The following is a 115,343-nucleotide window of genomic DNA, read 5'->3' as shown; positions in this document are numbered from 1 at the left end:
ATCGTGACCCGTCGACCGAATGCCGGGGGCTTAGGTGCGGGCGGCAGCCGCGGGCTCGGCTCTGGAGTAGACGAGGTGCTCGGACGGTCCCCATCATCTTCGTCGCCATCAACGTCATCTGTCCCGCCGCGCGGGCGCATTAGCGCAAGCTTACCGCCCGTTTCAAATTCGACCCGAACGCGTTCGGCCGGCCGCGATCCGTCGTTCGACATGACCCATCGCAGCACGACGGGCGGCGCCTCCACGTCTCGACCCATATGCAGGCTGCGCAGCACGCCGCGGCAATCGTCGAGCCATTTCGGGTAGACCTCGTTACGATACTTGGCGATCTCCTCATCTGACGGCGCCGAGTATTCGACTCTCTTTGTCTCCCCTGATGCGTCGGTGGTGGTCGTTGCCTCCGGCGGCGTGAAATCGGCACGCAGCGGATGCTTGAGGCGTAGCGCTTCGACAAGGTCGGCAATCTCTGTCTCGGTCAGCGGGTTAGCCGCCTTGCCTATGGCCTTGACGAGGCCGTCGGCGCCCGTGGTCGCGCAGCGGATCTTGATCTTTGGCTCCTGGTCGCGATACGCCGCGAGATCCTTCTTGAGCTCACGGATCTGCTTTGCCTCGGTCGTCTCGGTAGCTGGGCGCCGCCAAGTCTGCGGAATCATTGCGTACGGCACGCCCAGATCGAGCGCCATGCCGGCAGGACCGCCATCGTCGGTGAACAGCTTCAATCCGTGATTTCCCGCCTGCTTCTTCAGCGCCGACACGATTCCGATCAACCGATCGTCGGCCCGGTCATAGTCCAGGTGGTCCTTAAGATCGGGATCCGGCAGGACCGCGGTGGCGCGGCGCAGAATGACCTTCGGACCCGACGCCCGGATTTCGGAGTTACTAAGGCCGGTCTCGAGCATTGAGCGAAACCGACCGAAGATGTCGAGCGCTCGGTCGCGCGTGCGTCCCCCGCCCTTTTTGTGCCGGTCAATCTCGTCCAAGACCGGTTTCGTCAGCAGCAGGACGATCGGATCATGCCCGAGTTCCTCCCACGGTAGATTCTCGAGCGCCTTGAATTCGAAGAATAAGTTGGTGTCCGGAACGAGGTGCAATTCCATTGATTTCACGCAATATGATTTAAACTCGAAATATCGTGGTTCCGTACCGCCTATTCAAGGATTCGCGCCGCCCTCCCCCGACCGTCCATAGCAATCCAGCGCCGGCGTCGCGCAAAAGGACGGTCACAGGTCCGGCACCAATGGTGACCGGACCTGGCTACTTCAAACACTCAGGTCGCGTGTGGAAGATCACGCCGACCGTGTGCCGCCTGCCCTGATAGAGCTTGCTCACACCGTGGTTCAATTTCACTTGGTAGTCGCCGCGGACGCCACGCACGGGGCGCGCATTCACCGCGGACACGGCAGCATCTCCCTTCTTGAGGGGCAGCTGTGTTTCGGCTCCGAATATTGCCCCCTTTCGGCGTCAAACCTTGACCCCAGCTACACGACCTTTTCAGATACAACCTCAGCCAGTTAGGTGCTGCGGAATGGGGTCAAGGTTGGGCGCCGAAAGGGGGCAAACGAGGCGCTGATTTACATGTCTTGCTACTCTCGGCGGTCAATTGGGGCACTGAACGGCGCTTACTATTGCGCGCTCGTGCCACCTCGAGAGCGAAGGTCGACCACCTGAATGTCCTGTCTCCCGTCGCCATTCAGGGCTGCGGGCAGCTGGGCTGTGAAGGTCGCATGATATTGCTCGACTACCCCCTTCTTTGCGCGCCAGCCGGCGTCGCGTTGCTTCTCCTCAAGCGGCCGATCGATGATCACATATCGAACCTTGAGGTCCGGAGGCGCAATTGAGACCTGCCTCAGGCGATGCTCGGGCTCCACGTGCATCGCGTCGACGATGACATCGCGCCCCTCCCCCAAGAGGCGAGAACTACGCGACCGGACGCGATGAAATACGTCCGATTGGTCTCCGGGGAGTTCGCCGTCGCTGCTGTGCTCCTTTCGGATTTCGTCGGACGAGACGACGTCAATTCCCTGCTCGGCTGACCACCTGGATTTGCCGGCGCCCGAAGGCCCTACCGTCAGTGTCATAGTCTGTCCGCACCGGGGCCAGTTCCAGCCGGGGATGTCGCAGTCGAGGGTCTCCCTGTTGGCCTCGTAGTGCTCGGAAAACAAAGTTATCCCGTTCGAGTCGATGAGATCCTTGTGTGCGACCTTGTTCCGCGTCCATGCGGCAATCTTGACTAGGTCGGCTTCCTGCGGAGTGAGCAAGTGCTCCGTGTGTGTCCTGAAATCGTAGAACTCGATCTTCCAGAAGTCAGTGATCTCGAAACGACGACCATTGATGTCTTTTCGGAGCGGCGTTCGCGGAGAGATCTTCTTTGCCAGGACATGGCGGTATTTGGAGATGAGTGACCTCAGGATTCGGTGCGTGAAGGGTAGGAGCACGCTTGCCTGCGCTGTCCAGAGCCTCCTGCGAACATGATCCTCCAAGCCATGTTTGACGGCCGCTACGGGGTGCGCCGCAGGTTCGTCATCCCAGTAGTCGACAAGACCGTTCTCCCAACATGGGTATAGGAGGTTCGATCCCGTAGCCTCCCGCGCGAGGAGCGGAAGTGGGTCGATTTGGTCCGCGGGATCCCAGACGAACATCTTTTCGATCATTTCGCGAGACCAGGCTGCGACCTCGATGGTCGCCGCATGTCCAACGCGGGAAAGCAGGTCTTGGGTGGGGCGGCCGCCGATCCCGGCGATATAGCTCGCGCAATCGTAGCGATCGGTCATCCCCAGCGTCGAAATGACTTCGGCCGGGCCGCAAAGTGAGGCCAGTTCCTCGCGGCTCAATCCCACCGGAAGGAGCAGCAGGACGATAGGGCCTACGAGCGCCTCCCCTACCGGCTCAGCCAGCAGCTGACGTAGGAAGAGACTCCATCGTCGCAGATGTACGCGCTCCACACCGTCGACGATCAGCACCTCGTCGACGAGATTTGGATGGGAGGCGAAATCGGAGACCGATCCGATTTCCACCGCAGGCACATTCAACAGGCCGGCAAGAAGGTGTGGGATGGCCTGGGACTGATCCTGGTCGGCCACGTTGATAGTAACGCATTCGAGGGACAATTCTGCCCGCAGCCTGCGTTCGATTGCTGCAGAGAAGCCCGCTGGACGAGGTTGTGGTGCGGAGATGCAAATTGCCCTCCGCTTGCGCGCCACGCTCAGCACAATCTTCCCGATTACATTTGCAGGGCCGGGTTGCGCCCACCAGAGTTGCTGCCGGTCCATGATCTATTCCGAACGGAGAAGCGCTGCGTGGACGAGCGGGTTCAGGTCCACTTTACGGAGACTGCGATTGCCGGAGTGGTCGGGAGAAAACGAGATGATCCCGAGCAAATCGCTGTAGACGGCGAGGACGCTTGGTGAAATCGAGCGTCCGTCAGACGAGCAAAGATACTGGAAGTCCTTGAACGTGATTGTCGACCCATCAGCATACTGCGCAAGCTCGCGGAAGAACTTCTCCAGCTCTGGCGGGATTCCCAGGCGTTCGAATAGGGCGCTGGACGCGGGCAAGCTTTCTGCGTCCGCATCGATGAGCGAGGAGGCCTGCGCAGGCCGTTCTGAGATACGTGACAACAACGGGCCGACAGTTTCCGACCAACCGCCAGTGGCCTTGATTATGCGGGCCACCAGGTCGCCCGACAGCTGAAGAGATTCGAGCCTGGCGCCGAGATAGGATCGCGTAACTGGTCTCAGCCTTACCGTCTTGATCTGCGGCATGACCCGCTTGAGGACCGTGATGTCGCTGGACCACGCCGTCGCGTGCTCTGGACCACCCAAGAACACGACCCTGACTTCGCCCTTTCGGATGCGTCCGACCCGCTCAGCCTCCACGACCCAATCAGGCCGCCATGGCGTATCAAGCGAGACAACAAGCACCCTCGGCTGTCCCGTTTTCGACGCCCGCCGAGCGTCCTCAATGAGGTCCTTTTTGGCCTCGTAGGTCCGCAACTCGATTTCGACCAGGCCGTCCTTGACGCGGCTGGAGTCCTTCAATGCGGATTCAACGTAATGAATACCAGCGCAAGGGGTGCCAAAGACGACGCCGATACCCCGCGAGCGTGGTGCCGCCGTCGTTGCGACCGGGGTGGTGTTAACCGCGGGAGCAAACGGAGCGATGAGGTCAGATTCCTGGCCATCGGTCAGCGGTGACACGTGGCCCGAGCTATCGACCCCCGGTAACGGCTTCCCGAGGGTGCGCCGGAAGTTCTTGGGATCGAAGACCTTCGGCGGGGCCTCCTTTTGACGATAACTTTCGAGCTTTCTCGTCAAATCAGCCTCGTCGGATGCCATCAACTCCAGAACGCTGCGCGACCTAAGCGCAAAACCGCCGGTAACGGTCCGCCGCGCGATGCCGAAGCCTTCCATCTCTTCGAGGAGATACTCGATTTCAATGGGGTCGCTGCCTGGCGGGAACGCTGCGGGCCAATAGTCTACGGCGCGCTCGGCCACCTCAGCCGACGTCATTCCCTCGGCCGCCATACCAGAATCTCTCTCAAGAAGCTCTCGGGCGGCAAGAATGTAGGTCAGAAGCTCATATCGCCCCTCGATCGAGACTATCGTCTTTTCAAACGTGGCGAATAGCTTGGTCCTCACGTCAGACGACCTGAGCGCATCCTCGACGAGCGATGTGGTGATCTGATCCGGGAGGCGGCTGGTCTGTTGAGCCCGGACATGGATGATCCGCAGCAGTTCCTCACAAAACAGCTGGATGAGGACGGGGTAGTAGTTCGTGAAGCTCAGGATCCGCCAGACATCCTCTCGTTTCTCAAACTCAAAACCCATGGCCGCAAGCGGCCCCCTCACCAGGAGCTCGGCGTCGTCGACGTCCTGGTCCAGCAGCGGACCGATCTGCAGCGGATCGTTGGAGATGTGGACGAGAGGCGAGTTCTCGGTGCGTGCAAGTCGGGACACATTGTGCAGCCCAGCCAGCACAAATTTGAACCGGTTCTTGGAGTCCGCCATCAGCTGAAGAAGGGTCCTGATGCAGCGGAAGCCCGTCCCCGCTTCGTTCAGAAGGAAGTTGTCGACCTCGTCGATCAAAAGGAGCATCCGGCGCCGTTCGTCAGCCGCCAGCCAGGCCATGATGGCCGATGTGAACTCTTCGCCGTTTCGAACCGCTCGGGGGAAAATCGTGACGCGACTGGAGATTCGCTCGAAGGCGTCCGACGCGTCAACGACAGAATCCACGTCGACATACGCGAATTCAGCGTTGGCGGGCGGTGTGGCGTGGATTTGTTGCAGCAATGCCGTCTTGCCAAGGCGCCGGCCGCCAAAGACGATGAACGATCCGACCGGCTTTACGATCTCTTGCCGTTCCCACGAGCGTCCCTTGAACATTTCTGGGGGAACGGCTGATCTCCCGTAGTCCTTGTAGGGGTCCGCTCCCGAATATCCCTGCCCGATCTCCATGATGGCACGGCGGTGATCGTCCTTGTCGGCCAGAGCGACAGCGATAAGTGCCTCGTCGACGACCAGCATTGCACGGCGTCGCTTGAACAGATCAAGGCGAAGTTGAGCCCTGCGCTCAGAATTGAGCACCCCGAGATAGAGCACCAGAACGCCGCGGGGACCTGCGCCGTCTGCCAGCTCGAGAAGACCCTGGTGCGATACGGTCGACGTGACGACGCAGATGCGCCAGGAGCCTTGGGTCACGCTCCCGAACTCGGGAAGGAGCAGCGAGTATGGGTCGAGGGACGGCAGAGATACCTTTGCGTCGAAGGCGTATACCTGTTGGCGAATTCGCGTCAGTACCTGATCGATCTCACATTTGCCGACTTCGAACAGAAGCTGGGAAACGATGTTGGCGAGCGTCTCTCCAATCTGAGGTCCAGCGGAAGCCTTGATATGGCGCTTGAGTGCCGGCAGCAAAGTGCGAGCAATGTTGGCAGCCTGTGTGCGTTGCTCCTGTTCAAGGTGACCATAGTCGAGTGGCCCGAAGCCGCGGCCCCCGTCGATGGCTCTCGCCACCTGCAAGACGTCCAAAGAGGTCAATTGCGGAAGCAGAGACTTGAAGCGCGCCAGCCGCCCGTTTAACGGCCCGGTCGGCAGCGCAGGTTTGCGGATGCCGTCGGCGCGGATCATATTCAGCCAGTCGGCAAGGGTCGTGAATTCCCGTCGCGTCAGCAAGCTGCGGAGCTCTGCTCCCGTCTGCGGGTCGAGCTTTCCTTCGTGATCCAGTTGGGAAATCTCGTTAGCGTACTCGTTCGTGGCCTTCTCGAACTCGCGCTGCGCCTCGGTTTCGACCTCCCGAATGCGAGCGAAGGCCGAGTTGAAATCCTCGACCCTGTCGCCGGCGATTGTCTCCGGCAGGAATGTTGGAGGCAATTCCACTGGCAGATTGCGGGGATGGATCGTCGACAGTGTCTCCTTGAGCCGAGCCGACTGTTCAAGAGAGCCGACCGCCATTCTGCGCATCCGCTCGATCGTCCGCTCGGTATCGCGAAGCCGCATCGCAACCTGGTTCTTCTTCGCCTCCTTATCGGCGTCGAGTTTCGACCGCAGCGCGTCGGTTACGGCCGATCCGATCCCGTACCAGTGGGCGATGTTCAGGAGCATGTAGGCGGGGACGAAGGCCGACTCCGTGCGCCGATGCTCGAATGCCTCCGTGATCGAGGCGGCAGGGTCGGCGCCGACCAATGGGGTATTCACGCCCATGATTTCTTGAAGAAGGCGGTCCGGATTGTACGGCGAAGGCGTCCATCCGCCGGTCCAGGTCATGTTGGGTAGCCAAAGCAAGGGCGTATGGAGGCCGACTGCCAGGGGAGGAGCATCCCGATCAAATGGTCGCCGTCCGGCGAGCATGTCGCGCAGCGGCGCCAGGATCGCTTCGCTTTGCTGTACAGACGCTCTGGTCAATGCCCCCCCGCCAGACTGCGGGAGCATTGCTTCGTCTATGCCGGCGAGCGCGTCGTCCCGCATCCGCTGCACAGCTTCCAGTCGGTTGGGGGAGCGTCGAAGCGCGCTCAGACCGTCGATGGATCGAACCAGGTCGGCGCACTGTTGCCCCACTCGCGACAATACGGCGAATGCGCGCTCACGGGACTGTCCATCAATTTCGTGGCCGCCACTCAGGCCGGAGAGGGTCTCGTCGAGGAGGCGCAGAATCTCGGCGCGACTCCGTAGTCGCTCTGCGGCTTCCCGGGCGACGGTCTGGTCCGCTTCGGTCAACTCGGTCAACAGCCGGCCAAGGAGGGCCTGAGGGGTCATCAAGGCGTTACGCAGGCGATCGCCAACATGGAAACGAAAGCGCGTCGACCTGAACGATGAAATCGCTTCCTTGATGGCCTCTACCGATTCCGAGATGAACTTGTCGTCCCGCGAATGAGCTTCGACCGCCAGGAGGTTGGCGACGGTGATGGGGAAGCCCAGTTTCCGGTTCTCCTCGACGACGGATACGAGCTTTCGGAAGCGCTCGAACGGTCCTAATTTCGCAATGCTCCCGACCAACGGAACGGCAGCTCCGTCTTCGGGCCTGAACAATGCTGCAGCGATGCTCCCGCTCAGAAGCAGAGTCAGTCGAGCGATTGATCGATCGTCCGTTTGCTCCCCGAGCGACTGGGCCAGGGCGAGTGCGTCACTCCGGACTGAGCTCAGGGTCTCAAGATCTTGTCCAGAGAGCCCGAGTGCCCGTCCGGTGGTCGCCGCCAAGCGAAGCTCTGTCGCTGTGTAGATATCATCGGTCGCCTGCAGCACCGCTGAGGCGCAGTTGCGAAGATGGAAAGCAAGACCATGTTCCCCGATAGAAAATAGGCCATCAAGCCGTGTGATGATTTCATCTCGAAGCGGGTCTGCCTGATCTGACTCGGGAAGTGCCTTGCTCGGGCTTGCCGCGAGCGCCAGATCGGCGATCTCTTCTTCTGGAGGGGCCTCGATAACGGTGTCCTGGATGTCCTGCTCGAGAACGGGATCGAGTTCAGATTCAAGCGCGACAGGAGTCCCGGCGACCAGCTCCGGGATGGCTTCCTGGTGTGTCGGACCGGCCGGCCTGGGCTCCTCTAATGGAGCAACCTTGACGGCGGGCTCAACGAGGGGGAGGCTGTCGAGTGCGAGACCGATGCGGTCGAGGGCGCGGCGCAGAGCTTCCGCGCGGTCTTCGTAGAGTACGGTAGTCTGTTGTCGGGCTTGCAACAACGGAAGCGTCGTCTCGAGGCGGACAATTTCTGCCCCAAGGACATCGGATGATTTGATCGCCTCCTCAGCCTCGGCCTGGAGTCCGGCGGCACGTTGCAATTGTTCCGTTTCAGCTTCAGTTGCGACCTCGAACAGGCGCGTGAAGATGTCCGGGGCATTGGCCGCATCACCGGTTAGTGATGTCAGCGCGTCAGCTGCTTTGGTGGCGAGAAGGCGAAGTGCATCCCGAAGTTCGGAGGTCGGTTGCTTTGCTGGCGCGAGTTGGACTGCCCGCTCGTGAAGCGCTCCCAATGCCGCGAAGACATCCTGAAGCCTGGACAGGACCGAATCGTCCATTGGGCCGGTCTGCCGCCCTTCCTTCGCGAGGGTGTCTAGCGCATCGATTTGCCGTGTCCAGGCGAGCCCGACTTCGTCGAAGTTGTTCGGGTGAACTGTAGTCCCTTCGGCAGAGGTCTCGACTCCGGCAGTCGAGTTTGCTTCGTCGCGGACCAGTTCAGAAATATTTGGACTTTGGGCGGGCGACTGGCGCATCGCATATGGAATGACGACTTGCTCAATCACCTCGCCGATCGTCTGAGCGTTACCGAACAATTGAAACGGACCGACCACGGCGCGCAAATATCGGCCTAGTTCACCCCAAGGCCCCTCACGGGCCTCCAACCTGTTGAGTCCTTCAGCCGCCTCCGAGCATTTCGTATTCCATGCTGCATGTCCGGGAAGTCCCAGTGTCTCGGCAAGCTGAGCGTCATTGTCTCCGCCGTTCTCCGATGCGTGAAGTGCCCAAAGTACCGACAGATGGGTCTCGCCTTTAGCAAGCGGTTTCTGGGTACGGAGGCGGCGCCAAAGTTCGTGGTTCTTTGTGATGATCTGATTTTTTGGCAGTCCTCGGCGGTCGTCTGGAAAGAACTGATGCTGGAATACGACGGCGAATGCCGGATAGCGGAGTGCCTCCCGGTAAATTGCCGGCATCTCCTGGACCGCCGGCCTCTCCTCCGGCCATGGGAAGCCGGTCACGTTGCGGATCCAGTCCCGGTCCTCGTGCATATGCCTGGTGTCGGAGTTCACGACATGGATGGCGTTTGCGAGAAACTCTTCGGTGACGAATGAGGGAAGCGGCGCGGAGGGGCTTCGCAAGGTCGTGATGAACGTATCGATTTGCTGCGATTCATCGATATTCGGTGTCGACGGCTCGAGCGAAGCGTTCACTGTGGGCTGTGTCATGGCAATATCACTGGAGGGCAAAGGCGCCGGAATAGGCGCGGATGGATTAGGCGGTTGTTCTAGATCGGTCTCGGATCGAACGGGGTCGCTGTCGCTCTCGACGCGGTGAGCGCTAAATTCTTCGTCGAAGTCTGGCACGTCGTCCTCAACGTCACCGGCTCCTTCGAACCAGCGCTTCGTCTCAGCGTAGCCAACCGGTTCGTAGCGATCGGATGAAGGCGCTGCGAGCGCATCATCATCGTCCCCGTCGGTGAGATCAGCATCGGGATCGTCGAATTCGGCGCCGGTACCGTATCGGTCCATGTAGTCGAGGATCTTCGACCTGAAGGACAGCGGCGCCGGCAGGAAGGTTTCGTCGGCGGTGTGCGAATAGCCGTTGCGCAGGGCCGAAACCAGCGTTGCGACTGCGTCCTCGTCGTCTCCGAGTTGAGACGGGATTACAGTGACCTCGAGTGTCACCGGAATCCGGGAGGGCGCGTCCCACGGGGTGATTTCGCCAGGTTTCGAGAGAACGCGATCGCTGAATTCCGCCTTACCCTTGGTAGAATGCGCATCCGCCTTGCGGAACCCGGGCTTGCTGCGATAGACGGACTGCCCTCTTGCGCCACGATTCCGGACATTGAACCCGTGAGCAGTCAGGTAGTGCCGCGCTCGCGCGTTTCCTTCGGCCATGCTTTCGACGAGGCGTTCAATCGCGGTCGCATATACGTCGTCAACTGGACTTTCAGGACGGCGACGGCCGTCTCGGGTGACTGGAATCCATTGGCGGTGCGATTCCACGGCGAGCCGCCCAGCAGATCCTTCCCTGACGCGAACGAAACGCAATCCCTTCCAGGATGACGGCGGGCGCACGGCAGGATCGTCCAAATAAAGCTCGGAACTGATGTTCTCGTCGGAAAGCCACTTCCAAAACGATCTGGTGGTCGTGGACTCCACCAAAATGAGCGCGTGAGGATCTTCAGTCGCGATTTCGTTTACGATCGATCGCAAGAAGCTCAGGAAATTCTTCCGACGCTCAGGGAGCTTGTCGCCCAACGAAGTCACCCCGGCGGATGCGACATCGACCAGGGTTGTTGACAGCTGTTCGAATTTTCCGGCGTCGAGGATCCCGTTGCGAACGAAGCCAATGCGTCCGGAAATTCGTCCCGTCGCGATCTCGATCTTCATCGCGGCCGCAAGCGTGGCGCCTTCGGGGCGCCCTGTCCGTGAGGACGCTTGCGAGACCACGGATATCCCGACGATCAAGCGGGGGCGGCTTTCTGCCGGGAAAGCTGTCTTGACCAGGGGCGCCGGCACCGGTCCCAATCCCGCATGGCCAAACAGCAGGTCGTAGAGCGCTGCCTGCACCCGATGCATGTATTCAGCGGCTTTGCCGTGGTCGGGCGGCAAGAGGTATTGCACGCTGCAGCGTGCGATCGTCGCCAGGGAGTTGCGGCCCACTTCCTTATTGAGGACGTCTTCGTCTCGTCCCTCATAGGTGCGCGCCGCCTGGACAATGACCGGCGAACCTGGTGACAGGTCCCGCATTTGACCGGCCAGGGCCGCCCATGCGTCCCGGCGGGCGGCAGCGCGCTGTACGCGGCTCATTTTGGCTTCGCCGTCGAGGTCCTTCCGAAGTCCATGAACCCCGTCAGGCATCGCATAGCGCACAACGTTCACCCGATCGCCGAAGAGCAGGCCGACAACCGACCGGAAAATGGTCTCCTCGGCTTCACGCCGGCAGACGAAACCGAGATCGATCCGGACGCCTGCTCCAAATGCTTTGTCCAGGCGTTCCTGGTTTGCCGCGAGCAATGGCTCGAGATCGACGGTCTTGACCGGCCGCGGCCGGCCGCGCGGCTTCTTCTCCGGAGCCCCGAAGAGCTCCTCAATGCGAGCAGGAACGTCCTCTTCCGGCACGCGACCGAAGTGATGATTGATGAGATTGAAGAGCGTTGCTTGGGAGTGAAATTCGGTCGGACGGTTGGTTGCGGAATTTAGAATTCGCAGGCGGGACGGTTCGAAACCGAACACAGCGAGGTGTTCGCTCACAGTGCGGGTCAGGTCAACCTGATCCTGCAAAGTCACGCCCGTTGGCAGTTCTGGAACGGGCCTGTAGCCGTAGCGGAAGGGCACTCCCACAAAGAGGTCCGGCAGCCGGCCGCGTGACTTCACGAGCGCTGCCAGGTCGTCGAACGATTCGCCGGTCGTCCGGCCCGCCTCGTAGATGAGGGGATCCAGTTTGACCGCAGGTAGCCCCTTGTCGAGGCGGGCTGAGAGCGTGACTGCTCGTGTGACAGGAGAGCGCATCGCAACCCGGATCGAAATGCGCCGGCGCCCAAATAACTGGTTTGCGGTCGGGAGTTCGCTGCACCAGATCTTTTTGCTCGCCTTTACGACCAGGAATGGCAGGCTCGAAGAAGGTCGAGTGGCGACAGACACTTGAGCGACCATCGAGAACATGTCGCTGCTGCCCGGTAACGTGGAGGGCCAGGTCTCGAACGAGATGGCGTTGCCGTAGTCTCGCTCGATCACGCGGTGGACGGGACCCAACCCTGGAAACAGTTCGGTCCCGTCCAGGGCGGATGCGGCGATCGCCAGCAGAGCATCTGAAAGCTGGTGGAATTCGTATTGAAGGGCGTCAGGGACGCTGCCTTCAAACGGCATCGGAGGTGAAGTGATCTGTTCGAGCAGTTCCCCTTTGAGGGCTTTCTGTTCGAAAAAGTCGACGTCACCGCAATCGATGCCTAGTTTCTCGACCCATTCCCGGAGCGTCAGCTGCGCCCAAACGGATACCGCGCGATGGGCGGCTACTTTCACCTCCGTGGGTGAGCCGATGGCCGCGAAAAACGGATCATCGTCCTTCGTGGGTAAAATCCAGCTTTCAAGCAGGATCATTCCTGAGACTCGGGCCTGGATGGAGGCCCTCAGATCCGCATATGGAAGCTCCTTCCCTTCGGGGCGGCGCGTGTCCTGAGCCATCCTCCGAATTCGTTTCAGGACACTGACCGCAATCTCCGTCCATCTGAAACGGACCGGAGGAATCGGCGGATTGGAGGATACCGGCAGCCCGCGCCAGACCAATGCGCATTCGAGCGTCGACTGTCCGACCTTTGATTTGACGAAGAGCTGTTCTTCCAGATTTTCGGTCATTCCGGATCCATCTCCGGAAAGACCACATTCGAACAGGCCTTCAAGGGATAAAGGAACGGTTCGTAGAGAAGTTTGTAGATCTCGCGTTCTACGGGATCGGGGCTTGAGAGCAGGCCGTCCAGGACATCGCGCATTGCTACGATCATGCTGCTCCGCTGGGTATCCCGCCGGTTTTGGGCCGATTGAGGTGCGAATGACGCGTCGACAAAGAAAACTCTCGTCTTGCATCCGTTGCGCATGGCGCGACCGATCGTCTGCAGGAGATCAACCATCCCGTCGGCGACAAATGGCCGGATCATGCGGCCGAGCCGGCTCATCTGCTGGGGACGCCGGAGCAGCCATCGGAGAGCGTCCAGTGCGTCATCGCGCGCTGAACGCCACTCCCGCGCGAGGCCGGCAAGGTCGGCGGTTGCCGGTATCGAGCGTTGATCGAACTTCAGTGCGAGTTGGCCGGCCAAGCCGCCCGTAAATGCGAGACTGTCCGCCGTCGGATGCGGCCTGACAAAGAAGGCGATATTGCCAAGCACCGCATCCCGCACGCGATCCCCATCGGTGAAGACGATGTTGACGCCTCGGCCGATGGCCTTCATTGGGAAAACGATCGCATCCCAATCATCCCTGGCGCCGAGCATTTCCACTTGGCTTGCGGAAACCCATTGCGACCGCTCCGACACGGGGATCTTGCTGACATCGGCCGAGACACCAATGACGCGGTGAGCTGAAGACGACGTGCGCTTGAGGTGGTCCTTGATGAAGGCCACTTGGTCGTAGGAGTTGACGACAATCCCAGTGCGTCTGCCGGGATCGAACTGGTCGTCGCGTAGTTGATGGACGAGCGGGTCAGACCCCGAGAAGAAATGATCGGTCAGAAGCCGGAGTGCGTGATTCCGCTCGCGCTCCGAGCCGGCACCGCTGACACGGACGAATTCACCTCGTCGATCCGGGTCGGGGACGGCAAGGAAGGAGTAGACGCTCTGTCGCCAGGCTTCGCTTTCTCCCTCGCGACGTAAGACGTAGCTTGGCCGTACCGGCACATGGTAGCTTGGACTTGGCGCGAGATAGCTGGTGGCCGACGCCATCAGCACCGCCGGCCCCCTGATGCCATCTTCGGCCAGCATTTCCGATAGATGGTAGAGGAGCAGCCGTGGAACACCGGCGAATGAGAGGTATTGCAGCCGTAACGAACGCTGCCCGCGCTCGTTGGTGTCGTTGGCAAATCGAATTCCTGAAAGACGGCCGATCAGGGATTCTGGCAGATTTCTGCGAAGGTCCGCTGTGACCCCCTGCCCGAAAACGCGCTCAGTGTGAACGCCTTCTGCGATCATCGCGTATTGCGCCGGGACCAATGCGAGGAATTGCAGTACAATCGTGGTCACCTCGACCAGGAAGCGGAAGAGAATCCGGGCCTCTTGCGGATCGAGGTCGGCGCGCGGAGGCAGCACGCCGAAGAATGCCGCGCGCATCTCGTCGTAATTTTCCTCGAAACGTTCGACCAGGCGGGCATTTAACAGCGTCGTGAGCGCGGTTCGAAAACGGATGATAGCCGGTGCGAGAGCAGCAGGATCGATGTTCAGGTCACGAGCGACGCGATCGAGATCCAGCCTCTCCTGCAGGTCGTCTTCGCCATCTCCTCCGGTGTCGCCCGCGAGAACCGAGCGAACCAGTTGGTCGAACAGTTTCCTGATCAGGTCGAAGCGTCGATTGCCAGGCTCGTCTTCGTCGACACTCGGATCCAGATACATGCTTGCCAGGATCGAGTTTCCGGTGACGAAGGCGTTCTCGAACCGGGCGAGGACGCCGCGCTCCTCGGCCATCCGCTCGAGAAGATGAGCGCGAAGCGCCCGGTTCAGCCGCATGAAGCGGTTTGATGCGAGCGTATAATTCTCAATCGAATTTGATAGTGCGAATCCGCGTCCGGAGGCGACGGGGTCGTAGACGTCGTCGAGCAGAATCGACTCGTAGGAGTCTGTCGACCCGAAGAGATGGAGTTCGGCAAAGCCCTTGTCGTCGAGGGCGGCCTGGGCACCGTCGGCCTCGTCGATGATCACGAGATCGCTGGTCCGCGCCACCCTCTCGAATTGTCGCATCTTCTCGGCGTGGAAATGAGGGGACAAAGCGACTTCGGTCGAGATCACGTGCCCGATGTGGACCAGCGCTTCCGCGTCAGCCAGGCGCCGCGATGAGCGTTGGCGGCCACACGCAGTCGCAAGCGGACAAAGGCGTTCGATTTCTTTCCCCTCTTTTCCGTCCTTTTTGAGCGTCGCCTGGCGGATGGAGGAACAGGGGGGCTGTTCATGCGGATAGTCGAAGCCAGGCGGCGGAACGGACACGAATGCCGACAAGGCGCATTGGGTGCCCAATAGCTCGGCGCCCGGCGCCGTTTGTCCAAAGCCACCGCTATCAAGGGTGGCGATCCGCTCCGCAAGGCGCGTTGCATGTCGCTTCCTGGCGTCCGGTGACTGTCCAACCAGGAGTGCGGTTGGCACCCGGTAGCGAGCCAGATCTGCGTCCAGCGCCAGCGCAAACTCGATCGATGGAACAAGCAGTGTGACCCGTCGTTCCTGCCGCGCGAGGTGAACAACGAGAAGGAAGATCAAGGTCGACTTACCTGCACCGGGGAGCCCGATCATGTGGCTCAGCCCATCGAGCGAGATGGTATCGGTGGTCTTGAGAGACGCTCCCTGAGGAGAGAGCACTGAAAACACCGCGCGTCCTTCCGATCGCAGTCTTTTCAGGAAGTTCCGCGGAACGCGCGTTGGATCTCCGGCGTCCTCCTCGTCAAGGATCCGGGCAACCTGCTCGAGATCCTGGATGGTCACTGCTATCGGTGCCCGTTCCCTTTTGTCGGGCGCGATCGCAGGTGCTGGCCGGAGACCCTGGAGCTCACGCGTGTCGCATATGACGTCCGGCCCGCTCTCTCCATCGACGCGGAACCGAAATCTTCGTGAGGCGTCTGCCGCTACGCGACCGTGCTCGTCGTGCGGCAATTCGCTCAGCATGGCTTGCAACATCGCCTTTCGACGAAGGTCGTCGCCCCTGACGCGCTCGCGAATAGCGAAACCGGTGCCGGGATCTGTCGAGATGTCGAATGGTGGCTCGATATAGTCGTCGTTTGAGGAGTGATCCTCCTCCCATGCCCGGGCCTCGATGATCGCTTCCTGAAGATGCGCCTCCGACTCGATGTTCACGCCGATCAGGCGCAGGTTTCGGATGGCTCTACGGGCCTCGCGCAGGGCCGGATGCCTGGTGATGGAGCGGTAGCCCGACAGAAGCGCAGGCGCCTCTTTCAGTCGTTTCAGGCCGAGGATGTCATGCATCACGCATGCCATCCATTGGACCCGCAAGGCCGGCACATAACCTTCGGGGGCGCGCCTCATCCGATCACCGCTCGCGCAACCTCACTTACGGTCGCAAACTTGACGGACGTGGCCCCGCGGTAGGCCTGGCGAAGATCATTGAGGTAATGCGGCCTGCGCCTCACGGTGGCGTCGGGAATTGCGACGTATCGGTCATCGAAGGAGGTCAAGCCGCCGAGACGTTCGGTGAGCACCTCTCCCAGCAACCTTGGACAGGAATAGCTCTTCACATCGATGCCGAGTTCATGGGAGCGGCCGACATCGGCTGCGTCGTCACGTGGATATAGCGTCACATCGACGCCGGCGGCGCGCAGTTGGTCGTACAGGCGGATCTCCGCCAGGCCCGGCCCCACCCAAAAGGCCAGGATGTCGTCCCGGAAGACGCGCCAGCCCGTCGCATCGGCGACTGTGGCGCTGACTCGAGACGAGGGAGCTTCTTCCAGGCACGGCCCAATTCTGCAGCGGCCATCCGGGAAATGCTCGGTATCTCGGTGCGGGTAGAGAAGTCCGCCGCAGTTCGCGCAGATGTTGAAGGAGCCATCTCGGCGAAGAGCGCCGAGCGGGATCTCTGTCGACCACTGACGCATCAATTCGTCAGCAACGACTATCCCGTGCTCCTCGAGGAAATCGGAGAGCTCCCGTCGCTCATAGACCGGTCTTCGAACAATCCGTTCACGCAGGACAGAGTAAATCTGAAGCCGGGTTGCGGCGCGGACCCGCTGCACAATTTCCCGGAGTTGACGATGGTGCACGCCCTCAAAGGCGTCGTCGGAGAGCCCCTTGGCCGCCAGCGCCTGACATTCTTCCGTCGGAGCGGCCGGCTCGGTTGAAAGAAGCTTCACCTCTGCGAAGCGAAACGGGTCGGCGAACTGAGGCAATCCCCATTCGCCGACAGGCAGCCGGCGGGCGATATCGGATAGGCAATGAATGCTGTCGCCGAGATCTTCGATCGAGGCCATGAGACACAACTTCGAGACCATCTGCATCCCCTCGACCATGGTCTCGGGAAGCGCATACGGATTTACGATCTCGCCCGCGCGGACACCGCGGTGCAGGTCCATGAATCCACGACTTAAAACACGGAGGGCCACCTCCGTCTCGACCTCTCCCCCCGAATCTGATTGTCTATTAACCATATCAATATAAGAACTGACTACGCGATGTCTGTAAAGTCACTATCCGAACTTGATGTCAAACGAGGCGGAGCTGCGATGCGGGCTCGCCTGAAGCACATTGACGACCGCCTGATTTGGTTCGGCTTCTTGCGACTCACAGATCATGCTTCGAAATTTGGCATATCCGACGTGCAAGGCAAAATAGACATAAAGACTTATCGCAACCTATCGGATACGCCGCCGCCGGAGCGCAAGCCAGGCCCCCCGGTCGCCGGCGCAGCGCCGGTAGGTCAGTACGTGCGCCCATCGAAGTTCACCCCAATCTTCGATTCTCCGGGAACGCTAGATGATTTGTTCACGACCCGCCTCGAGGACGTCGGAGTGGACATGGCGCTATCGATCGAGCGTGTTTTGCCGCCCACTCATTCCGTGGATCCTGATCGCGTCAGGCCTCTCCTTGCGGCGATAGAATTGAAAGAAAGCTGCAAGCTGCACTACCAATCGATGACAAGTTTGGCGGCCGTGGAACGGGTGGTCTGCCCTCATGCCTTGGTCAAGGCCTCCGGACGCTGGCATGTGCGTGCTTTCGATTTCGCCAGGAAGCGCTTCATCGACTTCTCCTTGTCGCGCGTTCTCGGCTCCGAGCCTTTCCCGGCGCAGACGGCGGTGCCGGCAAATCTGGATGACGATTGGTTCGCCACGGTTTCAGTCGAATTGGTACCTCATCCAAAACTCTCGACTGCCCAACGCCACATTATCGGGCGTGAATTCAAGATGGATGACGGGCAACTGGTCGTCCAGACACGGCGAGCCTTATTGTTCTACCTGTTGGACGAAATGCGCCTCCTTGCTGCGGTACGGCGCGGGGAGAAAGACGCCGCGGACGTGCCGATCTGGATCAGAAATTTCCGCCATGTGGCTTCCGAGCTCTCGATCATGGACGCGCAGCGTGATGCCACTGCACATCTCTAATGTCGATGATCTGCTCTGAATTGAGCCCTTCTTCCGGAGTTGGGGCGCGATCGCGGCAGCAAGTTTCCCGCTCCAATGCAAGCCTTTATATTCGTGACGTGCCAACCCGGTCTGACGCACAAACGCATCCGGGAAAAATCCAACCCGGATCAGGCTTGCGTTGCTCGATACCCTTATTGAAGAAGCAAGCCACGCCAACCGGCGTATTTCGGGTAGAGCTAGAAGCCTCGCTCGCTTCGTAAAGCCTCGTAGCCGGCGCCGTCAGGGACCCGTGCGCCCGGTGCTAAGCATCAAGGTCTTCCTTCAGAGCTAGACTCTTCGCTCGCTGCGGTTTCTCGGCGTCGGATATTTGCTCCTCGACATATGCAAGCTCAGCGCGCGCACTTTCCAGCCCAGAATTTAGTTCGCCCCGCCTGGAACGTAGTTCGAATCTGTCTTCGCGCGCGATCCACCGAACACCTTCTTGCACAGCAATGGCTACGAATGATCGGAAGGCACTCAAATGCAAGAGGTCGACGACTTGCGCCACAAGCGGCAGACGTTTCGTTTCTGCGCAGACCGTGCCACGCGAGGCCAGTGAAGAGGTCGCAGTAATCAAGCCGCAAGGCGCCCCTCCGATGTCCCACGAGGGACACTTCGCAGCCTTCAAGCCAGCGCCCAACTATGACCATTGATAAAATATGGTCAACGAGGCTCCACGGTATGCCGATTCCGCTTCTTCTTCACGTAGCGTGGGCCGCGGAGCCGAATGGCTCAGCGCAGGGTGGCAGAGGTCGGATTACCAACCAAGCTCCCAGTTCGCGAAAGGCGACTAGCTCGCCGTATCCGGCCAGAATCCAGGACTCAGGCGTTCAAGAAACAGCCCTATTTTTGAAGGATTCGCGCTTTCGCTGACAGCCCAATGATGGCAACTTGACCGGGCCGCGGGACCCGCTGGGTCTCCACCGCGGTTCTCCACCGTCCGAATCCGGTGGCTCGAGAAATGCCCGGTTTTATTGGGTTTTTCGCACGTCATTTTTAGATGGCGGAGAGGGAGGGATTCGAACCCCGCTATCTCCTCTAAGTTCGCATCGCCGGAGACGTTGATATTCTTCGTGGTAGAGAGGTTGGAGCGCCTCAGCGAAATTATGTCCAAGCCACCTAAGCGCGCGCAAACCGTGGCGGAAAAATAGACTCGTTGACTAAAGCTAGCTGCTCCATTCACTTGCCTGCTGCCGCATGTCAGTCGTCCTTTTCGGCTGAACCTGCGCGGCGGCTTCAGGCCGCGAAGCGCTGCTCTTGCTCGGCGTTTGCTAAAGACTCGCCGACGGCCTTGCAGAGGAAGCGGGCAAGCGCCGCCTTTCGAGAGTCGCGGTCAAGGGCGTAGGCGGTCTGCTTGAATTCGACACCGTCGAGCAGCCCCTGGATGTAGCCGGAGATGGTGTCCGCAGCCATGATGAGCGCTGTATCGAGCGTATGAATATATTTGCTCGTGACCGACCCTTTTGAGTGTCCGACGAGAGCCGCGATCGTGACCTCGGTGAATCCGAGGTCGTTCGCAATGCTTGCGAAGCTGTGCCTTAGTACATGCGGTGTGATGTCGGCGAGAGGCGAATTCCGAAAGATTTTTTCCCAATGATTGGGGAAGCTTCCAAACGGGTTGTCATCGCCCTGGCCCGGAAAGACGTAAGTCCCCGTTCTAGCCGTCCATTGCGTTTCCAGAAACTCCATCACAGGCAACCCGATAGCTCGCGTGGACGCACCCTCCTTACTATCTGCGAGACGCAGACAGCTTGCTTCCATGTCGGCCTCGATCCACCGTAGGTTTATCATTTCAGAACGGCGACATCCTGTCAGAGCAATTTGGCGGATGATATCGGTCGTGATTTGGTATTTCTCATCCTCGGCAGCCTTGCGCAAAATTCCACCGAGGACGCGATACTCCGGCTCGGTCAGACGCCGGTTGCGGACCCTATCCTTCGGCTTGCGAATTCCGTGCGCGGGGTTCGTTTCGATAATTCCGGCTTCTATCGCGTAGGTGAGGATTCCGCCGAGAAGACCAACGGTTCGCGTGGCGGTACCAACTCCTCCCCGTACGTTCGCTTTGCCGCGGAGTTTCTTGGTCTTGACACTAACGCGGGTTTTCCCCGCCATGATGTCTTTCAAGACCTTGTTCACGTCCGCCTTGACGAGGTCTTTTACGCGCCTAGTGCCAATGAGTGGCACGATATGGCGGTTGATGCGGCCGGTGTCGGTCACGATCGTTGACGCCTTTTTCGGGCGCCCACCTTTTCCAAGTATCAGCCCCGCCTTCAAGTCGGCGAAATAGAGGTCGCATAGCTCCTTGACGGTGATCGCTTTGTGATCGAGATGACGCTCTTCGGCCGGATTGTCACCCTGTGCGATCCGCCCCAGCTGGATCTTAGCCTCTTTCCTTGCGAGCTCCGGCGTCCAGACCCCGTGCTGCCCGATAGTATATCGGCGTGAACGGCCGGCTGACCGATACTGAATTAGATAGCTGCGCTTGCCCGATGTGAACACACGGAGACCGAAGCCGGGCAATTCGTCATCCCAGATAACGTAATCCTTGTCCCGAGCTTCCGCGGCATCGACGATCCGCTTATTGAGCTTTGTCATCGAATTTCTCCGACTTGAAGCCCGTCTCCCGCGTAAGCACCACGTAAGCAGTTGGAGGGAAATCGGGGCGCGCAGCAGGATAGGCGCTGCGGCCGCCAATTCCAGGTTTCTATAATGATATTAGTAGGATAGCGAAGCATTGAGCGCCCCATCGCGATTTTGCGTAGGGCACACTTAAATTGCTCCGAAGGCAAAGGTCACACGTTCGAATCGTGTCGGGTGCGCCAAGACGCGACAGAGCATCCACTTGTCCGTCGTCATGCCGGTGAAGCACGACATATCCGCTGTTCCCGAACTCACGAGTGCCTTACCATCACTCGAATCTTCCAACTTTCGGTCGAACGTCGACGGATGTACCCAACCGGCAGCCTCGGTGCCGCATGAAGCGACCCTCGATGGCTCTCTTCGTGGCCATTTTGGCCTTGTTCGGCTGCCGTGGATCCGATTCGGCGGCTCAAGGTATGTCCGCGAACCCCGATCCACTTGCGTCCGCGCGCGAAGGCCTGCTGCTGTGTATCCGACCCAAGATCGACAAGAGGGAATGCAACACGCTCACGAGATACGTTTTCGACAGCGCAAGCGCGATTGAGGCGCACGCCGACGTGACGATGTCGGCGGAGGTGGTCATGTCGTTGAAATTTGTCACGACGATCCAATCGGGGGCGGTCTGCAGCGCATTCCGCGAGGAAGACACACGGTCAGCAACGTTCACGATTGCCGGCCGCCCAGCGTCTGCACAAGAAACAAGCTTCCTCCGCGATCAGGTTGCGAGCAACATGCGAATCCGACCGACTGGCGTGACTTGTTTGAATTTTCTGACCAGCCCACAAGGCTTGGTGGCACAGGTCGTTCTTGACGGGGTGCGACACCCCGAAATGGATGAACCGGTGATTTGGACTTCTCCGGACCAGGGATACGTCGCCCATCCGTGAGGCCCCGGCTCCCGCGTATTCCAGCGCGCTCTTGAGCGCCGCTGCGCGGTCCCTCGCGGACCATCATAGCGCCACAGCGAAGCAGTAGTGCCCATCTTCGTCGCGCGTGGTGCGCCATTTTCGCTTCATTTGCCGCCGACCAATCGTGGCCCTTGCTGCGGCTTACGGGATTCTTGCCACAACGTTGGGCCGGTTTTTCTCGAGCCAGGCGACGGCCTCGGATCCATCGACGACACACTCGAAGGTTTCCCAGGTTGGGTCCTCCAGAGATTCCAGTTGCAGTCGCTTCGCCGCATACTCAACGAGGTCGTGCAGACGTTCATATCCTTGTCTGCGCTCGAGGGAATCTGCAATCGCAGTGCTGGTCCATCCTCGTTGAGCCAAATCGATAATGCTCGGAGCGGCAGCCTCGCTGAACCACGGTGTGGCATCGAACTCGATGCAGCGAACATTGTCGGCGGTATGACAAGTGGCGTGGATCATTGGATTCCTCCGTTTGCCGGCTAACGACCTGCGCCAGCATCGCTCTTCTCACATCGCTGCCTCACACGCCGTCAGGCCTTGACCAAGTCCCCCAGCAGGTTCGCCGCCACCGTCAGCTTGGCGAGGGTCAGGCCGCTGGCAGCGATCTCCTCGACCGAGCGGCGGATACGCGTCGCCTCGGGGTGAGCCGCGAGCCAGGTCTCGACGGCCTGCTGGCCAGACTGGCCGGTTGCCAGCATATCGGCGGCCAGTCTCCTTTCGGCGCCGGCGATCTGCTCGACGGCGCGATCGATGGCCATGCGTTCGAAATAATCATTGGCCGGCACACTGCGTGCGGCGGCGATGATGCGGTCGAGACGGAAATTCGCCTCGGCGGCGTAGAAGGTCGCGGCGGCATCGCCGATGGGGCGCGTGGTGCGCTCGGCAACCGTCACGATGTCGGGAGCCGAGACCAAAGCGTCAAGATCGGCGAGCTCGCCGGCGAGGCCGGCCGGGACACCGGCGTCGGCGAGTTCCTGCCGCCGCTTGACGCGCGCGGCTTGCAAGTCCGGCGGCAAGGCAGTGTCGAGCCCGGCGACGATCTGGCGGATCGCCGGGCCGAAGCGCGCGACGACCGCCTCCAGCCCGTCCTTGAAATCGACATTGCGCACGTACCAGACCATGCGGGAGAGCAGGAGGTCCTGCACCGAAGCGTAGAGGGACAGCTGCAGCTGCCCGTCGATGCAGGCGTCGAGCGCGTCGATAGCGTCATTGAGCCACTTCAGGCCGAAGCATTCATCGACCGCCACATAGGCCATGACGATGGTTGGGATATCGGCGTCGGTCTCGTCGATCAGGCGCACGACGCACGCCGGGCCGCCGCGATTGATCACCGCATTGGCGAGACTGGTCGCGATGATCTCCCGCCGCAGGCGATGCAATCCGGCCGCGGTCGGGAATTTGTCCTGAACCTCGCGCGGAAAATACTGGGATAGTTCGCGGGCAAGATAGGGGTCATCGGGCACGCTGGTGACGAGCAGGTCATCGTAGAGGGTCAGCTTGGCGTAGGCGAGCAGCACGGCAAGCTCGGGCCGCGCGAGGGACTGGCCGCGCCGTGTGCGCTCGGTAAGCGCTGCGTCGTCGGGCAAGAACTCAACAGCGCGGCTAAGCAAGCCGCGCTGTTCGAGCGATTGCATCAGACGGGTGAGAAAACCGGTCTCTGCCACACCCTTGCGCTCGGCCAGCGAGAGCGCCAGCGTCTGCAGATAGTTGTTGCGCAGCACCAGCACGCCGACCTCGTCGGTCATCGCGGCAAGCAGGCTGTTGCGGTCAGTGGGACTGAGGCGTCCCTCGCGTTCGGGACGCGCCAGCGCGATCTTGATGTTGACCTCGACGTCGGACGTGTTCACGCCGGCCGAATTGTCGATGGCGTCGGTGTTGAGCTTGACGCCCTTCTGCGCCGCTTCGATGCGGCCGCGCTGGGTAACGCCGAGGTTGGCCCCTTCGCCGATCACCCGGGCGCGCACGTCGCCACCCGCGATGCGGATCGGATCGTTGGCGCGGTCCCCGACCTGATCGTCGCTTTCCCCGGAGGAGCGGACATAGGTGCCGATGCCGCCAAACCACAGCAGGTCCGCGCGAGCCTTCAGGATCGCCGTCATCACCTCGAAAGGCGTGGCTTGCGGCTTGTCGAGATCGAGCAGCGTGCGCACCTCCGGCGCAAGCGGGATCGCCTTGAGCGAGCGCGAGAACACGCCGCCGCCCTGCGAGATCAGCGACTTGTTGTAGTCCTGCCAGCTCGATCGCGGCAGATCGAACAGGCGCTTGCGCTCGGCGAAGCTGGTCGATGGATCGGGCGAAGGATCGATGAAGATGTCGCGATGATCGAAAGCCGCCACAAGCCTTGTCGCCGGCGAGAGCAGCATGCCATTGCCGAAAACGTCGCCCGACATGTCGCCGACGCCGACCGCGGTGAACGGCATGGTCTGAATGTCGGTGCCGAGCTCGCGGAAGTGGCGCTTGACCGCCGTCCAGGCGCCGCGCGCCGTGATCCCCATCTTCTTGTGATCGTAACCCTGGCTGCCGCCGGATGCGAAGGCATCGCCAAGCCAATGGTTCTTCTCGGCCGAGATCGCGTTGGCGACGTCGGAGAAGGTGGCGGTGCCCTTGTCGGCGGCGACGACGAGGTAGGGGTCGTCGCCGTCGTGGCGCACGGTGGATTCAGGCGGCACGACGATGTCGCCGTCGAGATTGTCGGTGAGTTCGAGCAGCGAGCGAACAAAGATGCGATAGCTTTCGGTGCCCTCCGCGAGCCAGGCGTCGCGCTTGGAAGGCGGCGGCAGGCGCTTGGGCACGAAGCCGCCCTTGGCTCCGACCGGCACGATCACGGCGTTCTTGACCTGCTGCGCTTTCACCAGGCCGAGGATCTCGGTGCGGAAATCCTGCGGCCGGTCGGACCAGCGCAAGCCACCGCGCGCAACCTTGCCGAAGCGCAGGTGAATGCCTTCGACACGAGGGGAATAGACGAAGATCTCGTAGAGCGGTCGTGGAGCGGGCAAGTCGTCGATCCGGCGCGCCTCGAACTTGAAGGAGATCACCGGACGCGGGTGTCCATCCTCGCCGATTTGCCACAGATTGGTGCGAACGGTAGCCTGCACCAGATTGGTGAAGCGGCGCAGGATGCGGTCTTCATCGAGCGAGGCGACGGATTTGAGCTGTTCCTCGACCTCGGCAAGCAAAGCCGTCTCGCGCGCCGCGCGCTCGGCGTCCGTCAAGGCGAGGCGCGGATCGAGGCGGGTCTGGAACATAGCGACCAAGCTGGCCGTGATCGCCGCGTTCTTGCGCAAGGTCTCCCACATGTAATCCTGAGTGAACGGAGCGCGGATCTGGTGCAAATAACGCGACAGCGCCCGAATGGTCGAGACTTCCCGCCAACTTAGGGCGGTGCGCAGGATCAGGCCGTTATATCCGTCGGATTCGGCGCGATCGGTCACCACCGCCATGATCGAGGCTTCCAGGCGATGGCTGAATTCCGGGTTAATCTCGATGGGCTGGCCGTCACTGGTCTCGATCGTCATGTCGTGCAGCCATACCGGCGCAGCCCTGGTACCGGGCACGACCTGATAGGTGCGTTCGTTGACCACGCGCAGGCCGTGATTTTCGATCACCGGCACGCGGTAGGACAACGACAGCGGTACGCCGTCCGAAAACACCTTCAGGCCGAAGCGCCTCGGATCGTCGGCTTCGATGCGGTAAACCGAAATCGTTACCGGGCGCGCCGGCGTCAGCTTTTCGACGGTCGTGATGTCGGCGATCGCCTGTTCCGCGCTGAACACCTCGGTATAGCCGCCGCTGAAGGCCTGGGCATATCGGTTGGTGAGCATGCGCGCCCGCATGCCATCGGTCGATGCGGTTAGCGCGGCCTTCAGCTTGTCGGCCCAGGTCGCGGCAATGGCGCTGATCCCGGCTTCGAGCAGGGCGCGGTCGACGACGGGCGTTTTGCCTTCATAGCGTCCGATGATGAAGTGGACGCGCGCAAGCGCGCCTTCCGGGAATGATACGTAGGAGGCGGACAACTTCCCTTTGTAGGCCTGCGCCAAAAAGGCTCCGACGCGTGTGCGGACGTCGGTGTCGTATTTGTCGCGCGGAATGAAGGTGAGGATGGAGACAAAGCGATCGAACTTGTCGACCCGCGGCAGCGCCCGGACGCGCGGACGCTCGTAGAGGATCAGGATCTCGATGACGAAGTTGTAGAGCGTGTCGACGTCGATCTGGAACAGCTCGTCGCGCGGATAATCTTCGAGAATATGCATCAGCGCCTTGCCGGAATGGCCGTTCGGGTCGAAGCCCGCGCGCTGCAGCACCCGCGAAACCTTGTGGCGGACATAAGGGATCTGCCGTACCGAGCGAGTATAGGCGCCCGAGGTGAAAAGGCCGACGACGCGCAGCTCGCCTTCGAGCCGGCCGTCGGGCGAGTAGAGTTTGATGCCCACATAATCCATCCGGGTGCGGCGATGGACGCGGCTGGAGACATTGGCCTTGATGACGATCAGCAGGGTCGGCTCGTGCATGAACTCGCGGATTTCCGGCGTCATCACCACCATTTCGCTGCCGCGGCGCAGGACCTTCACGTCCGGATCGCGCAGGATGCCGAGGCCTTCGCCGGTTGTAATGTCGTCCGACGCGTCGCTGTCGGGCGAGAAGCGATATTTGCGCACGCCGAGGAAGGTGAAATTGTCCGCGCAGAGCCATTGCAGGAACTGATTGGCTTCGGCGAGTTCGTCGATCGGCAGCGGCGGCGGATTGGAAGAGAACGTCTTGATCGCTTCCTCGACACTGTCACGCATGACGCGCCAGTCGGCAACACAGGCGCGGACATTGTTCAACGTCCTGGTCAGGCCGTCGATCAGCTTCTGGCGATCGGAATCCGCGTCCAGGCGGGTGATGTGGAGATGAATCAGGCTTTCGCGCGCGCCCTTTGCTCCGTCCGGCAGTGCTTCCCCGTAGAATCGCAGCAGCTTGCCCCCTTCATCGCGCTCCACGGCGATGATCGGGTGAGCGACCAGGGTGACCTCGAGGCCCTGCTCGGCGAGCTCCGCCATGGTGGAATCGAACAGGAAAGGCATATTGTCGTTGAGAATTTCGAGCACGGAAATCTCGCGCCCGTTCGGCAACGTCGGATTGACGACGCGGATATCGGCGCTGCCGGCCGTGCGCCGCTGCACGTGCTCCCAGGCCTGCTCCGCCAGCAGGGCAAGCGAGGCGGCATCGTAATTGGCGAGATCCTCGATATTGGTGTAGCCGAACAAGGGCTCGGCAAAGGCCCGGGGGCTCTTGCCCGCTGGCACGCTGCCCGCTGCATCGCGGATCAGGGCTGCCCGGGCCTTGTCGTCACGCCACGCCATAATGTCCTCCATTTGCCGTGCCGTCCGATCGCAGCCGCGACCATCCGCTTGATTCTGGAGTGCATCTCTTCGTGCGTCGCGATCGAATGCTACGCGAAATCCTAGCTTCGACGGCTGCCGACGACAATACTACGATCCCGCAGCGAACGGCGCACGCTGTCGTGAGGCGTGCTGAATTTCGCTTGCGAAAGCGGGTGGGCCGAAGTCGGCCGACGGCGGCCGAACGCCTGGGGCAGGAAAAATCACATGCAATTTCAATTATGTATGGGTTCGAGCCGCCGTTCGGCAGGGATGTCGTATCTGACGGTGGCGGTCAGCGACGGCGGGCAACGACCGCACTCAGGTCAGGTCTTTCGGCATCGTGATGCCGAAGCGGACAATCTGGCGATGGATGGTCGAGCGATCGACGCCGCGTTCGCGCGCCACCTGCGAGACGTTCCAGCGATTGTTGCGCAACGCCGCAAGTAGCGCATCGGCTTGCCGCGACGTCGCCGCTCTGCCACGTGCCGGCTTTCCGGAGCTGTCCTGACCCAGGGGATGAGCGATCCGGTCCGGCAGATCGGCAAGATCGATCGTGCCGTCGTTCGACAGCGCGCAGCCATGATCGAGCGCATTGATCAGCTCGCGGATGTTGCCAGGCCATTGGTACTTGAGCAGCGCGCTGCGCGCGCTTGCCGTCAGCGCATAGTTGGCCTTGTGCTCCGTCGAAAGCCGATGCAGGGATTGATCGATCAGCCACTCGATATCGGTGCGCTGACGCAGCGGAGGCAGCGCAAGCACCGCGCCGTTGAGGCGGAAATAGAGATCCTCGCGGAACTGCCCCGCCTTCACCAGCGTGACGAGGTCGCGATGGGTGGCAGCGATGACGCGGACATTGAGCGGGACCGGCCGGGTGCGGCCGACCGGTGTCACCTCGCGCTCGGCGAGCACGCGCAACAGGCGCGTCTGCGACGAGATTGGCATGTCGCCGATCTCGTCAAGGAACAGGGTGCCGCCGTCGGCTTCGAGCACGAGACCCTTCTTGCCCTTGGCCGCCGCTCCGGTGAAGGCGCCTGCCTCGTGGCCGAACAGCTCGCTCTCGATCAGGCTTTCCGGCAGCGCAGCGCAGTTGACCGCGACGAAGGGCCTGCCTGCCCGCGCACTGACCGAATGCAGCGCCTTCGTCAGGTGCTCCTTGCCGGTGCCGGTTTCGCCGGTGATGAGCAAGCCCATCTGGGTGTTGATGAGCTTGGCGGCGCGCGTCACCACGTGATGCATGGCGGGATCGCCGCGGAACAGGTTTCGTAGCGGCGCCGGAAGCGCCGACTCGCTGCGGGAGGAGGCCGGCGCCGCCAGCTTGTTCGGGGGCGGCAAGGTTTGCGCGAACAACGTCGCGCCGCTATTGGCTAGCCGCAGCGTACGTTGGCCGGTGGGGCGCGAATGGGCGAAGCGCGGCAGATCGTCGATGGTGCATTCGAAGATGTCGGACACGCCGAAGCCGTCGGCCCGCAGGCGAAGGTCCGGACGCTTGGCCAGTTCGCGGGCGAGCAGCTGCCTTGCGCGATTGTTGAAGCCGATGATGTGGCCGCTGCTATCGACGGCCATCACATAGTCCGGATCGACATCGGCGAATTCCGCGGAGCCGGACAGCTTGATGATCCATTCCTGCCGGAAACGGTTCAGCAGATTCGCATTCTCGATCTTGTGAGCAAACGACTTGACCAGTTGCAGCGCCAGGAACTGGCTGGCCTTCGGTTCCGGCGAGCGCAGCGCGGAGATATCCAAGACCGCAGCGAGCTTGCCGCTGGGATCGAAGACCGGCGCGGCCGTGCAGGTCAGCGGAATATGGGTGGCGTCGAAATGGTCGGATTGATGCACCGTCAGGGCTTCTTCGGTCGCGATGCAGGTGCCGACCGCACAAGTGCCGGCATGCGGCTCGTTCCAGTCGGCGCCGAGATAGAGGCCGGCCCTGCGAAGCGTGTTGTTGAATGTCGGATCGCCGATGAAATCCACCGTGATGCCCCTGGCATCGGTGAGCAGCAGCACGTAGCCGAGTCCGGCGATCTGACGATACAGCATCTCGACGCCGAAGCGCGCCGTGTGGAGGAACTCGTCCATGGCGTCGCGATGCTCGCGCAGCCGCCCGGATGTCACGATATGAGCGTCGCGCAGCACCAACGGATCGAGCTTGTGTTCGGAGACGCATCGTACCCACGACTGATGGATGATTGCGTCACGCGCGCTGGTCTGGCCGTCCGCAGCGCGAACCAGCTCGTCGATGTGCGCAGCCCGCTCCGTCGTCACGGCTGATGCTCCTGGATGTTTCCCCGCACGTTGTTGCTTCAAGTGTCACTCGGATTGTGCCGCCGATCAAGTTTGTTGCGTGCAACACCTGTTGCATGGCGCAACAAGTGAGGCGGCCTCGCCTTGGTTGTTAACGCGAGGAAATGCCGAGCGTTTTCGAGATTCGCCGCGGTGGCATGAGGCTTGCTGACATGGTGGTCGAGGCAAGATTCGACCTCGCTAACAAACGCGCCGGACCCACGACGCAAAGGCGATCGACGCCGGCATATGGGAGAATGAAACCATGCTCACGAAGGCCCCGGACGGAAAGATCACCGCGCTGCTCGACGAGTTCAAAGCCGCATTGTCATCGGGTGACATCGAACGCGCGATCGCGCTGTTCCGGACCGATTGCTACTGGCGCGATCTGGTCACCTTCACCTGGAACATCAAAACCATGGAAGGCAAGGATCAGATCCGCGACATGCTGCAAGCGCGGCTTGCGGACAGCAAACCGTCGGGATGGCGCATTGCCGATGGCGAAGTTGCGAGCGAGGCCGGCGGCATCATCGAGAGCTGGATCGAGTTCGAGACCGATGTCGCGCGCGGCTATGGTTACCTGCGCATGAGGGATGGACGCATCTGGACCTTGCTCACCACCATGGCCGAGCTCAAGGGACATGAGGAGAGGTCCGGCTTCACCCGTCCGCTCGGCGCCAAGCACGGTCATGGCAAGGACCGTAAGAGCTGGCGCGAGGAACGCGACCAGGAAATCACCGAACTGGGTCATGCAAAACAACCCTATGCGCTGATCATCGGCGGTGGGCAGGGCGGCATCGCGCTTGGCGCGCGGCTGCGGCAACTGAACGTGTCGACCATCATCATCGAGAAGAACGAACGCGCCGGCGATTCCTGGCGCAAGCGATACAAGTCGCTCTGCCTGCACGATCCGGTCTGGTACGACCATCTGCCTTATATCGACTTCCCGAAGAACTGGCCGGTGTTCGCGCCGAAGGACAAGATCGGCGACTGGTTGGAGATGTACACGAAGGTGATGGAGCTCAACTACTGGAGCTCAACCACGGCGAAGTCGGCCAAGTATGACGAGAAGGCCGGGGAATGGACCGTCGCGGTCGAGCGCGACGGCAAGGAGATCACGCTCAAGCCGAAGCAGCTCGTGCTGGCGACCGGCATGTCGGGCAAGGCGAATTGGCCCACCTACAGGGGGCAGGACATCTTCAAGGGTGAGCAGCAGCATTCCTCGACCCACCCGGGGCCGGAGAAGTATCGCGGCAAGAAGGTGGTGGTGATCGGCTCCAACAACTCCGCCCACGACATTTGCGCGGCGCTGTGGGAAGGTGGTGCCGACGTCACCATGGTGCAGCGCTCATCCACGCATATCGTGAAGTCCGACACGCTGATGGATATCGGACTCGGCGCGCTCTATTCGGAGCAGGCGGTGGCGAGCGGGATGACCACGCGCAAGGCCGACCTGATCTTCGCCTCGCTACCCTACAAGATCATGCACGAATTCCAGATCCCGCTCTACGAGCAGATGCGCGAGCGCGACAAGGATTTCTACGCCGCGCTGGAGAAAGTCGGCTTCATGCATGATTGGGGCGACGACGGCTCCGGCCTGTTCATGAAGTACCTGCGCCGCGGTTCGGGCTATTACATCGACGTCGGCGCCTGCGATCTCGTGATCGACGGTTCGATCAAGCTCAAGAGCGGCAAGGGCGCTGCGGTGCGGGAACTGACCGAAACCGGCGTCAGGTTCGTGGACGGCAGCGAACTCCCCGCCGATCTCGTCGTCTATGCCACCGGCTATGGCTCGATGAACGGTTGGGCCGCCGACCTGATCTCGAAGAACGTCGCCGACAAGGTCGGCAAGGTCTGGGGTCTTGGATCCGAGACCACCAAGGACCCCGGCCCGTGGGAGGGCGAGCAGCGCAACATGTGGAAGCCGACCCAGCAGCAAGCGCTTTGGTTCCACGGCGGCAACCTGCACCAGTCGCGGCATTACCCCCAATATCTGGCGCTGCAACTAAAGGCGCGGATGGAGGGCATCCCGACCCCGGTCTACGGCTTGCAGAAGGTTCATCACCTGGGCTGATTGACCAGGCGATATCGCGACGGCGGGCGGATCGTGGTGCGATCCGCCCCTCGACAGATCGGATGGAGATCGAACGGTGCCGATAGCCGTCCAGCTTCGGGACGATGCCTGTGAGACAGCCAGCACCGGTTGCCTTCCCGGTTGACCACGATACTGGCCGGTCTGCCAGATTCCCGCAGACCGGCCTCGCCTCAATGATGAGCCGACACGCTCTTCATGCATTGGGACACGAGATCGGCACCGGCAAAGTGGCCCACGTCGCCCAGGCTGATCATGCCAACCATCCGCTTGCTCTTGTTGATCACAGGCAGTCTGCGGATCTTCAGCGTTTCCATGTGATGTATAGCTTTCGTCAGATCGTCGTCTTCCCGGCAGCAGTGGATGCCTTCGGTCATCACATCCCGCGCTGTGGTGCGCGCAGAGTTGAAGTCCTTGCTCGCGAGACCTTTGCAGACGAGGTCGCGATCCGTCACCATCCCGATCAGACGATCGTCTTGCCCGATCGGAATGCAGCCGATGTCGTGCCCTTGCATCAATTTCGCGATTTCGGTGATTGGCGTGTCGGGGCTCACCCAATCGACGCCCTTGTGCATCACGTCCTTGACTTTCATGGAGGACCTCCCGTCCAAGGCAGCACCCCTTCGCTCGCAATTATACAACAGAGCTGGCGCGACTGCATGCGTGCTGCGCCTTAGGGCACGATGAAACCGGGTCGAAGCGTCATCGCGCTCGAGCCCCTTGCTTGAGCATGATCTCCGCGCAAGCGCGTTCCTCCCTTGTCTCGGGGGAGAGCCGCTTCGCACCCCTCCGGATCATGCTCCAGTCGGGGCGCACAGAGAGATGGTCGCGCTGTCACGCCGCCTCAGTCATGCGCACTGAAGCTGCCATGCAGGGAACCGGCGGTCAGGCGTGCGAATTGCGCACGACCGAGATGAAGCAACGTCTCATGATCGCCGGCTTCGATATAGATCTCGGGCTGCATCCGGATGCTGTCATCAACGATAACGTCGAGCCCGTAGCAGCTACCGGCGGCGGGAACCGCCCCGTGCGCACAGTCCGTGAACAGCCGATCGATCTCGCCTTCAGCGGCCATGGCGATATCGTCACCGAATCTCGCCCTGAGATCCGCCAGCCTGAGGTGATGCGATGCCGGCAACACGGCGAGCAGGTACCCGTCGTTGCGGCGCAGCACAATGGCCTTGGCCAAGCGATCGCCCGAGACGTGACAAGCCTGGGCGGTAAGGGCTGACGACATCGTCAGGACGTGCGGGATTTCGTCGTACTCGATGTTTTCTGCAGCGAGATAATTGTGCAGTTTGGGAGAAATGGTCATGGCCTCACCTCCGGTGCGACATGCAACCATCCACCGTGGTCCTGCCCGCCGCACGATGAGCGGCTGCGTGGTTCTCAAGACAGAACATAGGTCTTGTCGCAGGACACTGCAATTCGATCCCTAACGGGGGCGTCGCGCCAAGTTCAAGTTCCGGGCCTTGTCCAGATTGCGGGCCTCGGCCAGCGCCGCCGCGCTCGGCAAGAGGGCCGACGCAAGGTCGGCCTCGGTGAAATCTGCGCCGGCGACATTGGCGTCGGATAGGTCGGCTCCCGCAAGGTCAGCTCTATGGAGGCTGCAGTTCGCCAAATTGGCATTCTGCAGTTGCGCAAATTCGAGATCGGCGCGCGAGAGATTGGCGCCGCTTAAATCCGCGTTCCGCAGATCGGCGGATTTGAGCACGCCACGCATCAGGCCCATCGATTGGTTGCGCATATCAGCGCTCAGATCGGCGCCCGCAAGCCTGGCCCCGATCAGGCTGGCACCGGAAAGATCGGCGGTTATCCGAGCGCCGCTCAAGTCGGCGCCGCCAAGCTTGGCGCGTTGCATCTGCGTGCCGAGCAGCGATGCCTTGACGAGGGACGCCCCTGTCAAGTCTGCGTCGATTAGCCAGGCCTGGTTCAAGATAGCCCGATCGAAGCGGGCGCCTTTCAGATTGGTCCGGTTGAGCTTTACGAGATGAAGGTTGCCGCCGGAGAAATCGAGGCCCGAGAGATCGAGGTGCGACAGTCGCTTTCCCTCCAGATCCGCAGTGCGTCCGTCCCCTTGAGGGACCGACTTGAGGAGCGCATCGACCTCGGCGCGCGTCATCTCCGACGCCGTCATTTCCGGACTGTTGAGGTCGACACTCCGCAGCATGTCCTGCGACACGGCGTCAGTCGGATCAACCAGCAGCGCCGCTATCGACACAAAGGCAAATGCGAGACGAAACGACATCGCCGTCTCTCCGCCGCTCAGAAACCCGGTATTGTCTCTTGTATTCTCCGGGTTGGCCGCGCCGTCAGGTTAGCTGGCCGGCTCCGGCCTATGCCGGAGTATGAAACCGGATATCGATCCTGGCAATGCCAGTGACCGTCTCAGCCGGAGCAGGACGAGGCGAACCAAGCCAGGCGCGGAATATGGTCGGGCACCTTCATGCCGCCGGAGGAATGGCGCCGGCTCAACCCGAGGCCTTGTCCCGATTGACGGGACGTCGCCAACACCTCGCGATGCACCACCGAGCCAGTTAACGCAGGATCAGCCGGCCGCGCTCGTCAACAAGCGCCGGAAAACGGGCCGCGAGAGTAGCGGTGAGCGGCGCATTCTGCTCGACCACTTGAAACGTCATTCGGCCGAGCCGGTAGCCCGCCCCGAAGGCCGCGGCGAGATTGTCGGGCGAGACCACGACAACGGATTTAGGCTTGTTCGTGTCGGTGAACATCACTAGCGCCAGATAATCCTTCGGACGCAGGACGCCGGATGGCTTGGCTTTGACAGCCGCGCTCATGGTTCTCGCGTTGTCGCCGGACGGAAGTGGCGGCGCCAGCTCGCGATAGCCGAGAACCTGGACGACGATATGCGTCATGCTGCTCAGATAGCTGTAATTTCGATCGTAGTTCGTCGCGAACAGAACCTTTCCGTCGCCAAGATCCACAAATGGGGCTTCGCCGTGCACGGTGAAGCCACCACCCCAGTCGGAACCACCAGCGCCCGGCATCGGGATCAGGAATTCCCGCTCAAGGCGCAACTCCATGACTGAAGAGCCGGACCTCATTCCGCCGGGGATTTCGACCTCGATGGTCATCCGGTAGCGCAGAGATGCCTGCGGCGTACTGCATCGGACCAACAGCCACGCCAATGCAATGGCCATGACGGCAAGAATGACAGGCCGTTTCAAAAGGACACCTTTGCGCAGCCAGCAATCGGATATTGGCCGTCTTTCGCTTCGCTGATCCATTCGGCTGCCACCGGCAACCGCCTTTGCGGCTGTCAGTTCGAGACATCCACCCGCACATGTCTGAAATCGTGCCGTGCAAGATCGGACCGGGAGATCGAGACGACGAGGTCGCTGACATCGCCGCATCTGAAATGCGTGAGATTGTTGCTCGGAAATTGCAGCAGCATGACCGAGTTCGGCTTGTTTTCGATGAAGTCCGCGCACCAGCCGCGCGGGGCGCCGCCGATCTGGAGCGTGGCTTGCTCGGCGTCGAACGCCCAGTCGGTCTCGAGGGGATGCCGGGCGGCCGAGATCACTGCATCGGGATCGTCGGCGTAAAGCTGCTTGGCGATTTCGGAGCGCAACACCCTGTACCCCGTCGACCAAAACTCCGGCAGCGCCTGATCGGCCGCCCGCTCATCGAGCAGCCGATACAGCGCGGTCCACTCGTCAGGCACGAACGCGGCCTCGCTCCGGCGATCGCGGATCTTGTGCATGACCGTCTCCAGCTCTGCGACGAGCGCCTCGGCCTTCTGCTGCCTGTTCCGTGCGATGGCAGGCCTCTGGCCCTCGCTTGCCTCGGCCGTTCCGAATCTGCGCAATTGCTCATGCGCCCAGTCGCGCTCGCTCACCGCGCGCCCGCGGGCGTCTGCCCAGCTGTCGGGCGGCGGCAGCCCGCGACCATGCGCCATCGTTGGCTCGAGCGCCGCGGCGTTGTCGATCCAGAACGCATAATACGGCCTGCGAACCTGGCGAACCCGCGCCGCATAGGCTTCCCAGTCCTGCGGAAACTTCTCCCTGTATTCCAGCCAGCCGGCGAGATCGGCTGAAACGCCCCTGTCGGGCGACGGCATCCGCACGTCGGCCTGAAGATCTCGTTCAAGGTCCTGAATGAGCTGAACCAACCCGGCATATCTGCGCCCTTGCTCGGTGTCGGGCGGAAAAAGAGGCGCTTTCGATTTCACCCAGACCGGCGCCAGAAAACCCTCGCCATTGGCGAGCTCGATTTCCGACTTGTCGAGCGCCGCAACGAAACTGCCGCCACGCTGCAAGGTGATCTCGCCGTGCAGCTCCCTGATGCGCAGGACCAGTTCGGCGTGGGAGAGCCAGCTCTGCAATGAGAATGGCTGCTCCGCTTCGGAACGCGCCAGCGCCTCGCGCAGCCGTTCCGCTGTCTCAGCGAGTTGCTCGAACGCGGTCACCAGCTCCTTGCGCGGCGGCTTGAGCCGCGCTTCCTGCTGCCGCGCCGCATCGGCCAGACGCTCCGCCCACGCCCGCGATTGGGCAAGCGCCTCCTGCACGAGCAGTTCGAGTGTTCTCCAATCGATCGGCTGAAGCTCCCAGGATGCGATGGCGAAAACCGCGTCGGCAGAAGGCTTCCGGCGCAGCCGGTTTGGAACGCAGCTTTCGCCGTCGACGGGATGTACGAAGTCGAGCGGCCATCTGGGCGGCGGTGCCAGCAGCCCGTCATACTTGTCATCGACCCAATACAGACCCGTGGCGCTCTTCTGCCAGGCGCGTTCGTTGCAGCGTTGCGGTCCGAGCGTCGGTTGATGGATGACCTTCACGTCGATACGGCCGGAAACGGCTGCGAAAAATGCCAGCCATCCCGTCCTCGGACCGACGCCGCCCCACAGGCTGGGCGGCAAGGACGCGCAATTGATCTGGCAAAGAAACTGATACGGCTGGCCGTCCCTGCCGGGCCATTGGAAGGGATCAGGAAGTTCTGGATTGCCGCCGATCCAGCCGATCTCGGCTGCCGCCGGACAAGCCGGAATCGCAGCGCGCAGCCAGACTGCATTCTGGTCATGCGCGGCCGGGTCCTCGTCCGAGGCCTTGGCAAGCATTTCCAGATTGTACGTTAGGAACTTGGCAATAAAGTCCTTCATCGCGCGCCGCTCCTCAACCTGGGCCAGACTATCGGCGTCGATTCAGGATTGCGCCATCCAAATTCTGTATCTTGGAAAGCGAGTTCTTAATTCCCGCGAACGGGCGCGCCTGATCTGGTAAAGGCCAGTACTGTGCTACGCGCCATTTCGCCGCACGTTGGGCGGCGCGCCGCTCACATCGACGATCGCACGAGCGTCCGTCCAAAGTCGCCGAACGCGCCCTCGGCGGCGAATCTCCCGAGCCGATCGTCGCTCCAGCCGAGCCATTCCGCAAACACCTCGCGCGTGTGTTCGCCGAGCATCGGCGGCGGCGTGGACGGCGCCGGCGGTTCGTCGCCGAACCGCGTCGGCCTCGCGATGAACTTCACATCTCCGGCGGCCGGATGGCTGATGGTCTGGACCATTCCGCGCTGCGTGAGCTGCGGCGTTTCGCAGACCTCGCCGACCGACTTGATCGCGCCGCACGGAATGCCTGCCACCCCGAGCGCCTGCAGCCAGTCGGCGCGGCTTCGCCGGGTAAAGATCGGCGAAAGGATCGCGACGAGCTCGTTGCGGCTCGCCGCGCGCTTCGGAGCGGTTGCGAAGCGGATGTCTTCGCGCAGCTCCAGACGGCCGACGACGCCGCAAAGCGCCGCCCAGAACTTGTCGTTCGCGATCCCGACATTGATCCAGCCGTCACTCGCCTCGAACGGTTCATACGGGCTGATGGTCGGATGGACATTGCCGCGGCGCTTCGGGCTTTGTCCCGATGCGAAGTACATGCCGGCGTTGAACGTCAGCAGCGATGCCATGGCGTCGAGCATGGAGACGTCGACGCGGCCGCCCTCGCCGGTGCGGCTCTTGCGCATCAGGGCAGCCAGCACCGAATGCGACGCATAGAGGCCCGTGACGAGGTCGGCGATCGACGTACCGACCTTGGTCGGCGGTCCATCCGGATCGCCGGTGATGTCCATCACGCCGGATTCGCCCTGTAGGATCAGATCGTAGCCAGGGCGCGCGGCGTCGGCGCCGGTGCGACCGAATCCCGAGATGCTGCACAGGATGATGTCGGCCTTGCGGGCGCGCAACGCGTCGAAGCCGAGCCCCCATTTGTCCAGGGTGCCGGGGCGGAAGTTCTCGATGACGACGTCGGCGACGGATGCAAGATCGAGCACCGCGTCGCGTCCGACCGGCGACTTCAGATCGATGGCGCAACTTCGCTTGTTGCGGTTCACCGACAGGAAGTACGCACTCTCGCCACCGATGAACGGCGGCCCGTAACGGCGACTCTCGTCGCCCTGCCGCGGATCCTCGATCTTGACGATGTCGGCGCCGAGATCGCCGAGCTGCATCGTGGCAAACGGGCCGGAGACCACCCGGCAGAGGTCGAGGACCCTGATGCTCGACAGCGGCTCGCGATCAGACGATCGCATCGGCGAGGTCCTTCATCGACGGCACCAGGATATCGGGCTGGTGCGGCGTGATGCCGAACGGGCGGCTGCGCCGATCGATGAAGGCCGTCCGCATGCCGGCGGACTTGGCGCCGATGCAGTCGAAGGCGTGATTGGCCACGAACAGCACCTGCGCGGGCCTCACGCCCATGATCCCGGCCGCTTTCGTATAGGTCGCGACATGCGGCTTGAACGAATTGGCTTCGGCCACCGAGATCACCCGATCGAACGGGACCTTGTGGTACTGCTTCGCGGTCTCGAGCATGTCCGGATCGCCGTTCGAGAGCACCACCAGCTTGTACTTCCGTTGCAGCCGCGCGAGTGCGTCCGGCACCTCCGGAAACGGCAACAGGTTCTCGATCTCGCCCACGAGGTAACGCACATCGTCCATCGTATAGTCGATGTTGGCGCGGTCCATGACGTGGGCAACCGCGCGGTGCCCGATCTCGCGATAGGGCGTGTGCTCGCGATGCAGCAGCGCATCGATCATCGAGTTCTCAAAATGCGTGCGACGCCACCACGTGACGAACGAATTCGGATCGCCCTTCCAGCCCTTCTTCTCGAGGAACGGCGCCGCGATCCTGGTCAGGCCGCCCTGCATGTCGACGACCGTGCCGTACTGGTCGAACATGCAGACCTTCACGTCGCGCTTGATCGTCTCAGAGCTCATTGATGCCTCCTTGGTCCTGATCGATTGATACGCGCTGCACCATCATAGATGAAATGGATTTGTGATCTTTCGTCATTCACGATATGAATGAAGGATGAACCTTCGATCCATCGACCTCAATCTGCTCGTCGCGCTGGACGCACTGCTGGCCGAGCGTCACGTCACCAAGGCGGCAGACCGCGTCGGCCTCAGCCAACCGGCGATGAGCAATGCGCTCAACCGGTTGCGCGCGATGTTCAAGGACGAACTCCTGGTGCGGACCACGACCGGGATGAAACCGACGCCCCGCGCCACCGAACTGACGGAGCCGCTGCGCCAGGTTCTGCGCCAGGTCGAGCGCGTGATGGCGAGCGACGCTGGCTTCGATCCAGACAGGACGGAACGCACCTTCACGATCAGGATGTCGGACATTCTCGCATGCCTGCTGCTGCCGCGGCTCGCCGCAACGCGGCCGCCGGAGGGCCGAATTTCCTACAACACGATCCATCTGCCGCCCGCCCTGACGATCGATGCGCTGGAGCGGGATGAGATCGACGTCGCGGTGAGCATGGGGCTCGAGCATTCCGCATCGATCCGTTCCGAGACGCTGCTGCGCGACCGCATGGTCTGCCTGATGCGACGCGGACACCAGATCAAGCGCGCACGGCTGACTTTCGAGCGCTTCATCGCGCAGGAGCACATGAAGGTCTCGATGAGCCCGACCGACCTTCGCTTCGTCGACGACGTGCTCGCCGAACGCGGCCACCGAAGACGCATCGCCCTGAACGTGCCGCATTGGCTGGTCGTGCCCCATGTCTTGAAGAAGACCGATCTGCTCGCGGTGATGCCGAGGCACCTCGCGACCGTGCTGATGGACGATGATCTGAGGATGGAGGAACTGCCGTTCGAATCCGCGCCGTTCGACTGGATGTTGTACTGGCACCGCAGATACGATCAGAGCAATGCGAACGGCTGGCTCCGCGACCGGATCAGGGCGGCCTGCTCCGATCTGAACTAGGCGCCGAGGTCCGCCGGCCTCCGCGCCATCGACGACCGCCCTCCCGCCTCGGCGTCCGTGACCGCCGACGCGTCCTCGAGAGATCGTCCCTTGGTCTCGAAACCGAACACGAGGAAGACCACGGCCTGGAAGACGAGGATGCCGGCCAGGGTCGTCAGCACGCCGGTCAGCCCCTGCCAGGCGAAGATCGCAACCACGACGTACTGGACCAGCGCGGTCGCGATGCGTCCGGACGTGGCGCAGATCGCCGTGCCGCGAAGCCGATACCGCGTCGGAAACAGTTCGGGGACGTGCATCGCGAACCCGGTCGCCAGCATCACGTAGATTGCGGTGATGAGCAGGAAACCCACGCCCGCGAGCGCAACACCATCCGGCATGTATGGATAGGTGATACCGAGCGCCGCTGCCGCAATCGACGAACAGACGATCGACAGCCTGCGTCCGAGCCGGTCCGCCAGCACGAGCCCGATCAGCGATCCGACCGGGCCGCCCAGCGCCATCACCGTGGTATAGCCCAGCGAGGAAACCACGCTGTGGCCGCCCTTGACCATGAAGGTCGGCAGCCAGCCGATGAACCCATAGAGGCTGAAGCCGACGACGATGTGCAACAGACTGCCGAGCAGCGTGCGCGCGAGATAAGGCGGCTGGAACAGACGCCAGACCGCGCCCGGAGACTCCTGCACCGGCGCGCGGGCAGCGACGGCAGGCAGTATCGCCTTGCGCGCGGCCTCGGCTTCGATCGCCGACAGGATCTTCTCGGCTTCATCGGCGCGTCCGTTGGCGGCGAGCCAGCGCGGCGATTCTGGCATCGACTTGCGCAGAATCCAGACGACCATCGCAAGACAACCGACAAGGCCGAACATGTAGCGCCATCCAAGCGTCGGGATCACCCACAGGCCGACCATGGAGGATACGAACAGCGAGAAATTGGTGATCACGGCCAGCAGCCCGATCCAGCGCCCACGCGAGGAAGCCGGCACGAATTCCGTCAAGGTCGCATAGCCGACCACGATCTCCGCGCCGAGGCCAATGCCGATGATGAAACGCAGGCCGATCAGGACGATCATGTTCGGCGCGAAGGCCGCGGCGATCGAGGCGAGGCCAAAGATCGCGAGGTTCATCTGGTAGGAGAAGCGGCGACCGAAGCGGTCGCCGAGGATACCGGAGAACCAGGCACCGATCGTCATCCCGACAAAAGTCGCGGAGACGAATGCGGCGTTGAGCTCGAGCGTCGACCATCCTTCCTTGAGCACGGCGCCCAGCACGCCACCGGCCAGATAGATATCGAACGCGTCGAGGAACATGCCGGCGCCGATCAGGGCCAGGATGCGCCAGTGGAATCCGCAGATCGGCAGCCTGTCGAGGCGCGCGCCCGCGTTGATGTCGATGTCGGCGGATCGCGCCATGCCAAACCTCCCTGCCCGGCCTTTGGCAGCCGGATGCTCCGGGCACCGATTGATGATGCGCAGGGGGGCGTCGTCCAATTCAAATCGAAAATTCGACTATTTGGCACAGTGATGAAGCTGACGCGACTGCTCGATCGCGTTCCATCCTGACACCGAGCTGACTTGCATTCGCCGTCGTTAACGATCCCGCCGTCGCGCGATCTCGAAATCACGGTGTCAGCACAAACATTCACAACGGGTTCATGTCGCGGCCACTATTCGACTCCAACGCTGGGGGAAGAAGATTGGAGTATGTGCCATGCGCCGCATCGCCGGACTGCCTTTCGCCCTGGCTCTCAGCCTCTGCTGTCTTTCACCACCACACGCTGCGCGCGCGCAGCTTGCCATCGGCATCACCGTCAATGCGGCGCCGCCGCCATTGCCGGTCTATGTTCAGCCGCCGATCCCCGCACCCGGCTACATCTGGACTCCGGGCTATTGGGCATGGAGCGACGACACCGGTTACTACTGGGTGCCCGGCACATGGGTGCTTCCGCCGGCGCCTGAATTGCTGTGGACACCCGGCTATTGGGGCTGGAGCGACGGCGCCTACGCCTTCCACGCCGGATATTGGGGCGCGACCGTCGGCTTCTACGGCGGCATCTCTTATGGCTTCGGCTACACCGGCGTCGGCTATGAGGGCGGCTACTGGCGCGGCGGCAGCTTCTTCTACAACAGCTCCGTCAACAACATCTCGAACGTCTCGGTCACCAACGTCTACAACAAGACCGTCGTCAACAACACGACCAACGTCAGCTACAACGGCGGCACCGGCGGCACCACGGTGAAGCCGACGCCGCAGCAGCTCGCGGCCCAGAGCGCGCACCACGTGGCCGCGACCGGCGAGCAGACGCGACACGCGGAAGCGGCGATGAAGAATCCGGCGCTGACGCTCGCCAACAACCATGGTCATCCGGCGGTCGCCGCGACCGCGCACGCAGCACGGTTCAGCGGCGCCGGCGTGGTGGCCGCGCGCCCGGGCAAGCCGATCGCGGCGCCGCCACCCCGACACGCGCAACCCGCGGCCGCGCGCGCCTTGCCAACGGGACATGCTCTCCCGACGGGGAATGCTCCGCCGCCAGGACATGCCCTACCGACAGCAAATGCTTCGCCGGCCGGACACGCTCTACCGACGGGGAACGCTTTGCCGCCGGCACACGCCTTACCGCCCGGGCCGACTGCGCATGCTCTCCCCGGCACCGGCGCACATCCCGCACCCGCGCCGCACGTCGCTCCGCCGGCGTCAAGACCGCAGCTCGTGCAGCATGCACCGCCGCAGCCACGCGCGGTCGCGCATCCACCGGCACCGCGCGTCGCGCAAGCGGTTGTGCATCGGCCCGCGCCGCCGCATGTGTCACGACCGGCGCCACGGCCGCATCCTGCTGCGAGGCCGCGTCCGGCGCCACACCAACACTCATGATCGGGCTCATCGGCGTGCCTGCAAGGGCACGCCGATCTCGTATGAGACCCCATCGCGGGCACCACGGCCCGCGATGCAATCATCAATCCCTGACCTTTGGGCGCGAAGCGCGTCGTCAAGCCAGCGCGTCGGCCGCGCACCTGATCCCGTCGTAGATCTCCTCAAGATCCGCCTCCGTGACGCAGTAGGGCGGCATGACGTAGATCGTGTTGCCGAGCGGCCGCAGCAGCAGATTGCGGCGTTCGAAGAAGGCCTGAAGCTTTGGGCCGATGCCGGCGAGATAGCCCGCATCACTTGCCTTCAGATCAAGCGCGGTGATGGTCCCGGTGCGACGGACGTTCTCGAAGCGCGCGTCGGCGCGGAACGGTGCGATCAGGCGCTCCTGCATCGCAGCCACCACGGCTGTGCGCGCGCCCGCGCCGTGTTGCCAGAGCTCGAGGTTTGCTTTTGCGGCGGCGCAGGCGATCGGATTCGCCGTGTAGGAGCTGGAATGGAAGAAGGTGCGCGAACGATCGCTGGAATAATGCGCGTCGTAGATCTCCGCACGGCACAGCGTCACCGCGAGCGGCAGCGAACCGCCGGTGAGGCCCTTGGAATAGCAAGCGATATCCGGCGCGATGTCGGCCTGCTCGCACGCGAACAATGTGCCGGTGCGGCCCCAACCGGTCATCACCTCGTCGGCGATGAACAACACGCCAGCGGCTGCGCAGATGCGCTTCATTTCCTTCAGCACCCAGGGCGGATACATCAGCATCCCGCCGGCGCCCAGGATCAGCGGTTCGACAATGAACGCGGCCGCGGATTCCGCGTTGCACGCGGCCTCGAGCGCGTCGAGCGTCGCCTGCTCATGGCCGGCCGCCGGAAACGGGATCGACGCGACGTCGAACAGCAGCGGCTCGTAAGCCTTGTTGAAGACGCCGCGCGCGCCGACCGACATCGTCCCGATCGTGTCGCCATGGTAGGAATTTTCCATCACGATGATCTGCGTGCGCGTCGCGCCGATATTGTGCCAGTAGCCGAGCGCCATCTTCAGTGCCACCTCGACGCTGGTCGAGCCAGAGTCGGAGAAGAACACGTAATCGAGCCCGTCGGGCGCCAGCTTCAACAGCTGCGCGGCGACCTGCTCGGCCGGATCGTGGGTATGGCCCGCGAAGATGATCTGGTTGAGCTGCTCCACCTGGTCCTGGATCGCGCGCACGATGTGCGGATGGCAATGGCCGTGGGTCACGACCCACCAGGATGCGATCGCATCGATGATGCGGCGATCATCCGCGGTGTAGAGATAGGCGCCCTCCCCACGCACGATCCTCGTCATCTCGCCGTGCAGCGCGTGCTGGGTGAACGGGTGCCAGATCGGCGACTTCCGAGCGGATGTCATGGATTGAAATCTTCCCGCCGGAACGACGCCTTGAACGCTGCCTGCAGCGTGTCTGCCGCAAGCGGAGCAAGCCAGGGCAACCGGCCCAGCCGGCGCACCTGCCCGATCTCGCAGATCGCGCGCTCGCTCTCGGGATTGCTCTCGCCGATGAATGCGATCCCGAGAATGTCGATCCGGCGCGTGCGCAGCGCCTCGACCGACAACAGCGAGTGATTGATGGTGCCGAGCGCCGTGCGGGCGCAGAGTACGACCGGCAGGCGCCATCGCGCGAAGATATCGATATAGAGCGTGCTGCCGTCGAGCGGCACCATCAGCCCGCCGGCGCCCTCGATCACCAGCGGACGGTCCCCGGCATCGGGCACGCCGAGCGCGGCAACGTCGATGCGCACGCCGTCGAGGGCGGCAGACTGATGCGGTGAAGCCGGCGTCCGAAGCCGGTAACGCTCCGGCACGATGCGATCGGCCGGGAGCCCGCCAAGTCGTGCGACCAGTTGCGCATCGGTTTCCTCCTCTAGGCCGGCCTGAACCGGTTTCCAGTAGCGCGCGCCGAGGAACCCGGCGAGGCCCGCGGAGAACACCGTCTTCCCGATCCCGGTATCGGTGCCGGTGACGACGATCCGGCTCGTCATCGCGACCAGCCTTTCGTCTCCTCGACCAGCGCATCGAGCAGCGCGCGCACGTCGTCCTCGTCGACATTGAGGGTCAGCGCAATGCGCAACCGCGCGGTGCCTGCCGGCACGGTCGGCGGCCTGATGCCTCTGATATCGAAGCCGCGCGCCTGTAGCGCAGACGCCAGCCGCATCGCGCGCGCATTGTCGCCAACGATATAGGGCACGATCTGCGAGCGCGACGGGCTGCGCCAACCGCGCAGGTCGAGCTCGCGATGCGTGAACGCGACCAGTTTTGCCAGCCGCTGCTGATGCTCGGGCTCCTGCTGCAGGATCAGCAGCGCCTCGCGCACGGCGACGGCCACAAGCGGCGACGGCGCGGTGGCGAAGATGAACGGGCGGCAGCGATTGACCATGAAGTCGCGCAGCACGGTCGAGGCCGTGACCAGCGCACCGGCGGCGCCCAGCGCCTTGCCGCAGGTATGAACGATCACGAGGTTCTCGCGCCCCTCATGGGACGTCGTCAGCCCGCGCCCCTGCTCGCCATAGACGCCGGTGCCGTGCGCCTCGTCCACCAGCAGGAACGCGTCGTGCCGGTCCGCGATGGCGACGAGGTCGTCGAGCGGTGCGACGTCGCCGTCCATGCTGTAGACGCTTTCGACCACGATCCAGACCCGGCCCGTGCCACCCTCGGCGCGCCAGCCGCGAATGGTGGCTTCGACCGACCCGGGATCATTGTGCGCGCTGATCCGGAATTCGGCCCGGCCGGCGCGCGCGCCTTCATGGATGCTGGCGTGCACGAGAGAATCGAGCACCAGGAGGTCGCCGCGCTGCGGTAGCGTCGTCAGCACGGCGAAATTGGCGACGTAGCCACCACCGAAGAACAGCGCCGTCTCGGCTCCAAAGAACGCGGCGGCTTCGGCCTCTAGCCGTTCGTGCTCCTCGCAATTGCCGCGCAGCAGCCGCGACCCACCGGCGCCGATCGGTGTGCCGGCCTCGAGCGCGGCCGAGACCGCATTCTTGATGCGCGGCGCGTTCGCGAGCGCCAGATAGTCGTTCGAGACGAAATCGATGCCCGCGCGCGGCTTAAGACCGCGCAGCCGATCGTCCTTGCTCAGGGCGTGCAAGGCCGCGGCGTAATCAGCGACCTTGGCCGCATGGATTGCGCTCATGCTTCTCTCTCAGATTTGTAGTTGGTCGCGCGGCGAATCCCGCCGCGCGCGTGCCGGAGCTGCGCTCAGGCGAGGGCGGAGTTGATGCCGAGCCGGTCCAGCAAATCGGCGTCGCGATCGCGCTGCGGGTTCCCGGTGGTCAGCAGCACATCGCCGATGAAGATCGAATTCGCGCCGGCAAGGAAGCACATCGCCTGCAGCTCGTCGGTCATGTATTGCCGTCCGGCCGACAGCCGCACCACGCTCTTCGGCATCATGATCCGCGCAGTGGCAACCAGACGCACCAGCGCGATCGGATCGGGCCGTTCCGCGGTGTCGTTGACCGGAACGCCCTTGACCTCGTTCCACAGATTGATCGGCACGCTCTCCGGATGGCTGGGGAGATTGGCAAGCAGCATCAGCATGCCGAGCCGGTCATCGACCTGTTCACCCATGCCGATAATGCCGCCGCAGCAGACCTTGATGCCGGCGTCGCGCACATGCGCGAGCGTATCGATGCGATCCTGCAGGGTGCGGGTGGTGATGATCTTGTCGTAGAACTCGGGCGAGGTGTCGACGTTGTGGTTGTAGAAATCGAGCCCGGCGTCAGAGAGACGCTCGGCCTGCTTTGGCGTCAGCATGCCGAGCGTGACGCAGGTTTCCATGCCGAGGCCCTTCACCGCGCTGACCATGTCGCAGACCTGATCGAGATCGCGGTCCTTCGGGCTGCGCCAGGCCGCGGCCATGCAGAAGCGGGTTGCGCCGGCATCCTTGGCGCGCTGCGCGACCGCGACCACTTCGTCCCGCGGCATCAGGCGGGTGGCCTTCAGGCCGGTGTCGTAATGCGCGCTTTGCGAGCAGTAGCCGCAGTCTTCCGGGCAGCCGCCGGTCTTGATGCTGAGCAGGCTCGCGGTTTCGACATGGTTCGGATTGAAGTTGGCGCGATGCACGCCTTGCGCCTGGAACATCAGATCCGCGAACGGCAAATTGTAGAGTGCTTCAGCCTCGGTACGGTCCCAGGTCTTGCGGGGCGCTGCACTGGTGCGGCTGTCGGTCCGTTCGATTTCCACGACATCAACCATAGGGCTTGCTTTCTCGCTTGCTGTGGATCATAGATAATCTGGTGCATTATCTATGATCTGTGAACTTAGAACGATGCTAGCCGAGCCAGCACGCGCGCGCATCCGTTTTTACGATAGATAATCTATGATGAGCGAAGGCGAAAACACGACCACCGCGGGGCGCATCGCCGAAGCGATCGGCGAGCGCATCATCAGCGGCGAATTGCTGCCGGACGCGCCGCTGCGGCAGGACCATGTCGCGCGCGAATTCCATTCGAGCCACGTCCCAGTGCGCGAGGCGTTCAGGCAATTGGAGGCGCAGCATCTCGTTGTTGCGGTGCCGCGACGCGGGGTGCGGGTCGCGCCGCTCGACACCAGGTCGGTGAAGGAAATCGCCGAGATGCGCGCCGCGCTCGAGGTGGTTGCGTTGCGCAACGCCGCTCCCAGGCTCACATCGGCGCATCTGGCACGGATCGAGCTCGCCATGATCGAGGGCGACAATGCCGAGACGGTGCAGGATTTCGAGATGGCCAATCGCGCCTTTCATCATGCGCTGGTGGCGCCGTGCGCGATGCCGCGGCTGCTTGCCAGCCTCGACGGCCTGCAGCTTGCGAATTCGCGACTGGTGTTCGCGATGGCGCGCAACGCCGGCTGGCGGCCGCGGCCGAGCCAGGATCATCGCGTGATCCTGCAGGCGCTGCGCGCCCGCAACATCGAACAGGCCTGCAGCCTGCTGGCGCGGCATATTCAGACTATCGAGCGGCTTGCCCTGCCGGCAGCGTGATCAAGCGCGATTGGCTTCAGCGGAATCGGTCCAGAGGAGGATTTGCTGCACCTCTCCCGCTTGCGGGGGAGATCGCATCGCATTGAAAATGCGATGCGGGTGGGGGCTCTCTCCACGATACGACTCGCGGAGAGAGCCCCCACCCCAGCCCTCCCCCGCAAGCGGGAGAGGGAGCAGGCCGTCTTTGCGGCCGATATCTAATCCCATCACTCTCTAAGCGATCGCGACGATCTCCAGCTCCTGATCGCCCGAGCCTGCGACGTCGCCCAGGGCTTTGCCCATCAGCGACCTCGCTACCGGCGAGACAAAGGAAATCGAGCCTGCCTTTGGATCGGCTTCGTCCTCGCCGACAATGCGATAGGTCTGCACCCGCCCGTCGGCGCGGCTGAAGGTCACCGTGCTACCGAAGGCAACGGTTTCGGTGGAAGCAGGGTCAGGCACGACCTGCGCGGTGCGGAGCCGCTCCGTGAGATAGCGCGCGTCGCGCAACGGAACCGCCGACTGCCGCCGCCGTTCGTTGACGTCGTCCAGCTGCTGCGCGGCCTCAAGGGCCTCGCGTGCCGCCTGGAGCTCACGCTCCAGCGCCTTGCGTCCTGCTTCGGTCACCAGGTTGGGATGCGGCGAAATGGGGCGGTCCGGCAACAGCGTTTCGGACGCGGTCTCGGCACTTTCTTCCTTGGTGAAGGCAACGCTCAATCCAGAACTCCATCGATGAGGCCAGCAGCATAGACCCGCCCCACGCGCCTCCCTAATGCGCGAAGGGATTAGGCAGGATCTAATGCGAGGCAGGCTGTTCCGCCTTGGTCCGTCTGCCGAAGCGGTTCTTTACACCCTCGCGCCAGCCCTGGAAGGTGACGAACAGCATCGGCACCAGGAAGATGCCGACCGAGCTTGCGGCGAGCATACCGCCGAACACCGCGGTGCCGACCGCACGGCGGCTGATTTCCGCGGCACCGGTCGCGACCACCAGCGGCACCAGGCCGAGGATGAAGGCAATTGATGTCATCATGACGGCGCGGAAGCGCATTTGCGCGCCCATCGTCGCGGCCTCCGCGATCGGCTTGCCGGCCTCGCGCTGCTCCTTGGCGAACTCGACGATCAGGATGCCGTTCTTGGCGGCGAGCGCGATCAGCACCACGAGGCCGATCTGACCGTAGAGATCGAGGTTGAGGCCCGCGAGCTTGATCGCAAGATAGGAACCGAACACGCCGACCGTGACCGATAGCAGCACGGGAATCGGGATCGTCCAGCTCTCATACAGCGCGACCAGGAACAGATAGGCAAACAGCACCGCGAGGCCGAGAATGATGCCGGTCTGGCCGGAGGCCGCCTGCTCCTGATAGGCCGTGCCGGTCCACTCGTAGGAATAGCCGGAAGGCAGCGTCGACTTGGAGAGCTCGGCCATCGTCGCGATCGCGGTGCCCGAGGACACGCCCGCCGCCGGGCTGCCGTTCACGGTGACCGAACGATAATTGTTGTAGCGCGTGATCACCTGCGGTCCGGTCACGATGCGCAGGCTTGCGATCGAGCGGATCGGCACCATCTCGCCGCCGCTGTTGCGCACATAGATCTGCCAGATATCGGGAATGTCGCGGCGATCGGCGGCATCGCCCTGCACATTGACCTGCCAGGTGCGGCCGAACAGGTTGAAGTTGTTGACGTAGATGCCGCCGAGCGTGGCCTGCAGCGCGGTGAAGACGTCGGCCATGTTGAGGCCGAGCGCCTGCGCCTTGGCGCGATCGATATCGAGATAGACCGACGGGTTGGTCGCGGTGAAGGTCGAGAACACGCGGGCCAGATTCGGATTGCGGTTGGCAGCACCGATCAGCCCGCCCATCACGCTGCTGAGCGAGGCCGGATCCTGCCCTTCGAGCGCCTCGAGCTGATATTCGAATCCGCCGGAGGTCGAAAGCCCGATGATCGGCGGCAGGTTGAACGGCAGCACCGAAGCCTGGCGAATCTGCGATCCCCCGACGAAGGTCTGCCCGATCGCCGCCTGCACCGAGTCGGTGACGGCCTTGCGGTCGGCGAACGCCTTCATGCGCGCCACCATGAATGCCGAATTCGGCTCGCTGGCACCGTCGAGCAGCGAGAAGCCGATGATCGACAGCACATGGTCGATCGCCGGATTCTTCTTCAAGAGCGCCTCGACCTGCTTGGTGACCTCGCTGGTGCGTGCCACCGACGCGCCGTCGGGCAATTGCACCGCGATGAAGAAGGCGCCCTGGTCTTCTTCGGGCAGGAAGCCCGTCGGCGTGATCTTCGACACGCCGAACACCGCGCCGGCAAACACCAGCACCGCAACCAGCGACAGCACCGCCACACGAACCAGCCGTTGCACCACGCCGGCGTAGCGGTCGCGTACCCAGTCGATGCTGCCGAGCACCCGTCCCATGATGCCGCGGCGCGGCCCGCCATGACGCAGGAACACAGCGCACAGTGCGGGCGACAAGGTCAGCGCATTCAGCGCCGAGATCACCATCGCGGCGCTGATCGTCACCGCGAACTGGCGGAACAGCGTGCCGGAAATGCCCGGGATGAACGCGATCGGCACGAACACCGAGAGCAGCACCAGCGAGATCGCGATGATCGGCGCCGTGATCTGCGCCATCGCCTTCTTGGTGGCGTCGGCCGGCGACAGCTCCGGCTCCTCCTCCATGACGCGCTCGACGTTCTCGACCACGACGATGGCGTCGTCGACCACGATGCCGATCGCCAGCACCATCGCCAGCAGCGAGACCGTATTGGCGGAATAGCCGAGCGCCAGCAGCACCGCGAAGGCGCCGATCAGGCTGACCGGAACCGCGACCGCGGGGATCACCGTGGCGCGCAGATTGCCGAGGAACAGGAACACCACGATCACGACGAGCACGAAGGCTTCGCCGAGCGTCTTCATCACCTCCTTGATCGTATCGGACACGAAGGTGGTGGAGTCGTACTGCACGAGATATGTCAACCCCGGCGGAAACCGCTCCGACAGCCGCGCAAGCGTGGCCTGCACCGCCTTGGCCGTGGTCACCGCATTGGCGCCGGGCGCGAGATAGATGCCCATCGGCACGCCGGGATTGCCGTCGATCCGCGACTCCGAATCCATGTTCTGCGCGCCGATCTCGACGCGAGCAACGTCCCTGATCCGCAGCACCGATCCATCCGGATTGGCCCGCAGCACGATGTCGCCGAACTGCTTGGATGTCGTCAGGCGGCCCTGCGTCTGCACGTTGAACTGGAACTGCTGGTCGTTGCTGATCGGACGCGCGCCGATGCGGCCGACCGGCGCTTGCACGCTTTGCGCCCTGATCGCGGCGATCACGTCCGACGGCGCCAGGTTGAGGCTGGTCAGGCGCTGGGTGTCGAACCAGATCCGCATCGAATAGTTCAGCTTCGCGAACAGCGAGGCCTGTCCGACACCAGGCGTGCGCGAGATCGCGTCCAGCACGTTGATGATGGCGTAGTTGGTGATGAACAGCGGATCCTGATCGCCGCTCTTGCTGTACAGCACGATGAATTGCAGCACCGCCGAGGATTTCTTCTGCACGGTCAGGCCCTGCGCCTGCACCTCGGTCGGCAATTGCGCGAGCGCGCTTTGCACGCGGTTGTTGACGTTGACGGTGTTGATATCGGGATCGGTGCCGAGCGCGAAGGAGACCGTCAGCGTGTAGCTGCCGTCATTGCCGCTGGTCGACTTCATGTAGAGCATCTTGTCGACACCCACGACCTGCGCTTCCAGCGGCTGGGCGACGCTCGATTCCACCACTTCGGCCGATGCGCCGGGGAACACGGCGGAGACCGTGACCTGCGGCGGCACGATGTCCGGGAACTGCGCGACCGGAATCTGCATCAGCGCCAGCGCGCCCGCGATCGTGATCACGAACGCGATGACGATCGCAAGCCGCGGACGATCGACGAAGACGGCAGAAATCATGGGTTATTGCCCGTCGATTTCGGCGTGTTGCTCGCGCCGCTGTCCGCCGAAACCTTCATGCTCGACTGGATCAGCGCGCTGACGGGCCCCGGCGCCACCACCTCGCCCGGCTTGACCTTCTGCAACCCCTCGACGACGACCTTGTCGCCGAGCGAGATGCCGCTCGTCACCGCCGCAATCGTTGCGGTCGATTGCCCAAGCCGGATCCGCCTTTGCTCGGCCTTGTTGTCCGCGCCGACGACATAGACATATTCGCCCTGCTGGTCCGACAGCACCGCCGAACGCGGGATCGCGAGCACCTCGACCGGCTGCACGCCTTCGAGGAGAACGGTCACGAACTCATTGTCGGTGAGTTCGCGGAGCGAGCCGCCGGCCGCGACGGAAGTATATGTCGGCGGATTGGGGATGGTGCCGCGTAGGGAGATGGTATCGGTGTTCTGCGCGATCGTGTTGTTGACGAAATTCAGCTCGCCGGTCTTGTCGAAGAGCCGGCCGTCCGGCAACCGCAGGCGGATGACGACGGCCTTGAAGCCGCCGCGCGTCGCATAACGGTCGCGCAGATCGAGCGCCTCGCGCACCGGCACGGGAAACGTGACATACATCGGGTCCTGGCTGACAATGGTCGTCAGGGTTCCCGAGCTCGGCGTCACGACGTTGCCCTCGGTGACCGCGGTGCGTCCGATCCTGCCGTCGATCGGCGAGTGGATCATGGTGTAGTCGAGATTGATCTGGGACAGGTCGACCTGCGCCTGCGCGGCCTGCACCTGCGCCTCGAGGCTCTGCTGGTTGGCGACCGCCGCATCAACATTGGATTGCTGGCCAGCCGGGCCGCCCATCAGGGCCTTGGCGCGATCGGTGGTCAGCTTGGCGTTGACCAGCGTCGCCTGCAACTGGGCGACCTGTGCCTTCTTCGATGCGAGATCGGCCTCGAACGGTCCGCGCTCGAGTTGATACAAGAGATCACCGGCCTTGACCTCGGAGCCTTCGACAAAGTTCCGCTTGTCCAGGAACGCGGTCACACGCGCCACCACGTTGACGCGGTTGGGGGCTTCGATGCGTCCGAGAAATTCATTGGTTTCGGTGATCGGCCGCTTCACCGCCTCGAACACGCCCACGGCAGGAGGCCCGGGCGGCCCCGCCTGGGCATGGGCCGCCGATACTCCCGCCGCCATTAGTCCCGCCGATACGAGAAACCCTGCCAAGCCACCGAGCATGCGTTCCGTACCACTCATGCAGTCCAACCCTTCGGCTACCAACAGACGCTACGAGACGGATATGACGTCGAGTTCCCTCAGACCCGAAGGTCAGGATGGGCAGGTGCGTTGCAGCAGATCATAACGCGGCCAATCCGACAATCCTGCAACTCGACCGCGATCGTTGCGCCGATCCCGACGACAGCCAGCTTTCAAGAGCGCTGCAATGCCACCATGACACAGCCATTGCGGCCGCGCGGACCGGCTCAGTGCATGCCGCCGGCGCCGAAAGCTCCCGTCAATGTGATCCACGCGAACGTACCCTCGGTACGGTCGAGGTCAGGCTGCCGCTCACAGCGCGATGGCGTTCTTCAAGCGAGCGGTGTCTTGATAGGCTGGCGACGCTAGACGTTCGGATAGCCACGGCCGCGCGAGCTTGCCGCTGACCTCGTGCACACCGTCGAAGATGTCCATGTCGATCAAATGCGGATGGCCTGACGATGCGTAGATCGACTGCATTTGAGAAAACTTTTCGTCCCGCCCAAGTTCCAGCGCGTTTGCACCGTCACGGCTCCCGATCTCGACGAACAGCGGACACGGGCAGAGCAAGTACGCCAGCTCCGCGCCGGCGTATTTGGCGCGGCCGTTGCTGAAATGGATGTAGGCCGCAAGTTCGACGCCGAGATTCCTGGTGATCACGGATGACATCAGAAACCTCTTCTCGTCGCGCATATATCCGGACACGACAGTCGGCCGCATCCGCCCCGTCGCGGCTTCCAGATGCAGCGCGAGAAAAGGCGCCCCAGGACACCCCGTAGACGCCGACGTTCAAACCCGACGCGCCGGTGAGCTTCCTGCAAACGATTTCGCCGGCGTCGAGCGATGCGCATGACACGTTGTGGGCGGAGATGCCGTGAGATGCCAGCATCGCGGCGATGTTGTTCTGGCTCTCCTGATTTCCGATCTGGATGATGTAAGGACACCAGACGACATAGCCGTCCCGACATAGCCGTTTGCCGAGCGCGTTCATGTAGTCCTTGTCGGCATCGTCGAAGCAGCGCTCCGGCGTGCTCGCCATGCCGTGGCCGAGCAGGATCAATCCCTTGAATTCTCCGTCGGGAATTCCAAGACATCCGCGCACCGGCACGCCGCATTCCAGATCGAACTCGACCTTCACGACCGAGAAGCCATCCGCGGGCGCGCGCCAGAGAACCCGGATCTCGTCACGCGACGGCCGATAAAGCCGCCGCGCGCGGAAGAGAGATCGCATCTCTCCGCGAATCTCCGAACCGGTTGCGACCGCATGCAGCCTGCCGCTTGCCGCGATATCGAACAACGACCGGCAGAACTGATCGTAGCCAAGGGTCGGCAAGTCGACATTCGCGCATGATCCCTGGCAATGGCCCAGCGCCAGCCTGTCGTTGCCGGTCCGCGACGAGGGGCCGACCAGCGTCATCAACAATCCGGAAAGAGCCCTGCGACTGATCATCGACTCTCCCCGAGCCGACGATGGCTCGCATGAATGTCAGAGGTGGCCGCTCACAACGCGATGAGACCCGGTTTGAATCGTCATCGCGCTTAAGGCCGCCCCTTAGGCATGATCCTTTTCGGAAAACCGCTTCGCACTTTTCCGGATCATGCCCTAGCTGGCGCCACGGGTTGCGCGGATACAAATTAAAGGATGTTCATGCTCGAACGATCGCGTGCAGCGTTGCAAATGTGTGACGCCGGCGGGGCTGGCGCAGCGCCAGTCACGCCAATCGGGTTTCGAGATGCTTCCGAATATTTCCACCTGTCACGCAGCTTCGATTTTGCCACACGCGGCGATGATCGTCGGGCCCTGATTATCGGGTCTTCATCAAGTCTCTATCGAGTCTCTATCAAGTCTTGAGCCTGCCCCCGCCGACCTGGCATCGGCCTTGGTATTCGTCGTCCGGGCGCCGGCGGCCGCGCGCCGGGTCGCGGCCGAGCGAGCGAGGCCCACGTGCCCGCGCGAAAATCGCGAAGAAGAGCGGCGAAAACGTCGTAATTTCCCCCTGATGCGCGTGAACGCGCACCGGAATAACCCGGACTCGTGGCTCGGGCTGAATTGCTTTACGCAATATTTCCGGGGTCGCCGGGTTTATCTATTGGGCAACAACGGTTTTTGGGATGACCGATGGCGAACGACCTGCACGAGCATCTGATTGAACTGGCCTATGAGGCCGCGGTCGTCCCCGAATTGTGGCCGAATGTCCTGCATCAGGTCGGTGCGATCGCGCGTGCGCGCGGTATCGTGCTGCTGACGGCGGCCCCGCACGACGTCCGCTGGGTCGCATCCCCCGACATGCACGACGACACGGTGGCCTATGTCGAAGGCGGCTGGCACGAGCGCAACGGGCGATTGCCGCGCCTGCTCGCGGCCAACCATGCCGGCTTCCTGCGCGACATCGACGTGTTCGATACGCCCGAGGAGGTGCAGCAGGACTTCCAGATCCGCGAATTCTTCCGCCCGCGCGGGCTCGGATGGGGCGCCGGTACTGCGATCCCGGTGCCGAGCGGCGACGTGCTGATCTACAGCGTCGAGCGCGAATACCAGCACGGACCGATCGAGCGGGAAGCAATCGAGCAGCTCGACGCGCTGCGGCCGCATCTGGCGCGTGCCGCGCTGCTGTCGGCACGGCTCGGGATGGAGCGCGCCAGGGCGGCAGCCGAATCGCTGGCGATGCTCGGCCTGCCCGCGGCAGTGCTGCGGCGCGGCGGCCGCCTGATGGCAGCCAACACGCTGTTCGACCGCCTGGTGCCCGACGTGATGCAGGATCGCGGCGAGCGCCTGACGCTGGCGGCGACCACTGCCGATGCGCTGTTCGCACAGGCGCTAGCCGCGCTTGATCAGGGACTGATCAGCGTGGAGGTGCGCTCGGTGCCGATCGCGGCGCAGGAGGATCGGCCGCCGCTGATCGTGCATCTGGTCCCGATCCATGGCGCGGCGCGTGATCTGTTCGACCGCGCGGCGGCGATCGTGATCGTGACGCCGGTGGTGCCGGCCGAGGTGCCGACCGCGGAAGTGCTGCAGGGCCTGTTCGACCTGACGCCGGCGGAGGCGCGCGTTGCGCGCGGCATTGGCGAGGGACGCACCGTCGAGGCAATCGCCGGCGCATTCGGCATCTCCCGCGAAACGGTGCGCAACCAGCTCAAGGCGGTGCTGGCCAAGACCGGACTAGGCCGGCAGGTGGAGCTGGCCAGACTGCTCGCCGGCCCGAAGGTGCCGCCGGGGTCGTCAGGAGACTAGCGCACGCCGCGCAAGCCTCGGTGCAGGGGTCGATGCGATCCTCCGGGAATTCGCAAAACGATCGCATGTTCAAACGGCACCGGTTACGCTAGGGGTAGCTCCCCTCCCTCCGTGCGCCCGCCCCGGCGCATGTCCAGTCAATGAGTGCATCTGAATGGCCGAAGCCGACCTCGACGCCGTCATCCGGCAAACCGCAAAAGCGCAGACCAAGGCCGTGATGGCGGCTGCCAAGAAGCGCCAGGCCGTCTGGGTCACGCGCGCGGCCAAGGCCAAGGACAAGGAGACCAAGGCGCGCTTCCGCTTCCTGGCCAAGAGCACGATGCTGAACGCAACCGCGACCGCCAAGCGGTTGCAGAATTCGGCCGAGAACGCCGCCGACGCCTATGCCCGCGCCATGAAGAAGGCGATGGAAGAGTCGCCGCCGGCCAAGAAGCCGGCGAAGAAGAAAACCGACGGCTAGTCGATGCCGCGTTACGTCGCCCTGCTGCGCGCGGTCAATGTCGGCGGCACCGGCAAGCTGCCGATGACCGAGTTGAAGGCGATGTGCATCGACGAGGGATTTGCCGACGCGCAGACCTATATCGCCAGCGGCAATGTCGTGTTCTCCTCGAAGCTCGACGCGGCCAAGGTCAAGGCTGCGCTGGAGCGACGGCTGCAGGCCTATACCGGCAAGCCGGTCGGCGTCGTCGTCCGCAGCGCGGACGAGATCGCCGCGGTGCTGAGGGCAAATCCGTTTCCGAAAGCGCCGCCGAACTATACTGTCGCGATCTTCTTCGACGAGCCGCCGCCGAAGGACGCCTTGAAGGACATCAAGGGCCAGCAGAACGAAGAGGTGCGGCTCGGCAAGCGCGAGATCTATGTCGCCTATGGCAGCGGCATGGGCCGCTCGAAGCTGAAGATCCCCGCCGCCGCCAAGGGCACCGCACGCAACATCAACACCATCGCGAAGCTCGCCGAGCTGGCGGCGGGGGACAACGAGGGTTAGTTCGCCCATTGAAATCCGTCATCCTGAGGAGCGCGCACTTGTGCGCGTCTCGAAGGGTGCACGGCCCGGCTGGTGGCCGACTCATCCTTCGAGACGGCCGCGTTGCGGCCTCGTCAGGATGACGGTTAGGTACTTCAGTTCGTGGCAGATAGCGCAAAGTCGCTAAGTTTCCCGCACCGCGAATCCTTCGGCGCTGAGCCTTGCCAGCACGTCCTCCAGATGGGCGCGGTCGCGGGTTTCGATCACGAGCTCGAGCAGCGTCGCCTTCGCCGGAAGATCGGAGAAGGTGCGCTGATGCGAGACCTCGATGATATTGGCGCCGGCATCGGCAAGCAGGATCGACACCGCCGCGAGCTGTCCGGGCCGGTCGACGATGTCGAGCGCCAGTTGCGTCAGCCGTCCCTCGCGCGCGAGCTCGCGGGTCAGGACCGAGGCGATCAGCCTGGTGTCGATATTGCCGCCGGTCAGCACCAGGCCGACTGAGCTGCCCGCAAAGCGCTCGGGAGCTGCGAGCACCGCCGCGAGGCCGGCGGCGCCGGCGCCTTCGACCACCGTCTTTTCGATCGAGATCAGGGTCGCGACCGCGCGCTCGATCTGGTCCTCGCTGACCAGGATGATGTCGTCAACGAGCTCGCGCACGATTTTCGTGGTGATCTGCCCGGGCGCCTTGACCGCAATGCCCTCGGCAAGCGTGTCGCCGCGCATCGGCAGTTGCTCGCCTTTGACCGCATTGTACATTGACGGATAGAGCTGGGCCTGCACGCCGACGACCTGGATCGACGGCTTCAGCGCCTTTGCGGCCGTGGCGATGCCCGAGATCAGCCCGCCGCCGCCGATCGGCACCACCAGTATATCGAGCTCCGGCACAGCCGCGAGCATTTCAAGTCCGATCGTGCCTTGTCCTGCAATGATCAGCGGATCGTCATAGGGGTGGATCAGGATCAAGCCCTTCTGCGCGGCATGCGAGCCGACGAACGCGAAGCATTCTTCCAGCGTCTGCCCGGTGATGATCACCTCGGCGCCGTGCCGCCTGGTGTTCTCGATCTTCACCATCGGCGTCCCGATCGGCATCACGATGGTAGCGGGGATGCCGAGCCGCTTGGCGTGATAGGCCACGCCCTGGGCGTGATTGCCGGCAGACATCGCGATCACGCCGCGCTTGCGCTCCTCGGGCGACAGCGCCCGCAGGCGATTCAGCGCGCCGCGCTCCTTGAACGTCGCGGTGAACTGCAGGTTCTCGAATTTGAGGAACAGGCGGCAGCCGCAGATCTCGCCAAGCGTGCGGCTCTCGTTGCAGGCCGTGACCATGACCGCATCCCGGATCACATCCGCGGCACGGCGTATGTCGGCAAGGGTGATGGCGGCGGTGTCGGAAGGCTGCGGCATCGGGTTTCGCTTTGGTCCGTTTCGTCGGACGGAACCTAGCGGGTTTCGGCGCCGAAAACGACCGCGCTTTAGCGTGCGGTCAACACCCGTTCCTCCGGCCTGGCGGGCCCGGCCGGCTGAACTTCATCGCATTTCGGGCATACCAGCGCGGTGCGGAAATGCTTGTCGAGCACAATGGTTCGCGTCCTGCCGCACTGGCAGCGCATCGGCTTATCCATGGAAGACCGGCCCGGGTTCGAGATGCAAGGAAAGGGTGCGCCCGGCTACCTCGGTCCGGTTAACCCAATATGACTTGCCGCCGGATAATTTGTCGCGCGGCTAGAAGAGACCAGCGCTGAGATCGAGGCCGTAGCCTGCCCTGAGCGCCGCGACGAACAGGACCGCGGAGGCAAGCAGCAGGACGTGCCGGGCGATGCTGCTCCGAAGCGAATTGGCCGGAAACGCGCGTGCGATCGATTGAGCCAAAGCAGTCATTTGCGACCTCCGGAGCCACGTCCCGAAGGTAGGTCGCGTGCAGCGCAGTGAGGTTCAATGCGGCTCGCGGATCGGCCGGCGGCGCGCCAATGTGCTCTGTTCGGGATCACTCGGTGCCCGCACCCGATTCTTGAAGCGGTGACCGACCACGATCAGCCTGCCCTCGGCGCGGATTACGGTATCGGCCGATGGCGCGGACGGCAGATTGTCTTGCGTGACCGCTTCCAGCGCACGCAGGAACTCGCGACCGGCCGATGTGATCTCCCAGCCTTCGACGTCACGGAGCACATAGCCATGGCTAAAGATGTCGAGTTCGGGGACCCGCGACGCCAGACGTTTGATCCGCGCATGCCAATCGTCGCCGCTCGATGAGAGCACGGCGAGATCGTGCTTGAGTGAATTGATTGTGGCTTTGCCGCGGACGTGACTGGCCAATATTTTTAAGATCGCAACCTGTATGCTCAACTCGACGCCTCGACCGCCACGGTTCTTTTTGTTCTGCGCAGCCGACCTGGAAATTATCGCGCTGATGACTGAGGCGTCCAGTCATCAGCGCCAGATATCCAGAACCCGACAAGACGGTATCGACTTACGCAGCGCGTGATGTGCCGACTCGGCGCTCGGGCCGGTGCGACGACATCGATTCCTCCTCCATATCTTGCGGCGCGCCCCAAAATTCCTGCACGGTGGGCCCGTTCTTCAACCTCTTGTCGCGCAGGAAGCCGAGGATTTCGTGCGGCCAGACCCGGCGGCCCATCTGCGTGTACCAGCGCATCGCGTGACGAAGCCCGGCGTCGCGGTGAAGCAGCACGCGCAGCAGCGCCTTCGGGCGGCATTGCAGCACCATCTCGGTGAACTTGAACCAGAGCAGCACGCGCCATGGCGGCATGTGCCGGGTCGCCAGCACCTGATGCTTGTAATCCCAGAGCCTGCGATCGGTCTGGATGATGCGCCGCTCCGCCGCGAGACGGAAATACGGCGTCCAGCGATGCGGCGTGACGTAGAGCATCTGGATCTGGTCGGGATCATAGGACAACAGCTGCCTGAGACCGCGCCAATGATCGCGATCGGTCTCCTCCTCGAAGCCGACCACCCAGGTCGCCATCGACAGGATGCCGCTCTGGCGCATCAAACGGATGGCTTCGCGATCGATCGTGGTGGTCGCGCCCTTGCGGATCAGCTCCAGCGTCTTCTCGTCGGTGTTCTCCATGCCGAGCAGGAAGCGCTGCCACCCCGCTTTCTTGTAGAGATGCAGGATATCGGCGTCGCGCACGATGTCGTCGGCGCGGGTCGAGCCGACCAGGATCAGATCGACATCCTCCGCGATTAAGGCTTCCAGAAAGGCCCGCCACGCCTTCTTCGAGACGGTCGGATTCTCGTCGGCGAAATTGATCACCTTGACGCCGTGCTCGCGATGGAGCCGCGCCAGCTCCTTTGCAAACCGCACGGGATCGCGATGCCGCCACCGCGTCCAGAAGCCGCGCTGGCCGCAGTAATTGCACAGGTGCGGACAGCCGCGCGAGAACTGCACGACGACGGCGCACAGGCCGCCCCAATAGCTATAGCGCGCGTGATCGATCAATTCCCAGCCGACGCGATAGGCATCGAGATCACGGATGACAGGCGCAGGCGGCGTCACGCGCGGCCCGTAATCGTCGCGGAATGCGATGCCGTTGATGATGCGGAGATCCTCGCCGGCCTCCAGCGCCCGCATCAGACGCCGCGCCGTCTCTTCGCCCTCGCCGCGCACGATCGCGGTGACGTAGCGCTCCTCGCGCAGGATGTCGCGCCAGTGATAGGTCGGAAACACGCCGCCATAGACGATCCGGACACCGGGCACGGCCTTGACGATCGCCTGTGCCACCTCGGCGATCACAGGATGGCCCGACGTCGAGCCGGAATGGCCGAACAGCACCGCATCCGGTGCAAATCTCGATGCCGCCGCCACGATGGCTTGGACCGGCATCGGCCCGAACTCGGCATCGATAAGACCAACGTCGTGGCCGTCATCGATCAGGGGGCCGCCGATCGACAACAGGCCGAGTGGCGGCAGATGGTCGTCGGGGATCCGGCTGCCGATCGCCAGATGCGGTACATTGATGAGAAGAATGCGCATGGATGATCGCTCCCGCTTTGGTTGGCGTGATCGTTCGTCCCCGCATCTTGTGAGAGAGAGCCCAACCCCCCGGCCGGGCTTTAGGAAGAGAGCAGTTGGCGCGGCTTGACGCGCTAGAGGTTCGGCACCTCCGCCGGCGCGATCGCGGTCAGTCCGCCGAAGCGGCGCTCGCGGCGATGGAAGGAGCCGAGTGCGTCGGCGAGATCGTCGGCATCGAATTCGGGCCACATCCGCTCGGTGAAATGCAGCTCGGCATAGGCACCCTCCCAGAGCAGGAAGTCCGACAGCCGCTTCTCGCCGGAGGTGCGGATGATCAGGTCGACGTCGCGCAGGCCGGCCTCGCCGGTGATGAGATCGGCGAACGTCTCGCGGCTGAGCTCGCCGGCGCCGGCCGCGCGCGCGGCGGCGTTCAGGATGGCGTCGCGCGCCGAATAGTCGATCGCGATGCGCAGATGCAGCGTGGTGCCGCCGGCGGTCTCGGCCTCGGCGCGCGTGATCGCGGCGGCGATGCCGTCGGGCAGCCGGTCGCGGCGGCCGATCACGGTGAGGCGAACGCCGTTGCGCACGAGCGCGGCGATCTCGTTGGCGAGGTAGAACCGCAGCAGCCCCATCAGTGCCGCGACCTCGGCCTTCGGACGGCGCCAATTGTCGCTCGAGAAGGCGTAGAGCGTCAGCGTGCCGACGCCCTGGTCCGGCGCGGCCTCGACGATGCGGCGGATCGCCTCGACGCCGGCCTCGTGTCCGCGCAGGCGCGACAGGCCGCGCCGCGTCGCCCAGCGGCCATTGCCGTCCATGATGATGCCGACATGGAGCCTGATGGCGGCTTCCGGCTTGAGCGCGACGTTACTTTGCATCACAAAGTCTCCGGACAAAATGGGATGGTTCAAACCGGCTGGATACCGAGACGGCCGGCTGCGCCGTCGTCCTTGCCGACGGTCTTCTCAGCCTTGCCGGCAGCCTTTTCTGCCGTGCCGGCAGCCTTGGCCGCGTCACGCACCAGCTGCTCGAGCACGGCGAGATAGTCGAGGAAACGGCGACGACCGCTCTTGGTCAGGCGGCAGGTGGTGTGCGGACGATTGCCTTCATAGCCCTTGATGACGTCGACGAGACCGGCCTCCTGCAGCACCTGCAGGTGCCGGCTGAGATTGCCGTCGGTCAGGCCGCAGAGCTGCTTGAGATCGGCAAAGGCGAGCCCCTTCGGATGCGCCATCAGCGAGGTCAACAGCCCGAGCCGCGCCTTCTCGTGGATGACGCGGTCGAGGCCATCATAGGCGAACGGCGCGGTGGTCAGGTCAGTCTTCGGCATCATGGCCTCCTGAAGCGAAATAGAGCAGCGCTGCGAGCAGCAACTGGCCGATCGCGAATGGCAGTCCCATGGTCCAGGGCGACAGCGCGTGGCTCTGGCTTGCAATCAGCAGCACCGTGAAGCCCGACAGGAAATACCAGGCGCCGCCGAGCGCGATCGTGCGCGGCAGCAGGCGGACCGAGGCGAACACGCCGAGGCTGACCAGCACCTGCCACAGGCCGGGCAGCATCCACAGCGTCTCGGGCGCGAACTTCCATTGCAGGACAGCGAGCAGCACGCCGGCGATAACAGCCGGGACGAACTGCTCGATCGCCTGCTGGACCATCGCGTCCGCAAGGCCGGAATGATGCCGCCGCGAGCGCGCCTGCATCTCGATCCAGATCAGCACGGCGGAGACCAACGCGGCCGCCGCCCAGCCTGCGAGGAACGCGATCGGATGAGCGGTGGGATCGGCGAGCCAGAGATATTGCGCAAGCGCCGTGACCAGCGCGATGCCGCTGGTGGCGGCGACGGTTGCCGGACCGTAGCCGCGGAACGCCGTTCCGGCCGCAATCTGGCTGCGGATGGCGAGGATATCGGCCAACGCCTTGTCGAGGTCACGCATGATTCGCCCGAACTTTGTATTGCAAAGTATACGGGATCACCAAGTAAACGCAAGCGGCATCGCGCGGCTTGCCGAGCGTGATGTTTAACAGCTGGTTACTGCGCGGATTGCGGCGAAACCGTGCCGCGTCAGACCTTCACCAGGCTGGCGAAGCCGCCATAGATCATCCGCTTGCCGTCGAACGGCACGTCACCCATGCTCATCGATGCCAGGCGCGGATCGGCCATCACCTTGGCGTTGATCCGGTCGCGCTGGGCGCGCGACTTGTAGGTAATCCAGGCGAACACGACGGTTTCGCCGGCCTTCAGTTTCACGCTCTGCGGAAACGAGGTCAGCTTGCCCGGCTTGACGTCGTCGGCGACCCATTCGCGATAATCCAACGCGCCATACTCGCGCCAGACCTTGCCGGCCTTCTTCGAGAGTTGCGCATAGGCTTTGAGTTTCTTCTTCGGCACGGCGACGATGAATCCATCGACGTAAGGCATTGGGCGGTTTCCTGCTGTTTGGGCTCCCTGTCATTGCGAGCGCCAGCGAAGCAATCCATCTCTCCAAACGCTGAAGATGGATTGCTTCGTCGCTTCCACGCAAAATTGCTCTGCAATTTTGTCGCGAGCCCCTCGCAATGGCGATCAGCTGTGACAGCAGGATGCCTGAACCGGCGCCGGTTGGTACTGGTCACGTAGCCGCACCCAATCCATCGGATAGGGCAATCCTTCCTCGTGGCGGCCGAGCGGCGTCAGGTCGAGATAGTGATAGGCGGCATTCATCATGTCGAGGCCGCGCGCGAAGGTCGAGTAGGTGTGGAACACGCTCCCTGTCTCATCGCGGAAGAACACGCTGATGCCGGGAAGTTCGGGACCATAGAGCGGCGTCGTTCCATAATTGTATTTCGCGTCCCCCGCATCGATCTGCCCTTGCGTGAACGACACGCCGTAATCGTAGTTGAAGTCGCTCTCTCCCGAGGAGACCCAATCGAAGGTCCAGCCCATCCGCGCCTTGAATGCGGCGAGCTTGACGAGCGGCGCCCGCGAGATCGCGATCATCGTGGTGTCGCGTGCGGCGAGATGCGGAACCATGCGCTCGAAACCGTCGGCCCAGAACGAGCAGTTCTTGCACGCCGCGTCCCACTCCGGCGCGAACATCACATGCTGCACCACGAGCTGCGGCCTGCCCCTGAAGAGATCGCCGAGCGTCATTTTGCCGCCCGGCCCGTCGAACACATAGTCCTTGTCGACCTTGACCCAGGGCAGTTCGCGGCGCTGCCGGCTGAGCGCTTCGCGAGCCTGGGTCAGTTCCTTCTCACCGGCCATCAATGCCTTGCGGGCTGCGATCCATTCTTCGCGCGAGACGATCATGTGCTGTTGCATGAGATACTCCTTTGCAGGTCAGGCGTCGACGAAGCTTTCCAGATTGCCGAGGAATGCGGTCCAGCCGCGCTGGTGGTTGTCGCGGGCGGTCTCATCGACGAACTGCGCGTGATGGAAGGTGAGCAACGTACCGCCGGCATCCGGCTTGATCGATATCGTCACCTCGGATTCGCGTTCGGGCGTCGAATGCCAGGCCCAGCTGAACACCAGCTTCTCGTTCGGCACCACCTCACGATAGACGCCGCCGACCTCGTGATATTCGCCGTTGGTGCCGATGAATCCGATGCGATAGCGTCCGCCCACGCGGACATCGAGCTCCGCACGCGTCGTGGCCGGCTTGACCCCACCCGGTCCGAACCACTGCGCTAGATTTTCCGGCTCGGTCCACGCGGCGTAGACTTTTTCCGGCAGCGCGCGGAGGCGCCGCGTGAGGGTGAGGCTTGGACGCGCGGCGAGGCCGACGTCGGCGGCGACTGCGGATTGGTTTGCCATGGTTCTTCCTCCACAAAGGCGGCAAGGCGGTCGAGGTTGTCGGACCAGAATTGCGCATAGCGATTGAGCCAGTTCATCGCCTGCTCCATCGGCCGTGCGGTGAGCCGGCACGCCACCGTGCGGCCGGTCTTTTCGCGCGCGACGAGACCCGCATCGGTGAGCACGTCGAGATGCTTCATGATCGCCGGCAGCGACATCGCGAATGGCTGCGCCAGCTCGCTCACCGACAGGCTTTCCTGGTCGCCGAGCCGCGCCAGCAGCGCGCGGCGGGTGGGATCGGAAAGCGCCGCAAAGGTGCGGTCCAGCGTCTCGTCCTGATACTTAACCATGTGGTTTAGTATAGGCGCAAACGGCGTGACGTCAAGTGCGCGGCTTCACGATCGCGTCAGCATGGACCCGGCGCGAGGGACGAACGTCAGGAACAGTGGCGACAGATGCCTTGCGGTGATGCCGCAACGCTAATCGGGATAAACAGTCCGGTGCCGACGCTGATAGCGGCCCGGTGGTGGCGGCGGCGGTTCGCTGAACAGGAAGCGCGGATTCTCGCCGCAATAGAGATAGCGGCCGGACACGCTCGCGAGGCATTGCTGGTAGGTTCGATAGGCGCATTCGCCGGGATAGCCCAGGCTCGGGCCCTGCGCGCACCATGGGTAGTCATAAGGATCGGCGGAAGCGGGCGTGATACTCGCCGCGCCTGCGAGCGTCATCGTTCCCAGAACAAGCATTGCCGATGCGCGCATGATCCGGCTCCTCGGACGCCGCAGTTAGCCAGGTGCGGCATCTTTGATAAGGTTCCTGAACGTCATTTTATTCCGGGTCAAGGCCGACGAATTCGGCTTCGGCCAGGGACCGGCTGTACCACGCGGGCCACGTTTGTCCCGCGCGATCCAGCATCGCGCCTCTTGCGAGGCCTACTCGACCTTGAGGCCGGCGAACTCGACCACCTTCTTCCACTTGTCGGTCTCGGCCTTGATGTCGTTGCCGAAGGCTTCCGGCGTCTGGATCAGCGGATCGCCGCCGAGTTCGACCAGACGCTTCTTCATGTCGGGTTCGGCGAGCACGGCGTTGATCTCGGTGTTGAGCTTGGCGACAACTTCCTTCGGCATGTTCTTCGGCGCGCCCATGCCAAACAGCGCGCTCGCCTCGTAGCCCTTCACGGTTTCGGCGACCGACGGAACATCGGGCAGTTGCGAGGATCGCTCTGTTGACGTCACAGCCAGCGCGCGCAGCGCGCCGGAGCGGATGTGCTGGATGATCGAGGGCATGTTGTCGAAGATCACCTGCACCTGGCCGCCGAGCATGTCGGTGATCGCGGGCGCGGCGCCGCGATACGGCACGTGCTGCATCTTGCAGCCGGTCATCGCCATGAACATCTCGCCGGAGAGATGCACCGAGGTGCCGTTGCCGGAAGAGGCCATGTTCACCTTGCCGGGATTGGCCTTCACATATTCGATGAACTCGGCGACGGTCTTGGCCGGCACGTCCTTGTTGACGGTCATCACGTTCGGCACGCGATTGAACGAAGCAACCGGCGCGACGTCGCGCACGAAGTTGAACTTCAGATTGGCGTAAAGCGAGGCATTGATGTAATTGGCCGGATTGACCAGCAGCACGGTGTAGCCGTCCGGCTCGGCGTTGATCGCCGCCTCGGTGCCGATATTGTTGCCGGCGCCCGGCTTGTTCTCGATCACGAATTGCTGCCCGAGCCTCTCCGACAGCCGCTGCCCGACCAGGCGCGCGATGATGTCGGTGGCGCCGCCCGGCGGATAACCCACGATCCAGCGCACCGGCCGCGCCGGATAGTCGGCAGCGGAAGCGCGGCCGATCGCGAATGTCGAAATCCCCGACCCGATCAGGCCCAGCGCGGTACGGCGTGAAATCATGAAGCTTCTCCCAATCCAGCAGGGTTTGGCGCCCTGCCCGTTTCTGTTGCGTTGCGTGCGGCGCGGTTTTAACAAACAATGCCTGAAGCGACCAGTGCGACACGTGCGCCGCCGACCGCGACGAAAGACTAAGCTTCGGCTCTGATCGCACCAGAACCGGCGACCACATCGCTCGAAAGTACTCTGGACCGAAGAGGATCGATCATGTCCGTCAAGGTAAATGGCCTCGACCATCTCGTGATCAACGTCACCGATGTCGTGCGCTCGGTTGCCTGGTACAGCAGGATCCTCGGCATGGAGGTGAAGGTGTTCGACCCCGGCAAGGGCAAGACACCGCGCACCTCGCTGGTGTTCGGCAACCAGAAGATCAATGTGCGGCCGCGCGATGCCGACAAGGTGGACTGGTTCACCGCCGATCACGAAGCGGCCGGCAGCGACGATCTCTGCTTCCTTACCTCGAGCACGCCCGAGGAAGTGGTCGCACATCTGAAGGCCAATGGCGTCAGGATCGAGGAAGGCCCGGTGGCCAAGCAAGGCGCGCGCGGCACGCTGCGCTCGGTCTATTGCCGCGACCCCGACGGCAGCCTGATCGAGATCTCGTCGTACGAGAAGAACGCGACCTAGCTTTCGTTCGTCCTTGCGAGCCGACGCGGCGTGCGAATGCGCGCCCGATGACGGATGCTGCGAATAAATCGATCTCTTCCGTGCGGCGGAACAGATTGCTTCAGCGCAAAACCGCTTTGCAAATCCCGATTTGCTCTCGGCGCACACCGATGGCAGAACTGCTCCCAACCAAGACCAATGGCGGCCGACAAGGCGCGCGGGAGGACATATGGCCAACTCGAATCCAGCACCAGGCGTCGTGGGACCGTTTGCGGGGCTCGACGTGCCATGGCTGCTGCGGATGCGCGCCGAGGTGCGCCGCGACCATCCATTCCTGATCTGGGCGCCGTTCGACACGGCGGCACGGCGCTGGAGCTACGGCGAATTCCATGAGCGGGTCGGCGCGCTGGCTGCGGGCCTTGCGAAGCGCGGCATCCGGCAGGGCGACTATGTCCTGATCCATCTCGACAATTGCGTCGAGGCGATCATGTCGTGGTTCGCCTGTGTCGAACTCGGCGCGATCGCGGTCACCACCAACACCCGCTCGGCCGCGGCCGAGATCGAATATTTTGCCGGCCATTGCGGCGCGGTCGCCGCGATCACCCAGCCGGCCTATGCCGAGCTGATATCAGCCAACTGCAAGGGCCTGCGCTGGATCGCGGTGACCTCGCACGACGCCGGGCAAGCGTCGGCACAACCACCCGCGCGCGGCGACAGCTTCGACGCGTTGCTTGCCGACAGCGCCGACCGGCCGCGTCGCCCGACCGATCCGCTCGCCCCCTGCAGCGTGCAATATACCTCCGGCACCACGTCGCGGCCGAAGGCGGTGCTGTGGACCCACGCCAACGCGCTGTGGGGCGCCAAGATCAACGCGGCGCATCAGGACCTGCACGCCTTTGACGTGCACCAGACCTATCTGCCGCTGTTTCACACCAACGCGCTGGCCTATTCGATGCTGGCGAGCCTGTGGGTCGGGGCGACCTGCGTGATCCAGCCGCGCTTCTCCGCGAGCCGCTTCTGGCCGGTGGCGCTCGAGCACGGTTCGACCTGGACCTCGACGATCCCGTTCTGCATGAAGGCGCTGCTGGAGCACGAGGTGCCGAAGAATCACAAATTCCGGCTCTGGGGCACTGCCGTGAACGAGCCGCCGGCATTCGCGATGTTCGGAATCAAGATCATCGGCTGGTGGGGCATGACCGAGACCATCACCCACGGCATCATCGGCGAGGTCGATCAGCCCAACACGCCGATGTCGATCGGCCGCGCCGCCCCCGAATACGAAATCCGCATCGTCAATGACGACGGCGCGCCGACCGGGGTCGGCGAGACCGGCAACCTCCTGATCAAGGGAATCCCCGGCCTGTCGCTGTTCGCCGAATATCTGCACAACGAAAAGGCCACGCGCGAGAGCTTCGACGAGCACGGCTACTTCATCACCGGCGACCGCGTCACGATGCTGGAGCGCGGCTACATCAAGTTCGGCGACCGCTCCAAGGACATGCTGAAGGTCGGCGGCGAGAATGTCGCGGCCTCCGAGATCGAACAGGTGATCGCGGTGGTGCCGGGCGTACGCGAAGCCGCCGTGGTGGCGAAGAAGCATCCGATGCTGGACGAGGTCCCGGTCGTCTTCATCATCCCGCAAGCCGGCGTCGCCGCGTTGCCCGTCGACCTCCACGACAACGTCATGGCCGCTTGTCGCGCGGGCCTCGCCGACTTCAAGGTGCCGCGCGAAATCCGCTTCGTCGAGGAGATGCCGCGCTCGACGCTGGAGAAGGTCGCGAAGGCGGAGCTGAGGAAGATGGTGGAGTAAGGTTTCCTCCGTCATTGCGAGGAGCGGAGCGACGAAGCAATCCATGCTTCCGCGTGTGCGGCGCTATGGATTGCTTCGCTTCGCTCGCAATGACGGACGGACTTCAATTCACCTCGAACCGGATCGGCAGCTTCTTCGGGCCGTTGACAAAATAGGCTTGCGTCATCTTCACCTCGCCGTCGAGCGACAGCGACTTCAGGTGCGGCAGCAGTTCCTCGAACAGGATGCGCATCTCGAGCTTGGCGAGGTACTGGCCGAGGCAGAGATGCGCGCCATAGCCGAACGCGACATGGCGATTGGGCTTGCGATCGCTGCGGAAGCGATCGGGGTCCTCGAACACCTCCTCGTCGCGATTGCCCGAGGCGTAACACAACATCAGCCAATCGCCCTTGGCGATCTTGCGGCCGCCGAGCTCGGTATCCGCGGTGGCCGAGCGCATGAAATGCTTGACCGGCGTCATCCAGCGGATCGACTCGTCGACCAGGCCCGGGATCAGTTCCGGGTTGGCCTTCACCTTGGCGAATTCCGCGGGGTCCCTGGCCAGCGCCCAGATCGCGCCGGCGGTCGAGGATGAGGTGGTGTCGTGGCCCGCGGTCGCGACGATCATGTAGTAGCTGGTCTGATCGTGCTCCGGCATGTAGTCGCCGCCGATCTTCGCATTGGCGATGACGGTGGCGAGATCGTCGCGCGGGTGCTGACGGCGATCCTCGGTGATCTTGCGGAAGTAGGCGGAGAAGTCGGCGATGATCGCCTGCAGCATCGCGGAGACCTGCTCCGCGCTCAGCGCGTCGCGGACGCGCGCGGTGTCGGGATCTTGCGGGCCGAACAGTTCCTGCGTTAGCTTGAGCATGCGCGGCTCGTCCGCCTCGGGCACGCCGAGTATCTCCATGATGACGTGCAGGGGATAGCCGAGCGCGACGTCCTCGACGAAGTCGCAGGCGCCGCCCCTCGCGAGCATGCGCTGCACCGTGGCGCGCGCGATCTCGCGGACGCGGGCCTCGAACTTGCCGAGATTGGCCGGCATGAACCAGCCTTGCGTCAGCGCGCGATATTTCGGGTGGTCGCGCGCGTCCATCTGCACCAGCGAGCGCACCAAATTGGGCCCGCCCGTAATCTTGCGAACGCGCTCCTCGAGCGCCTGCGTCGTCAGGGTGGTCGGCCGATCGGCGTTGTGGAACAGCTCGTTCTGCCGGCTGATCGCCTGGATATGCGCGTGCTTGGTCACCACCCAGAACGGGTCGAACTTCTCGGGCCGCGCGATGCCGAGCGGGTTGTTGGCGCGCAGCCAGCGATAGCTGTCGTGGATGCGGTCGTCCGCATAGGCGACGGGATCGACGAGGGTTGCCGCGATGTCGGCGGGGATGTCGAAATCCCCGGTCGTTGCCGTATCCATGATCGTCCTCACCCGTCGGAGCATCGGTCCTGCCGATGATCACCGGAATCTAGGCGGAGGTAAGGAGGACGACTTGCGTTGATTGGCTAGAGCCGTCGCCTCAGCCGGCATTGCGACGACGAAGCGACGTAGCAATGACGGGATTGAGGACTCAATAGTGCCCGAACGCCACCGGGCGGAACGCCTGCAGCAATTGCTGGTCGAGCTTGCCGCCCATCTCCTCCATCATGGAGAATGCCTTGGCGTGGGTGAACTGCAGCCGGTAGGCGCGCTTCTCGACCAAAGCGGCATAGACGTCGACGATCGTGGTGACGCGGACGATGTCGCTGATCTGGTTGCCGCTGAGGCCGTTCGGATAGCCGGTGCCGTCGAGGAATTCGTGGTGATGCAGGATCACGTCGAGCATTTCCGGCGGGAAGCCGCCCTGCGCGGACAGCGCCTCGTAGCCGCGGCGCGGATGCTCGCGCATCTCGGCCATTTCCTCCACCGTCAGCGCGCCGGGCTTGTCGAGCAGCGCGACCGGAACGAAGGCCTTGCCCACGTCGTGCAGCAGCGCGGCGCGGGCGAGCCGGCGCTGGTCGTCGTCGCGCATGCCGAGGTGCTGCGCGAACGCGACCGCAAAGCCGGTCACGAACAGGCAGTGGCGATAAGTCTCCTGGTGATGGCAGCCGACCGTGGTCAGCCACTCGCGCAGCGAGTTGTGCTTGATCGCCTTTAGGATCTTGTTCTCGGCGGCGACGATGTCCTCGAACTTGAGCGGCTCGCCGGCGCGCATCCGCTCGAACATCTTGACCATCACGCCGTGCGCGGCTTCGACGCCGCGGTTGAGCGCCTTGCCGCGATCGGTCTCGTCATAACCGCTGTCGTCGGGGAATGCGGCGCGGATGCGCTGCAAGATGCCGCGCGCATCGAACGGCCGCGAGATCGTGTCGGTGGCGCCGAGCGCCCAGGCCTGCATCGAGGCGTGATGCAAGGCGTCCGCCAGCACGAACAGCCGCGGCATCTCGCGATAAGCGTCGGCCTGCAGCTTGGCGCGGACCAGTTGCACGGCTTCGGGCGAGCGCAGATTGATGTCGACGACGATGCCGGAGAGATCGCGGGCCGGCTGCTCGGGAATGTCAGAGGTCGGAACGGTATCGACCTCGCCCACCGAGCGCAGGATGTTGGCGAGCTCATTGCTCTGATCGCTTCGATCTGACGCCAGCAGGAGGCGGCGCTTCGAAGTCTGGTTGTTGGCTAAGGCTGTCATGAAATCCCCGTCGCGGTAACGACCGACGCCGGGACGCTACCTGACGATGCGTTCCCTCCGGCTTAATGGGGATACTGAACGGCGGCTGAGCGCAATGGATACAATTTGAGCGATCGCCGAATCCGCCAGCAAAATCAGGCCGGCCGGAAATCAATGCCGATGCGCGGATCGGCGGCGAATCATGAATTTTTGCGGCGTCGAAGTTGATGCCGTCATCGCCCGGCCGACGCGCGGAGCAAAGGAAAACGCCGGAGAGCTGGTGCTCTCCGGCGTTCTTGTTCGTTCAGATCGTTACGCCTTCATCGCAGCCTTGACGGCTTCTGCGGTGATCGGCAGGCCGCGGACGCGGGCGCCGACCGCGTTGAAGACAGCGTTGCCGATCGCCGGCGCCACCACCGTCACCGCGGGCTCGCCGACGCCGGTCGCCTTCTCGCCATTGGCGATGACGTTGACCGCGACTTCCGGCAGCTGGCTCATCCGAAGCGGCGTGTAGCTGTCGAAGTTGGTCTGCTCGATGCCGCCGTCCTTCAACGTCGCCTTCTCGAACAGCGCCAGCGACATGCCCCACAGCGCCGCGCCCTCGACCTGGGCCCGGATGCCGTCGGGATTCACTTGCGTACCAACGTCGGTCGCAACCGTCAGCTTCTTCACCGTCACCTCGCCCGACGGGGCGACCGCGACATGGGCGACGCAGGCGGTCCAGCTCGCCGTGGCGCGCTCCTGCGACGACACGCAGGCAACGCCCATGCCTTCGCCCTTGGGCAGCTGCTTGGTGCCGTAGCCGGCAAGGCCCATCGCAGCGAGCAAGGTGTTGCGGAGACGCTGCGCGCCGCCGTCATTCTTGCCCTTGCCGTCGAGCAACGAGATGCGCAGCTGCGCCGGGTCCTTGCCGGTCGCATGCGCGATCTCGTCGATCATGCTTTCGACCGCCCAGAACGTCCAGCCCGGCGCCACCGAGCGGAGCTGACCCGACGGGGTGGCGTTGTGCGCCATCTCGTTCTTGATCGCCCGCACATAGTGGTTGGGCACGGTGTAGAAGAAGTCCGCTCCGTTCACGGTGAAGGAGTCGAGCGGCCCCTTCTTGTCGACCGACGGTGTGAGGAAATCGGGGATTCCCCAACGCGCGGTCGGCCAGGCCGAGACCACATCGTGGCTCATCGCGACGATCTTGCCGTCGCCGTCCATGCCGGCCTTCACCTTCTGGTAGGTCAGCGGACGCGAGAAATCCATCGTCATGTCGTTTTCGCGCGTGTAGATGACCTTGACCGGCTTGCCGACGGCCTTCGCCGCCTGCACCGCGGGCACCATCATGTCGGCATCGAGACGCCGGCCGAAACCGCCGCCCAGCCACATCTGGTGCATCACCACGAACTTCGGATCGATCCCGGCGGCGCCGGCCGCAATCGCGCCGGAGCGCGTCGCGAACTGGTTGCCGGAATAGATGTGCAGGATGTCGCCCTTGAACTCCGCGGTGGCGTTCATCGGCTCCATCGGAGCGTGGATGTTGATGTTGGTGGTGTATTCCGCCTCCAGCACCTTGGCCGCCGAGCCGAAGGCCGCCTTGGGATCACCGTCCTTGACGAAGAACTGGCCGGAATCGTCCAGTCCCTGAAGCCGCTTGGCTTCCGTGAGCAGCGATTCGCTCGACAGCTTTGCGTTCGGGCCGCCGTCATAGCTGATCTTCAGCGCCGCCGCGGCCTTCTTCGCCTGCGCATAGGTGTTGGCGACCGCGACGACCCAGCCGGTCGTGGTTGTGGTCTTGTCGTCGAGGGTGACGGCCTTGATGAAGCCGGGCAGCTTCTTGGCCGCACTATCGTCGACCGCCTTCACGGTGGCGCCGTAACGCACCGGCGGGGTGACCAGCGCGCCGTAGACCATGCCCGGCACCATCACGTCGATGCCGTACTTGGCCGTGCCATTGGTCTTCGACGGGATGTCGAGCTGCGGCACCGAGACGCCGATCATAGTGTACTGGTCGGGCGTCTTCAGCTTGATCGCCTTCAGGTCATCCGCAGTGAAGGTCTTGGTCGCCTTGCCGCTCTTCACCACTTCGGCGAACGACATCGACTTCTTCGACTTCGCATGGCTGATCCTGGAATCGCGCACCACCAGCTCGCCGGCCGGCACGCCCATGGAGGCCGCCGCCGCCTCGGTCAATGCGATGCGGCCGGCTGCACCGGCGCGGCTCATCGCGTCGAAGTTCATCATCGTCGACCAGCTGCCGCCGGTGATCTGCGCGCCCAGCACGGGATCGTTGAACTTCGGATCATTGGAGGCGAGCTGAACCCGCATGTCCTTCCAGTTCGCGCCGAGCTCTTCGGCCACGATCTGCGCCATGGTCGAGGCGACGTGCTGGCCCATGTCGGCCTTGCCGCAGGTCACGGTGACGAGACCGTCGGGCGCGATCGAATACCAGACGCTCGGCTCGAAGTTGGCGGGTGCGGGTGCCGCGAGCGCCTGGTCGATGCCGGACGCGGCGTAGCCGAGCACGAGGCCGGTTGCAGCGGTGCCGACCAGGAAGGAACGGCGGCTGAGATCGGTCGTCTCGGGCGCGAGGTTGTTCACGTGCTTGTTCATGTGGCCCTCCGCTCGGATCCGGTGGCCGATGCGGTGCGCATGTCGGACGCAGCGCGCATGATCGCCTTCTGGATTCGTGAATAGGTCATGCAACGGCAGAGATTGCCGTCCATATGCGCGACCACTTCTTCCTTGGTCGGGTTGGTGTTCTTCGACAGCAGCGCTGCCGCCTGCATGATCTGGCCGGACTGGCAGTAGCCGCATTGCGGCACCTGCTCGGCGACCCAGGCCTTCTGCAAGGGATGATCGCCCTTGGCCGACAGGCCTTCGATGGTGGTGATCTTCTTGCCGACGGCGTCGGCGACCGAGGTCTGGCAGGACCGCACCGCTTCGCCGTTGACGTGAACCGTGCAGGCGCCACACAGACCGGCGCCGCATCCGAATTTGGTGCCCGTCATCTGCAATTGCTCGCGGATGACCCAAAGCAGCGGCGTGTCATTGGCCGCCTCGACGGACATATTCCGTCCGTTGATATTGAGATTTGGCATCTCTCTCCCCTTCCGGTGTAGGAAGCCGCTTACGGCGGCAACTCACTGTTGGGTCTTGGCCGGCGCCCACCGGGTCAGCGACAGTTGCCGAAACAATGATCCGGTTCCCGGCTGGAGGCAATCCAATTTGGAATTGCTCGAAAAGAATAAATTTCCGAAGATGCCTGTTGTGCGATGCGGCAACGGCATGACGCTTTTTGGAATGCCAGCGTTCGTGTCTAATCGACTGACGCTTGCTCAAAGCGTCGGCAGCAGGGATCGGCAACGCCGTCCGATGACAGCGGCGAGAGAAACACAAGGAGCCCGTCAATGGCCAAGCTCAACCGCAGCGGCGTCGACATCTACTACGAGGTTCACGGCAGCGGCCCGCCGCTGATCCTGACCCACGGCTATTCCTCGACCTCGGCGATGTGGCAGGGCCAGATCGAGGCGCTGTCGCAACGGCACAAGCTGATCCTGTGGGACATGCGCGGGCACGGCCAGTCCGACTATCCCGACGATCCCGATGCCTATAGCGAAGCGCTGACGGTCGGCGACATCGCCGCTCTGCTCGACGCCGCCGGCGCCGACAAGGCGATCGTCGGCGGGCTGTCGCTCGGCGGCTACATGTCGCTCGCCTTTCATCGCGCCCATCCGGAGCGGGTGCGGGCGCTGCTGATCATCGACACCGGCCCGGGCTTCAAGAAGGACGACGCCCGCGAGGTCTGGAACAAGCGCGCCCGCGAGACCGGCGACCGCTTCGACCGCGAAGGGCTCGAGGTGCTTAGATCGTTGAGCGCCGAGCGCGCGTCGGTCACCCATCGCAACGCCAGGGGCCTCGCGCTCGCGGCGCGCGGCATGCTGGCCCAGCGTGATGCACGGGTGATCGAATCGCTGCCCGGGATCCAGGTGCCATCGCTGGTTGTGGTCGGCGCCGACGACACGCCGTTTCTGGCGGCGTCCGACTACATGGCGGCAAAAATCCCCCGGGCGCAGAAGGCAGTGATTCCGAACGCCGGCCACGCCGTCAACATCGACCAGCCGCAGGCTTTTATCGCCGCGGTGCTGCCGTTCCTGGATGGCCTTGAGGCCGGCGCGCCGGGAAAGACCGCGCCATGAAGACAATCGCCGTTGCCTTGTTGCTGACTGCGGCCACGACAGGGGCGAGCGCGCAGAAGCTGCCGTTCGTAACCGCCCCGTCCACGTTCACCGCGACGCTGTCCAACACCACGCCGCTGGTGTTCGGCATGGGCGTTGCGGACGCGCAGCGCGCGCTCGGCACGCCCCTCACCTATGTCAGCGGACGGCCCGGCAACGAGATCTTCCTGACCTTCCGCGACCTCGGCGGCAGCGGGCTGTTTCCGCACCACGACCGCCTCTTCCTCCAATTCCGCAAACACCGGCTGACGGGCTGGAAGGCCGACTGGGGCGAGAACTGGATGTGGCGATAGAGCATGGTCCGGAAAAGTGCGAAGCGGTTTTTCGAAACGGCCATGCTCAAACGAAGAGCCAAAGCGCGATGACAATTTCTTCATCGCGCTTTGGACCACATCGTTGATGACCTTCATGCAACCCCCAAACTGACAAGGATGGACCATGGGACAAGACATCAAACTGAAAGCTTCCGACGGATTTGAACTCGGCGCCTACCGCGCCGATCCTGCCGGCGCGCCGAAGGGCGCGGTCGTCGTGATCCAGGAGATTTTTGGCGTCAATCACCACATCCGCTCGGTCTGCGACCGGCTGGCGAAGGAAGGCTTTGTCGCGGTTGCACCTTCGATCTTCGATCGCATCACGCCGAACTTCCAGAGCGGCTATTCCCCCGACGAGATCGCCGAGGCGCGGAAGTTCGTCGCCAATCCCGACTGGGCCGCGATGCTGCGCGACACCCAGGCGGCGATCAACGCGGTGAAGCCGGTCGGGCCGGTCGGCATCATCGGCTTCTGCCTCGGCGGCAGCGTCGCCTATGCGGCCGCCACCAAGCTGGCCGGGCTGTCAGCCGCGGTCGGCTATTACGGCGGCGCCGTCGTGCGCTTCGCCGACGACAAGCCGGCGGTGCCGACGCAGCTGCATTTCGGCGAGAAGGATGCCGGCATACCCTTGAGCGATGTCGGGACCATCAAGTCGAAGCGGCCCGAGGTCGAGGTCTTCATCTATCCCGGCGCGCAGCACGGCTTCCATTGCGACGAGCGCGCCAGCTACGACAAGGCAAGCGCCGACATTGCCTGGCCGCGCAGCATGGAATTTTTCGCGAAGCATTTGAAGAAGTGACGCTGTGAGCGTCATTCCGGGGCGATGCGCAGCATCGAACCACAGATGCGCAATTGCGCATCGGGGAATCTCGAGATTCCGGGTCTGGTGCTAACGCACCGTCCCGGAATGACGAAGGACGCTGTCCTTCTTCAGAACCAGCGCTCGCCGACGAACACCGTATCGCCCGGGCTCATCGGCGTGCCCAGCGGCACCACGAAGCGCCCGGAGCCGGACGCATCGGTGTGGGTCAGCGTCACGCTGTCGCGGCGGGCACGCGGCGAGAAGCCGCCGGCAATCGCGACCGCGCTCTCGACCGTCATGTTCGGCACGTAGGGATATTGGCCGGGGGCCTGGACTTCGCCGAGGATGAAGAACGGACGATAGGACTCGATCTCGACCGCCACCGAAGGCTCGCGGATATAGCCGTTGCGCAGCCGTGCCGAGATTTCGCCGGCAAGCCCGGCCGGCGTGCGGCCGCGTGCCGGCACCGAGCCGATCAGCGGCATGGTGATCGCGCCCGCGGCGTCGATCGCATAGGAATTGGTCAGGCCTTCCTGGCCGTAGACCACGACGCGGAGCTTGTCGCCGGGGCCAAGATGATAGCCGTTGTCGTAACCGGCGGGGGGTCCACCCGGGGAGGCGGCGGCATAGACGACCGGGGCGGCATAGCCATAACCAGGGGACGTGCTGGCGAAGGCTGAACGCAATGCGCTGATTGCACCGCCGCCGCCTGCATCGGCAACCGGAGCGGGTGCGTAGGCCGGGCCGTAGGTGACGGCATCGACGCCTTGCGGGCCGACGGCGACGGGACCGGACGTGCTCATGCAGCCAGACAGCGCGAGCGCAGCCACAACGGCAGTGATCGGCAATCGTAACGCGCGTGCAACCGGCACCGGACCTATCCCTCAACGGCGAGACAGGCCCAGTCTTGCACCACTTATGGTTAACAAAGGGTTTTCGAGGATCGAGCGGGAGGCCGGAACAGCCGGCCTCCCATTGACTTGGAGCCGTGCCCGGGAAGAGCGCAAACCGGCTTTCCGGGGCGAGCTCTTCCTCAACAAGACCTCAGCAAGACGGTCAGGCGGTGACGCCGACGCCGATCGGGCAGGACACGCCGGTGCCGCCGAGCCCGCAATAGCCCGCCGGATTCTTGGCGAGGTATTGCTGGTGGTAGTCCTCGGCGAAGTAGAATTCACCGGTCGGCGCGATCTCGGTGGTGATGGCGCCGAGGCCCTTGGCGGCAAGCGCCTTCTGATACATCGCCTGCGACTCATCGGCGGCCTTGCGCTGCGCGTCGCTGAACGTGTAGATCGCGGAGCGATATTGCGTGCCGATGTCGTTGCCCTGGCGCATGCCCTGCGTCGGGTTGTGGTTCTCCCAGAACGTCTTCAGCAGCTTCTCGTAGGAGATCTTCTTCGGGTCGAACACGACCTGCACCACTTCGGTGTGGCCGGTGCGCCCCGAGCATACTTCCTCATAGGTCGGGTTCGGCGTGTGGCCGCCGGCATAGCCGACCGCAGTGGTGTAGATCCCCTCGCCGAGTTCCCAGAATTTGCGCTCCGCGCCCCAGAAGCAGCCGAGCCCGAACACCGCCTGCTCGAGGCCTTGCGGATAAGGCGGCTGCAACTTGCTGCCATTGACGAAATGGGTGATCGCGGTCGGGATCGGCGTCGCGCGGCCCGGCAGCGCCTCGGCGGCGCTCGGCAACGCGGTGGTCTTGCGCATGAACAACATGGACACCTCCAGGCGGGACATCGGCCGACGCGGCAACGGCCTGCGGGCCGGCTGTCACCTATATATGTCCTTACGCGGATGATGGCAGCCCCGTTACGGGGTGCTGCGGCCAGGGAGGGCTGCCGACAAGTCAGTCGCGCGCGTAGCCGATCAGGGGCTTACGCGGCCGGAACAGGATCATCAGCAGGATGCCGGCAATGCCGAGCACCGCGAATACCGGCTGCTCCAGAAGCAGGCGGATCACGTCATTCCAGAGCCAGGGCGCGAAGCGATCCACCCAGGCATGGAATGCCTGCTGGCTCGACTGGTGGATGTCGTTCCAGAACTGGCCGAATTGGGTGAACCGCAGGCTCTGGTCGGCGACGTAGCGGGCCCCGTCATAGACCATGAAGATGAAGCTGCCGGCCAGCAGCAGAAGGCCGATCAGACGGAAGAAGCCGCGGATCATGCGTCACCCTAACTCCCAGTTGCGCCCCACGCGTCGTCAGGCCTTACCGGGCGCCCCCCGGAAATTCAACCTCTTCAGCGGCTTATCCGGCCCCCGCAGGGACGATTTCGGGCCCTTTTTGGGTCCCGAAAGCGTTGACGCTTAAGCCCGCGCCATCTATAAGACCGACCGATGGCGGCGGGCGCAATCCTGCCGCCGCTGTTCTTTGGACAGTGCCGCATGCGGGGGCAGCATTTTGCGCTCTTCGCATGGCCGCCTCAAGGACACCCAAGAAAACCACCTTGGACAAATACATCAGAGTTGAGATTTGAACCGGCCGGTGCGCGCAAGCCCGACCACCGAGCGATCACCGCCGAAGGACAGTTAGAGAACCATGGCCAACACCACCTCCGCCAAGAAGGCGACCCGCAAGATTGCCCGCCGCACCATCGTCAACAAGTCGCGCCGCACGCAGATGCGTGGCGCGGTGCGCACCGTCGAGGAAGCGATCAAGAGCGGCGACCGCGAGGCGGCACTGAAGGCGATGAGCCGCGCTGAGCCCGAGCTGATGAAGGCAGCGCAGCGCAACATCATTCACAAGAACCTCGCGAGCCGTAAGGTGTCGCGCCTCACGCAGAGCATCGCCAAGCTCGCGAAGTAACGGCTCGCCACCAGAGCTGACTGGAAAACACATTTGTCACGAAGCCCGGCTCGCGCCGGGCTTTTTGTTTTTGTCTCGACTTTTGTCGTGGAAGTTTCATAGCGCGAGAACACTTCGCGTTGCCGCGCAACGAACTGCGTGTCATGTTTCGTTTCGTCGCGTCCGTAGTTCTACCGGCTCGACATGCTTAACGCGCCGCACTCGCCCACAGATTGTTCTTCGCTAAGCTAGATAGATGGAATAGCGCGCGAGCATTTCGCGGACGAAACTTGCGAAGCGGGGTTACCCTGCAAAAGTAATCGAGAAAAATGACGTCTCGCGAATTACTTATGCACATAGCGTTGGACAGCGATTGGAAAAATGACCGGCGCGAGACCAAATGTAAATTTTCTATGAAAAATTTTTGGTATTGCACCGTCGTTTGTGACACGCGTGAATCTGTGCGCTGATTCAAAAACTTGCTTTCGCAACTCAGCATCGGCAACGCCGCAACAGTCGCGAAGAGTCTCGATCCCCGTCGAATCCACGGATTGTCAGAAAATCAGCTTGGTGTATTTATTTCTTGTTCGCGACGCCCACGGCTCTCCAGATCAGCGCGGTTTGAGACCCAGGGGCGGACGCACAAATCGGCGGCGGTGTGTGCGTTAGCGACGCTTTCCAAGCGAAGCTAGATTGACAACTCATAGCGATATGAGGACAGACGACCTGTGTCAAAAATTCTCCGGCGATGTCCCCGGCAATTTGGGGGATCGAACAAGAGAGACCAGGACGTCAGTCGGAATCTGGCAGCGGGAACGCGGAGCGAGTGAACGGGTTGACGACGACACGGCGGCGGCGAAGCGCCGGGCATTTCGGTGTTCGGTAGCAGCAGTTCGAATTTGAAGACACGAGCAAGCTGACAACTTGCCGCGATACGTCGCGGCGGGAGGGGGAGGTCTTATGGCTTACGGTATCATCACTGCAGTCGAACCAACGACAGCCGAAGCGCAAATTTCCAGTGGTGCCGTAATCAACCCCTCGGACGTCAGCTCCCACCCGAAGCGTCCGTCGAGTACGCGCTGACCTCGCGGGGCGCATCTTCTCCAAACAGCTGATCTGTCGGGTGGCGCATGGACGCCACACGGGAGAGCTTTGTCCGGAGCAGACCGCGCCCGCTAGAGGTCGCGCCGCGGCAGGAAACCTGCACGGCGCTTTCGCAACGATTATCTCTCAGACTTGGAAGTACGAAGGCAATGACGAACACGGAACAGGATCGCTGGTCGCGGGTGAAGGGACGTTTGCGGACGAGCGTTGGCGAGGACGTCTACACGAGCTGGTTCGCTCGGATGGATCTGGAGAGCGTGCACGACGAGAGCGTGCACCTGTCGGTTCCGACCCGGTTCCTCAAGAGCTGGATCCAGGCGCACTATGCCGAACGCGTGCTCTCCTGCTGGCAGGCCGAGATGCCCGAAGTGCATCGCATCGACCTCACCGTGCGCTCGGCGATCCGCGCGACGGCTCCGGTGAAGGAAACGGTTGCGCCAGTCGAAGTGCGCCGCATCGAGCGCACTGACGGCCGGCTCGTGCCTGAACTGCGCTCGGTTGCGACCGCGCCGGTGTCCGCGAGCCACGACGCGCTCGGCGGCTCGCCGCTCGATCCGCGCCTGACCTTCGCCAGCTTCGTCGTCGGCCGTTCCAACACGCTGGCTCATGCGGCGGCCCGCCAGGTCGCGGAAGGTCGCCGTGGCGATCCCGTGATGTTCAACCCGCTCTACATTCATGCCGGCGTCGGCCTCGGCAAGACGCATTTGCTGCAGGCGGTGACCTGGTCCGGCAATTCCGGCGGCGAGCGCAAGGTGCTGTATCTCACCGCCGAGAAGTTCATGTACGGCTTCGTCGCGGCGCTGAAGACGCAGACGGCGCTGGCCTTCAAGGAGGCCCTGCGCGGCATCGACGTGCTGGTCATCGACGATCTGCAGTTCCTGCAGGGCAAGTCGACGCAAGCCGAGTTCTGCCACACGCTGAACGCGCTGATCGATGCCGGCCGCCAGGTCGTGATCGCTGCCGACCGTCCGCCGTCGGATCTGGAAAGCCTCGACGACCGCGTGCGCTCGCGGCTCGCCGGCGGCCTCGTGGTCGAGATGGGCTCGCTCGGCGAGGAGCTGCGGCTCGGCATCCTGAAGTCGCGCGTCGCCGCCGCCCGCGCCCACCATGCGAGCTTCGATGTGCCGGAGGAGGTGCTCGACTATCTGGCGCGTACCATCACCCATAACGGCCGCGACCTTGAAGGCGCGATCAACCGCCTGCTGGCGCACTCCAAGCTCAACAACCAGCCGGTGACGCTGGAGATGGCCGAGCGCGAGGTGCGCGACCTGATCCGCCCGCAGGAGCCGAAGCGGATCAAGATCGAGGACATCCAGCGCGTGGTCGCCCGGCAGTACAATGTCAGCCGCTCCGACTTGCTGTCGTCCCGCCGCACCGCCAATGTGGTGCGCCCGCGCCAGGTCGCGATGTATCTGGCGAAGACGCTGACCTTGCGCTCGCTGCCGGAGATCGGCCGGCGCTTCGGCGGCCGCGACCACACCACGGTGTTGCACGCCGTGCGCAAGATTGAGGCACTGGTCGCCAAGGACACGGCGCTGTCGGAGGAAGTCGAATCGCTGAAGCGCCAGCTGCAGGAATAGGGCCGCTTCATCCGGCCGGATCGTTCCATAGCCCTCCCCTCGCCAAAGGGGAGGGCTAAACTTTTTTCCGACCCAAAACGTGGGGAACGGGGCTCGTTTCGCGCCCGTATCCCTTGCACCGGCCGCCCATCCGCGCCACCTTGCGGTCCCCCCGTGGGTTTGATCAAATCCGGTATTGATCCGGCTTTTCGGGTTTCCAATGCCGCGGTGCTGCCCTGAAAGGCCGCCCGGCTTTTCCATCTGAGGGATCTGGCGGGTATTGCAATGAAGGTCACCGTCGAGCGCGCGCAACTCCTGAAATCGCTGGGTCACGTTCACCGCGTGGTCGAGCGCCGCAACACCATCCCGATCCTCGGCAACGTGTTGATCCGCGCCGAGGGCGCCAAATTGTCGCTGAAGGCGACCGACCTCGACCTCGAGGTGACGGAGACCTTGGCCGCCGAGACCGGAACCGCCGGCTCGACCACGGTGCCCGCGCACATGTTCTACGACATCGTCCGCAAGCTGCCCGACGGCTCGCAGATCGTGCTGGAAGCCGACGGCGACCGCTCGGTGCTGGCCGTGCGTGCCGGCCGCTCGCGCTTCACGCTGCAGACCCTGCCCGAGAGCGACTTCCCGGGCCTTGCCGCCGGCGACATGACGCATTCGTTCTCGCTGCCGGCGTCCGACATCAAGCGCCTGATCGACCGCACGCAGTTCGCGATCTCGACCGAAGAGACCCGCTACTACCTCAACGGCATCTATCTGCACGCGGCCGGCAGCGCCAAGGCGGCGACCCTGCGCGGCGTTGCGACCGACGGTCACCGGCTGGCGCAGATCGACCTCGCGCTGCCCAAGGGCGCAACCGGCATGCCCGGCGTGATCGTCCCGCGCAAGACCGTTGGCGAGGTGCAGCGGCTGATCGAGGGCGACGACGCCGAGATCTCGATCGAGCTATCGGACGGCAAGATCCGCTTTACGCTCGGCAATGTGGTGCTGACCTCGAAGCTGATCGACGGCACCTTCCCGGACTACGGCCGCGTCATTCCGCAGAACAACGACAAGGAACTCGTCGTCGACAAGAAGGATTTCGAAGCCGCCGTCGACCGCGTCTCGACGATTTCCAGCGAACGCGGCCGCGCGGTGAAGCTCGCGCTGTCCGCGGGCAAGCTGGTGCTCTCGGTCACCAACCCGGATTCCGGCAGCGCCACCGAGGAGCTCGAGGTCGAGTACGCTTCCGACGCGCTCGATATCGGCTTCAACTCGCGCTATCTGCTCGACATCGCCGCCCAGATTGAAGGCGAGGTCGCAGTGCTGAAGCTCGCCGATCCCGGCTCGCCGACCCTGGTGCAGGACCGCGACAGCAAGGGCGCGCTCTACGTGCTGATGCCGATGCGGGTGTGATGACCCTCTCTTCACGCGCAACTGCACCCTCTCCCCTTGTGGGAGAGGGTGGCGCCGAAGGCGCCGGGTGAGGGGTTGGCGCCGCGAACGCCGCACCATCGCCCGACCGATGAACGGCTCCGCAGCTTCGCAAAGAAAATGCGCCGGGAGCCGACTGACGCGGAAGCGAAGATGTGGCGCCTGCTGCGCGATCGGCGCCTGTCGCACTTGAAATTTCGAAGGCAGGTTCCATTTCGAAATTACATTCTCGACTTCGCGTGCTTCGAGAAGCGCCTCGCCATCGAGATCGACGGCGGTCAGCACGCTTCGTCGCCGCGTGATGCATCCAGGACTGACGCGCTTGCGGCGGAAGGCTTTCAGGTCTTGCGCTTCTGGAACAATGACGTATTGCGGACGCCCGGGGCGGTGCTGGAAGACATTGTCGCCAAGCTTGCCGAGCTGTGAGATACCCCTCACCCGTCGCCTCACTTCGTGAGGCGCCACCCTCTCCCACAGGGGGAGAGGGCAAGGAAGAGAGATGACCCCGTCCCGCATTCACCGCCTGTCGCTGACGCATTTCCGCAATTACCGGACGGCGACGCTGCAGGTCGCCGGCGACATGGTGGTGCTGGTGGGGCCGAACGGCGCCGGCAAGACCAATTGCATGGAAGCGGTCTCGTTTCTGTCGCCGGGCCGCGGCCTGCGCCGCGCGACGCTGGAGGACATCGCAGACAACCAGGGCGACGGCTCCTGGGCGGTCTCGGCCGAAGTCGAGGGCGCGCTCGGCCTTGCGACGCTCGGCACCGGTATCGATCCGCCGACCGGTGACGCCGGCAGCGCGAGGCGCTGCCGCATCGACCGCGAACCGGTGGGGTCCGCAACCGCGTTCGGCGATCATCTGCGCATCGTGTGGCTGACGCCGGCGATGGACGGCCTGTTCATGGGCGCCGCCTCGGAACGGCGGCGCTTCTTCGATCGCCTGGTGCTGGCGATCGATTCCGAGCATTCCAGCCGCGTCTCGGCACTGGAGCGCTCGCTGCGCTCGCGCAACCGGCTGCTCGAGGTGCGCAACTATGACGACCATTGGTGTGATGCGATCGAGCGCGAGACCGCCGAGCTTGCGGTCGCGGTCGCCGCGTCGCGGGGCCAGACCGCCGCCAAGCTCGCCGTGATGCTGCGCGAGCGCGGCGCGGCCTCGGCCTTCCCCTCCGCCGAGATCATGCTCGACGGCTGGATGGAGAACGCACTGCTGCAGGAGCCTGCAACGGCGGTGGAGGACCGCTACCGCGAGATCCTGCGCGCCAGCCGGCCGCGCGATGCCGCCGCCGGGCGCACGCTCGACGGCCCGCATCTGACCGACCTGCAGGTGGTTTACGCGCCGAAGAACATGCCGGCGCGCGACGCCTCGACCGGCGAGCAGAAGGCGCTCCTGATCGGGCTGGTGCTGGCGCACGCCACGATGGTCGCGGAGATGACCGGCATCGTGCCGCTGCTGCTGCTCGACGAGGTCGTCGCCCATCTCGATCCGAACCGCCGCAAGGCGCTGTTCGACGAGCTCGCCAAGCTCGGCGCGCAGGTCTGGATGACCGGCGCCGATCCCGCGGCGTTCGTCGACATCGGCCCTCGGGGGGAGATTTTCGACGTCGAATCCGGCCGCGCCACACGGCGCGGCTGATTGGCTAGTCTAGGGCAATCTGAAGCGATGGCGCCGTCGCAGAGCGCATTGCCAAAATATCGAAAACAACCCCATGCAAAGTGGCCAGCGGCGGCAGGCGTTCGACCAAGCAGCTTGACACGTCGGGCAACTCAGGAACAATATTCTAATATTCCGAAATTACGCGAGCATCCCTCGCCCCCGGTTCGCCCATGCCCAGCGGGGAGAAGCGAACCTCCGAAGTCGCTCCAATTCAGCCTGGTCTCATCATGTTTCTGGCGGCGCAGAATCGGCCTCGATAAGGGCTCCGAATCCGCCACCGAATCGGGCTTTTCAAAGCCCTCGGAATCCGCCTTTGAAAGCCTTGAAACAGACCTAAAAAATCCTATTTATTCAATAGTTTGTAGATGGAGACTTTGCGCTAGGCGCAACCCCTCTTTCATGGCACAAATAGCGGCATCAGCGCCTCATATTGCGCAGCTGATTCGGATATCCTCGAAGGCCTCACATGACTGAACCTGCCCGGCAGACCCCTGCCGAATCTGAGCATCCCGTTCCGGCCGAATATGGCGCGGAATCGATCCGGGTGCTGAAGGGCCTCGACGCCGTCCGCAAGCGCCCCGGCATGTATATCGGCGACACCGATGACGGTTCCGGCCTGCACCACATGGTCTACGAGGTCGTCGACAACGCGATCGACGAGGCGCTGGCGGGCCACGCCAGCCGCGTCCTGGTCACCCTCAACGCCGACAATTCCGTCACCGTGTACGACGACGGACGCGGCATACCGGTCGGCATCCACAAGGAAGAGGGCGTCTCGGCAGCCGAGGTCATCATGACCCAACTGCACGCCGGCGGAAAATTCGACCAGAACTCCTACAAGGTTTCCGGCGGCCTGCACGGCGTCGGCGTCTCCGTCGTCAACGCGCTCTCCAGCAAGCTCGCGCTGCGGATCTGGCGCGACGACAAGGAGCACTACATCGAATTCGCGCACGGCGATGCCGTGGCGCCGCTCAAAGTGGTCGGCGATGCCCCGGGCAAGCGCGGCACCGAGGTCACCTTCCTCGCCTCGGTCGAGACCTTCAAGAACATCGAGTATGATTTCGCGACGCTCGAGCACCGGCTGCGCGAGCTTGCCTTCCTCAATTCCGGCGTCAACATCGTGCTCTCCGACATGCGTCACGCGGTCGAGAAGCGCGAGGAGATGCACTATTCCGGCGGCGTCGAGGAATTCGTCAAATATCTCGACCGCAACAAGAAGGCGATCGTGCCGGCACCGATCATGGTGCGTTCGGAAGCCAACGGCATCGGCGTCGAGGCGGCGCTGTGGTGGAACGACAGCTACCACGAGAACGTGCTGTGCTTCACCAACAACATCCCGCAGCGCGACGGCGGCACCCATCTGGCCGGCTTCCGCGGCGCGCTGACGCGCCAGGTCAACGGCTATGCCGAGGCCAATGCGAAGAAGGAAAAGATCGCACTGACCGGCGACGATTGCCGCGAAGGCCTCACCGCGGTGCTGTCGGTGAAGGTGCCCGATCCGAAATTCTCGTCGCAGACCAAGGACAAGCTGGTGTCCTCGGAGGTTCGACCGGTGGTCGAGAACGTCCTGAACGAGGCGCTGGCCGCCTGGTTCGAGGAGAATCCGAAGGAAGCCAAGGAGATCGTCGGCAAGGTGATCCAGGCCGCCGCGGCCCGCGAGGCTGCGCGCAAGGCCCGCGAACTGACCCGCAAGAATCCGCTCAGCGTCTCCTCGCTGCCCGGCAAGCTCGCCGACTGCCAGGAGAAGGACCCCGCCAAATCCGAACTGTTCATCGTCGAGGGCGACTCGGCAGGCGGCAGCGCCAAGCAGGGCCGCAACCGCGAATTCCAGGCGGTGCTGCCGCTGCGCGGCAAGATCCTCAATGTCGAGCGCGTCCGTCCCGACAAGATGCTGTCGTCCGAGCAGATCGGCACGCTGATCACCGCGCTCGGCACCGGCATCAGCGACGATTTCTCGGTCGACAAGCTGCGCTATCACAAGATCATCGTGATGACCGACGCCGACGTCGACGGCGCCCATATCCGCACGCTGCTGCTGACCTTCTTCTATCGTCAGATGCGCTCGATCATCGATGGCGGCTACCTCTATATCGCCCAGCCGCCGCTCTATAAGGTCTCGCGCGGCAAGTCCGAGCAATACCTGAAGGACGAGCGCGCCCTCGAGGACTATCTGATCTCGACCGGGCTCGACGAATGCGTCTTCAAGCCGGCCTCCGGCGACGACCGCTCGGGCCGTGATCTGCTGTCGCTGGTCGAGGACGCCCGGGTCATCCGCTCGGTGCTGCGCAACCTGCACAGCCGCTATAATCGCGCCGTCATCGAGCAGGCCGCGATCGCGGGCGTGCTCAATCCCAGGATCACCGGCGATATCGCCACCGCCAATTCGGCGGCCGAATACATCGCCAAGCGGCTGGACGCCGTGGCCGAAGAAGTCGAGCGCGGCTGGATCGGCACCTTCACGGAGGGCCAGGGGTTCCAGTTCGAGCGCACCGTGCGCGGGGTCAGGGAATTCGCCGTGATCGACGACGCCTTTCTCGGCTCGGCCGACGCCCGCAAGCTCGATGAATACGCGACCGAGCTGCAAGAGATCTACGTGCGCGCGGGCAAGCTGCGGCGCAAGGATGCCGAGCAGATCATCCACGGCCCGATCGACCTGTTCGAGGCCGTGACCGACGCCGCCCGCAAGGGCATCTCGCTGCAGCGCTACAAAGGTCTCGGCGAGATGAACCCGGAGCAGCTCTGGGAGACCACGCTGGACACCGAGGCGCGCTCGCTTCTGCAGGTGAAGATCAAGGAGGTCGACGAGGCCGACGATATCTTCACCAAGCTGATGGGCGACGTGGTCGAGCCGCGCCGTGAGTTCATCCAGGACAATTCGCTCAGCGCAACCATCGACATCTAGGAGGCCTGCGGCGTATTGCACCACCGTCATTGCGAGGAGCGAAGCGACGAAGCAATCCATTTTTCAGCTTGCGGTGCGATGGATTGCTTCGCTCCGCTCGCAATGACGTGGATCGTGCAGTGCACACTACTTCCATTACCCTGGAGGCGAGCAACCGTCCTGACGGGTGACATCTCCGTGACAGCGCGACCGGCGCCGTCGCGGCGCTACCTTTCGTGTGGAAGCTGCGCCGCCAGTTGTGTTACGGTGCCGGATGGCCGTTGATTCCGTTGTGGAATTTCCAATGGCCCAGTCTGAATGATGCGTTAGGGGACATTCCGCGTGCCGCCGATCCAATACATCGTCGAAGGCGGCCGCCGCCTTTTGGGCACCATCGAGCCGTCGGGCAACAAGAACTCCGCGCTGCCGATCATCGCCGCGGCACTGCTCACCGAGCATCCGGTCACACTGACCAACGTGCCGCGCATCCGCGACACCGAAACGCTGGTCGAATTGTGCCGCTCGGTCGGCGCCACCGCCGAATGGACCGAGCGCAACACGCTGCAGATTCATGCCAAGGAGATTCGCGCCGCCGATCTCGATCCGGCGCTGTGCGCGCGCATCCGCGCCTCGATCCTGCTCGCAGGCCCGCTGCTCGCCCGCTGCGGCGAGGTCGCGCTGCCGCCGCCCGGCGGCGACGTGATCGGCCGCCGCCGGCTCGACACGCACTTCCTGGCCTTCGAGCAGCTCGGCGCCACCGTCACCGCGACGCACCGGCTGGAATTCCGCGCCACGCGGCTGAAGGGCGCCGACGTGTTCCTCGACGAGCCCAGCGTCACCGCGACGGAGAACGCGCTGGTCGCCGCAGTCGCGGCGCGCGGCACCACCTATCTGCGCAACGCGGCCTCCGAGCCGCATGTGCAGGACCTCGCCAATTTCCTGATCGCGCTCGGCGCCAAGATCGAAGGCGTCGGCACCAACACCATCATCGTGCACGGGCCGGCAACGCTCGGCAGCACGACTTTCGCGATCCAGCCCGACCATATCGAGGTCGGATCGCTGATCGGGCTCGCCGCGGTGACCCGCTCGCCGCTACGCATCGCGCGCGCCGGCGTCGAGCATCTGCGCTCGATCCGGATGGGCTTTGAGCGGCTCGGCATCGTCTGCGGCGTCGAGGGCGACGACCTCGTCGTCCCGTCCGGCCAGACCATGAAGATCCAGGACGATTTCGGCGGCCATGTGCCGAAGCTCGAGGACCAGCCCTGGCCGGCCTTCCCGGCCGACCTGATGTCGATCGCGATCGTCACCGCGACGCAGTGCGACGGCGTCATCCTGATGCACGAGAAGATGTTCGAATCCCGGATGTTCTTCGTCGACAACCTGATCGCGATGGGTGGCCGCATCGTGCTGTGCGACCCGCACCGCGCGATCGTCGCCGGCCCCAGCCGGCTGCGCGGCGCGCCGATGAACTCGCCCGACATTCGGGCCGGTATGGCGATGCTGCTGGCCGCCGTGTGTGCCGAGGGCACCTCCACCATCAACAACGCCGACCAGATCGAGCGCGGCTATGAGCGGATCGATGAGCGGCTCAACGCCCTCGGCGCCAAGATCAAGCGGATTCCCGCGCGATCGTGATCCGGGCTCGATCCGGAAAGGTGTAAGGCGGTCTTCCGATCTCAATCGACAATCTGGGACGCGACGACCTCTGCGTGAGATCGTCGCGTTTGCGCAACTTGGCCATCCTTCCGGCCGGTTTGCCGTGCTAAGCGTGCCGTCATGACCTGCATCGACAAGATCGACCCGGCCGCGCCGAACGCGGCCGTTGTCGTCCCTCGCAACCTGCTCACGGCCGAGCTCGCGGAAACGCTGAAGCTCGCGGTGCCGCTCGCGCTGACGCAGCTCGGGCAGATCGCGATGATGACGACCGATCTCGCCTTCATCGGCCGGCTCGGCAGCGAAAACGTCGCGGCCGCGGCTCTGGCGCACACCGTGTATTTCGTCAGCTTCACCATCGGCATGGGCATGATGTCGGCGGTCTCGCCCCTGGCCGCGCAGGCGTTCGGCGCGCGCAACCCCCGCGTGATGCGGCGCGCGCTCCGCGTCGGCCTGTGGGCCGGCTTCTTCATGGTGCTGCCGCTGATGGCGCTGCCGTTCCAGGGCGAGCGCATCCTGCTTATGCTCGGCCAGACCCAGGCCACCGCGCATCTGGCGCAGCAATATCTGTTCGGTCTCGCCTGGGGCATCCTGCCGGCGCTGTGGTTCATCGCGCTCCGCGGCTTCATGAGCGCGGTGAACCGGCCGGAGCCGGTGCTATGGATCACGCTCGCGGCGATCCCGGCCAATGCGCTGATGGTCTACCTGTTGCTCTACGGCAAATGGGGCATGCCCGAACTCGGCATGTTCGGCGCCGGGCTTGCGACCACGATCGTCAATCTCGGCACCTTCCTTGCCGGCGTGTGGTTCGCGGCGCGCCGCCGCCCGTTCCGCAAGTACCACGTATTCAGCCGCGTCTGGCGCATCGACTGGCCGCTGATGGGCAAGCTGGTCGCCGTCGGCGCGCCGATCTCGATCGCCTTCCTGCTGGAATACGGCCTGTTCGGCGCGGCCGGACTGCTGATGGGGTTGATCAGCACCACGGCGCTGGCCGCGCACCAGATCGCGCTGCAGATCGCGGCGATCCTGTTCATGGTGCCGTTCGGCGTCAGCATGGCCGCCACCGTGCGGGTCGGCCAGGCCGTTGGCCGCCGCGATACCGACGCTGTGCAGCGTGCCGGCTTTGTCGCGATCGCGCTCAGCGGAATCTTCATGAGCGTCATGACGCTCGCGGTGATCCTGGCGCGCTTCGAGATCGCGACGCTGTTCCTCGGCGAGGCCTCCGACACTACCGCGCAGCTCACCGCGGCGCTGCTATTGATCGGCGCGACCTTCTTCATCGCCGACGGCATCCAGACCACCACCGCGGGCGCGCTGCGCGGCATGAACGACACCCAGGTGCCGCTGCTGTTCGCCGTCATCAGCTATTGGCTGATCGGCTTCGCATCGGCCTCCGCGCTCGCCTTCTGGGTCAAGCTCGACGCCGCCGGTGTCTGGATCGGGCTGTCGCTCGGGACGGCGGTCTATGCGACCCTCCTTGTCTTGCGTTTCCGCCTGCTGGCACGCAGATTGGGCAAATGAGGGTCGACGAGGTCACGCCGAACGTGGATTCCGCCGCGCTGCTCGCCGGCGCGCAGTTCGTGGACGCGTTCCGCATCGCGACCGCGCGCCCCGACCTCGATGCGCGGCACGCCGCCGAGGCGATGGTGGCGCGGCAGCCGCGCTGGATCGAATGGCTGCTTGCCCTGCGTAATTTCATCGTCGCGCCGCTTGGCCTGAAAACCTCGGGCGCAGCCGACGGCGCGACACGCGACATGATCGGGATCTTTCCGGTGGTCAGCGAGACGCCGGAGCGGCTGGTCGCGGGCTTCAACGACAAGCATCTCGACTTCAGGCTCGTCGTCGACGTCGCCTCCGCGGGAGCTGAGCGCAGCATCACCGCGACCACGCTGGTGCTGACCCACAACTGGCTCGGGCGCGCCTATCTCGCGGTGATCCTGCCGTTCCACCGCCTGATCGTGCCCGCGATGCTGCGCAAGGCCGTAAGCTGAACTACTACTCGATCTCAAGCCGCGCTCTTCTCCGGCGTCTCGGCGACGATCTTCTCGGAGGCGTCGGCGTTGGTGCACCAATTGCCGTGGCAGCGCTTGAGGTCGTTGAGATTCTGCCGCATCTGGTCGAGCGAGAAGCCGAGCGCGTAGAAGCGCTCGGCGGCATCGACCGGCAGGCCGCGGATCAGGCCATCCCTGCGGACCGCGGCGACCTCCTCGCTATAGGCATGAAGCGCGGCATCGACCGGCGCCATGTCGGCCGGGCCGCTGCCGGCGCGCAAGGCGGTCGCGACCGCCACCATGTAAGTCACGATCGCCTTGCTGACGTCGGCCAATGGCCGCGCCAGCCTCGCCTGGATATCGGCCGGCAGCGGCACCACACAGGCCCGTCCGATCATCACGACGTCATGTCGCAGCCGCTGGATCGTCCGCAGCAACGGACCGGTGTCCGGACCCGATGACAGATGCATCGAGCGCTCGCGCTCGGCCTCGAGGCCGGTCGCGTGCAGATTGGTCACCGCGGTGCCGATGCCGTCCTGGATCCGGTGCAGCGCGTCGTTGTCGAGGCCGCGGGTCAGGCCGGCGAGCAATTCGGCGAACGCCGCCGACAGCAGCTCCAGCAGCTTCGATCCATTGACCCTGATCTGGCTGACCGCGCGCGACGGCAGCACCAGGAACGAGATCAGAAGCCCGGTGAGCGCGCCGACCGTCACCTCGAGGACGCGGTCGATCGCGGAATCCAGCGGGTTGGAGTGATGCATCGTCGGCAGCAGCAGCACGATCACCGCCGTCACGGTCGCCGAGTTCAGGCTCGGATTGAGCGCGGCGATGAAGGCCAGCGGCACGATCGCCAGCACCAGCAGCGCCAGCAGGCTGCCCTCGCCGGAATGCGGGATCAGCACCGCGATCGCGCCGCCATAGACGGCGCCGCCGATGGTGCCGAGCATGTAGTCGCGGCTGGCCTTCAGCGAACGGCCGACGCTCATCTGGGTGACGATCAGCGAGGTCAGCACCGCCCATAGCGGCAGCATCAGGTTGAGCGCCAGCGCGATGGTATAGGCCGCGACGCCGGCGGACGCGATCCGGACCGCCAGCGCCAGCTGCGTCTTGCGGGTCCAGAGCTGGTCGAACATGCGTTTTGCGAAGGTCCTCATGCACCGTAATCCGCAATCAAAGGAAAGGCCCGTGTTACATGACTTGAAGCCAACCGACCTGAAGCTAACCGATCTGGAGCATGGCAGCTGCCCGCGGCGGCAAGGTGGCTTGAAAGGCCTGACCTGCCCGCCTACCCTGCGCCGCAAAATTGAGGAAACACGATGGCCCACGAAACCGCAACGCTCGCCGCCTATGTCGCCGACCTGAAATATTCCGACATTCCGCCGGAGGTGCTGGAGCGCGCCAAGGTTTTGACGCTGGATTTCCTCGGCAGCACCATCCGCGCCCGGCGCGATGCGGAATCGACGCCCTCGCTGATGAAGATGCTGGAGGTGCTGGCGCTCGACGGCAAGGGCGAGGCCACCGTGTTCGGCGACACCAAGACCTGGACCCCGGCGGTCGCCGCGCTGCTCAACGGCGCGCTCGGCCATTCGCTCGACTTCGACGACACCCATGCCGATTCCTCGCTGCATCCGAGCGCACCGGTGGTGCCCGCCGCGTTTGCGGTCGGCGAGATGGTCGGCGCCTCCGGCCGCGACGTGCTGACCGCGATCGTCGCCGGCTATGAAGTGTGCTGCCGGCTCGGCAACGCACTCGACCCGACCTCGCATTACGCCCGCGGCTTCCATCCGACCGCGACCGCCGGCACCTATGGCGCTGCCGCGGCGGCGGCCAAGCTGTTCGGCCTGTCGAAGGAGCAGATCGTTTCCGCGTTCGGCGTCTCCGGCAGCCAGGCCGCGGGCTCGCTGCAATTTTTGGTCAACGGCGCCTGGAACAAGCGCTACCAGGTCGGTGCCGCCGCGATGAACGGCGTGATCGCCGCGACGCTGGCGCGCAACGACTTCATCGGCTCGAGCGAGTCGGTCGAAGGCAAGCACGGCCTTCTGGTCGGCTATACCGATGACGCTCATCCGGACAAGGCGGTGGCGGACTTGGGCCACACCTATGAGACGCTGAAGATCGGCGTGAAGCCGTATCCGAGCTGCCGCTACACCCACGCCGCGATCGACGCGCTGATCGCGATGCGGCGCGAACACAATCTGACGCCGGACCAGATCAGGAAGGTCGAGATCGGCCTGCACCGCAACGGCATCACGCTGACCGGCGACGCTGCCACCAAGCGCCACCCGACCTCGGTGGTCGGCGGCCAGTTCTCGATGTTCTTCACCGGCGCGATCGCGCTCGACCAGGGCCATTTCGGCTGGGACGATTACGACCGGCTGGGCGATGCGGCCATCGACGCGCTCGCCGACAAGTTCGACGTGGTGCAGGACGACCGGCTCGAGGTCGGCCGTACCCATCCCTTCGGCGCCCGCGTCTCGATCACGACAGATGACGGCACCCATGAGCGCCTCTATGCCGATCCCTCCGGCGAGCCGACCTCGTTCCCCGACGCAAAGGCGATGCAGCAGAAGTTCTTGACGCTGGCCCGCCCGGTGCTCGACAAGCGCGCCGACCAGCTCGCCGACGCCATCCTGACGCTCGAGCGCTTCGATCGCGTGGAGAAGGCGACGCAGCTGGGAAGGCAGTAAGCAGGCCGTCGAGGCGCAGGCTGCACGCCACGCCCACAGCTGTCGTCCTGGCGAAAGCCAGGACCCATAACCACCGCATTTGATCATGAACAGGATCGTGGCCCCAGCGTCGCGCAACAAGTCTCATTTGGGGTAATGGGTCCCGGCCTTCGCCGGGACGACGACGGCGGGGATGCGTCGTAATTCAAGAAGTCAAACAGCGCGGTGTCATCGCCCGCGTGGCGAAATGGATTCCGGGCTCATGCTTCGCATGCCCCGGAATGACGGCGCGCCTTACTCCGCTCCGTCGATGATCACAAAATCCCCATCCGAGTATTTCTGCCGGATCGCCTTCGCGGCCTGATATTCAGGGCAGGTGTAACATTCCATCGCAGTGGCGCGGTCCCTGAATTCGATGACGAAGTTGCGCTGGCGCGTTGCGCCTTCCATCACGTCATAGGGGCCATTGCGCACGATGAAATTGGCGCCGTATCTGGCGAATACCGGCATCGCGACGGCGAGATATTCGGGATAGCGGGCTTCCTCGTGAACCGTGACGTGCACGATCCAGTAGGCTTTCGGCATGATGGTCTCCGGTTGACGCGTGCTTCAAGAAACTATGGCGCGCCTCCTCGCGAGATGCGCCACAGCATCAGAAAATTCCGGAGGCCGAGACTCAATTCACGATCGCGCGGGTGTTGTGTGACGTGCCGGTCAATTGCCGCCCGCGAGCCGCGGACTTGTGGAGGTCGCTGTAACCACATCGCGAACCAGATCGAACACGCCGTCCGCCTCGGGCGGCATGTTCGGCGAGCGGCCGAGGCGGACGATGACGAGGTGCTGCGACGGCACGATAATCACATATTGCCCGATCGTGCCCTTGGCGAAGAAGGCATCGCGCGGCCAGCCGTGCTCGACACGGAAGCGAGCGCCAAAGCTGTCGCCGAGATTGGTCCAGAAGCCCGCGCCATAGCCGACCCAGGCATTCGGCGTCGGCGATGCCGAGTATTTCACCCAGCCCTCGGGCAGGATACGCTTGCCGCCGGCCACGCCGTCATTGAGATAGAGCTGACCCAAGCGCGCCCAGTCGCGCGCGCTCGCCATCATCGCGCCCGATCCTTCCGGCGTGCCCGCAGCATCGAACTGCATCACGACATTGCGCATGCCGAGCGGTCCGAACAGCTTCTCCCGCGCGAAGCGCATCACATCAGCCGCATGCCCGCCGGCGGCGTTGCGGATCAGATGCGAGAGGATCAGGTAGTTGCCGTCGTGATAGTTCCAGACCTGACCGGGTGCGCTCTCCAGCGGAGCGCTCTCGGCGAAGGCGGCCATATCCGATTCCATGAACTTCATGCGGTTGACCGGCTCGAGCACGGATGCCAGCGACGCCTGCAGCGAGCTGCCGAGCGCAAGCCCTGCGGTGTGGCGCAACAGCTCGTCGACCGTGATCGCGTGGCGCGGATCGTCGGGATTCCGCCAGGCCGCGATCGGGACCGGCTGGTCGCGCGTCAGCCTGCCCTCGCGGACGAGGATTCCGATCAGGGCCGTGATCGCCGACTTGCTCATGGAGAAGCCGAGCAGCGGCGTGTCGATGCCGATGCCGTTGGCGTAGCGCTCGGCGACGATGCGGCCATCCTTCATCACGACGACAGCGCGGGTGCGGCGGAACGGCGGCTCGGCCGGCTCGGCAAAGGCGCGGTCGAGCGCAGCCGCAAGCTGCGGGGTCTGCGGCGGGACGAGCTCCGGACCCGCGATCTCGGGCAGCAGCGCGGCCTGCCGCTCGGCGGACGGCAGCGCAGTCCCGGCCAGCGTCTCGCCATGTTCGAGCGTGCAGCCCATGCCCTCGCGATAGACCGCATGGCTGCGGCCAAGCCCGAACAGCGTCACGGTGACGTCCTTGCGGTCGAGGTCGACCTCGGTGTCCATCGCCCAAGTGATCAGGCCGGCCCCCGGCATCGCGTCCGTGGTCTCGGTCAGGTTTCGCCTGGGGTCGAGCCCGCTGACGAAGGTCTCCGAGCAGATCACATTGGCGACAAAGCCGGTCGCGACCTCAGGCACATCGCGGGCGCGGGCGGCGGACAGCGCCAGCGCACCGAAGGCAGTGCTGGCGGCGAGAATAAGAAAGAGCTTTCGACGGGTCACGGGATCCTCCGGCAATGCGCAATGGGCGCGTGGCCGGATCAGGCCGCAGGGGACGGGAGAGCGCTCGCCGTATTTGGAAATCGGGCTGGCCGAGATTGGCGGCGGCTGGTCGATTCTGAAATTGTGACGTGATTACAATGACTTTAGCAGCGGGCTCGCTTCACCTCTCCCGCTTGCGGGGGAGGTCGGATCGCATCGAACGATGCGATCCGGGTGGGGGCTCTCTCCCCAAAATGAAAGGGCGTACTTTGCGGAAGCACCCCCACCCCGGCCTTCCCCCGCAAGTGGGAGAGGGAGGTTCACACCGCACTTGCCTTCAGCTTCCGATACTCCGTCGGGGTCACGCCTGTTGTCGCCTTGAAAGCGCGGTTGAAGGGGCCGAGCGACTGGAAGCCGGCATCCATGGCGATGGTGATGACCGGGACCTCGGCCTGCGAGGGATCGGCGAGCGCCGCCTTGGCCTCCTCGATCCGGTGGTTGTTCAGGAAGACATGGAAGTTGCGGTAGCCGAGCCGCTGGTTGATCAGCCGTCGGAGACGATATTCGGGGATTTTCAACCGGGTCGCCAGCGCGCCGATGGTGACGTTGTCATGGCGGTAGATCCGCTCGTCCGCCATCAGCCGCATCAGGGCATCGACCAGCTTGCGGTCGGCCGCCTCCTCGGCCGCGGCCGGCTTCGTCAGCACGACGGCCTCCGCCGGCACCGTGAACAAGTCGGCGCCGTCGACGCGCATCATCGCCCAGGTGATTGCGGCCACGATGGCGGCGAACACGGCCGCGTTCACCAGGTTGGCCCACTCCACGGTCACGCGGCTGCCGGCATAGGCAATCTGAAGCAGCGCGTTCAATCCGCCGTACAGCGCAGACGCGGCGACGATGAAGACACGAACACGGCGGCGCCGCTCGACCAGATCTGCCGACCATGATCCGATGGTTTGCCCCACCGCGAGCGCAACGAACACGAGCGTGAGCGAATTGACCATGGTGATCGCGAGCCGCGCGTGACCGGCGGGTGCAATCCACATGCAATTGACGAAGCTGTAGGCCACGACCGCGGCCCAGATCAGGCCGTGCCACCAGCGCAGCACAAACGCGTCATCGAACAGCGCGCGCGTGAACAGCCAGAACACCACGATATCGCCGGTCGAGAGCGCGATCAGTGGCGCATGCCAGTCCGAGACCGGCGGCCCGGCACCGATCGACGCGGTCACCGCATGCGCGGCCGAACCGAGCGCGAAAGCGGCCGCAAGGCGCCCGGAAAGCGCCTTGCGAAAATCAGTCAGCAGCAAGGCGGCAAGCACCAGCAGCAACGCCACGCTGGCGCTGCGCAGGCAGAGTTCAAGTGCAGGCCAATGTGAAGCAGCCGATGTCATCGCCGAACAATCGTCGGTCGGACGTGGTTTTTCAAGATGGCTCGCGCTGCCAGCGCTGACGTGACGTCACCCAGATATCGACCACATCGCCCTCGAGCCTGCCCGGCCCCTCGTTCACGGCACCGAGTCGCCGCGCCACCGCCTGCGAGGCGACGTTGGCCGGATCGATGCAATGGATGATGCGGTCGACCGTGAAGTTCGCGAACACAAAGTCGATCGCGGCACGCGCCGCTTCCACCGCATAGCCCTTGCCGCGATGCTCTTTGGCGATGCCCCAGCCGACCTCGAAGCCGGGCCATTCCGGCGGATAATACGGGCCGACGCGGCCGATGTAGCGGCTGGAAGATTTCTCCTCCACCGCGAACATGCCGAAGCCGTGCAGCGCCCAGTGGCCCGAGATGACGGCGGCATTGCGCCAGCCCTTCAGCTCAGACGTGACCGGCTGGTGATCCGGCGTAATGAAGCGCGCCGTCTCGGGATCGGACAGCATCCGCGTGTTCTCAGCAATATCCGATGCGCGCCACGGCCGCAGGATGAGCCGCGCGGTCTCGATCACGGGACCATCGACCCGCAGCAGTCTTGCGCCTGGCTTGATCAGAGAAACCATGACTGTCTCCGGTTTCCAAGTTTGTACTTGCTGCCATCGAGAGCAGGTGCAAGCCACAAGTAATTCGTCGTCCCTGCGAAAGCACTAGGGCATTTACACATCTCTTCGAGGCTAGAAAACCGACTCATCATCAAGGGGTTAGCTACTAGGCGAGAGCCGAAATCGGCGGGCGCAACCCTAGTGCAGATGAGTAAGTTCTCTGCGGTTTTCGGCCAACTCTTTGAGAAGACTCCGGAAAGACTGCGGAGGATATGTATATACGCTAGTGCGAAAGCAGGGACCCATAACCACCGATAACACTTGGTGAGCAGGGCTGGGGCCGCAGCCTTCGCAAGACTAGCATCGGTGGTTATGGGTCCCGGCTCGCGCGGAGCCTGTCATCGGGCGGCGCTTCGCGCCGACCCGTTGGCTTGGCCGGGACGACGGATAGAGAGTATGATCACGGCAAAAGAGTATCATCGCTACACTACTGTAAGGAGTCCGACATGAGCTGGCAGCCCTCGACCGATCCCGAACTCGGCGATCCCAAGACCTGCGACGCGCTGGATCTGATCATCGTGCCGCGCACCCGCGATCTCGGCGACGGCTTTGCGGTGCGCCGCGCATTGCCGCACGGCAAGCGGCAGATGGTCGGGCCCTTCATCTTCTTCGACCATTTCGGGCCGGTGCAGTATCTCGCCGGCAAGGGCATGGACGTGCGGCCGCATCCGCATATCGGGCTCGCCACCGTCACCTATCTGTTCGACGGCAGCATCATGCACCGCGACAGCGAGGGCAACATCCAGGAGATCCAGCCCGGCGCGATGAACCTGATGACCGCGGGCCGCGGCATCGCGCATTCCGAGCGCACGCCTGACGTGCAGCGCCGCGACGGCCAGAAGATGCTGGGCCTGCAAAGCTGGATCGCGCTGCCGGCGGGCAAGGAGGAGATCGCGCCGTCGTTCCAGCACTATGGCGCCGGCGACCTGCCGATGATCTCCGAGCGCGACTTCACCGCGCGCATCATCGCGGGCTCGGCATTCGGCATCACCTCGCCGGTCAGCATGGTCTCGCCCTGGTTCTACACCGAGGTGACCGCGAAGGCCGGCACCTCGGTGCCGCTCGACCCCGACCATGAGGAGCGCGCGATCTATCTCGTCGACGGCGAGGTCGAGATCGCGGGCGACCGCCACGAGGGGCCGCGGCTCCTGATCTTCCGGCCCGGCGACCGCATCACCGTCAAGACGCTGCGGCCGACCCGCATGATGTTCCTCGGCGGCGACGCCCTGGAAGGGCCGCGCCACATCTGGTGGAATTTCGTCTCGTCATCCAAGGAACGGATCGAGCAGGCCAAACAGGACTGGAAAACCGGCCGTTTCGCGCAGGTTCCGCACGAACACGAGTTCATTCCGCTGCCGGAGTGAGTTATTTCCTGTGATAACCTCGAACGCCCGCACGGCCGTGTGCGGGCGCTCGTCTTTGCAAGCCACCTATTTTGAAAAGCCACCTAGAGAGATCACGCCATGACCGCGATGCTATCCAGCGATTTGCCCCTGCCCCGGATCGGCCGCGGCAAGGTGCGCGATATCTACGCCGTCGGCGACGATCGCGTGTTGCTGCTGACCACCGATCGCATCTCGGCATTCGACGTGGTGATGGCGGAAACCATTCCGATGAAGGGCGCGGTGCTGACCCAGATCAGCGCCTGGTGGTTCCGGCAGCTCGAGGGCACCGTGCCGCATCACATGATCAGCGCCGATGCCGACGAGATCATCCGCGCGGTGCCTGAACTGAAGGATCATCGCGCCGACATCCTCGGCCGCGCGATGCTGTGCAAGCGCACCACCGTGTTCCCGATCGAATGCGTGATCCGCGGCTACATCTCCGGCTCGGCGTGGAAGGAATACGCGGCCGATGGCACGCTGGCCGGCGAGAAGCTGCCGGCCGGCCTGGTCGAGAGCCAGAAGCTCGAGCCCGCGATCTTCAGTCCGGCGACCAAGGCCGAGGCCGGCCATGACGAGAACATCACGGTCGCGCGGATGCGCGAGATCGTCGGTGCCGACGTCGCTGCGACGCTGGAGAAGATGGCGCGCGACGTCTATAGCTACGGCGAGCAGACCAGCCGCGCCCGCGGCATCATCATCGCCGACACCAAATTCGAGTTCGGCCGCGACAAGGACGGCCGCATCATCCTGATCGACGAGGTGATGACGCCGGATTCGTCGCGGTTCTGGGCGGTCGATGCCTACAAGCCTGGCCAGTCGCAGCCGAGCTTCGACAAGCAGCCACTGCGCGACTATCTCGACGTCGAGCGCCGCGCCGGTCGCTGGAACGGCGACGCGCCGGCCCCGCCGCTGCCGGCCGGCGTGGTGGATGCGACGAGCAAGCGGTATCTGGAAGCGTATCGCCGCGTGACGGGAAGCGAGCTGAAGGTTTAGCTGCACCGTCGGCGCGTACGCTCTTTCACCGTCACCCCCGCGCAAAGGCTTCGCCTTTGTCGCTGGAGGAGGCCGCAACGCGGCCGTCTCGAAGGGTCGACGGCCCGGCTGGTGGCCGTCCATCCTTCGAGGCTCGCTCCGCTCGCACCTCAGGATGACGGGGAATGAGCGGTGCACGCTTCGCTTTGCCCACCCTGCGGAATTGCGCTGTCTGTCGTGGGATTGCACCGAGGTCGCCACTGATGCCACTCTCCGGGCACAACAAGAACAGCCCAGGGAGCGCCCCATGTCCGATGCCGATACCGTGCTCGTCGAACGCGACGGTCCTGTCACCATCATCTCGATCAACCGTCCGCACAACCGCAACGCCGTCGATGGCGCCACCGCGCGCAAGCTGTATGACGCGTTTCTCGCCTTCGATGCGGACGCGAGCGCATCGGTCGCGGTGTTCACCGGCACCGGCGGCTATTTCTGCGCCGGCGCCGATCTGAAGGCGGTGGCGGCGGGCGATCCCGAGAAGAAGCGCGAGGTCGGCGGCCACGACACGATCGCGCCGATGGGACCGAGCCGGCTGCGGTTGTCGAAGCCGGTGATCGCCGCGATCGAAGGCTTTGCGGTCGCCGGCGGCATGGAGCTCGCGCTGTGGGCCGACATGCGCGTCGTGGCCGAGGACGCAACCTTCGGCGTGTTCTGCCGCCGCTTCGGCGTGCCGCTGATCGATCTCGGCACCATCCGCCTGCCGCGACTGATCGGCCATTCGCAGGCGATCGACCTGATCCTCACCGGACGCCCGGTTGCCGGGCCCGAAGCCCACCGCATGGGACTCGCGAACCGGCTGGTGCCGAAGGGCGAGGCCCGCGCCCACGCCATTGCGCTCGCCAAGGACATCGCGAAATTCCCGCAGAACTGCCTGCGCGCCGACCGGCTGTCGGCGCTGCGGCAGTGGGACCTCGACGAGGAAGAGGCGATCAGGAACGAGATGCGCGGCGGGCTCGAGGTGATCGCTTCGGGCGAAACGCTCTCGGGCGCGGCGCGCTTTGCCTCCGGCGTCGGCCGTCACGGCGCCTTCGGCAATGAGGGCGGGCGGGGCTGACACGCCCATCTCGCGCGCGATCGCCTTGCCAAACCGCACCATTGCGGTGCTGCGGCGCTGAGAACGTGTAGCCCGGATGGAGCGAAGCGAAATCCGGGAACTAGGTTGCCGCGCGGCGATAACCCCGGATTGCGCTTCGCTCCATCCGGGCTACGAGAGTGAGACCGAGCTACAGCAACCCGCGGCTTTCGCTCGCCGCGAGTTCAGCCATCAGCGCCTTATCCTGATAGCGCGCGAGCGAGAGGCTGCGGGCGAAGGCTGGCACGGGCGCGCCGACCACGGCGCGGGCGCAGAGATCGCCGGTGGCGCAGGCGCCCATGGTGCCGTAGCCGGAGAGCGCGGCGGCGAGGAACACGCCCGGTGTCTTCGCAGCCCCGATCAGCGGCCAGTTTTCCCTGGTCATCGGATAGTAGCCGCCGTAATGCACGCGGCCGCGCGGCAGCGCGCCGAGATATTGCGCGAGCTTTGGCTGCAGCCGGCTCGCCGCGCGCAGCACGACTTCAGGGAAATAGGGATTGAGCTCCGGCTCGCAAACCGGCTCCGTGGTCTGTTCCGCGTTGAACGCCCAGCCGAGCTTGATCCACTCGCCGTGATCGCCGCCGTCAGGCCGGCAATGGATGCTGCCCGGCATCGGCGCCAGCAGACGCGAAAATTCCGGCGCCGCTGACAGCGCCTCACGCTCGTCATCAGACCAGGCCAGCGTCTGGCCGTCGAGATCGATCGCGAACGGCATTTTTCGATCGACCGCGCGGTTGCGGTCGGCGAACGCGATCTTCTGCTGCAGCACATTGACGATCGGCAGCTCTTCGCCATGCATCGCCGCGACATGTGCCGCGAACGGGCCTGCGGCGTTGACGATGATGTCGGCCTTGATGATCTGCCTCGCGCCATCGGCCAGCACCTCGACGGTGAAGCGGTCGGTCTTCGCGATGCCGACCACCTTGGCCTGCTGGAGTTGCGCGCCGAGCGGACGCATGGTCTCCAGCATGTACTGGCCGAGTTGCTGGCCGCTGATGTCGCCCGCGCGGCGGATATGCAGCGCGGTTGCGACCTCCTTGTCGAAGTTCGGATAATGCGCCTGGATCAGGTCGCGGCCGAGCAGGACGTCGACGCCGTCGGGCGCACTCTGCCAATCCGCCGAATGCGGCGGCAGATAGCCTCGGCCGTCGCCCTCATGCATGCGGATCAACTTTTCGGCCTGCGCGCCGTAACCGGCATGGAGCTGCCGCAGCAGCTCTTCGGGCTTCTCCTCGCGCGTGACCAGAAGATAGCCGCGCCGGGTCATGTGGATGCGGTTGTCGCTGCGGCGCGCGATCGCCTCCATCAGGTCGGTGGAATGATTGGTGAAATCGGCCATCGTCGGATGCGGCCACCAGTTGCGGTAGTTCTCGCCCGACTGCGCCGAGGTCAATGCCATGGGCTGGCCTTCGTCGACGATCAGCAGGCGCGAGCGCTTGTGCTGTACGGCGAGGTAGTAGGCCGTGGCGATGCCGACGATGCCCGCACCGATCACCAGGATTTCGACGTCATTGGTCTTCACGCGCACTCTCCTGCGGCCGCGCAGCGCGGCCGCGATCATTCACATTGTCTGAACGACGATCAGGCAGGGCGCCCCTCGCCTGCATCCCGCTGCGCCTGGCGCTGCGCCGAGCGCAGCGTCTTCTGCGTCTCCTCGATATGATCGCGCAGCAGCCGGACCGCCTTCTTGACCTCGCCGTCGCGGCAGAATTCGAGCAGCCGGTAATGCTCGCGCTGCGGCCGCTCCTTGCCGGTCGCCTGCGACACCAGCGCCCGCGTGAAGCGGCCGACATGGCCGTAATTCGCCTCGATCATACCGAGCAGGCGCGGGCGATTGCACGGCGCGTAGAGCGTGGCGTGGAATTTCCAGTTGAAGGCGCCCCATTGCGCCGGATCGGGCTCGGCATCGTAGGCGCGGAGGATCTTCGTCGCCTCATCGAGATCGATCTCGCCCATGGCCGGGATCGCCAGGCGCAGCGCGTGGCATTCGAGCGCGATCCGAATCTCGAGCAGCTCGATCACCTCGTCGATCGACAAATCCGAGACCACCGCGCCGCGATTGGGCAGGAAGGTCACAAAGCCCTCGGCCTCGAGCTGGCGCAGCGCCTCGCGCACCGGGATGCGGCTGGTCCCGAACCGCGCGGCAAGCTCGTCCTGACGCAGCTGCAATCCCGGTGCGAGCTCGCCCGAACTGATCGCGGCCCGCAATGCCTCGCGCACGGCGTCCGGCGCGGAACCGTGGGGTCCGGCCCCTCGATGGCTGGTGACGGTTGCGGGCTCCATCCGGCTTCTCTCTCGCTGTGCGGCGGCGGCGGCGGCCAGGATATCCAGCCTAGCCGATTGTATAAAATCAGTCTGCCGATTATGCAATGCTGTGTATAAAATCTCGCCTTATCATATCCAATACTGCCAACGTTCGCGGGCACCCGATGCATCAAGCCACCAAGCGATTGATATGCCTAGCTTTTCTTGCGGCGGCGTCCGCCCCGGCACAGGCCCAATCGTCCGGCGGCACCTTGGCCAAGATCCGCGATGCCGGCGAAATCCGGCTCGGCCACCGCGACGTCTCGGTCCCGTTCTCCTATCTCGACGACAACCAGCAGCCGGTCGGCTTTGCGATGGACCTTTGCACCCGGATCGTCGATGCGGTGAAGACCGAGCTCAAGCTGCCGGCGCTGCAGACCAGGCTGCAGCCGATCCAGCTCTCCACCCAGATCCCGCTGATCGAGAACGGCACCATCGACATCGTCTGCGGTCCCGCCACCAATACGCTGGAGCGGCAGAAGGTCGTCGCCTTCAGCAACACGATCTTCGTGTCGAGCATCCGCGCGGTGGTGCAGAAGGACGCGCCGATCAAGACCTTTGAGGATCTCGGCGGCCGGCCGGTCTCGCTCACGTCAGGCTCAACCTCGATCGGGCTGTTGAGCGCACGGGCCCAGGAAAAGAACTTTCAGACCAAGAACGTCCTGACGGCGGACCACGCCGCATCGTTCCTCGCGCTGACCACCGGGCGCAGCGAGGCCTTCGTGATGGACGACATTCTGCTGGCGAGCCTGATCGCGGGCAGCCGCAATCCGGCGGACTGGCGCATCATCGACGACAGCCTGCGCACCGAACCCTACGGGCTGATCATTCGCAAGGGCGATCCGGAGTTCAAGGCGCTGGTCGACAAGACGCTGGTCGCCATGATGAAGAACGGCGAATTCCAGGAGCTCTACGCAAAATGGTTCACGCGGCCGATCCCGCCGAAGAACGTGAACCTGAATTTTCCGATGACGGCGCCGCTCAAGGATGCCGTCGCCAACCCGAACGACAAGGGCGTGTGAGGCAATCGCCGGATCGGCGGCGAATCTTTCGCAACACAGCCGCGACGACTGAGCGGCCACCGCACACCAGCGTGCGGCGCGCGATGGCCCTCGGCTTTTTCTGCTAGAAATCCACCGTCATGGAAAGCCACAGCGTCCGCGGCATGCCGCTGATCACATAGCCGGTTGGATTGCCGATCCAGTAGTGCTTGTCGAACAGATTGGTCAGTGACGCCCTGAAGGTGGTCGGACGCCCCGCGAGGGTCGTCGCGTAGCGCGCACCGATGTCGAAGGTCGCCCAGGCGGGGACGCTTTGAACGTTGTCGGCGCTGACATAGGCCCGGCTGGTGTAGATGGCACGCGCCGTCGCGGTGAGGCCCGGCACGAAGGGCGTATCCCATTCGACACCGAGATTGCCCTGCAGGTCGGGCGCGCCGATCGCGTGATTGCCGTCGTAGAGGTGGCCCTGCGTTTGGGTAAGCCGGGCATCGAGCCAGGTCACGCCACCGAGAACGCGGACGCCGGGCGTGACCTCGCCGAAGGTATTGAGCTCGATACCGCGGTTTCTCTGCTCGCCATCCAGACCATAGATCTTGGTGATGGGATCGATCACCCCGCTCGGTTGGCTGATCTGGAACGCCGCAAGGCTCGCACCGAAGCCTCCGAGATCGAGCTTCGTGCCGACCTCGACTTGTCGCGTCTTGAACGGCGCAAACACCGCATTGGTATTCACCGCGCCGGAGGGCGGCGTCGGCCCCGGCGTCAGCCCTTCGATGTAATTGGCATAAAGCGAGAGTTGCTTGATCGGCCTCACCACCAAGGCGATCGAAGGCGACGTCGCGCTATCGTCGTAATGCGTTGTTTCCAGGCCGCTGACTGGATTGAAGCTGTTCGCGACCACCTGCTGCTGGCGCGCGCCCACGATCACCTGCAACAGGCCCCCCATTGTCGTGATGGTGTCGGCAACACCGACGCTGCGCAGCCCGAGGAAGCCGGACTTGCCCTCCGGGAATGTCGATACCGGCGTGCCGGCGGTCGTCAACAAGGTCGGTCTGTAGATGTTGGTCAGGTAGGTCGCGTAGTTGGTCTGGCCGAGCCAGTCCGTCCGGTTTTGCGCGCTGCCGCTGACCACGACCTCGTGGCCGATGGGACCCGTGTCGAAACGCGCGCGTATACCCGCCTCGCCGGAGGCGCCCTCCGACTTGCCGGTCTGGAACCGTGACGTGCCCAAGGCATCGCCTGCGGTGTTGAGCAGCGTGGCACCAGGATCTTCCTGCTTGTCGTAGCGGAACTGATTGCCGCCGATCGCACCAAACACGGTGACGCTGTTGCTGAGATCGTATTCGGCCCTGGTCAAGCCGGTCAGGCTCTGCGACCGCGCATAGTCAAACGGCTGCGCGAGATTGATGCGCGGATCGGGGGCGCTCGGCATGGCGATGCCGGGCACGGGCGTGTAGCCGCGCTGGGCCGCCTTCATCCAGTCGTCCTGGGAGATGATGTCCGCCGACCAGCGAAACCGCTCTCCATGATAGTCCACGCCGAGCGAGCCCACGCCGTTACGCGCCGACTGCCGATCGATCGTGGTGTTGCCGCCATCAATTCCGCCGTTGAAGCGGACGCCCCATTCCTTCTGTTCGCCATAGCGGCGTGCGAGATCCAGCTCTGTCCCAAAACGTCCATCCGAGATGTAGCCGGCGGTCAGGCGCGTGATGTCTTCCGCCGCCCGCTTCGTCACGACATTGACCGTACCACCGATGCTGCCCTGCGGAGCCATTCCGTTGAGAAAGGCACCCGGCCCCTTGAGCAGCTCAATGCGCTCGATGGGAGCCGGATTGATGCGGTAGGCCGGAACGAGGCCGTAGAGTCCGTTCAAGGCGATTTCGCTGTTCTCGACCCGGAAGCCGCGGATGGTCAGCGCGTCGTAACGGTTGCTGCTGCCGATCGCAGCACGTACCGACGGATCGGAATTGGTCAGCACTTCCGCAACGCTTGTTGCCTGCTGATCGCGGATCGTCTTCTCGGTGTAGCTCGTCAGACTGTACGGGGCCTCCATGTAGTCCTTGTTGCCGAGCAGGCCGAGTTGCCCGCCCCGCGCGACCTGGCCGCCGACATAGGGCACGGGTAACGCCGCCTGCTGCGCGCCGGCCGTCGGCGTGGCCGCAGCCTGCGGCGCGTGCTCGCGCCTGCTCACCTGACGCGATGCCGACGGGCGCACTGAGCGCGACGACGACGGCCTCCGAACCGGCGTGGCTCGATGCTGTGGCGCGGTGACGACGACTGGAGGCAGCGGCGCAACGCTGCTCGCGGGTGACTGCTCAGGCGACTGGGCGAGCGAAGGGACCGCGGAAAGGAGGAGAGACGCGCACGCGAATTGAAATGCGCGTGGAGCGTTTGAACTGACGAGCATGAGGTCCCCGGTTTCTTCCTGGCTTCGCCTCGAACATCATCAGGGTTCGAGCGCGACCACCGGGGCATAAGCAGCATGCTTTGTGAGGCCTACTAGAACGCATCTAAGCGACGGGGATAACACCTGCTGCATGAAGCGACATCGATGCGGCAGATTCCGCGTTTCGCTTATTCCGTCCTTGAAATGGCGAGGCGCGTACGCGGTTCGATCGCCCGACAGACGCTCTCGAGGTTAGAGAGATTCTTGATGCGATCGTCGCTGCGCTCCGCGCGATACATCCAATCGTCGTGATGAATTGTCGCAGACCGCGAATGCCGGCGGACGGAGCGATCGACAACGACAATCGATGAATTCACGGGCATGCGTCCCCTCGCCCGCCAGGGCGAAGGGACACGCAGCCCGGCGATCAGACGCCGGCCATCATCACGTATTTGATCTCGACGTATTCATCCATGCCGTGGCGCGAGCCTTCGCGGCCGAGGCCCGATTCCTTGACGCCGCCGAACGGCGCCACTTCGGTCGTGATCAGGCCGGAGTTGACGCCGACCATGCCCGACTCCAGCGCCTCGGCGACACGCCAGACGCGGCCGATGTCGCGCGAGTAGAAGTATGAGGCGAGGCCGAACGGCGAGGCGTTGCACATCGCGATCACGTCGGCCTCGTCCTTGAAGCGGATCACCGGCGCGAGCGGGCCGAAGGTTTCCTCGTGCGAGACCAGCGCGTCCGGCCGCACATCCGACAGCACCGTCGGCTCGAAGAAGCTGCGGCCGAGCGACGAGCGCTTGCCGCCGGTCACGATCTTGGCGCCGCCCTTCACGGCGTCGGCGATGTGCCGCTCGACCTTCTCGATCGCTTCCATGTTGATCAGCGGACCCTGCGTCACGCCCTGCTCCGTGCCGTCGCCGATCTTCATCTCCGCGACCTTCTTCGACAGCTTCGAGACGAACGCGTCGTAGATCTTGTCCTGGGCATAGAGACGGTTGGCGCAGACGCAGGTCTGGCCCATGTTGCGATACTTCGAAACGATGGCGCCTTCGACCGCGGCATCGATGTCGGCATCGTCGAACACCACGAACGGCGCGTTGCCGCCGAGCTCGAGGCCGAGCTTCTTCACGCCGACCGACGCCTGCCGGTACAGGATCTTGCCGACCTCGGTCGAGCCGGTGAAGCCGACGAAGCGCACCGCCGGATGCTCGCACAGCACCTTGCCGATCGGCGGCGCATCACCGGTGATGATGTTGAACACGCCCTTCGGCACGCCGGCCTTCTCGGCCAGCGCAACGAGCGCGAGCGCCGACAGCGGCGTCTCGTTGGCGGGCTTCAGCACCACGGTGCAACCGGCCGCCAGCGCCGGCGAGACCTTGCGGGTAATCATCGAGTTTGGGAAATTCCATGGGGTGATGGCGCCGCAGACACCGATCGGCTGCCGGATCGCGAGCAGACGTGCGTCCGGACGCTGCGTCGGGATCGTCTCGCCATAGACGCGACGCGCCTCTTCCGCAAAGAATTCGACATAGGCGGCGCCGATATCGACCTCGCCGAGCGCTTCCGCCAGCGGCTTGCCCTGCTCGGAGGTCAGGATCAGCGCGAGATCCTCGCGGTTGGCGATGATCAGATCGAACCATTTGCGCAAGATGTTGGAGCGCTGTTTCGCGGTCAGCTTGGCCCAGGCCGGAAACGCGCGCTCGGCGGCCTCGACGGCCTTGGTCGCGTCATCGGCGTTCAGCTGCGGGATCTTGATCAGCTCGACGCCGGTCGCCGGATTGTTGACGGCGAATTCGGGGGTGCCGACCCAGGCGCCGTCGATGTAGCAGCGGTCGCGCAGCAGCGAGGGGTCCTTCAGGCGGCTTTGCAGGGAGGATGCTGCGGACTGGGTGGCGCGTGCGGCAACGGGCGGGGTCATGGCGTTACTCCTGTCATTTCTGGAATTTCTTGGGGGTGTTCGCCGCCTATATAAGCGGAAAGCCGCTGCGATGCACCGGCGCCGGGCGCGACCCTGCTTGGACGCAAACGCGGCGCGATTGTTGGAGGGTTGTCATTCCGGGGCGGCTCTAAGAGCCGAACCCGGAATCTCGAGATTCTCGGTGCGCAGTTGCGCACCTGAGGGTTCGATGCTGCGCATCGCCCCGGAATGACGGCTCTGATCAGACCGCGCCGCCGGACATATAGGTTTCACGACGCCCGATCATGCGCTCGGCCGCGGCCTTGGCGTCCGCCTTGGTCGAGGTCGCGCAGGTCCGGTATTCGAGGTCGGCCTGCGCCCGCGCATCGCGGCGGCCGAACCAGGATTTGGCGCCGGTCTGCAGCAGCGCCAGCGCCCGCGCGACATTCTCGACGGCCTCGAACGAGTGCAGTGCGCCGGTACCTGCGTAGCGGACTTCGTAGAGACCTGGGCTGATCGGCGCTTCGATATTCTCGCCGCGGCCCGGCCGCGGATAGCGCTTCCATTCACTCCATGTCGAAATCATTGTTGCGCCCCCGCAAGGCGGGAAATGACGAATCTTTTCGTCAAATCCGGTCCAATCCGCCGCACCGTTTGTGCAGCGATCTGAATGCGTTAATGCAAATAATCAGGTACGAAAATCATTCCTTGATCACGTTACCGTGGCCGCCCGCCAAGGTCACCGGGACTTGCTCGAAGTCCCCTGCAAAATCTGCGCGCGTGGTGAACGCCTCTCGACCAAGGCCGTTCCTGGCGGCCGGCCTTCACGACATCGCGACGTCGTCGCATCGCGCCCGCCTTGCGGGAGCGGAAAAGCGGGAGGATGATCCGCCCACTTCAAAACAATAAACCCCACCGGAGGAAGCCCCCAATGCAGAGCAAGGCTCAGATCGATCAGGTATTGCGCCAGAAGAGCGAGGCAAAGGAAATTCCCGGCGTGGTCGCCATCGCGGCCACCGGCAAGGACGTGATTTACGAAGGCGCGTTCGGCCAGCGCGACCTCTCCAAGAGCGATCCCATGACGGCGGACAGCGTGTTCTGGATCGCCTCGATGACCAAGGCGGTGACCTCGGCGGGCGCGATGCAGCTCGTCGAGCAGGGCAAGCTCTCGCTCGATGAGCCGATCGGCAAGCTGTTGCCCGATCTCGCCGCGGTGCAGGTGCTCGACGGCTTCGACGCCAAGGGCGAACCGCAGCTGCGGCCGGCGAAAAAGCCGATCACGCTGCGCCAGCTCATGACCCACACCGCCGGCTTCGCCTACGACATGTGGGACGGCAATCTCGGCAAGTATCTGGAAAAGACCGGCACGCCCGGCATCATCACCTGCCTGAATGCCGCGCTCAAGACGCCGATCATGACCGACCCCGGCACGCGCTGGGAATACGGCACCAATATCGACTTCGTCGGCAAGGCGGTGGAAGCCGCATCCGGCAAGAAGCTCGATGCCTATCTGCGCGACAACGTGTTCGCGCCGCTCGGCATGAGCGACACCGCCTTCAAGATCTCCGACGACATGCGCAAGCGGCTGGTCGGTATGCATGCCCGCGGCGAGGACGGCACACTGGCGGCAATCCCGTTCGAGCTCGAGCAGAACCCCGAATTCCACATGGGTGGCGGCGGCCTCTATTCGACCGCGGCCGACTACATCAAGTTCTGCCAGATGATCCTCAACAAGGGCAAAGGCAACGGCAATCAGGTGCTGAAGGCCGAGACGGTCGCGACCATGGGGCAGAATCACATCGGCGAGCTCACCGTCGGCAAGATGACGACGGCCTTGCCGATGTACACCAACGATGTCGATCTCTATCCCGACATCGTCAAGAAGTGGGGATTGAGCTTCCTCATCAACACCGCCAAGACGCCGGAAGGCCGCAGCGCCGGCAGCCTCGCCTGGGCGGGCCTTGCCAACACCTATTACTGGATCGATCCGTCGCGCGACGTCTGCGGCGTGATCCTGACCCAGCTGTTGCCGTTCGCCGACAAGCACAGCCTGGAAGCCTTCGCAGGCTTCGAGAAGGGCATCTATGCCGGGCTCGACGCCGGCAGCGGGCAAAGGGCGGCTTAGAACCTCTTCTCCCTCTCCCCGTTCTTACGGGGAGAGGGTTGGGGTGAGGGGCTGCTTCCGCGAGATCTGACCACGGTGAGACCTGTACCCCCTTACCCGGAACGCATCTTGCGATGCGTTCCGACCTCTCCCCGCAGGCGGGGCGAGGTGAAGCGGGGACCGCTGTTCCATTTCGGCCGTTAATCCCTCCCCTCACGGGGAGGGATTTTTCGTACCCGCCATAGGTCGGGCCTGTCCCACCGACGCCAAACGACTAAGATCACGCAAAAAGCGTGACGACACGAACACGACCACGAGGAGGACGAGCTTGGCACCCACACCCAAGGGAGACAGCAAGGCAAACAGCTATGTCTGCGGCATTTCCGATACGCCGCTGCTCGGTGAAACCATCGGCCGCAGCCTCGACCGCGCACGGGCGCGCTGGGGCACGCGCGAGGCGCTGGTCTCGCCCAGCCACAATGTGCGCTGGACCTGGAACGAGTTCGCCGAGCGCGTCGATGCCTTGGCGGCGGGCTTCATCGCGCTCGGGCTGCAACGCGGCGAGCGGATCGGGATCTGGTCGCTGAACCGGCCGGAATGGACGCTAACGCAATTCGCCGCCGCGGAAGCCGGACTGATCCTCGTCACCATCAATCCGGCCTATCGCCTCAGCGAGCTGGAATTCGCACTCGGCAAGGTCGGCTGCGCCGCGATCGTGACGGCGACCGCATTCAAGACCTCGGCCTATATGGAGATGCTGAACACGCTGCTGCCCGAGCTTGCGAGCTCCGAGCCCGGCCATCTGCGATCGGCGCGGCTGCCGCAACTGCGCGCCGTGATCCAGATCGGCGGACCGGCGGCGCCGGGCACCATTCCGTTCGATGCGGTATCGCAGATGGGCGGCGATCGCCATCGCGAACAGCTTGCGGCGCTCGGCGAGAGCCTGCAATTCGACGATCCCGTCAACATCCAGTTCACCAGCGGCACCACCGGCTCGCCCAAGGGCGTGACGCTGACCCATCACAACATCCTCAACAACGGCTACTTCACCGGCCGCGCCATGCGCCTGACCGAAGCGGACCGCATCTGCATTCCGGTGCCGCTCTATCACTGCTTCGGCATGGTGATGGGCAACCTCGCCTCGGTCACGCTCGGCACCACCATGGTCTATCCCGGCGAAGGTTTTGATCCGCTGGCGACGCTGACGACGGTCGCGCAGGAGAGATGCACGACGCTGTACGGCGTGCCGACCATGTTCATCGCCGAGCTCGACCATCCCGACTTCGCGCGCTTCGACTAGTCGTCGCTGCGCACCGGCATCATGGCCGGCGCGCCCTGCCCGATCGAGGTGATGAAGCGCGTCAACACCGAGATGAACATGCGCGAGGTGACGATCGCCTACGGCATGACCGAGACCAGCCCGGTGAGTTTCCAGAGCGCGACCGACGATCCGCTGGAGCGCCGCGTCTCGACCGTCGGCCGCATCCATCCACATGTCGAGGTCAAGGTGGTCGATCTCGACGGCAAGGTAGTGCCGCGCGGCGAACGCGGCGAACTCTGTACCCGCGGCTACAGCATCATGCTCGGCTATTGGGACGAGAAGGAAAAGACCGGCGATGTGCTCGACGCCAATGGCTGGATGCACACCGGCGATCTCGCCGTGATCGACGACGAGGGCTATTGCAACATCGTCGGCCGCATCAAGGACATGGTGATCCGCGGCGGCGAGAACCTGTATCCGCGCGAGATCGAGGAATTCCTCTACCGCCATCCGAAGATCCAGGACGTGCAGATCTTCGGCGTCGCCGACGAGCGCTATGGTGAGGAGCTGTGCGCCTGGGTCAGGATCAGGCAGGGCGAAACGCTCACCGCCGACGAGGTCCGCGCCTTCTGCCATGGCCAGATCGCCCACAACAAGATCCCGCGCTACGTCGAATTCGTCGAGGAATTCCCGATGACGGTGACGGGGAAGATCCAGAAGTTCGTGATGCGCGACGCGGTCGAGCAGCGGCTCGGATTGAAGGCGGCGAAGACGGCGTGAGGCCGGCCCCACTCTCTCAACATCGTCATGCCCGGGCTTGACCCGGGCATCCACGACTTCGGATCCACGACAAGAAAGACGTGGATGGCCGGGACAAGCCCGGCCATGACGGAAGAGAAACTCCGCCTTAAACCAGCAGCCCCTGCTGCTTCGCCAGATCCTGCAGCGAGACCAGCGGCCGGGCGCCGATGTGCTGGATCACTTCGGCCGCGGCGAGCGCGCCGAGCCGGCCGGCATTCTCATGGCCGACATTGCGCACGAGACCGACCAGGAAGCCGGCGGCGAACAGATCGCCGGCGCCGGTGGTGTCGACCAGCCTGTCGATCGGCGAGGCGGGCGCCGCGACGACACTGTCGCCGGAGATCACGACGCAGCCCTTCTCGCTGCGGGTGACGACGCCGAGCTTGGTGTCCTTGCCGAACTGCTTCAGCGCGGTGTCGAAATCCGAGGTCTGGTACAGCGAGTGCAGCTCAGACTCGTTAGCGAACACCAGGTCCACAATGCCCTTGCGCATCAGGTCGAGGAATTCGTCGCGGTAGCGATCGACGCAGAACGAATCCGACAGCGTCAGCGCGACCTGGCGGCCGGCGCCGTGAGCGATGGTCGCCGCCTTCACGAAGGCGTCCTTGGCGTTCTTCGGATCCCAGAGATAGCCCTCGAGATAGATGATGCTGGCAGCTGCGATCTGGGCCGGATCGATGTCGTCGGGCGTCAGATCCTGCGCGGCGCCGAGATAGGTGTTCATGGTGCGCTCCCCGTCCGGCGTCACCAGGATGTAGGAGCAGCCGGTGGCCGGTCCGGTCCTGGCCGGCGCGGTGTCGAACGCGACGCCGGCGGCGCGGATATCGTGGACGTAGAGCTTGCCGATCTGGTCGTCCTTGACCTTCCCGACATAGGCGGCGCGGGCGCCGAGACTGCCGACGCCGACGATGGTGTTCGCGGCCGAACCGCCCGACATTTCGGTCGCCACCCCCATGTCGCCGTAGATCGCGGTGGCGCGCGCCTCATCGATCAGCTGCATCGAGCCCTTGGTCATGCCGTGACGGGCAAGGAACCCCTCGTCGGTCTGCACCAGCACGTCGAAGATCGCGTTGCCGATCCCAAGAATGTCGTATTTTGCGTCAGCCATAGACCTGCCCTGTGTTAACGCCACCCAACAAGAGTGGCGGCCTATCACGTTACGCCTCGGGGCAGCAAGGGAAGCTCTACGTTCCGTCATCCCGAGCTCTACGTTCCGTCATCCTGAGAGCCTGACTGAAAAATGGGTGAGTGATCTCAGTGGGGTGTGATTCCATCGGATTTGCAAAGATTCGAGGGAGAGCACGATGCCCTGGACCAAGATCACTCGGGAGCAATATCGGCGGGACGATCTGCGTTATGCAAGCGATATGACCGATGCGGAGTGGGCGCTGATCAGACGCCTGTTGCCGCGAGCGAACCGGCGCGGCCGGCCGCGTAAGACGGAGCTGCGTCGTGTGATCGAAGCGATCCTCTATATCGTTTCGACCGGCTGCCAGTGGCGGGCGTTGCCG

The 115,343-nt window shown here is 63.9% G+C and carries 88 protein-coding genes and 1 pseudogene (1 of these 89 running past the window's edge); 31 read left to right on the top strand and 58 right to left on the bottom strand.

The window, feature by feature from the left end; all coding sequences use genetic code 11:
* From J6525_RS24885 to J6525_RS24860, 6 genes are all read right to left on the bottom strand, one after another.
* Positions 1-1,097: the 5' portion of a PIN domain-containing protein gene (locus J6525_RS24885; RefSeq protein WP_225646680.1), read on the bottom strand. The gene continues 571 nt to the left of window position 1, outside the view; 1,097 of the gene's 1,668 nt are visible here — the first part of the coding sequence; the start codon lies at positions 1,095-1,097; the stop codon falls past the left edge of the window.
* A gap of 157 nt (positions 1,098-1,254) precedes the next feature.
* Positions 1,255-1,425 carry a 2OG-Fe(II) oxygenase gene (locus J6525_RS24880; RefSeq protein WP_376708559.1) on the bottom strand — a complete coding sequence of 57 codons (171 nt, stop codon included), beginning with the start codon at positions 1,423-1,425 and terminating at the stop codon, positions 1,255-1,257.
* Positions 1,426-1,622: 197 nt separating this feature from the next.
* Positions 1,623-3,269, bottom strand: coding sequence for an ATP-binding protein (locus J6525_RS24875; RefSeq protein ID WP_225646679.1), 1,647 nt, complete (start codon positions 3,267-3,269; stop codon positions 1,623-1,625).
* A 3-nt stretch (positions 3,270-3,272) separates the two neighbouring features.
* Positions 3,273-12,527, bottom strand: coding sequence for an RNaseH domain-containing protein (locus tag J6525_RS24870; RefSeq protein WP_225646678.1), 9,255 nt, complete (start codon positions 12,525-12,527; stop codon positions 3,273-3,275).
* Positions 12,524-15,904: a pPIWI_RE_Z domain-containing protein gene (locus J6525_RS24865; RefSeq protein WP_283848642.1), complete on the bottom strand. Its 3,381-nt coding sequence runs from the start codon at positions 15,902-15,904 to the stop codon at positions 12,524-12,526. Before J6525_RS24865 ends, J6525_RS24870 begins: the two co-directional genes overlap by 4 nt.
* Complete coding sequence (locus tag J6525_RS24860) at positions 15,901-16,944, bottom strand: restriction endonuclease-related protein (protein WP_225646677.1); 1,044 nt, start codon at positions 16,942-16,944, stop codon at positions 15,901-15,903. The genes J6525_RS24865 and J6525_RS24860 overlap by 4 nt, the downstream gene beginning before the upstream one ends.
* A gap of 150 nt (positions 16,945-17,094) precedes the next feature.
* On the opposite strand from J6525_RS24860, the gene J6525_RS24855 reads away from it, so the two are divergent.
* Positions 17,095-17,970, top strand: a complete 876-nt coding sequence (locus tag J6525_RS24855) for a WYL domain-containing protein (RefSeq protein WP_225646676.1) — start codon at positions 17,095-17,097, stop codon at positions 17,968-17,970.
* Positions 17,971-19,227: 1,257 nt separating this feature from the next.
* Here J6525_RS24855 and J6525_RS24850 read toward each other — a convergent pair.
* A complete protein-coding gene (locus J6525_RS24850; protein ID WP_225646675.1) occupies positions 19,228-20,586 on the bottom strand; it encodes a tyrosine-type recombinase/integrase in 1,359 nt (452 codons plus the stop codon).
* Positions 20,587-20,981: 395 nt separating this feature from the next.
* On the opposite strand from J6525_RS24850, the gene J6525_RS24845 reads away from it, so the two are divergent.
* Positions 20,982-21,518 carry a hypothetical protein gene (locus J6525_RS24845; RefSeq protein WP_225646674.1) on the top strand — a complete coding sequence of 179 codons (537 nt, stop codon included), beginning with the start codon at positions 20,982-20,984 and terminating at the stop codon, positions 21,516-21,518.
* 162 nt (positions 21,519-21,680) lie between these two features.
* Here J6525_RS24845 and J6525_RS24840 read toward each other — a convergent pair whose 3' ends face one another.
* The 3 genes from J6525_RS24840 to J6525_RS24830 all read right to left on the bottom strand — a co-directional run bounded on the left by J6525_RS24840 (position 21,681) and on the right by J6525_RS24830 (position 29,167).
* Complete coding sequence (locus J6525_RS24840; protein WP_225646673.1) at positions 21,681-22,001, bottom strand: hypothetical protein; 321 nt, start codon at positions 21,999-22,001, stop codon at positions 21,681-21,683.
* A 71-nt stretch (positions 22,002-22,072) separates the two neighbouring features.
* Positions 22,073-26,896: an NAD-glutamate dehydrogenase gene (locus J6525_RS24835; protein ID WP_225646672.1), complete on the bottom strand. Its 4,824-nt coding sequence runs from the start codon at positions 26,894-26,896 to the stop codon at positions 22,073-22,075.
* 327 nt (positions 26,897-27,223) lie between these two features.
* Positions 27,224-29,167 (bottom strand): sigma-54-dependent Fis family transcriptional regulator, encoded by a 1,944-nt coding sequence (locus J6525_RS24830; protein ID WP_225646671.1) that lies wholly within the window; start codon positions 29,165-29,167, stop codon positions 27,224-27,226.
* 283 nt (positions 29,168-29,450) lie between these two features.
* Between J6525_RS24830 and J6525_RS24825 the strand changes: the two genes are divergently transcribed.
* The gene (locus tag J6525_RS24825; RefSeq protein ID WP_225646670.1) at positions 29,451-31,259 is read left to right on the top strand and encodes an NAD(P)/FAD-dependent oxidoreductase; all 1,809 of its coding nucleotides are present in this window, start codon (positions 29,451-29,453) and stop codon (positions 31,257-31,259) included.
* A gap of 191 nt (positions 31,260-31,450) precedes the next feature.
* Here the strand turns inward: J6525_RS24825 and J6525_RS24820 are convergent, their stop codons facing one another.
* The 7 genes from J6525_RS24820 to J6525_RS24790 all read right to left on the bottom strand — a co-directional run bounded on the left by J6525_RS24820 (position 31,451) and on the right by J6525_RS24790 (position 38,493).
* On the bottom strand, positions 31,451-31,870 hold the full coding sequence (locus J6525_RS24820; RefSeq protein WP_225162075.1) for a CBS domain-containing protein: 420 nt from the start codon (positions 31,868-31,870) through the stop codon (positions 31,451-31,453).
* A gap of 251 nt (positions 31,871-32,121) precedes the next feature.
* The gene (locus tag J6525_RS24815; protein ID WP_176937234.1) at positions 32,122-32,592 is read right to left on the bottom strand and encodes an aminoacyl-tRNA deacylase; all 471 of its coding nucleotides are present in this window, start codon (positions 32,590-32,592) and stop codon (positions 32,122-32,124) included.
* 120 nt (positions 32,593-32,712) lie between these two features.
* On the bottom strand, positions 32,713-33,525 hold the full coding sequence (locus J6525_RS24810) for a pentapeptide repeat-containing protein (RefSeq protein WP_225646669.1): 813 nt from the start codon (positions 33,523-33,525) through the stop codon (positions 32,713-32,715).
* Positions 33,526-33,814: 289 nt separating this feature from the next.
* Positions 33,815-34,465, bottom strand: coding sequence for a hypothetical protein (locus tag J6525_RS24805; protein ID WP_225646668.1), 651 nt, complete (start codon positions 34,463-34,465; stop codon positions 33,815-33,817).
* A 92-nt stretch (positions 34,466-34,557) separates the two neighbouring features.
* Positions 34,558-36,393 carry a DUF1963 domain-containing protein gene (locus J6525_RS24800; protein ID WP_225646667.1) on the bottom strand — a complete coding sequence of 612 codons (1,836 nt, stop codon included), beginning with the start codon at positions 36,391-36,393 and terminating at the stop codon, positions 34,558-34,560.
* 173 nt (positions 36,394-36,566) lie between these two features.
* Positions 36,567-37,805: a CaiB/BaiF CoA transferase family protein gene (locus J6525_RS24795; RefSeq protein WP_225646666.1), complete on the bottom strand. Its 1,239-nt coding sequence runs from the start codon at positions 37,803-37,805 to the stop codon at positions 36,567-36,569.
* Positions 37,792-38,493, bottom strand: a complete 702-nt coding sequence (locus J6525_RS24790; protein ID WP_225646665.1) for a haloacid dehalogenase type II — start codon at positions 38,491-38,493, stop codon at positions 37,792-37,794. Before J6525_RS24790 ends, J6525_RS24795 begins: the two co-directional genes overlap by 14 nt.
* A gap of 94 nt (positions 38,494-38,587) precedes the next feature.
* On the opposite strand from J6525_RS24790, the gene J6525_RS24785 reads away from it, so the two are divergent.
* A complete protein-coding gene (locus J6525_RS24785) occupies positions 38,588-39,490 on the top strand; it encodes a LysR family transcriptional regulator (RefSeq protein WP_225646664.1) in 903 nt (300 codons plus the stop codon).
* Here J6525_RS24785 and J6525_RS24780 read toward each other — a convergent pair.
* Positions 39,487-40,896: an MFS transporter gene (locus J6525_RS24780; protein WP_225646663.1), complete on the bottom strand. Its 1,410-nt coding sequence runs from the start codon at positions 40,894-40,896 to the stop codon at positions 39,487-39,489. The two genes, J6525_RS24785 and J6525_RS24780, sit on opposite strands and share 4 nt — an antisense overlap.
* Positions 40,897-41,194: 298 nt before the next feature.
* Here J6525_RS24780 and J6525_RS24775 point away from each other — a divergent pair, with 298 nt between their 5' ends.
* A complete protein-coding gene (locus tag J6525_RS24775; protein ID WP_225646662.1) occupies positions 41,195-42,355 on the top strand; it encodes a YXWGXW repeat-containing protein in 1,161 nt (386 codons plus the stop codon).
* A gap of 115 nt (positions 42,356-42,470) precedes the next feature.
* Here J6525_RS24775 and J6525_RS24770 read toward each other — a convergent pair whose 3' ends face one another.
* The 4 genes from J6525_RS24770 to bioB all read right to left on the bottom strand — a co-directional run bounded on the left by J6525_RS24770 (position 42,471) and on the right by bioB (position 46,574).
* On the bottom strand, positions 42,471-43,733 hold the full coding sequence (locus tag J6525_RS24770; RefSeq protein ID WP_225646661.1) for an adenosylmethionine--8-amino-7-oxononanoate transaminase: 1,263 nt from the start codon (positions 43,731-43,733) through the stop codon (positions 42,471-42,473).
* On the bottom strand, positions 43,730-44,362 hold the full coding sequence (bioD, locus tag J6525_RS24765; protein ID WP_225646660.1) for a dethiobiotin synthase: 633 nt from the start codon (positions 44,360-44,362) through the stop codon (positions 43,730-43,732). The genes J6525_RS24770 and bioD overlap by 4 nt, the downstream gene beginning before the upstream one ends.
* The gene (locus J6525_RS24760) at positions 44,359-45,513 is read right to left on the bottom strand and encodes an 8-amino-7-oxononanoate synthase (protein WP_225646659.1); all 1,155 of its coding nucleotides are present in this window, start codon (positions 45,511-45,513) and stop codon (positions 44,359-44,361) included. The genes bioD and J6525_RS24760 overlap by 4 nt, the downstream gene beginning before the upstream one ends.
* A gap of 65 nt (positions 45,514-45,578) precedes the next feature.
* A complete protein-coding gene (bioB, locus tag J6525_RS24755) occupies positions 45,579-46,574 on the bottom strand; it encodes a biotin synthase BioB (RefSeq protein WP_225646658.1) in 996 nt (331 codons plus the stop codon).
* 124 nt (positions 46,575-46,698) lie between these two features.
* Between bioB and J6525_RS24750 the strand changes: the two genes are divergently transcribed.
* Entirely contained in the window at positions 46,699-47,337 is a 639-nt protein-coding gene (locus J6525_RS24750) for a GntR family transcriptional regulator (RefSeq protein ID WP_176937236.1), read from the top strand.
* A gap of 213 nt (positions 47,338-47,550) precedes the next feature.
* Here J6525_RS24750 and greA read toward each other — a convergent pair whose 3' ends face one another.
* The 5 genes from greA to J6525_RS24725 all read right to left on the bottom strand — a co-directional run bounded on the left by greA (position 47,551) and on the right by J6525_RS24725 (position 53,908).
* Positions 47,551-48,033, bottom strand: a complete 483-nt coding sequence (gene greA / locus J6525_RS24745; protein ID WP_076824576.1) for a transcription elongation factor GreA — start codon at positions 48,031-48,033, stop codon at positions 47,551-47,553.
* Positions 48,034-48,112: 79 nt separating this feature from the next.
* Positions 48,113-51,259, bottom strand: a complete 3,147-nt coding sequence (locus tag J6525_RS24740; protein WP_225646657.1) for an efflux RND transporter permease subunit — start codon at positions 51,257-51,259, stop codon at positions 48,113-48,115.
* Positions 51,256-52,491: an efflux RND transporter periplasmic adaptor subunit gene (locus J6525_RS24735; protein ID WP_376708557.1), complete on the bottom strand. Its 1,236-nt coding sequence runs from the start codon at positions 52,489-52,491 to the stop codon at positions 51,256-51,258. The genes J6525_RS24740 and J6525_RS24735 overlap by 4 nt, the downstream gene beginning before the upstream one ends.
* 312 nt (positions 52,492-52,803) lie before the next feature.
* A complete protein-coding gene (locus J6525_RS24730; RefSeq protein ID WP_225646656.1) occupies positions 52,804-52,971 on the bottom strand; it encodes a hypothetical protein in 168 nt (55 codons plus the stop codon).
* Positions 52,972-53,017: 46 nt separating this feature from the next.
* Complete coding sequence (locus tag J6525_RS24725; RefSeq protein WP_225646655.1) at positions 53,018-53,908, bottom strand: hypothetical protein; 891 nt, start codon at positions 53,906-53,908, stop codon at positions 53,018-53,020.
* A 702-nt stretch (positions 53,909-54,610) separates the two neighbouring features.
* On the opposite strand from J6525_RS24725, the gene J6525_RS24720 reads away from it, so the two are divergent.
* From J6525_RS24720 to J6525_RS24710, 3 genes are all read left to right on the top strand, one after another.
* On the top strand, positions 54,611-55,723 hold the full coding sequence (locus J6525_RS24720; RefSeq protein WP_225646654.1) for a helix-turn-helix transcriptional regulator: 1,113 nt from the start codon (positions 54,611-54,613) through the stop codon (positions 55,721-55,723).
* A 154-nt stretch (positions 55,724-55,877) separates the two neighbouring features.
* Positions 55,878-56,183: a hypothetical protein gene (locus J6525_RS24715; protein WP_225646653.1), complete on the top strand. Its 306-nt coding sequence runs from the start codon at positions 55,878-55,880 to the stop codon at positions 56,181-56,183.
* 3 nt (positions 56,184-56,186) lie between these two features.
* Entirely contained in the window at positions 56,187-56,708 is a 522-nt protein-coding gene (locus J6525_RS24710) for a DUF1697 domain-containing protein (RefSeq protein ID WP_225646652.1), read from the top strand.
* A gap of 162 nt (positions 56,709-56,870) precedes the next feature.
* Here the strand turns inward: J6525_RS24710 and J6525_RS24705 are convergent, their stop codons facing one another.
* The 13 genes from J6525_RS24705 to J6525_RS24645 form a co-directional block, all read right to left on the bottom strand.
* Positions 56,871-58,094, bottom strand: coding sequence for a threonine ammonia-lyase (locus tag J6525_RS24705; protein ID WP_225646651.1), 1,224 nt, complete (start codon positions 58,092-58,094; stop codon positions 56,871-56,873).
* Between the two features lie 318 nt (positions 58,095-58,412).
* Positions 58,413-58,568 carry a response regulator gene (locus tag J6525_RS24700; protein ID WP_225646650.1) on the bottom strand — a complete coding sequence of 52 codons (156 nt, stop codon included), beginning with the start codon at positions 58,566-58,568 and terminating at the stop codon, positions 58,413-58,415.
* 54 nt (positions 58,569-58,622) lie between these two features.
* The gene (locus J6525_RS24695; RefSeq protein ID WP_225646649.1) at positions 58,623-58,946 is read right to left on the bottom strand and encodes an aminoacyl-tRNA deacylase; all 324 of its coding nucleotides are present in this window, start codon (positions 58,944-58,946) and stop codon (positions 58,623-58,625) included.
* A gap of 211 nt (positions 58,947-59,157) precedes the next feature.
* On the bottom strand, positions 59,158-60,684 hold the full coding sequence (bchE, locus tag J6525_RS24690) for a magnesium-protoporphyrin IX monomethyl ester anaerobic oxidative cyclase (RefSeq protein WP_225646648.1): 1,527 nt from the start codon (positions 60,682-60,684) through the stop codon (positions 59,158-59,160).
* Between the two features lie 113 nt (positions 60,685-60,797).
* Positions 60,798-61,538, bottom strand: a complete 741-nt coding sequence (locus tag J6525_RS24685) for a di-trans,poly-cis-decaprenylcistransferase (protein ID WP_018269238.1) — start codon at positions 61,536-61,538, stop codon at positions 60,798-60,800.
* Positions 61,539-61,567: 29 nt separating this feature from the next.
* Complete coding sequence (locus J6525_RS24680) at positions 61,568-61,990, bottom strand: transcriptional regulator (RefSeq protein ID WP_225646647.1); 423 nt, start codon at positions 61,988-61,990, stop codon at positions 61,568-61,570.
* The gene (locus J6525_RS24675; RefSeq protein ID WP_016843613.1) at positions 61,977-62,594 is read right to left on the bottom strand and encodes a hypothetical protein; all 618 of its coding nucleotides are present in this window, start codon (positions 62,592-62,594) and stop codon (positions 61,977-61,979) included. The genes J6525_RS24680 and J6525_RS24675 overlap by 14 nt, the downstream gene beginning before the upstream one ends.
* A 128-nt stretch (positions 62,595-62,722) precedes the next feature.
* On the bottom strand, positions 62,723-63,079 hold the full coding sequence (locus J6525_RS24670) for a DUF1428 domain-containing protein (RefSeq protein ID WP_028335567.1): 357 nt from the start codon (positions 63,077-63,079) through the stop codon (positions 62,723-62,725).
* 144 nt (positions 63,080-63,223) lie between these two features.
* On the bottom strand, positions 63,224-63,961 hold the full coding sequence (locus tag J6525_RS24665; RefSeq protein ID WP_225646646.1) for a DUF899 domain-containing protein: 738 nt from the start codon (positions 63,959-63,961) through the stop codon (positions 63,224-63,226).
* Positions 63,962-63,979: 18 nt separating this feature from the next.
* Positions 63,980-64,372, bottom strand: a complete 393-nt coding sequence (locus J6525_RS24660; protein WP_225646682.1) for an SRPBCC family protein — start codon at positions 64,370-64,372, stop codon at positions 63,980-63,982.
* Positions 64,327-64,782 carry an ArsR/SmtB family transcription factor gene (locus J6525_RS24655; RefSeq protein ID WP_225646645.1) on the bottom strand — a complete coding sequence of 152 codons (456 nt, stop codon included), beginning with the start codon at positions 64,780-64,782 and terminating at the stop codon, positions 64,327-64,329. The genes J6525_RS24660 and J6525_RS24655 overlap by 46 nt, the downstream gene beginning before the upstream one ends.
* 129 nt (positions 64,783-64,911) lie before the next feature.
* Entirely contained in the window at positions 64,912-65,193 is a 282-nt protein-coding gene (locus J6525_RS24650; RefSeq protein ID WP_225646644.1) for a DUF3551 domain-containing protein, read from the bottom strand.
* 171 nt (positions 65,194-65,364) lie between these two features.
* Positions 65,365-66,336 (bottom strand): Bug family tripartite tricarboxylate transporter substrate binding protein, encoded by a 972-nt coding sequence (locus J6525_RS24645; protein ID WP_092080933.1) that lies wholly within the window; start codon positions 66,334-66,336, stop codon positions 65,365-65,367.
* A 204-nt stretch (positions 66,337-66,540) separates the two neighbouring features.
* Between J6525_RS24645 and J6525_RS24640 the strand changes: the two genes are divergently transcribed.
* Both J6525_RS24640 and J6525_RS24635 read left to right on the top strand, forming a co-directional pair.
* Positions 66,541-66,960 (top strand): VOC family protein, encoded by a 420-nt coding sequence (locus tag J6525_RS24640; RefSeq protein ID WP_057015344.1) that lies wholly within the window; start codon positions 66,541-66,543, stop codon positions 66,958-66,960.
* A gap of 208 nt (positions 66,961-67,168) precedes the next feature.
* Complete coding sequence (locus J6525_RS24635) at positions 67,169-68,749, top strand: AMP-binding protein (RefSeq protein ID WP_225646643.1); 1,581 nt, start codon at positions 67,169-67,171, stop codon at positions 68,747-68,749.
* Between the two features lie 103 nt (positions 68,750-68,852).
* Here the strand turns inward: J6525_RS24635 and J6525_RS24630 are convergent, their stop codons facing one another.
* The 4 genes from J6525_RS24630 to J6525_RS24615 all read right to left on the bottom strand — a co-directional run bounded on the left by J6525_RS24630 (position 68,853) and on the right by J6525_RS24615 (position 74,456).
* The gene (locus J6525_RS24630; RefSeq protein WP_225646642.1) at positions 68,853-70,142 is read right to left on the bottom strand and encodes a cytochrome P450; all 1,290 of its coding nucleotides are present in this window, start codon (positions 70,140-70,142) and stop codon (positions 68,853-68,855) included.
* Between the two features lie 151 nt (positions 70,143-70,293).
* Positions 70,294-71,391 (bottom strand): HD-GYP domain-containing protein, encoded by a 1,098-nt coding sequence (locus J6525_RS24625; protein WP_092080939.1) that lies wholly within the window; start codon positions 71,389-71,391, stop codon positions 70,294-70,296.
* Between the two features lie 291 nt (positions 71,392-71,682).
* Positions 71,683-73,968: a xanthine dehydrogenase family protein molybdopterin-binding subunit gene (locus J6525_RS24620; RefSeq protein WP_225646641.1), complete on the bottom strand. Its 2,286-nt coding sequence runs from the start codon at positions 73,966-73,968 to the stop codon at positions 71,683-71,685.
* The gene (locus J6525_RS24615) at positions 73,965-74,456 is read right to left on the bottom strand and encodes a (2Fe-2S)-binding protein (RefSeq protein WP_026192016.1); all 492 of its coding nucleotides are present in this window, start codon (positions 74,454-74,456) and stop codon (positions 73,965-73,967) included. Before J6525_RS24615 ends, J6525_RS24620 begins: the two co-directional genes overlap by 4 nt.
* Before the next feature lie 309 nt (positions 74,457-74,765).
* Here J6525_RS24615 and J6525_RS24610 point away from each other — a divergent pair, with 309 nt between their 5' ends.
* The 3 genes from J6525_RS24610 to J6525_RS24600 all read left to right on the top strand — a co-directional run bounded on the left by J6525_RS24610 (position 74,766) and on the right by J6525_RS24600 (position 76,706).
* Positions 74,766-75,554, top strand: coding sequence for an alpha/beta fold hydrolase (locus tag J6525_RS24610; protein ID WP_225646640.1), 789 nt, complete (start codon positions 74,766-74,768; stop codon positions 75,552-75,554).
* Positions 75,551-75,886, top strand: a complete 336-nt coding sequence (locus J6525_RS24605; RefSeq protein ID WP_028341400.1) for a hypothetical protein — start codon at positions 75,551-75,553, stop codon at positions 75,884-75,886. The genes J6525_RS24610 and J6525_RS24605 overlap by 4 nt, the downstream gene beginning before the upstream one ends.
* Before the next feature lie 145 nt (positions 75,887-76,031).
* Entirely contained in the window at positions 76,032-76,706 is a 675-nt protein-coding gene (locus tag J6525_RS24600) for a dienelactone hydrolase family protein (protein ID WP_225646639.1), read from the top strand.
* 131 nt (positions 76,707-76,837) lie between these two features.
* On the opposite strand, the gene J6525_RS24595 is transcribed toward J6525_RS24600, so the two are convergent.
* The 3 genes from J6525_RS24595 to J6525_RS24585 all read right to left on the bottom strand — a co-directional run bounded on the left by J6525_RS24595 (position 76,838) and on the right by J6525_RS24585 (position 78,870).
* Entirely contained in the window at positions 76,838-77,581 is a 744-nt protein-coding gene (locus tag J6525_RS24595; RefSeq protein WP_225646638.1) for a polysaccharide biosynthesis/export family protein, read from the bottom strand.
* A 184-nt stretch (positions 77,582-77,765) separates the two neighbouring features.
* Positions 77,766-78,422, bottom strand: a complete 657-nt coding sequence (gene msrA, locus J6525_RS24590) for a peptide-methionine (S)-S-oxide reductase MsrA (protein WP_225646637.1) — start codon at positions 78,420-78,422, stop codon at positions 77,766-77,768.
* 130 nt (positions 78,423-78,552) lie between these two features.
* Positions 78,553-78,870, bottom strand: a complete 318-nt coding sequence (locus J6525_RS24585; protein WP_016842666.1) for a hypothetical protein — start codon at positions 78,868-78,870, stop codon at positions 78,553-78,555.
* A gap of 373 nt (positions 78,871-79,243) precedes the next feature.
* On the opposite strand from J6525_RS24585, the gene rpsT reads away from it, so the two are divergent.
* The 9 genes from rpsT (at position 79,244) to J6525_RS24540 (ending at position 91,756) form a co-directional block, all read left to right on the top strand.
* Entirely contained in the window at positions 79,244-79,510 is a 267-nt protein-coding gene (rpsT, locus tag J6525_RS24580) for a 30S ribosomal protein S20 (protein ID WP_057015335.1), read from the top strand.
* Between the two features lie 1,232 nt (positions 79,511-80,742).
* The gene (dnaA, locus tag J6525_RS24575) at positions 80,743-82,173 is read left to right on the top strand and encodes a chromosomal replication initiator protein DnaA (RefSeq protein ID WP_092080949.1); all 1,431 of its coding nucleotides are present in this window, start codon (positions 80,743-80,745) and stop codon (positions 82,171-82,173) included.
* A 264-nt stretch (positions 82,174-82,437) separates the two neighbouring features.
* A complete protein-coding gene (gene dnaN, locus J6525_RS24570; protein ID WP_074126563.1) occupies positions 82,438-83,556 on the top strand; it encodes a DNA polymerase III subunit beta in 1,119 nt (372 codons plus the stop codon).
* Between the two features lie 48 nt (positions 83,557-83,604).
* Positions 83,605-84,000, top strand: a complete 396-nt coding sequence (locus J6525_RS24565) for an endonuclease domain-containing protein (RefSeq protein WP_225646636.1) — start codon at positions 83,605-83,607, stop codon at positions 83,998-84,000.
* Between the two features lie 73 nt (positions 84,001-84,073).
* Entirely contained in the window at positions 84,074-85,210 is a 1,137-nt protein-coding gene (gene recF, locus J6525_RS24560; RefSeq protein ID WP_057015331.1) for a DNA replication/repair protein RecF, read from the top strand.
* A gap of 487 nt (positions 85,211-85,697) precedes the next feature.
* On the top strand, positions 85,698-88,133 hold the full coding sequence (gene gyrB / locus J6525_RS24555) for a DNA topoisomerase (ATP-hydrolyzing) subunit B (protein WP_018269243.1): 2,436 nt from the start codon (positions 85,698-85,700) through the stop codon (positions 88,131-88,133).
* A 321-nt stretch (positions 88,134-88,454) separates the two neighbouring features.
* On the top strand, positions 88,455-89,747 hold the full coding sequence (murA, locus tag J6525_RS24550; protein WP_225646635.1) for a UDP-N-acetylglucosamine 1-carboxyvinyltransferase: 1,293 nt from the start codon (positions 88,455-88,457) through the stop codon (positions 89,745-89,747).
* A gap of 141 nt (positions 89,748-89,888) precedes the next feature.
* The gene (locus tag J6525_RS24545; protein WP_225646634.1) at positions 89,889-91,286 is read left to right on the top strand and encodes an MATE family efflux transporter; all 1,398 of its coding nucleotides are present in this window, start codon (positions 89,889-89,891) and stop codon (positions 91,284-91,286) included.
* Entirely contained in the window at positions 91,283-91,756 is a 474-nt protein-coding gene (locus J6525_RS24540; protein WP_225646633.1) for a DUF2867 domain-containing protein, read from the top strand. The genes J6525_RS24545 and J6525_RS24540 overlap by 4 nt, the downstream gene beginning before the upstream one ends.
* A gap of 14 nt (positions 91,757-91,770) precedes the next feature.
* Here J6525_RS24540 and J6525_RS24535 read toward each other — a convergent pair whose 3' ends face one another.
* Positions 91,771-92,910: an FUSC family protein gene (locus tag J6525_RS24535; RefSeq protein ID WP_225646632.1), complete on the bottom strand. Its 1,140-nt coding sequence runs from the start codon at positions 92,908-92,910 to the stop codon at positions 91,771-91,773.
* 162 nt (positions 92,911-93,072) lie between these two features.
* On the opposite strand from J6525_RS24535, the gene J6525_RS24530 reads away from it, so the two are divergent.
* Positions 93,073-94,443: an MmgE/PrpD family protein gene (locus J6525_RS24530; protein ID WP_225646631.1), complete on the top strand. Its 1,371-nt coding sequence runs from the start codon at positions 93,073-93,075 to the stop codon at positions 94,441-94,443.
* A gap of 273 nt (positions 94,444-94,716) precedes the next feature.
* Here J6525_RS24530 and J6525_RS24525 read toward each other — a convergent pair whose 3' ends face one another.
* The 4 genes from J6525_RS24525 to J6525_RS24510 all read right to left on the bottom strand — a co-directional run bounded on the left by J6525_RS24525 (position 94,717) and on the right by J6525_RS24510 (position 98,544).
* Positions 94,717-95,007 carry a DUF1330 domain-containing protein gene (locus J6525_RS24525; protein WP_225646630.1) on the bottom strand — a complete coding sequence of 97 codons (291 nt, stop codon included), beginning with the start codon at positions 95,005-95,007 and terminating at the stop codon, positions 94,717-94,719.
* A 129-nt stretch (positions 95,008-95,136) separates the two neighbouring features.
* Positions 95,137-96,564, bottom strand: coding sequence for a serine hydrolase domain-containing protein (locus J6525_RS24520; RefSeq protein ID WP_225646629.1), 1,428 nt, complete (start codon positions 96,562-96,564; stop codon positions 95,137-95,139).
* 299 nt (positions 96,565-96,863) lie between these two features.
* Positions 96,864-97,937: an AraC family transcriptional regulator gene (locus J6525_RS24515; RefSeq protein ID WP_225646628.1), complete on the bottom strand. Its 1,074-nt coding sequence runs from the start codon at positions 97,935-97,937 to the stop codon at positions 96,864-96,866.
* 31 nt (positions 97,938-97,968) lie between these two features.
* A complete protein-coding gene (locus J6525_RS24510) occupies positions 97,969-98,544 on the bottom strand; it encodes a GNAT family N-acetyltransferase (RefSeq protein WP_225646627.1) in 576 nt (191 codons plus the stop codon).
* A gap of 485 nt (positions 98,545-99,029) precedes the next feature.
* Here J6525_RS24510 and J6525_RS24505 point away from each other — a divergent pair, with 485 nt between their 5' ends.
* The 3 genes from J6525_RS24505 (at position 99,030) to J6525_RS24495 (ending at position 102,054) form a co-directional block, all read left to right on the top strand.
* Positions 99,030-99,947, top strand: a complete 918-nt coding sequence (locus tag J6525_RS24505; protein WP_028335539.1) for a pirin family protein — start codon at positions 99,030-99,032, stop codon at positions 99,945-99,947.
* A 99-nt stretch (positions 99,948-100,046) separates the two neighbouring features.
* Positions 100,047-100,961, top strand: coding sequence for a phosphoribosylaminoimidazolesuccinocarboxamide synthase (locus J6525_RS24500; protein ID WP_225646626.1), 915 nt, complete (start codon positions 100,047-100,049; stop codon positions 100,959-100,961).
* A gap of 286 nt (positions 100,962-101,247) precedes the next feature.
* Positions 101,248-102,054, top strand: a complete 807-nt coding sequence (locus tag J6525_RS24495) for a crotonase/enoyl-CoA hydratase family protein (protein WP_225646625.1) — start codon at positions 101,248-101,250, stop codon at positions 102,052-102,054.
* 169 nt (positions 102,055-102,223) lie between these two features.
* Here the strand turns inward: J6525_RS24495 and J6525_RS24490 are convergent, their stop codons facing one another.
* Positions 102,224-103,594, bottom strand: a complete 1,371-nt coding sequence (locus tag J6525_RS24490; RefSeq protein WP_225646624.1) for an NAD(P)/FAD-dependent oxidoreductase — start codon at positions 103,592-103,594, stop codon at positions 102,224-102,226.
* A gap of 59 nt (positions 103,595-103,653) precedes the next feature.
* Entirely contained in the window at positions 103,654-104,355 is a 702-nt protein-coding gene (locus J6525_RS24485; RefSeq protein ID WP_225646623.1) for a GntR family transcriptional regulator, read from the bottom strand.
* Between the two features lie 146 nt (positions 104,356-104,501).
* Between J6525_RS24485 and J6525_RS24480 the strand changes: the two genes are divergently transcribed.
* The gene (locus J6525_RS24480) at positions 104,502-105,398 is read left to right on the top strand and encodes an amino acid ABC transporter substrate-binding protein (RefSeq protein ID WP_376708556.1); all 897 of its coding nucleotides are present in this window, start codon (positions 104,502-104,504) and stop codon (positions 105,396-105,398) included.
* Between the two features lie 103 nt (positions 105,399-105,501).
* Here J6525_RS24480 and J6525_RS24475 read toward each other — a convergent pair whose 3' ends face one another.
* The 3 genes from J6525_RS24475 to J6525_RS24465 form a co-directional block, all read right to left on the bottom strand.
* The gene (locus J6525_RS24475) at positions 105,502-107,568 is read right to left on the bottom strand and encodes a TonB-dependent receptor (protein WP_225646621.1); all 2,067 of its coding nucleotides are present in this window, start codon (positions 107,566-107,568) and stop codon (positions 105,502-105,504) included.
* A gap of 622 nt (positions 107,569-108,190) precedes the next feature.
* Positions 108,191-109,687, bottom strand: coding sequence for an NAD-dependent succinate-semialdehyde dehydrogenase (locus J6525_RS24470; RefSeq protein ID WP_225646620.1), 1,497 nt, complete (start codon positions 109,685-109,687; stop codon positions 108,191-108,193).
* 241 nt (positions 109,688-109,928) lie between these two features.
* The gene (locus J6525_RS24465) at positions 109,929-110,252 is read right to left on the bottom strand and encodes a hypothetical protein (protein ID WP_092080983.1); all 324 of its coding nucleotides are present in this window, start codon (positions 110,250-110,252) and stop codon (positions 109,929-109,931) included.
* Between the two features lie 345 nt (positions 110,253-110,597).
* On the opposite strand from J6525_RS24465, the gene J6525_RS24460 reads away from it, so the two are divergent.
* Both J6525_RS24460 and J6525_RS24455 read left to right on the top strand, forming a co-directional pair.
* Complete coding sequence (locus J6525_RS24460) at positions 110,598-111,791, top strand: serine hydrolase domain-containing protein (protein WP_092080985.1); 1,194 nt, start codon at positions 110,598-110,600, stop codon at positions 111,789-111,791.
* A gap of 358 nt (positions 111,792-112,149) precedes the next feature.
* Positions 112,150-113,811, top strand: a pseudogene (locus J6525_RS24455) (AMP-binding protein).
* Between the two features lie 127 nt (positions 113,812-113,938).
* On the opposite strand, the gene J6525_RS24450 reads toward J6525_RS24455, so the two are convergent.
* The gene (locus J6525_RS24450) at positions 113,939-114,940 is read right to left on the bottom strand and encodes an adenosine kinase (protein ID WP_225646619.1); all 1,002 of its coding nucleotides are present in this window, start codon (positions 114,938-114,940) and stop codon (positions 113,939-113,941) included.
* A gap of 196 nt (positions 114,941-115,136) precedes the next feature.
* Here J6525_RS24450 and J6525_RS24445 point away from each other — a divergent pair.
* On the top strand, positions 115,137-115,343 hold a 207-nt coding region (locus J6525_RS24445), incomplete at its 3' end, for a transposase (protein WP_225646143.1).

Origin of the sequence: Bradyrhizobium australafricanum (genome assembly GCF_020329495.1) — a bacterium.
Classification (GTDB): Bacteria; Pseudomonadota; Alphaproteobacteria; order Rhizobiales; family Xanthobacteraceae; genus Bradyrhizobium; species Bradyrhizobium australafricanum.
The sequence above is the reverse complement of the archived record's forward strand: the minus strand, read 5'-3'. Positions and strand labels throughout refer to the sequence as shown.

What these genes read in the sequence shown, in the direction of transcription:
- J6525_RS24875 (WP_225646679.1), bottom strand. Translation starts at nt 3,269, where the DNA reads ATGGACCGGCAGCAACTCTGGTGGGCGCAACCCGGCCCTGCAAATGTA.
- J6525_RS24870 (WP_225646678.1), bottom strand. Translation starts at nt 12,527, where the DNA reads ATGACCGAAAATCTGGAAGAACAGCTCTTCGTCAAATCAAAGGTCGGA.
- J6525_RS24865 (WP_283848642.1), bottom strand. Translation starts at nt 15,904, where the DNA reads ATGAGGCGCGCCCCCGAAGGTTATGTGCCGGCCTTGCGGGTCCAATGG.
- J6525_RS24860 (WP_225646677.1), bottom strand. Translation starts at nt 16,944, where the DNA reads ATGGACCTGCACCGCGGTGTCCGCGCGGGCGAGATCGTAAATCCGTAT.
- J6525_RS24855 (WP_225646676.1), top strand. Translation starts at nt 17,095, where the DNA reads ATGCGGGCTCGCCTGAAGCACATTGACGACCGCCTGATTTGGTTCGGC.
- J6525_RS24850 (WP_225646675.1), bottom strand. Translation starts at nt 20,586, where the DNA reads ATGACAAAGCTCAATAAGCGGATCGTCGATGCCGCGGAAGCTCGGGAC.
- J6525_RS24845 (WP_225646674.1), top strand. Translation starts at nt 20,982, where the DNA reads ATGGCTCTCTTCGTGGCCATTTTGGCCTTGTTCGGCTGCCGTGGATCC.
- J6525_RS24840 (WP_225646673.1), bottom strand. Translation starts at nt 22,001, where the DNA reads ATGATCCACGCCACTTGTCATACCGCCGACAATGTTCGCTGCATCGAG.
- J6525_RS24835 (WP_225646672.1), bottom strand. Translation starts at nt 26,896, where the DNA reads ATGGAGGACATTATGGCGTGGCGTGACGACAAGGCCCGGGCAGCCCTG.
- J6525_RS24825 (WP_225646670.1), top strand. Translation starts at nt 29,451, where the DNA reads ATGCTCACGAAGGCCCCGGACGGAAAGATCACCGCGCTGCTCGACGAG.
- J6525_RS24820 (WP_225162075.1), bottom strand. Translation starts at nt 31,870, where the DNA reads ATGAAAGTCAAGGACGTGATGCACAAGGGCGTCGATTGGGTGAGCCCC.
- J6525_RS24815 (WP_176937234.1), bottom strand. Translation starts at nt 32,592, where the DNA reads ATGACCATTTCTCCCAAACTGCACAATTATCTCGCTGCAGAAAACATC.
- J6525_RS24810 (WP_225646669.1), bottom strand. Translation starts at nt 33,525, where the DNA reads ATGTCGTTTCGTCTCGCATTTGCCTTTGTGTCGATAGCGGCGCTGCTG.
- J6525_RS24800 (WP_225646667.1), bottom strand. Translation starts at nt 36,393, where the DNA reads ATGAAGGACTTTATTGCCAAGTTCCTAACGTACAATCTGGAAATGCTT.
- J6525_RS24795 (WP_225646666.1), bottom strand. Translation starts at nt 37,805, where the DNA reads ATGCGATCGTCTGATCGCGAGCCGCTGTCGAGCATCAGGGTCCTCGAC.
- J6525_RS24790 (WP_225646665.1), bottom strand. Translation starts at nt 38,493, where the DNA reads ATGAGCTCTGAGACGATCAAGCGCGACGTGAAGGTCTGCATGTTCGAC.
- J6525_RS24785 (WP_225646664.1), top strand. Translation starts at nt 38,588, where the DNA reads ATGAACCTTCGATCCATCGACCTCAATCTGCTCGTCGCGCTGGACGCA.
- J6525_RS24780 (WP_225646663.1), bottom strand. Translation starts at nt 40,896, where the DNA reads ATGGCGCGATCCGCCGACATCGACATCAACGCGGGCGCGCGCCTCGAC.
- J6525_RS24775 (WP_225646662.1), top strand. Translation starts at nt 41,195, where the DNA reads ATGCGCCGCATCGCCGGACTGCCTTTCGCCCTGGCTCTCAGCCTCTGC.
- J6525_RS24770 (WP_225646661.1), bottom strand. Translation starts at nt 43,733, where the DNA reads ATGACATCCGCTCGGAAGTCGCCGATCTGGCACCCGTTCACCCAGCAC.
- bioD (WP_225646660.1), bottom strand. Translation starts at nt 44,362, where the DNA reads ATGACGAGCCGGATCGTCGTCACCGGCACCGATACCGGGATCGGGAAG.
- J6525_RS24760 (WP_225646659.1), bottom strand. Translation starts at nt 45,513, where the DNA reads ATGAGCGCAATCCATGCGGCCAAGGTCGCTGATTACGCCGCGGCCTTG.
- bioB (WP_225646658.1), bottom strand. Translation starts at nt 46,574, where the DNA reads ATGGTTGATGTCGTGGAAATCGAACGGACCGACAGCCGCACCAGTGCA.
- J6525_RS24750 (WP_176937236.1), top strand. Translation starts at nt 46,699, where the DNA reads ATGATGAGCGAAGGCGAAAACACGACCACCGCGGGGCGCATCGCCGAA.
- J6525_RS24740 (WP_225646657.1), bottom strand. Translation starts at nt 51,259, where the DNA reads ATGATTTCTGCCGTCTTCGTCGATCGTCCGCGGCTTGCGATCGTCATC.
- J6525_RS24735 (WP_376708557.1), bottom strand. Translation starts at nt 52,491, where the DNA reads ATGAGTGGTACGGAACGCATGCTCGGTGGCTTGGCAGGGTTTCTCGTA.
- J6525_RS24730 (WP_225646656.1), bottom strand. Translation starts at nt 52,971, where the DNA reads ATGCAGTCGATCTACGCATCGTCAGGCCATCCGCATTTGATCGACATG.
- J6525_RS24725 (WP_225646655.1), bottom strand. Translation starts at nt 53,908, where the DNA reads ATGACGCTGGTCGGCCCCTCGTCGCGGACCGGCAACGACAGGCTGGCG.
- J6525_RS24720 (WP_225646654.1), top strand. Translation starts at nt 54,611, where the DNA reads ATGGCGAACGACCTGCACGAGCATCTGATTGAACTGGCCTATGAGGCC.
- J6525_RS24715 (WP_225646653.1), top strand. Translation starts at nt 55,878, where the DNA reads ATGGCCGAAGCCGACCTCGACGCCGTCATCCGGCAAACCGCAAAAGCG.
- J6525_RS24710 (WP_225646652.1), top strand. Translation starts at nt 56,187, where the DNA reads ATGCCGCGTTACGTCGCCCTGCTGCGCGCGGTCAATGTCGGCGGCACC.
- J6525_RS24705 (WP_225646651.1), bottom strand. Translation starts at nt 58,094, where the DNA reads ATGCCGCAGCCTTCCGACACCGCCGCCATCACCCTTGCCGACATACGC.
- J6525_RS24700 (WP_225646650.1), bottom strand. Translation starts at nt 58,568, where the DNA reads ATGACTGCTTTGGCTCAATCGATCGCACGCGCGTTTCCGGCCAATTCG.
- bchE (WP_225646648.1), bottom strand. Translation starts at nt 60,684, where the DNA reads ATGCGCATTCTTCTCATCAATGTACCGCATCTGGCGATCGGCAGCCGG.
- J6525_RS24685 (WP_018269238.1), bottom strand. Translation starts at nt 61,538, where the DNA reads ATGCAAAGTAACGTCGCGCTCAAGCCGGAAGCCGCCATCAGGCTCCAT.
- J6525_RS24680 (WP_225646647.1), bottom strand. Translation starts at nt 61,990, where the DNA reads ATGCCGAAGACTGACCTGACCACCGCGCCGTTCGCCTATGATGGCCTC.
- J6525_RS24675 (WP_016843613.1), bottom strand. Translation starts at nt 62,594, where the DNA reads ATGCGTGACCTCGACAAGGCGTTGGCCGATATCCTCGCCATCCGCAGC.
- J6525_RS24670 (WP_028335567.1), bottom strand. Translation starts at nt 63,079, where the DNA reads ATGCCTTACGTCGATGGATTCATCGTCGCCGTGCCGAAGAAGAAACTC.
- J6525_RS24665 (WP_225646646.1), bottom strand. Translation starts at nt 63,961, where the DNA reads ATGCAACAGCACATGATCGTCTCGCGCGAAGAATGGATCGCAGCCCGC.
- J6525_RS24655 (WP_225646645.1), bottom strand. Translation starts at nt 64,782, where the DNA reads ATGGTTAAGTATCAGGACGAGACGCTGGACCGCACCTTTGCGGCGCTT.
- J6525_RS24650 (WP_225646644.1), bottom strand. Translation starts at nt 65,193, where the DNA reads ATGCGCGCATCGGCAATGCTTGTTCTGGGAACGATGACGCTCGCAGGC.
- J6525_RS24645 (WP_092080933.1), bottom strand. Translation starts at nt 66,336, where the DNA reads ATGATTTCACGCCGTACCGCGCTGGGCCTGATCGGGTCGGGGATTTCG.
- J6525_RS24640 (WP_057015344.1), top strand. Translation starts at nt 66,541, where the DNA reads ATGTCCGTCAAGGTAAATGGCCTCGACCATCTCGTGATCAACGTCACC.
- J6525_RS24635 (WP_225646643.1), top strand. Translation starts at nt 67,169, where the DNA reads ATGGCCAACTCGAATCCAGCACCAGGCGTCGTGGGACCGTTTGCGGGG.
- J6525_RS24630 (WP_225646642.1), bottom strand. Translation starts at nt 70,142, where the DNA reads ATGGATACGGCAACGACCGGGGATTTCGACATCCCCGCCGACATCGCG.
- J6525_RS24625 (WP_092080939.1), bottom strand. Translation starts at nt 71,391, where the DNA reads ATGACAGCCTTAGCCAACAACCAGACTTCGAAGCGCCGCCTCCTGCTG.
- J6525_RS24620 (WP_225646641.1), bottom strand. Translation starts at nt 73,968, where the DNA reads ATGAACAAGCACGTGAACAACCTCGCGCCCGAGACGACCGATCTCAGC.
- J6525_RS24615 (WP_026192016.1), bottom strand. Translation starts at nt 74,456, where the DNA reads ATGCCAAATCTCAATATCAACGGACGGAATATGTCCGTCGAGGCGGCC.
- J6525_RS24610 (WP_225646640.1), top strand. Translation starts at nt 74,766, where the DNA reads ATGGCCAAGCTCAACCGCAGCGGCGTCGACATCTACTACGAGGTTCAC.
- J6525_RS24605 (WP_028341400.1), top strand. Translation starts at nt 75,551, where the DNA reads ATGAAGACAATCGCCGTTGCCTTGTTGCTGACTGCGGCCACGACAGGG.
- J6525_RS24600 (WP_225646639.1), top strand. Translation starts at nt 76,032, where the DNA reads ATGGGACAAGACATCAAACTGAAAGCTTCCGACGGATTTGAACTCGGC.
- msrA (WP_225646637.1), bottom strand. Translation starts at nt 78,422, where the DNA reads ATGTTGTTCATGCGCAAGACCACCGCGTTGCCGAGCGCCGCCGAGGCG.
- J6525_RS24585 (WP_016842666.1), bottom strand. Translation starts at nt 78,870, where the DNA reads ATGATCCGCGGCTTCTTCCGTCTGATCGGCCTTCTGCTGCTGGCCGGC.
- rpsT (WP_057015335.1), top strand. Translation starts at nt 79,244, where the DNA reads ATGGCCAACACCACCTCCGCCAAGAAGGCGACCCGCAAGATTGCCCGC.
- dnaA (WP_092080949.1), top strand. Translation starts at nt 80,743, where the DNA reads ATGACGAACACGGAACAGGATCGCTGGTCGCGGGTGAAGGGACGTTTG.
- dnaN (WP_074126563.1), top strand. Translation starts at nt 82,438, where the DNA reads ATGAAGGTCACCGTCGAGCGCGCGCAACTCCTGAAATCGCTGGGTCAC.
- recF (WP_057015331.1), top strand. Translation starts at nt 84,074, where the DNA reads ATGACCCCGTCCCGCATTCACCGCCTGTCGCTGACGCATTTCCGCAAT.
- gyrB (WP_018269243.1), top strand. Translation starts at nt 85,698, where the DNA reads ATGACTGAACCTGCCCGGCAGACCCCTGCCGAATCTGAGCATCCCGTT.
- J6525_RS24545 (WP_225646634.1), top strand. Translation starts at nt 89,889, where the DNA reads ATGACCTGCATCGACAAGATCGACCCGGCCGCGCCGAACGCGGCCGTT.
- J6525_RS24540 (WP_225646633.1), top strand. Translation starts at nt 91,283, where the DNA reads ATGAGGGTCGACGAGGTCACGCCGAACGTGGATTCCGCCGCGCTGCTC.
- J6525_RS24535 (WP_225646632.1), bottom strand. Translation starts at nt 92,910, where the DNA reads ATGAGGACCTTCGCAAAACGCATGTTCGACCAGCTCTGGACCCGCAAG.
- J6525_RS24530 (WP_225646631.1), top strand. Translation starts at nt 93,073, where the DNA reads ATGGCCCACGAAACCGCAACGCTCGCCGCCTATGTCGCCGACCTGAAA.
- J6525_RS24525 (WP_225646630.1), bottom strand. Translation starts at nt 95,007, where the DNA reads ATGCCGAAAGCCTACTGGATCGTGCACGTCACGGTTCACGAGGAAGCC.
- J6525_RS24515 (WP_225646628.1), bottom strand. Translation starts at nt 97,937, where the DNA reads ATGACATCGGCTGCTTCACATTGGCCTGCACTTGAACTCTGCCTGCGC.
- J6525_RS24510 (WP_225646627.1), bottom strand. Translation starts at nt 98,544, where the DNA reads ATGGTTTCTCTGATCAAGCCAGGCGCAAGACTGCTGCGGGTCGATGGT.
- J6525_RS24505 (WP_028335539.1), top strand. Translation starts at nt 99,030, where the DNA reads ATGAGCTGGCAGCCCTCGACCGATCCCGAACTCGGCGATCCCAAGACC.
- J6525_RS24500 (WP_225646626.1), top strand. Translation starts at nt 100,047, where the DNA reads ATGACCGCGATGCTATCCAGCGATTTGCCCCTGCCCCGGATCGGCCGC.
- J6525_RS24495 (WP_225646625.1), top strand. Translation starts at nt 101,248, where the DNA reads ATGTCCGATGCCGATACCGTGCTCGTCGAACGCGACGGTCCTGTCACC.
- J6525_RS24485 (WP_225646623.1), bottom strand. Translation starts at nt 104,355, where the DNA reads ATGGAGCCCGCAACCGTCACCAGCCATCGAGGGGCCGGACCCCACGGT.
- J6525_RS24480 (WP_376708556.1), top strand. Translation starts at nt 104,502, where the DNA reads ATGCATCAAGCCACCAAGCGATTGATATGCCTAGCTTTTCTTGCGGCG.
- J6525_RS24470 (WP_225646620.1), bottom strand. Translation starts at nt 109,687, where the DNA reads ATGACCCCGCCCGTTGCCGCACGCGCCACCCAGTCCGCAGCATCCTCC.
- J6525_RS24465 (WP_092080983.1), bottom strand. Translation starts at nt 110,252, where the DNA reads ATGATTTCGACATGGAGTGAATGGAAGCGCTATCCGCGGCCGGGCCGC.
- J6525_RS24460 (WP_092080985.1), top strand. Translation starts at nt 110,598, where the DNA reads ATGCAGAGCAAGGCTCAGATCGATCAGGTATTGCGCCAGAAGAGCGAG.
- J6525_RS24450 (WP_225646619.1), bottom strand. Translation starts at nt 114,940, where the DNA reads ATGGCTGACGCAAAATACGACATTCTTGGGATCGGCAACGCGATCTTC.